The 115,343-nt window shown below is 68.7% G+C and carries 99 protein-coding genes and 1 pseudogene (2 of these 100 only partly in view); 48 read left to right on the plus strand and 52 right to left on the minus strand.

The window, feature by feature from the left end; genetic code table 11:
* The 6 genes from GPX89_RS27260 to GPX89_RS27285 all read right to left on the minus strand — a co-directional run.
* A protein-coding gene (locus tag GPX89_RS27260; protein WP_157390475.1) for a class I adenylate-forming enzyme family protein crosses the window boundary here: on the minus strand, nt 1-447 show its 5' end (the start). 1,323 nt of this gene lie to the left of the window's left edge; the window shows 447 of its 1,770 coding nt (coding positions 1-447); the start codon lies at nt 445-447; its stop codon lies beyond the left edge, outside the window.
* A gap of 53 nt (nt 448-500) precedes the next feature.
* Nucleotides 501-1,685, minus strand: coding sequence for a thiolase family protein (locus GPX89_RS27265; protein WP_157390476.1), 1,185 nt, complete (start codon nt 1,683-1,685; stop codon nt 501-503).
* Entirely contained in the window at nt 1,678-2,814 is a 1,137-nt protein-coding gene (locus tag GPX89_RS27270) for an LLM class flavin-dependent oxidoreductase (RefSeq protein ID WP_328602357.1), read from the minus strand. Before GPX89_RS27270 ends, GPX89_RS27265 begins: the two co-directional genes overlap by 8 nt.
* Nucleotides 2,815-2,847: 33 nt before the next feature.
* Nucleotides 2,848-4,308: a carotenoid oxygenase family protein gene (locus GPX89_RS27275; RefSeq protein WP_157390477.1), complete on the minus strand. Its 1,461-nt coding sequence runs from the start codon at nt 4,306-4,308 to the stop codon at nt 2,848-2,850.
* Nucleotides 4,309-4,378: 70 nt separating this feature from the next.
* Nucleotides 4,379-5,293, minus strand: a complete 915-nt coding sequence (locus GPX89_RS27280; protein WP_328602358.1) for a winged helix-turn-helix transcriptional regulator — start codon at nt 5,291-5,293, stop codon at nt 4,379-4,381.
* 15 nt (nt 5,294-5,308) lie between these two features.
* Nucleotides 5,309-7,267, minus strand: a complete 1,959-nt coding sequence (locus GPX89_RS27285; protein WP_157390478.1) for an MFS transporter — start codon at nt 7,265-7,267, stop codon at nt 5,309-5,311.
* Between the two features lie 197 nt (nt 7,268-7,464).
* Between GPX89_RS27285 and GPX89_RS27290 the strand changes: the two genes are divergently transcribed.
* Nucleotides 7,465-7,905: a hypothetical protein gene (locus GPX89_RS27290; protein ID WP_235948058.1), complete on the plus strand. Its 441-nt coding sequence runs from the start codon at nt 7,465-7,467 to the stop codon at nt 7,903-7,905.
* A 41-nt stretch (nt 7,906-7,946) separates the two neighbouring features.
* A complete protein-coding gene (locus GPX89_RS27295) occupies nt 7,947-8,882 on the plus strand; it encodes a DUF6630 family protein (RefSeq protein WP_157390479.1) in 936 nt (311 codons plus the stop codon).
* A gap of 142 nt (nt 8,883-9,024) precedes the next feature.
* On the opposite strand, the gene GPX89_RS27300 is transcribed toward GPX89_RS27295, so the two are convergent.
* The 9 genes from GPX89_RS27300 to GPX89_RS27340 form a co-directional block, all read right to left on the minus strand.
* On the minus strand, nt 9,025-10,524 hold the full coding sequence (locus GPX89_RS27300) for a hypothetical protein (protein WP_157390480.1): 1,500 nt from the start codon (nt 10,522-10,524) through the stop codon (nt 9,025-9,027).
* A gap of 159 nt (nt 10,525-10,683) precedes the next feature.
* On the minus strand, nt 10,684-12,528 hold the full coding sequence (gene iolD, locus GPX89_RS27305) for a 3D-(3,5/4)-trihydroxycyclohexane-1,2-dione acylhydrolase (decyclizing) (RefSeq protein WP_157390481.1): 1,845 nt from the start codon (nt 12,526-12,528) through the stop codon (nt 10,684-10,686).
* Nucleotides 12,525-13,415 carry a 5-deoxy-glucuronate isomerase gene (iolB, locus tag GPX89_RS27310; protein ID WP_157390482.1) on the minus strand — a complete coding sequence of 297 codons (891 nt, stop codon included), beginning with the start codon at nt 13,413-13,415 and terminating at the stop codon, nt 12,525-12,527. The genes iolD and iolB overlap by 4 nt, the downstream gene beginning before the upstream one ends.
* A complete protein-coding gene (locus GPX89_RS27315; protein ID WP_328602359.1) occupies nt 13,412-14,305 on the minus strand; it encodes a Cgl0159 family (beta/alpha)8-fold protein in 894 nt (297 codons plus the stop codon). The genes iolB and GPX89_RS27315 overlap by 4 nt, the downstream gene beginning before the upstream one ends.
* Nucleotides 14,296-15,234 carry a 5-dehydro-2-deoxygluconokinase gene (gene iolC / locus GPX89_RS27320; protein WP_328602360.1) on the minus strand — a complete coding sequence of 313 codons (939 nt, stop codon included), beginning with the start codon at nt 15,232-15,234 and terminating at the stop codon, nt 14,296-14,298. Before iolC ends, GPX89_RS27315 begins: the two co-directional genes overlap by 10 nt.
* Nucleotides 15,235-15,247: 13 nt before the next feature.
* Nucleotides 15,248-16,060, minus strand: a complete 813-nt coding sequence (locus tag GPX89_RS27325) for an ATP-binding cassette domain-containing protein (RefSeq protein WP_157390483.1) — start codon at nt 16,058-16,060, stop codon at nt 15,248-15,250.
* Nucleotides 16,057-17,112 carry an ABC transporter permease gene (locus GPX89_RS27330; RefSeq protein WP_157390484.1) on the minus strand — a complete coding sequence of 352 codons (1,056 nt, stop codon included), beginning with the start codon at nt 17,110-17,112 and terminating at the stop codon, nt 16,057-16,059. The genes GPX89_RS27325 and GPX89_RS27330 overlap by 4 nt, the downstream gene beginning before the upstream one ends.
* Nucleotides 17,113-17,132: 20 nt before the next feature.
* Nucleotides 17,133-18,128, minus strand: coding sequence for a sugar ABC transporter substrate-binding protein (locus GPX89_RS27335; protein ID WP_157390485.1), 996 nt, complete (start codon nt 18,126-18,128; stop codon nt 17,133-17,135).
* A gap of 19 nt (nt 18,129-18,147) precedes the next feature.
* A complete protein-coding gene (locus GPX89_RS27340; protein WP_157390486.1) occupies nt 18,148-19,050 on the minus strand; it encodes a TIM barrel protein in 903 nt (300 codons plus the stop codon).
* Between the two features lie 269 nt (nt 19,051-19,319).
* Between GPX89_RS27340 and GPX89_RS27345 the strand changes: the two genes are divergently transcribed.
* The 3 genes from GPX89_RS27345 to GPX89_RS27355 all read left to right on the plus strand — a co-directional run bounded on the left by GPX89_RS27345 (nt 19,320) and on the right by GPX89_RS27355 (nt 22,259).
* Nucleotides 19,320-20,324: a LacI family DNA-binding transcriptional regulator gene (locus tag GPX89_RS27345; RefSeq protein WP_157390487.1), complete on the plus strand. Its 1,005-nt coding sequence runs from the start codon at nt 19,320-19,322 to the stop codon at nt 20,322-20,324.
* A gap of 12 nt (nt 20,325-20,336) precedes the next feature.
* Nucleotides 20,337-21,362 (plus strand): Gfo/Idh/MocA family protein, encoded by a 1,026-nt coding sequence (locus tag GPX89_RS27350; RefSeq protein WP_157390488.1) that lies wholly within the window; start codon nt 20,337-20,339, stop codon nt 21,360-21,362.
* A gap of 84 nt (nt 21,363-21,446) precedes the next feature.
* Complete coding sequence (locus tag GPX89_RS27355) at nt 21,447-22,259, plus strand: hypothetical protein (protein ID WP_157390489.1); 813 nt, start codon at nt 21,447-21,449, stop codon at nt 22,257-22,259.
* A 495-nt stretch (nt 22,260-22,754) separates the two neighbouring features.
* Here GPX89_RS27355 and GPX89_RS27360 read toward each other — a convergent pair whose 3' ends face one another.
* Together GPX89_RS27360 and GPX89_RS27365 are read right to left on the minus strand one after the other, a co-directional pair.
* Nucleotides 22,755-24,152, minus strand: a complete 1,398-nt coding sequence (locus tag GPX89_RS27360; RefSeq protein ID WP_198347612.1) for an HNH endonuclease signature motif containing protein — start codon at nt 24,150-24,152, stop codon at nt 22,755-22,757.
* A 142-nt stretch (nt 24,153-24,294) separates the two neighbouring features.
* Nucleotides 24,295-24,912: a LysE/ArgO family amino acid transporter gene (locus GPX89_RS27365; protein WP_328602361.1), complete on the minus strand. Its 618-nt coding sequence runs from the start codon at nt 24,910-24,912 to the stop codon at nt 24,295-24,297.
* Nucleotides 24,913-24,985: 73 nt separating this feature from the next.
* Here GPX89_RS27365 and GPX89_RS27370 point away from each other — a divergent pair, with 73 nt between their 5' ends.
* From GPX89_RS27370 to GPX89_RS27390, 5 genes are all read left to right on the plus strand, one after another.
* On the plus strand, nt 24,986-25,864 hold the full coding sequence (locus tag GPX89_RS27370; protein ID WP_157390492.1) for a LysR family transcriptional regulator ArgP: 879 nt from the start codon (nt 24,986-24,988) through the stop codon (nt 25,862-25,864).
* Between the two features lie 105 nt (nt 25,865-25,969).
* Nucleotides 25,970-27,055, plus strand: a complete 1,086-nt coding sequence (locus GPX89_RS27375; RefSeq protein ID WP_157390493.1) for an S-(hydroxymethyl)mycothiol dehydrogenase — start codon at nt 25,970-25,972, stop codon at nt 27,053-27,055.
* The gene (locus GPX89_RS27380) at nt 27,052-27,681 is read left to right on the plus strand and encodes an MBL fold metallo-hydrolase (protein ID WP_157390687.1); all 630 of its coding nucleotides are present in this window, start codon (nt 27,052-27,054) and stop codon (nt 27,679-27,681) included. The genes GPX89_RS27375 and GPX89_RS27380 overlap by 4 nt, the downstream gene beginning before the upstream one ends.
* Nucleotides 27,682-27,846: 165 nt before the next feature.
* Nucleotides 27,847-28,386 (plus strand): DUF4333 domain-containing protein, encoded by a 540-nt coding sequence (locus GPX89_RS27385; RefSeq protein WP_157390494.1) that lies wholly within the window; start codon nt 27,847-27,849, stop codon nt 28,384-28,386.
* A gap of 100 nt (nt 28,387-28,486) precedes the next feature.
* The gene (locus tag GPX89_RS27390) at nt 28,487-29,317 is read left to right on the plus strand and encodes an LppU/SCO3897 family protein (protein ID WP_157390495.1); all 831 of its coding nucleotides are present in this window, start codon (nt 28,487-28,489) and stop codon (nt 29,315-29,317) included.
* 10 nt (nt 29,318-29,327) lie between these two features.
* Here GPX89_RS27390 and GPX89_RS27395 read toward each other — a convergent pair whose 3' ends face one another.
* Entirely contained in the window at nt 29,328-30,416 is a 1,089-nt protein-coding gene (locus GPX89_RS27395) for a carboxylate-amine ligase (RefSeq protein ID WP_328602362.1), read from the minus strand.
* A 103-nt stretch (nt 30,417-30,519) separates the two neighbouring features.
* On the opposite strand from GPX89_RS27395, the gene GPX89_RS27400 reads away from it, so the two are divergent.
* The 5 genes from GPX89_RS27400 to GPX89_RS27420 all read left to right on the plus strand — a co-directional run bounded on the left by GPX89_RS27400 (nt 30,520) and on the right by GPX89_RS27420 (nt 37,737).
* On the plus strand, nt 30,520-30,855 hold the full coding sequence (locus GPX89_RS27400; protein WP_157390496.1) for a TfoX/Sxy family protein: 336 nt from the start codon (nt 30,520-30,522) through the stop codon (nt 30,853-30,855).
* A gap of 152 nt (nt 30,856-31,007) precedes the next feature.
* Complete coding sequence (locus GPX89_RS27405; protein WP_157390497.1) at nt 31,008-31,814, plus strand: amino acid-binding protein; 807 nt, start codon at nt 31,008-31,010, stop codon at nt 31,812-31,814.
* Nucleotides 31,815-31,963: 149 nt separating this feature from the next.
* Complete coding sequence (locus tag GPX89_RS27410) at nt 31,964-33,439, plus strand: ABC1 kinase family protein (RefSeq protein WP_235948060.1); 1,476 nt, start codon at nt 31,964-31,966, stop codon at nt 33,437-33,439.
* A gap of 130 nt (nt 33,440-33,569) precedes the next feature.
* On the plus strand, nt 33,570-35,126 hold the full coding sequence (locus GPX89_RS27415) for a flavin-containing monooxygenase (protein ID WP_328602363.1): 1,557 nt from the start codon (nt 33,570-33,572) through the stop codon (nt 35,124-35,126).
* A 28-nt stretch (nt 35,127-35,154) separates the two neighbouring features.
* On the plus strand, nt 35,155-37,737 hold the full coding sequence (locus GPX89_RS27420) for an SDR family NAD(P)-dependent oxidoreductase (protein WP_157390498.1): 2,583 nt from the start codon (nt 35,155-35,157) through the stop codon (nt 37,735-37,737).
* A gap of 342 nt (nt 37,738-38,079) precedes the next feature.
* Here GPX89_RS27420 and GPX89_RS27425 read toward each other — a convergent pair whose 3' ends face one another.
* Nucleotides 38,080-39,420, minus strand: coding sequence for an ABC1 kinase family protein (locus tag GPX89_RS27425; RefSeq protein WP_328602364.1), 1,341 nt, complete (start codon nt 39,418-39,420; stop codon nt 38,080-38,082).
* Nucleotides 39,421-39,496: 76 nt separating this feature from the next.
* Nucleotides 39,497-39,955 carry an SRPBCC family protein gene (locus GPX89_RS27430; protein ID WP_157390499.1) on the minus strand — a complete coding sequence of 153 codons (459 nt, stop codon included), beginning with the start codon at nt 39,953-39,955 and terminating at the stop codon, nt 39,497-39,499.
* Between the two features lie 149 nt (nt 39,956-40,104).
* Between GPX89_RS27430 and GPX89_RS27435 the strand changes: the two genes are divergently transcribed.
* A complete protein-coding gene (locus GPX89_RS27435) occupies nt 40,105-40,584 on the plus strand; it encodes an HIT family protein (RefSeq protein WP_157390500.1) in 480 nt (159 codons plus the stop codon).
* Nucleotides 40,585-40,643: 59 nt separating this feature from the next.
* Complete coding sequence (locus GPX89_RS27440; protein WP_157390691.1) at nt 40,644-41,030, plus strand: RidA family protein; 387 nt, start codon at nt 40,644-40,646, stop codon at nt 41,028-41,030.
* On the opposite strand, the gene GPX89_RS27445 is transcribed toward GPX89_RS27440, so the two are convergent.
* Nucleotides 41,027-41,692, minus strand: a complete 666-nt coding sequence (locus GPX89_RS27445; RefSeq protein WP_198347613.1) for a hypothetical protein — start codon at nt 41,690-41,692, stop codon at nt 41,027-41,029. The genes GPX89_RS27440 and GPX89_RS27445 overlap by 4 nt on opposite strands.
* Nucleotides 41,693-41,723: 31 nt before the next feature.
* On the opposite strand from GPX89_RS27445, the gene GPX89_RS27450 reads away from it, so the two are divergent.
* On the plus strand, nt 41,724-42,521 hold the full coding sequence (locus GPX89_RS27450; RefSeq protein WP_157390501.1) for a hypothetical protein: 798 nt from the start codon (nt 41,724-41,726) through the stop codon (nt 42,519-42,521).
* A 6-nt stretch (nt 42,522-42,527) separates the two neighbouring features.
* Here the strand turns inward: GPX89_RS27450 and GPX89_RS27455 are convergent, their stop codons facing one another.
* Nucleotides 42,528-43,217: a lysophospholipid acyltransferase family protein gene (locus tag GPX89_RS27455; protein WP_235948062.1), complete on the minus strand. Its 690-nt coding sequence runs from the start codon at nt 43,215-43,217 to the stop codon at nt 42,528-42,530.
* 196 nt (nt 43,218-43,413) lie between these two features.
* On the opposite strand from GPX89_RS27455, the gene GPX89_RS27460 reads away from it, so the two are divergent.
* Nucleotides 43,414-43,686 (plus strand): hypothetical protein, encoded by a 273-nt coding sequence (locus GPX89_RS27460; protein WP_157390503.1) that lies wholly within the window; start codon nt 43,414-43,416, stop codon nt 43,684-43,686.
* Nucleotides 43,687-43,689: 3 nt separating this feature from the next.
* Here GPX89_RS27460 and GPX89_RS27465 read toward each other — a convergent pair whose 3' ends face one another.
* Together GPX89_RS27465 and GPX89_RS27470 are read right to left on the minus strand one after the other, a co-directional pair.
* A complete protein-coding gene (locus GPX89_RS27465) occupies nt 43,690-45,054 on the minus strand; it encodes a sensor histidine kinase (RefSeq protein ID WP_328602365.1) in 1,365 nt (454 codons plus the stop codon).
* Complete coding sequence (locus GPX89_RS27470) at nt 45,051-45,713, minus strand: response regulator transcription factor (protein WP_456237937.1); 663 nt, start codon at nt 45,711-45,713, stop codon at nt 45,051-45,053. Before GPX89_RS27470 ends, GPX89_RS27465 begins: the two co-directional genes overlap by 4 nt.
* A 39-nt stretch (nt 45,714-45,752) precedes the next feature.
* Between GPX89_RS27470 and GPX89_RS27475 the strand changes: the two genes are divergently transcribed.
* From GPX89_RS27475 to GPX89_RS27485, 3 genes are all read left to right on the plus strand, one after another.
* On the plus strand, nt 45,753-47,741 hold the full coding sequence (locus GPX89_RS27475) for a glycoside hydrolase (protein WP_235948064.1): 1,989 nt from the start codon (nt 45,753-45,755) through the stop codon (nt 47,739-47,741).
* Entirely contained in the window at nt 47,738-48,661 is a 924-nt protein-coding gene (locus GPX89_RS27480) for an endonuclease/exonuclease/phosphatase family protein (RefSeq protein WP_157390505.1), read from the plus strand. The genes GPX89_RS27475 and GPX89_RS27480 overlap by 4 nt, the downstream gene beginning before the upstream one ends.
* 73 nt (nt 48,662-48,734) lie before the next feature.
* On the plus strand, nt 48,735-50,462 hold the full coding sequence (locus GPX89_RS27485; protein ID WP_157390506.1) for an N-acyl-D-amino-acid deacylase family protein: 1,728 nt from the start codon (nt 48,735-48,737) through the stop codon (nt 50,460-50,462).
* Nucleotides 50,463-50,465: 3 nt separating this feature from the next.
* Here the strand turns inward: GPX89_RS27485 and GPX89_RS27490 are convergent, their stop codons facing one another.
* Nucleotides 50,466-51,344, minus strand: a complete 879-nt coding sequence (locus GPX89_RS27490; RefSeq protein WP_198347614.1) for a helix-turn-helix domain-containing protein — start codon at nt 51,342-51,344, stop codon at nt 50,466-50,468.
* A 329-nt stretch (nt 51,345-51,673) separates the two neighbouring features.
* Between GPX89_RS27490 and GPX89_RS27495 the strand changes: the two genes are divergently transcribed.
* Entirely contained in the window at nt 51,674-51,877 is a 204-nt protein-coding gene (locus GPX89_RS27495; protein ID WP_157390508.1) for a hypothetical protein, read from the plus strand.
* 9 nt (nt 51,878-51,886) lie between these two features.
* A complete protein-coding gene (locus tag GPX89_RS27500; protein WP_157390509.1) occupies nt 51,887-52,702 on the plus strand; it encodes an SDR family oxidoreductase in 816 nt (271 codons plus the stop codon).
* Nucleotides 52,703-52,705: 3 nt separating this feature from the next.
* On the opposite strand, the gene GPX89_RS27505 is transcribed toward GPX89_RS27500, so the two are convergent.
* The 4 genes and pseudogenes from GPX89_RS27505 to GPX89_RS27520 form a co-directional block, all read right to left on the minus strand.
* On the minus strand, nt 52,706-53,860 hold the full coding sequence (locus GPX89_RS27505; protein ID WP_157390510.1) for an acyl-CoA dehydrogenase family protein: 1,155 nt from the start codon (nt 53,858-53,860) through the stop codon (nt 52,706-52,708).
* Between the two features lie 74 nt (nt 53,861-53,934).
* Nucleotides 53,935-54,891, minus strand: coding sequence for a purine-nucleoside phosphorylase (locus GPX89_RS27510; protein ID WP_157390511.1), 957 nt, complete (start codon nt 54,889-54,891; stop codon nt 53,935-53,937).
* Nucleotides 54,892-54,972: 81 nt separating this feature from the next.
* A pseudogene (gene tuf, locus GPX89_RS27515) lies at nt 54,973-56,146 on the minus strand (elongation factor Tu).
* 207 nt (nt 56,147-56,353) lie between these two features.
* Nucleotides 56,354-59,731: a BTAD domain-containing putative transcriptional regulator gene (locus tag GPX89_RS27520; RefSeq protein ID WP_157390512.1), complete on the minus strand. Its 3,378-nt coding sequence runs from the start codon at nt 59,729-59,731 to the stop codon at nt 56,354-56,356.
* 415 nt (nt 59,732-60,146) lie between these two features.
* Here GPX89_RS27520 and GPX89_RS27525 point away from each other — a divergent pair, with 415 nt between their 5' ends.
* Entirely contained in the window at nt 60,147-60,518 is a 372-nt protein-coding gene (locus GPX89_RS27525; RefSeq protein WP_157390513.1) for a hypothetical protein, read from the plus strand.
* A 19-nt stretch (nt 60,519-60,537) separates the two neighbouring features.
* Entirely contained in the window at nt 60,538-63,150 is a 2,613-nt protein-coding gene (locus GPX89_RS27530; protein ID WP_157390514.1) for a LuxR C-terminal-related transcriptional regulator, read from the plus strand.
* A 3-nt stretch (nt 63,151-63,153) separates the two neighbouring features.
* Here GPX89_RS27530 and GPX89_RS44860 read toward each other — a convergent pair whose 3' ends face one another.
* Both GPX89_RS44860 and GPX89_RS27545 read right to left on the minus strand, forming a co-directional pair.
* Complete coding sequence (locus GPX89_RS44860) at nt 63,154-65,643, minus strand: MFS transporter (RefSeq protein ID WP_328602366.1); 2,490 nt, start codon at nt 65,641-65,643, stop codon at nt 63,154-63,156.
* A 9-nt stretch (nt 65,644-65,652) separates the two neighbouring features.
* Nucleotides 65,653-66,162: a hypothetical protein gene (locus GPX89_RS27545; RefSeq protein ID WP_157390515.1), complete on the minus strand. Its 510-nt coding sequence runs from the start codon at nt 66,160-66,162 to the stop codon at nt 65,653-65,655.
* 227 nt (nt 66,163-66,389) lie between these two features.
* Here GPX89_RS27545 and GPX89_RS27550 point away from each other — a divergent pair, with 227 nt between their 5' ends.
* A complete protein-coding gene (locus GPX89_RS27550) occupies nt 66,390-69,305 on the plus strand; it encodes an AfsR/SARP family transcriptional regulator (protein ID WP_198347616.1) in 2,916 nt (971 codons plus the stop codon).
* Between the two features lie 139 nt (nt 69,306-69,444).
* On the opposite strand, the gene GPX89_RS45990 is transcribed toward GPX89_RS27550, so the two are convergent.
* Complete coding sequence (locus GPX89_RS45990) at nt 69,445-70,260, minus strand: acyl-CoA dehydrogenase family protein (protein ID WP_328602367.1); 816 nt, start codon at nt 70,258-70,260, stop codon at nt 69,445-69,447.
* Between the two features lie 39 nt (nt 70,261-70,299).
* Between GPX89_RS45990 and GPX89_RS27560 the strand changes: the two genes are divergently transcribed.
* The 4 genes from GPX89_RS27560 (at nt 70,300) to GPX89_RS27575 (ending at nt 74,539) form a co-directional block, all read left to right on the plus strand.
* On the plus strand, nt 70,300-71,292 hold the full coding sequence (locus tag GPX89_RS27560; protein ID WP_157390517.1) for an LLM class flavin-dependent oxidoreductase: 993 nt from the start codon (nt 70,300-70,302) through the stop codon (nt 71,290-71,292).
* A 14-nt stretch (nt 71,293-71,306) separates the two neighbouring features.
* Nucleotides 71,307-72,575, plus strand: coding sequence for a condensation domain-containing protein (locus tag GPX89_RS27565; protein WP_157390518.1), 1,269 nt, complete (start codon nt 71,307-71,309; stop codon nt 72,573-72,575).
* A 156-nt stretch (nt 72,576-72,731) separates the two neighbouring features.
* Nucleotides 72,732-73,871: an MlaD family protein gene (locus tag GPX89_RS27570; protein ID WP_328602383.1), complete on the plus strand. Its 1,140-nt coding sequence runs from the start codon at nt 72,732-72,734 to the stop codon at nt 73,869-73,871.
* A gap of 152 nt (nt 73,872-74,023) precedes the next feature.
* The gene (locus GPX89_RS27575) at nt 74,024-74,539 is read left to right on the plus strand and encodes a L,D-transpeptidase (protein ID WP_235948068.1); all 516 of its coding nucleotides are present in this window, start codon (nt 74,024-74,026) and stop codon (nt 74,537-74,539) included.
* 61 nt (nt 74,540-74,600) lie between these two features.
* Here the strand turns inward: GPX89_RS27575 and GPX89_RS27580 are convergent, their stop codons facing one another.
* Nucleotides 74,601-74,999, minus strand: a complete 399-nt coding sequence (locus GPX89_RS27580) for an SgcJ/EcaC family oxidoreductase (protein WP_157390520.1) — start codon at nt 74,997-74,999, stop codon at nt 74,601-74,603.
* Nucleotides 75,000-75,119: 120 nt separating this feature from the next.
* Here GPX89_RS27580 and GPX89_RS27585 point away from each other — a divergent pair, with 120 nt between their 5' ends.
* Nucleotides 75,120-76,073 carry a sigma-70 family RNA polymerase sigma factor gene (locus GPX89_RS27585; protein WP_157390521.1) on the plus strand — a complete coding sequence of 318 codons (954 nt, stop codon included), beginning with the start codon at nt 75,120-75,122 and terminating at the stop codon, nt 76,071-76,073.
* A gap of 3 nt (nt 76,074-76,076) precedes the next feature.
* Here GPX89_RS27585 and GPX89_RS27590 read toward each other — a convergent pair whose 3' ends face one another.
* Nucleotides 76,077-79,040: a helix-turn-helix transcriptional regulator gene (locus GPX89_RS27590; RefSeq protein WP_157390522.1), complete on the minus strand. Its 2,964-nt coding sequence runs from the start codon at nt 79,038-79,040 to the stop codon at nt 76,077-76,079.
* Nucleotides 79,041-79,083: 43 nt separating this feature from the next.
* Nucleotides 79,084-79,704, minus strand: a complete 621-nt coding sequence (locus GPX89_RS27595) for a TetR/AcrR family transcriptional regulator (protein ID WP_157390523.1) — start codon at nt 79,702-79,704, stop codon at nt 79,084-79,086.
* Between the two features lie 133 nt (nt 79,705-79,837).
* Between GPX89_RS27595 and GPX89_RS27600 the strand changes: the two genes are divergently transcribed.
* Nucleotides 79,838-81,145 carry a PucR family transcriptional regulator gene (locus GPX89_RS27600; RefSeq protein ID WP_157390524.1) on the plus strand — a complete coding sequence of 436 codons (1,308 nt, stop codon included), beginning with the start codon at nt 79,838-79,840 and terminating at the stop codon, nt 81,143-81,145.
* On the opposite strand, the gene GPX89_RS27605 is transcribed toward GPX89_RS27600, so the two are convergent.
* The 8 genes from GPX89_RS27605 to GPX89_RS27640 all read right to left on the minus strand — a co-directional run bounded on the left by GPX89_RS27605 (nt 81,076) and on the right by GPX89_RS27640 (nt 87,458).
* A complete protein-coding gene (locus tag GPX89_RS27605; protein ID WP_157390525.1) occupies nt 81,076-82,401 on the minus strand; it encodes a lipase family protein in 1,326 nt (441 codons plus the stop codon). The genes GPX89_RS27600 and GPX89_RS27605 overlap by 70 nt on opposite strands.
* Nucleotides 82,402-82,426: 25 nt before the next feature.
* Nucleotides 82,427-83,479, minus strand: coding sequence for an esterase/lipase family protein (locus GPX89_RS27610; protein ID WP_157390526.1), 1,053 nt, complete (start codon nt 83,477-83,479; stop codon nt 82,427-82,429).
* 150 nt (nt 83,480-83,629) lie between these two features.
* Nucleotides 83,630-84,286: a TetR/AcrR family transcriptional regulator gene (locus GPX89_RS27615; protein ID WP_328602368.1), complete on the minus strand. Its 657-nt coding sequence runs from the start codon at nt 84,284-84,286 to the stop codon at nt 83,630-83,632.
* Between the two features lie 95 nt (nt 84,287-84,381).
* On the minus strand, nt 84,382-84,639 hold the full coding sequence (locus GPX89_RS27620) for an Ada metal-binding domain-containing protein (RefSeq protein WP_407939489.1): 258 nt from the start codon (nt 84,637-84,639) through the stop codon (nt 84,382-84,384).
* A gap of 5 nt (nt 84,640-84,644) precedes the next feature.
* Nucleotides 84,645-85,370, minus strand: coding sequence for a 2OG-Fe(II) oxygenase (locus tag GPX89_RS27625; RefSeq protein WP_157390527.1), 726 nt, complete (start codon nt 85,368-85,370; stop codon nt 84,645-84,647).
* A complete protein-coding gene (locus tag GPX89_RS27630; RefSeq protein WP_157390528.1) occupies nt 85,367-85,855 on the minus strand; it encodes a methylated-DNA--[protein]-cysteine S-methyltransferase in 489 nt (162 codons plus the stop codon). Before GPX89_RS27630 ends, GPX89_RS27625 begins: the two co-directional genes overlap by 4 nt.
* A gap of 111 nt (nt 85,856-85,966) precedes the next feature.
* The gene (locus tag GPX89_RS27635) at nt 85,967-86,968 is read right to left on the minus strand and encodes a methyltransferase (RefSeq protein WP_198347618.1); all 1,002 of its coding nucleotides are present in this window, start codon (nt 86,966-86,968) and stop codon (nt 85,967-85,969) included.
* Between the two features lie 112 nt (nt 86,969-87,080).
* Complete coding sequence (locus GPX89_RS27640; RefSeq protein ID WP_157390529.1) at nt 87,081-87,458, minus strand: maleylpyruvate isomerase N-terminal domain-containing protein; 378 nt, start codon at nt 87,456-87,458, stop codon at nt 87,081-87,083.
* Between the two features lie 88 nt (nt 87,459-87,546).
* Here GPX89_RS27640 and GPX89_RS44870 point away from each other — a divergent pair, with 88 nt between their 5' ends.
* From GPX89_RS44870 to GPX89_RS27655, 3 genes are all read left to right on the plus strand, one after another.
* A complete protein-coding gene (locus GPX89_RS44870) occupies nt 87,547-87,999 on the plus strand; it encodes a MarR family winged helix-turn-helix transcriptional regulator (RefSeq protein ID WP_198347619.1) in 453 nt (150 codons plus the stop codon).
* Between the two features lie 33 nt (nt 88,000-88,032).
* Nucleotides 88,033-88,626 carry a hydrolase gene (locus tag GPX89_RS27650; protein ID WP_157390531.1) on the plus strand — a complete coding sequence of 198 codons (594 nt, stop codon included), beginning with the start codon at nt 88,033-88,035 and terminating at the stop codon, nt 88,624-88,626.
* Nucleotides 88,627-88,718: 92 nt separating this feature from the next.
* Nucleotides 88,719-90,209, plus strand: coding sequence for an HNH endonuclease signature motif containing protein (locus tag GPX89_RS27655; RefSeq protein WP_157390532.1), 1,491 nt, complete (start codon nt 88,719-88,721; stop codon nt 90,207-90,209).
* Nucleotides 90,210-90,443: 234 nt separating this feature from the next.
* Here the strand turns inward: GPX89_RS27655 and GPX89_RS27660 are convergent, their stop codons facing one another.
* The 3 genes from GPX89_RS27660 to GPX89_RS27670 form a co-directional block, all read right to left on the minus strand.
* Nucleotides 90,444-93,272 (minus strand): hypothetical protein, encoded by a 2,829-nt coding sequence (locus tag GPX89_RS27660; RefSeq protein WP_157390533.1) that lies wholly within the window; start codon nt 93,270-93,272, stop codon nt 90,444-90,446.
* A 93-nt stretch (nt 93,273-93,365) separates the two neighbouring features.
* Nucleotides 93,366-93,734, minus strand: coding sequence for a P-II family nitrogen regulator (locus tag GPX89_RS27665; RefSeq protein WP_157390534.1), 369 nt, complete (start codon nt 93,732-93,734; stop codon nt 93,366-93,368).
* The gene (locus tag GPX89_RS27670; protein ID WP_157390535.1) at nt 93,734-95,161 is read right to left on the minus strand and encodes an ammonium transporter; all 1,428 of its coding nucleotides are present in this window, start codon (nt 95,159-95,161) and stop codon (nt 93,734-93,736) included. Before GPX89_RS27670 ends, GPX89_RS27665 begins: the two co-directional genes overlap by 1 nt.
* 300 nt (nt 95,162-95,461) lie before the next feature.
* On the opposite strand from GPX89_RS27670, the gene GPX89_RS27675 reads away from it, so the two are divergent.
* Genes GPX89_RS27675 through GPX89_RS27685 form a run of 3 tightly spaced genes read left to right on the plus strand, consistent with a single transcriptional unit; the run spans nt 95,462 to nt 98,866 of the window.
* A complete protein-coding gene (locus GPX89_RS27675; RefSeq protein ID WP_235948075.1) occupies nt 95,462-96,724 on the plus strand; it encodes a hypothetical protein in 1,263 nt (420 codons plus the stop codon).
* Nucleotides 96,721-97,677: a glutamate ABC transporter substrate-binding protein gene (locus GPX89_RS27680; protein ID WP_328602369.1), complete on the plus strand. Its 957-nt coding sequence runs from the start codon at nt 96,721-96,723 to the stop codon at nt 97,675-97,677. The genes GPX89_RS27675 and GPX89_RS27680 overlap by 4 nt, the downstream gene beginning before the upstream one ends.
* 7 nt (nt 97,678-97,684) lie before the next feature.
* Entirely contained in the window at nt 97,685-98,866 is a 1,182-nt protein-coding gene (locus GPX89_RS27685; RefSeq protein ID WP_157390536.1) for a hypothetical protein, read from the plus strand.
* Here the strand turns inward: GPX89_RS27685 and GPX89_RS46425 are convergent.
* Entirely contained in the window at nt 98,835-99,203 is a 369-nt protein-coding gene (locus GPX89_RS46425) for a hypothetical protein (protein WP_456237938.1), read from the minus strand. The genes GPX89_RS27685 and GPX89_RS46425 overlap by 32 nt on opposite strands.
* Here GPX89_RS46425 and GPX89_RS27690 point away from each other — a divergent pair.
* The 7 genes from GPX89_RS27690 to GPX89_RS27720 all read left to right on the plus strand — a co-directional run bounded on the left by GPX89_RS27690 (nt 99,196) and on the right by GPX89_RS27720 (nt 106,796).
* On the plus strand, nt 99,196-101,208 hold the full coding sequence (locus tag GPX89_RS27690; protein ID WP_456237939.1) for a tetratricopeptide repeat protein: 2,013 nt from the start codon (nt 99,196-99,198) through the stop codon (nt 101,206-101,208). The two genes, GPX89_RS46425 and GPX89_RS27690, sit on opposite strands and share 8 nt — an antisense overlap.
* Nucleotides 101,205-102,314 (plus strand): protein phosphatase 2C domain-containing protein, encoded by a 1,110-nt coding sequence (locus GPX89_RS27695; RefSeq protein WP_328602370.1) that lies wholly within the window; start codon nt 101,205-101,207, stop codon nt 102,312-102,314. The genes GPX89_RS27690 and GPX89_RS27695 overlap by 4 nt, the downstream gene beginning before the upstream one ends.
* Complete coding sequence (locus GPX89_RS27700) at nt 102,311-103,600, plus strand: vWA domain-containing protein (protein WP_328602371.1); 1,290 nt, start codon at nt 102,311-102,313, stop codon at nt 103,598-103,600. Before GPX89_RS27695 ends, GPX89_RS27700 begins: the two co-directional genes overlap by 4 nt.
* The gene (locus GPX89_RS27705) at nt 103,600-104,247 is read left to right on the plus strand and encodes an FHA domain-containing protein (RefSeq protein ID WP_157390538.1); all 648 of its coding nucleotides are present in this window, start codon (nt 103,600-103,602) and stop codon (nt 104,245-104,247) included. The genes GPX89_RS27700 and GPX89_RS27705 overlap by 1 nt, the downstream gene beginning before the upstream one ends.
* Before the next feature lie 59 nt (nt 104,248-104,306).
* The gene (locus GPX89_RS27710; protein ID WP_157390539.1) at nt 104,307-105,284 is read left to right on the plus strand and encodes a phosphatidylinositol-specific phospholipase C; all 978 of its coding nucleotides are present in this window, start codon (nt 104,307-104,309) and stop codon (nt 105,282-105,284) included.
* Between the two features lie 112 nt (nt 105,285-105,396).
* Nucleotides 105,397-105,972 (plus strand): DUF4097 family beta strand repeat-containing protein, encoded by a 576-nt coding sequence (locus GPX89_RS27715; RefSeq protein WP_157390540.1) that lies wholly within the window; start codon nt 105,397-105,399, stop codon nt 105,970-105,972.
* A 71-nt stretch (nt 105,973-106,043) separates the two neighbouring features.
* Complete coding sequence (locus GPX89_RS27720) at nt 106,044-106,796, plus strand: SDR family NAD(P)-dependent oxidoreductase (RefSeq protein WP_157390541.1); 753 nt, start codon at nt 106,044-106,046, stop codon at nt 106,794-106,796.
* Here GPX89_RS27720 and GPX89_RS27725 read toward each other — a convergent pair.
* Nucleotides 106,731-109,751: an ATP-binding protein gene (locus GPX89_RS27725; protein WP_157390542.1), complete on the minus strand. Its 3,021-nt coding sequence runs from the start codon at nt 109,749-109,751 to the stop codon at nt 106,731-106,733. The genes GPX89_RS27720 and GPX89_RS27725 overlap by 66 nt on opposite strands.
* Nucleotides 109,752-109,818: 67 nt before the next feature.
* Between GPX89_RS27725 and GPX89_RS43965 the strand changes: the two genes are divergently transcribed.
* Nucleotides 109,819-109,986 carry a hypothetical protein gene (locus GPX89_RS43965; protein ID WP_198347620.1) on the plus strand — a complete coding sequence of 56 codons (168 nt, stop codon included), beginning with the start codon at nt 109,819-109,821 and terminating at the stop codon, nt 109,984-109,986.
* A gap of 4 nt (nt 109,987-109,990) precedes the next feature.
* On the opposite strand, the gene GPX89_RS27730 is transcribed toward GPX89_RS43965, so the two are convergent.
* From GPX89_RS27730 to GPX89_RS27740, 3 genes are all read right to left on the minus strand, one after another.
* On the minus strand, nt 109,991-110,857 hold the full coding sequence (locus GPX89_RS27730; RefSeq protein ID WP_157390543.1) for a MinD/ParA family ATP-binding protein: 867 nt from the start codon (nt 110,855-110,857) through the stop codon (nt 109,991-109,993).
* Nucleotides 110,858-111,188: 331 nt separating this feature from the next.
* Complete coding sequence (locus GPX89_RS27735) at nt 111,189-113,564, minus strand: beta-glucosidase (protein WP_157390544.1); 2,376 nt, start codon at nt 113,562-113,564, stop codon at nt 111,189-111,191.
* Nucleotides 113,561-114,403, minus strand: a complete 843-nt coding sequence (locus GPX89_RS27740; RefSeq protein ID WP_157390545.1) for an alpha/beta fold hydrolase — start codon at nt 114,401-114,403, stop codon at nt 113,561-113,563. Before GPX89_RS27740 ends, GPX89_RS27735 begins: the two co-directional genes overlap by 4 nt.
* Before the next feature lie 149 nt (nt 114,404-114,552).
* Here GPX89_RS27740 and GPX89_RS27745 point away from each other — a divergent pair, with 149 nt between their 5' ends.
* Entirely contained in the window at nt 114,553-115,152 is a 600-nt protein-coding gene (locus GPX89_RS27745; RefSeq protein WP_157390546.1) for a TetR/AcrR family transcriptional regulator, read from the plus strand.
* Between the two features lies 1 nt (nt 115,153).
* Here the strand turns inward: GPX89_RS27745 and GPX89_RS27750 are convergent, their stop codons facing one another.
* Nucleotides 115,154-115,343, minus strand: partial view of a hypothetical protein gene (locus GPX89_RS27750; RefSeq protein WP_157390547.1) — the 3' end only. 542 nt of this gene lie beyond the right edge of the window; only the last 190 of its 732 coding nucleotides appear in the window; the start codon falls outside the window, past its right edge; the stop codon is at nt 115,154-115,156.

Below are 115,343 nucleotides of genomic sequence, written 5' to 3' on the forward strand. Positions count from 1 at the left end.
GGTAATGATCGCCTCCGCGTCGGTCGCCGCGACGATTCCGGACAGCTCGTGCCCCCGGAACGAGACCGGCATCGGGGTCGCCACCGCCCCGAGCCGCCACAGCGCCAGGTAGACGGCGGTCAGCGCGACCGAGTTCGGCAGCTGGACGGCCACCGTGGAGCCCTGGCGAATACCGTTGGCCAGCAGGACGGCCGCGATGTCGGTGACGTGGTCGTCGAGTTCGCGCCAGGTCAGGGTGCGCGGTTGCGCACCGGTCAGGTCGGCGAGGTTGGACGGGTCGGTGACGGCCGGGGCGTCCGGGGCTTCGGCGACGCGGTGCGCGAAGACCTCCGGGATCGTCTCGGCCTGCCACCATCCGCGTTCGAGGTAGTCGCGCGCGGTTTCCTCGGGGTGGCACCGGAGGACGCCCGGCGCGGAAGTGGCTGTGGAGACGGAGTTTTCGACCATGGGGTCCCCTGATGATGGGTGGGTCCGGGAGTTTTCTTCGGGCGGTGGCGATTTCACGACATGCGGCGCACCACCATCGCCGAGCCCAGCCCGAGCGCGGCCGGTATCGCGACCAGCGCGTGTTCGCCGTCGCGCCGCCGCAATTCGTCCAGGGCCTGGGTGAGCAGGATCCCGCCGGTCGCGCCCAGCGGATGCCCGACCGCCACTGCCCCGCCGGACGGGTTCACCCGTGCCTCGTCGAGTCCGAGTTCACGCATGAGCGCCAACGGTGTGACGGCGAAGGATTCGTTCACCTCGACCACATCCAGATCCCGGGCCGAGATCCCCGCCCGCTGCAAGGCGACCCGGGCCGCGCTGACGGGCGCGGTCAGCAACGGCGACCGCACCGCCGTCTGAGCCGTGCCCACGATCCGCGCCACCGGCGCTCGCCCCAGCAGGTGCTCGGCGCGCCGATTGCCCAGCAGCAGAGCCGATGCCCCATCCGCCAATTGTGGCGCGGTGGCGATCGTGTGCAGCCCGCCGACCGGAAACGCCGACCCCGGCAGCCGCCGCGCCACCCGCTCCCACGAGGGGTCCGCACCGAACAGCGTGGGCAGCCCCGCGAACGCCGACACACAGGCATCCGCCCGCGCCCCTTCGTCGGCGGCCAGCACCACGCTCCCGCCCTTGTGTACCGGAACCACCGACCCCGAACCCACTGCGGCGCTGGCCTTCCGATGCGACCGCACCGCGAACGCGTCCAACTCCGCCCGCGTGATCCCGTACTCCGCCGCCGTCACATCCGCCGAAACCCCGATGGTCACGAACCCGGTCCGCTCCCCCAGACCCGCATCCACCGCGATCCCCGGCCGATCCGCCAGCATCGGCACCCGCGACATCGACTCCACCCCACCCGCGACCACCAGATCCGCGAACCCCGCCGCCACCCGCGCCGCCCCAGCCTCCACCGCGTCGAGCCCGGAACAACACAGCCGCGAAACCACCGCCCCAGGAACCGAATCCGGCCACCCCGCCCACAACAGCGCGGCCCGCCCCACATCCCCGCCCTGCTCCCCGACCGGGGTGCTCACCCCCACGATCAGGTCATCCACCGCCGCGGGCGGGCAACCCCGCACCTCCAGCCCATTCAGCAACTGCCCGAACAGCTCGTACGGCGGCACCTCGGCCAAGGTGCCGCCACCCTTGCGCACCCGCCCCCGTGGCGATCGCACCGCGTCATAGACGAACGCCTCACTCATCCGCACGCCCCGCTCGGATCTCGGCCAGGGCTTCCAGAGTGCGTTGACCGGACGGATCGTCGGCCGTGGTCACCGGCACGATGACCACCTCGTCCACACCCGCATCGCGGTATTCGGCGAGCCGGGCCGACAGCGTCGCCGCGTCACCGAATATGCCGACGGCGGCGGGCAATTCGTCAGGTATGGCCGCCAGCACCTCGCGCGGATGGGCACCGCCGCGCGCGAGGGAGACGATGTCACCGAACCCGGCCTCGGTGAACATGGCCTCGTAGCCGGGTGCGCTCAGGTAGCCGACGATGCCTTGGCGGACGGTCGTGAACATGTCGGCGTCGGGATCGACCGCGGCGGTGACCCACACCGAGACCGGCGGCGCGGGCCGACCGGCGCGGGCCGCGAATTCCCGTACCGCCGAGACGCATCGGGCGGTCTGGGCGGGCGTGACCAGGTTCAGGACCACCCGATCCGCACAGCGGGCCGCCACCTCGAGCGCGCGCTGCCCGAACGCCGCCACCACGATCTCACCGCCAACGCGTCCGGCCTCGGGTCTTCCCCGCACACCATCCGAACCGATGCGGTCCGAATCCGTTCGGCCGGTAGTGGATCCGACGCTGGGCCAGCCGCGGATCGCGGCGGCGGGGCCGAGCACCTCGCGAGCGAGGGTCGAGCGGAGAGCGGGCAGGCGGAGGCGGAAGCCGCGAACGCGTTCGATCAGGCCGTCGTATTCGACCTTCTCACCCGCCAGCAGGGCGCGGACGATGCGGGTGGCTTCGTCCAGATGTCTTGCGGTGCGGTGCCTTCGGCGGCCGTGCCAGTCGCGGACGACGACCGTGCTGGAGGTGCCGAGGGCCACGTCGACCGGGCGGCCGGTGAGGGCCGCGACGGTGGCCGCGCCCAGGGCGATGGTGGCGGGGGTGCGGACGCCGATCGGCAAGGGGCCCAGGCAGAGTGGGATGGCGCCCGGGGATCGGCCGATGGCGGTGGCGAGGGCGAAGGCGTCGAAGGTGGCCATTTCGCCGATCCATAGTCGGTGGTAGCCGAGTTTGTCGGCGGCCGCCGCGACATGGAGGGCATCGAGGGGTTCACGGTTCTGCCAATAGGGAAGACTGACGCTCAAATATGGAACGGTCACGCAGACAACCTATTTCACGAGACGGGGCCGATATCACGAGATGGGGCGGGCGGCTGCGCGCATGCGGTCGCCGCTGACCCAGGTGGCGTGGAACCCGAGCGGGACGCGAACGGGCAGGCCGAGGCGGCAGATCGGGCCGGCGGTGAGGTCGGCGGCGTCGTAGATCCAGACCTCACCGAGGCCGGTGTGGTTGTTGTGGGCGAACATGGTGAGCCAGGCGTCGTCCTCGGCGGTGCCGCCGGGGCGGGGCACCACGGTCAGTTCGCTGCCGTAGATGCCGTCGCCGAAGGGGACGGTTTGCTTTGCGCCGGTGATGATGTCGTATTTGATGACGGCGTCGAAGATCATGGTGCGGTCGACCGACAGGCGCATCTGATACGAGTAGCGGCCGCCGTGGCCGGTGCTGCCCTGGTCGACGGCCGGGAATTCGGTGTTCACGTCGTCCATGGCCTCCTCGACGGTGATACCGGTGCGGAGGTTGAAGCGGTATTTGTGCAGTTTCGCCTCGGGGCGCAGATACGCCAGCAGCTGGGCGAGGGGGTGGGCGCGGTCGGAGACGGGGCTTGGCTCGGAGACGCGGCAGACCACCAGGACGATCTCCTCGCCCTCCTCCCACGAGTTGACCGTGTGGTAGATGTAGCCGGACTCGGCCTCGAACCATTGCGCCTGTGTCCCTTCGCCGTAACGCGGCAGCACGGCGAAGCGGCTGGGCAGGGTGCGATCGAAGAAGATCTTGAAGCGGCCGGCGGCGGCCGCGCGCGGGTCGTTGTAGAGCGGCAGATCCATGAGGATCGAGTAGTTCTCGGTAATGGCCATGTCGTGCGGCAGCCGCGGTCCGGGCAGCTCGAGCCCGGTGAAATGCCGGACCGTCCCGTCCGGATCGGCGACGCCGTAACGCAAGTACGGCGAGTGGATGCCGTAGTCGAAGAACAGCAGTTCCTCGGTGCGCTCGTCGACCTTGGCGTGCGCCGAAACCTCGCCGCGCAGTGAGCCGTTGAAAGTGTCGACCCCGCGCGTCTCGAGGCTGATCGGGTCCAGCGCGTACGGCTTGCCCGCCCGGTACCACAGGGCCAGCAGGTTGCCGTGGTGGTAGACCAGATCGGTATTGGCCGAATTGCGCTCGCGGCGGTCGCCGGGCGGATTGGCGTCCCACGGCTCGATCACCCCGCGCCACAACGCCGTTCCCGCCGCGTGCTCGGCGTCGTATTCGGCGGTGCGGATGAACCGGTTGCGATAGGTCGCCCGGCCGTCCTCGAAGTGGACCGCGTGCAGCATGCCGTCCCCGTCGAACCAGTGGTAGCGGCCGATCGGCGCGAACTGCGGATTGGGCCCGTTGCGCACGTACACCCCGTCGAGGTCGGCGGGCAATTCCCCGTGCAGCACGGTCAGATTCGTGGCGGTGGTCTCCTCGGCGCAGGGCGCGTAGGGACCTTCCAGATACGGATTGGCGAGCGCCTCGGCGGCGGGCGCGATGAGTTCTTCGTTGAGCGGCATGAGAAGCCTCCAGCGACCGGGCAGGCTCTGCCCGGCTCAGTTCACTACAGTTAATGAAGTGATACGCGTCTCAGCCGAGGCTGTCAATAGCGGGGCGAACGACCAAGGGCTCGAAGCGGACGTCGCGGCGGCCCAGCACCGCCTCGCACCCACGGCAGCGCAGCGCGGGGACCAGCACCGCACCGCATTCCTTGTGCCGGATCAGCAATCCGGGTTCCGGCGTCTCCGGATGAGCGCGATCGGCCCACGCCAGCAGAAAGGCGAAGACCCCGAACAATGCTCGCCCGCGCGGCGTCAGCCGATAGTCGCGCCCGCCCGCCGCGGGCCGGGTCAGGATCCCCGCGTCGACCAGCCTCGACAAGCGCTCGGTCAGCGTGGTCGGCGACATGTTCAGCGCCGCACGGAAATCCGAGAACCGCCGCACCCCGGCCAGCGCCAGCCCGGTGATCGAGGCGCTCCAGCGATCCCCGATGGCCTCCATGATCTCGTCGAAGCGCGCCCCGTCGCGCGCGGGTCCGGCCGCGCGAGCCGAACGCCGACGGCCGGAGGTGATGTGCCACAGCGCTTCCCGGTCCAGCTCGACCTCGGTGTCGTGGGTGGTGACATCGCGCCCGCACGCACGGCACATGACCACCGGCGGCCCGCGATGCCCGCACTCGGAATGCGTGAACTCCGGCAGCAGCGCCCACTCCGGGGTCCACTCCCGCTGCCAGGACCACACGCAGACCAGGATCTCCCAGGTCGCCAATCCCAGCTCGGTGAGCCGATATTCGTACCGGTCCACCGAACCGGGCCGCGGGACCCGCTCGAGCACCCCGGCATCGACGAGCGCCGCCAGCCGGGCGGTGAGCACGGCGGGCGGCGCGGCGGTGCGATCGGCCCACTGGGTGAACCGGCGCGCGTGGTCGACGAAGGCGTGCCGCAGGATCGTCAGCGTCAGTCGATCACCGAGCAGATCGAAGGTCGCGGCCACCGAGTTCGTCACTTCGATAACTGTACTTTATTCGGTGTGTGACAGCTGCTCCAGCTCACGCTGCACGGCGGCATCGTGCTCGGCCGCCTCCTCCGCGGCCTTCTTCGGGCTCCAGTGCCCGGACATGAGGAACACGAACGGCAGGAACACCACCTGTGCGATCAGGCAGATCCACCACCAGCGCTTCCACTGTTTCGCCGAATCCGCCTGCGCCTGCTGGACTTCCTTGCCGTGCGCGGACAGATACGCCAGATCGTCGGCCGGGATCGCGCTCACGGCCTTGAGCTGCGCGCTGGCGGTCGCGAGTTGCGGGCCGACCTGGGAGACCACGGCCAGCTGGTCGACGGGCACCTTCTCCGCGGCGGTGATCCGGGCGACGGCCTGGTCCGGCGGGATATTGAACTTCTTCGCGACCTGACCGACCGCCACCGCGGCGCTCTGCTGATCGTTCGGGTTCGTCAGCAGTTTGACCAGCACCTGCGCGTCGATCGCCTGCAGGGTGGCCAGTTCGTCGGGATACTTCGCGTTCACCGACAGCACGGTCTGCACATCCGAGGCCGAATCGCCGGTCAACTTGACCAGCGCGTTCACCTGCGCCGCTTGATCGTTCGGATTCTTGCCCAGCGCGGTCAGCGTGTCCTCGCCGACCTTCTGGATGGTCGCGATCTCATCGCGGTACTTGGTCGAAATCGTCTGCAGCCGTGGACCGTAGTTCACCAGCGTGCCCGCCGCGGTCACCACCACCAGCAGGCCGAACAGGACCAGGGTGACGATCGTGCGCAGCAGGCCGCCCCACACCGCCAGCCCGACGGCCGTGGCCGCGGGATTGCGCTTCTCCACCGTCTCGGTGAAACCCGCCATCCAGGTGGAGTAGACGATGCCGCTGCCCAGGGCGATCAGGCTCAGCACCGCCGCGAACGTGTAGTAGTCGGTGCCGGGCTTGTCGGTGTAACCGAGGAAGGTGTAGACGCCCACGATGCTGACCACCGCGCCGAAGATCATGAACGGCTTGCGGACCTTCAACCGGTCCGAGACGAACCCGGTGGCCACCAGGGCGATGGCGCTCGCCAGCCAGTACCAGTTGCCGAGCCCGTTGGCCTGCGCCGAGCTGAAGCCGAAATTGGTCGCCATGTAGACCGCGAGGAACGAGATGACGGTATAGAAGAACATCAGGAACACCGAGATCGCGAAGGCCGATCCGACGACCTCGAAGTGCATCATCTGCCGCCACTGATTGCGTTCCAGCTGGTTCACGTCCAGTCCGCGGGCCCGTGCCTCGATGAGCGCGCGGTCCCGCAGCGACACCATGATCTGGTCGCGCAGTGCGGGACTCAGCTCGCGCAGCGCCACCATGGCCAGCACCGCGATCACGACACTGATGACGCCGCAGAACCGGTAGGCGTACTGCCAATCGGGGTGGGCGTCGAGGGTGTGGTTGGCCACCTCGGTGGTGACGAGCGCGCCCAGCACCGGGCCGAGGGTCCAGAATCCCATCGCCGAGGCGCGGTCGAGCTGCGGCGAGAAGTCGCGCACGAGTGCCGGGGTCGCCACCAGCACCGCGCCCTCCACGATGCTCACCAGGCTGTAGGTGACCAGGTACGCCTCCTTCGTGGTGCAGGCGGGCACCGCGAAAAGGGTGAGCAGCGAACAGATCGCCATACCGTAGGCGACGATATTGGCCCGCCCCCACCGGTCCAGCAGGCCGGTCACCACCGAGGCCACCGCACCGAAGGCCGCGCCCACGATGAAGATGCCGATGAAGTATCGGAAGGTCAGGTGGAAGTAGGCGATGAGCTGATTGCCCACCGCGCCCGCCACGATCTGCTGGTAGTACAGCGAGATCGAGGTGATCACCACGACGAACAGGTACCAGGCCCGCCTCGGCGTATCCGGATAGTGCGGCAATTTCCGCTGCCACAGACCGGTGACCATGGTGGGCGGGGGAATTTCCGCGGCCGGGCGAGCCGCGGTAGGAGTGCTACTCATGTTCGAGACGCCTTTCTCTCCACGGCGTTTCGTGCGCCTCGATACCCGTCGCGACGCAGCACGAACAACCGGGTGATCACAGGGTAGCGGTGTCCAGTGACTTGAATCACTGTTACCGAAATCAGAATCGGCCGGACGCGCGTCGAGTTTTGACTACTACACTGAGTCGTAGTATCGAGAAGTTCTGGGGGCAACTCATGATCGACTCACTCACGCGGCAGGATCCGCATCCCGTTTCCATCACTCCCGCCCTCCGCTGGACCACCGTCGTGTTCGTCATCGCCCTGGTCGTTCACGGTGCGGACCACCTCAGGCGGGGCATGGGCACGCTCGGCGCGGGCGTCATGGCGCTGGGCACGACGCAGCAGCTCCTGGCGATCGCGACCATCGTGCTGGTGTTCACCCACCATCGCTGGGCGACCCGGGCCGCCGTCTTCGTCGGCTTCGGCAGCGCGGTCGGCTTCACCCTGGTGCACCTGATGCCGAAATGGTTCGGCACGTTCAGCGACAGCTTCATCAACGCGCCCGCCTCGGCGCGGGTCACCGGGTTCTCGTGGTTCGCGGCGATTTTCGAAATATCGTCCGCGCTCGCGATCGCCATCGCGGGCCTGTTGGCCCGCGGGCGACAAGCACTGTAATTATGTTGTCCGACAACTGAGTTGCTGGTGATCGGACATTGATGAGTGATCAGGACTGGTACAGATTCGCGTCGGGGCTGGCGGCACTGCTGATCTACAGCCCCGACGAGACCGTCGTGATCCTGGATATCGACGGCGACAAGAACTTCATGCAGTTCTTCAAGCACGCGGACGGCGTTCACGCCGAAGTGTCCGACGACCTCGGCGAGGGGCAGCGGCGGCGACTGTCCGACAACGGTTGGAGCGCACCGGATTCGGAGCATCCGCTCTGGTACTACGGAATCGGAGGCCACGGGGCCGCCGCACCGAATGCCGACGATTGCCGCGAGATCACCCTCGCGGCAATCGAAGTGCTCCGTGAGGTGCTGGCGGTGCCCTCCCCCGGCGATCTGTACCCCAGCGGCTGGGTCGACGGTCCGGGCGAGGTGTTCCTCGACGAGCTGCGCCCGCAGCTCTCCGAGCCCGCCGCCGGTGAGCTGCGGGCGCTGCTGTCCATCGCGAATCTGCTCGTACCCCATCACCCTTGGCCCGTCGCGACCGTCCGCGCCAGTCTGGAGGGTCCGGTGCACGCGCACCGCACCGAATCCTGGCGCGGGCTGCTCGCCGCGCTGGGCGAATCCTTCTTCGGCGGGCTCGGGGTGATCAGCCAGTTCGATCGTGGGCAGCCGGTCGACGAGATGCGGGATGGATTACGGCACTTACCCTCGCATCCCGCGGACATGTCCTGGGATTGGTACCCGAACTTCGCCGCCGACACCGCGGACTGGCCTGCCGACGACCGGAGCGCATCCTTCCTGCGCGAGGCCGCCGCCCACGCCGATCCCACCGGCTCGGTCCTGGTCTCCCTCCAGACCGACGGCGACGACTACGCCCTGACCTTCCTCCCCACCGACCACCTGCCCCGGCTCCGCGCCTTCACCGCCGAGATCGGCAAGCGAGTCGAAACCCTCCCCTACGCCGAGCAGCCCTCCTCGTAGGAATGGGCCTCAGCGTGCAGTCTCGGTCGCCCGGGGGCGGTTTTCGGGCCATTTCGCCCTTCCAGTGCACGACCAGGCCCATTCAGGACCTGTAGGCCCTCGGCGGGGAGGCACCTCTGCCCCGCCTTCCGCCCGACGGAATCTATTCGCCCGCACGGAAATACAGGATGTTGGCGCCGTGGGAGGCGAGCGGACCCGCCTCGGCGGCCTGGCGGATGCCGCTGCCGGGCAGACAGGTGAGTTTGGTGAACATGGTGGTGTTGCCGAAGGCCGAGCGGACCTGGGTTTCGGAGGCGTAGTCTGCGCCGTAGTCGGACAGGGCCTTGAAATCCAGTGGGGCCAGCGGCTTCTCGAGCGGGGTCTGGGCAGCGGGCAGGCCGAGGGCGGCGTACTGGGTGGCGACGCCGGACTCGTACCAGCACAGCTCGTAGGACATGTTCTCGGTGGTGGTGACGCTGACCACCGGCCACTCCTGCGACAGCCGCAGCGCGAGCGGGTGGCGGCCGACGGGGGCCACCTCCCAGTTCAGGCTCTTCACCGACACCCAGTGCTCGGAGACCTTCTCGATCAGCACCACGTCCTCGCCCAGTCGCTCGGCGCGATTGGCCTCGGGTTCGGGTGTGCTCCAATGCTTTTCATCGACGCCGAGATAGGCGGAGCTGGGCACCGGCTGCGCGCCGTCGGCGGTGTAGGCGGCCAGGATGGCGGCGCGGATCAGCGTCACCGCATTGCGTGAGGAGCAGCGGACCGCCAGCGCGCCGAAGGAGGTGTTGATCTCCACCGGCTTGGAGGGCTGGTCCGGCAGCGCGCCCGCGGCGATCGGCTTGAGCCCGACCAGCGCCAGCTGCCAGTTGATCTCCTCGATGGTGGCCAGGTCACCGGCCGTCTGGTAGAGGATCTGCTGCTGGGTCAGGTAGCCCGCGCGCTCGAGGGTCGCGCATTCCAGCTTGCGCAGGGCGGTGACGGTCTTACTGGTGAATCCGATGTCCTCGACCCGGATTTCCCGCAGCCGCTGCGTCATGGCCGGGGAGGTGACGCCCGCATAGCATTCGCGGTACATGGCCAGCGCCTGTTTGCGCTGGCGGCCCACCATGAGCGTGCGCAACAGCGTGTTCAGCGAGGCCAGGTAGCGGTTGGCCTGGTCGGGGTCGGCGGCGAAGAGCCCGGCGCGAATGCGCACCGCGTCCTCACCCGCGGACACCGCCGACTTAGGGTCCAGCCGGCACAGCCACACGCTGCACTTGGACAGCGCGTCGGCCGACGCGCCGGCGGCCAGCGGATAGTTCTGCGCCACATGCCGATACGCCTGGCAGGCGTTGCGAATGGTGGAGGTGGCCAGCTCGCGGTGCCCGATCAGGCGGGCGGCCTGCTCGAACAGCCGCAGCGCCTCGGTCACCTCGGCGGCGAACGGCGCGGTGACATGCCCGGCGGTGAGCCAGCGCAGCCGGATGAGCACCGCCTCCTGCGCGGGCTCCAGCGCCGAGGGCGAGCGATCCCGCTGGGCCGGGTCGGTTTTGGTGGCCATGAGGGCGCGGGCCAGCTCGCACAGCGAGGTCGCCAGGGCCAGCTCGGTTTCGGGCGTCCGGTCCCGCGCGGACCCGCGATCCGCTGCCACCTGACGCTCGATGGCGCTGAGATCCATTGCGACCTTCAAACTCCCGTAGCTGTGTCTCCGAAGCAAAACACAGCTGATCACGAAGGCCATGCTGTGTTTGCGCCGAGTCTGCCACACTTCGGGTGCGCGGGTCACCCAAGTGGCGGTTTGCCCGGATCGACGATCGTCCGCGCAACCAAGGAGCGATCAGCTTCGGTGGGTGTAGCGCACCTGGCCCGGTTTGCTCCGGTCGTATTCGGCCCGTCCCGAGAGATATTGCGGCACACCCACTTCCCACCAGGCTCCGGCCTCGGTCCAGGCCGACGGGCGGGTGCGGACCACCACGACCGCGGGCCGATGTTCCACGGTGGCGGCGGTACGCGCCCGGGCGTAGGCGTCGCCGAACTCGCCGAGTTCGCTCGCGGTGAACACCGAGCAGCCCAGTGCGCGCGCGTGGGCGGCGAAGTCGACCCGGGGCGGTTCGGCGTGGTTGGTGCGGCAGTCGGCGTAGAAGTTGTTGAACGGCTGTGCGCCCTGCCCCTCCTGGAGACGGGCGATGACGGCGTAGCCATCGTTGTCGCAGACGACCGCCACCAGCGGATGGCCCGCGAAGGCGGCGGAGAACAGCTCGGAGTTCAACATCAGGTAGGAGCCGTCCCCGAGCAGGGTGGTGACCAGGCCCTCCGGGTGCGCCATGGCCGCGCCCCACGCGCCCGCGAGTTCGTATCCCATGCAGGAGAACCCGTATTCGACGTCCATGGTGGGCTGGCCGCCCGCGGCACGCCAGCCGCCCACGAGCTCGCCGGGCAGGCCGCCGGAGGCGGTCATGACATAGTCCGAGGAGCCGCTGAGCTCATTGACGACGCCGACGATCTGGGCGTAGCTGGGCAGACCGGGGGCGGGGGCACGGAGTTTGTCGATGTGGGCGTCCCACTCGGCGCGCACCTGAGCCGCGCGTGCCGTCCAGTCCGAATCGACGCGCCAGTCCCGCAATTCGGGTCCCAGATCGTGCAGGGTCGCGTCGGCGTCGCCCACCAGCGCGAGCGCGCCGTGCTTGACCGCGTCGAAGCGGGCGGTATTGATATGGACCATACGGACTTCCGGGGCGAAGACCGTCCAGGACGCGGTGGTGAAATCCTGCAGGCGGGTGCCGACGGCCAGCACCACATCGGCCGCGGCGGCCAGCGTGTTCGCCGACGCCGCGCCGGTGACACCGAGCGGGCCGGCGTAGAGCGTGTGGTCGTGCGGGACCAGGGTGCGCCCGGCGGTCGTCTCGGTGACGGGGATGCCGTGCCGCAGCGCGAATTCCAGCGCCCGCTCGCCCGCCCCGGAATACCGGACTCCCCCGCCCAGGACCAGCAACGGCCGCCGCGCCTCGCGCAATACCTCGGCGGCCGCGGCGAGCGAGCGCCGATCGGGCCGCGGGCGCGGAACATGGTGCACCACCGGCTCGAACAGGGCGTCGGGGAAGTCATAGGTCTCGGCCTGCACGTCCTGCGGCAGCGCCAGCACCACCGGACCGGCCTCGGCCGGATCGGTCAGCACCCGCGCCACCTGCGGCAGGGTCGCGATCAGCTGCTCGGGCCGGGTGATGCGGTCGAAATACCGGCTCACCGCCCGGAACGCGTCGTTCACGGTGACCGTCGGATCCCCGAAGTGCTCGACCTGCTGCAGCACCGGATCGGGCGCGCGGCTGACGAAGGTGTCCCCGGGCAGCAACAGCAACGGCAGCCGATTCGCGTGCGCCACACCGGCGGCCGTCACCATGTTCAACGCGCCCGGCCCGATCGACGAGGTGGCGATGCCGACCTGCCGCCGCTGGGTGGCCTTGGCCAATCCGACCGCGGCCAGCGCCATGCCCTCCTCGGTGTGCCCGCGCCATACCGGCAGCTCGTCGCGCCGCTCGGCCAGTGCGGTGCCCAGCCCGAGCACATTGCCGTGCCCGAAGATCCCGAAAACCGCGGGGAACAAGGGCACTTCATCACCGTCGAGGGTGGCCGACCGCTGGGCCGTCAACCAGGCCACCAGCGCCTGCGCCGTCGTGAGCTTCATCCGAGCCGTCCTTCATGGGAGGTGACCGGGCACCGCGGATCCGACGCCTCCCGCGCCCACGCGTCCCGCACCCAGGCGTGCGCGGGGTCGTCGCAGAAGGCCATGGACCGCTCCGGCGCGGGACCGGCCAAAACGTTCAGGTAGTACATGGGGTAGCCGGGCGCGGCGATGCACGGACCGTGGTAGCCGTGCGGCACGAGGAACACGTCCCCGTCGCGAACCGCGACATTCTCCTCGAGTGACCCGTCCGCGGTGTAGGTCCGATGCATGCCGAACCCCTCACGACCCGGCGTGATCCCGTCCCGTCCCGCGATGCGGAAGTAGTAGATCTCCTCGTTGACCACCTCGCACTCCGACGCCTCGTCATGCTTGTGCGGCGGATACGACGACCAATTCCCGTCCGGCGTAATGAGTTCGCACGCGTTGAGCTTGTCCGCGTGCTCCCACACTCCCGGCGTCCCGAAGTTCGTCACCTGCCGCGTCGCCCGCCCCGCGCCCCGCACCTCGACCGGAACCTGTTCGGCCGGACCGTATTTCGGTGTCAGGCGATTCACGCACCGCGCCATCGGCAAGGCGACCTCGATCCCGTCCACCGTGGACAGCTCGACCTCCGCGTCCCTAGGCACATACGCGAAGTCCGTGACCCGCGTGAAAACCGAGTCCCTGCCCGCGAGTTCGAATACCAGCCCGTCCACCCGCACCGTGCACGCCCCGGCCAGCGGCAGTACGAACGCCTCGAACTCCCCCGTGCTCACCACCCGCCGCTCCCCCGCCGCCAGCCGCAGCACCCGCAATCCGGTGTACGACCACCCTGCGTCCTCCGGCGTCAACAACACGGGATCGCCTGCGTCGGCGAGTGTTCCGTAGGGCCGATGCAAATCCTTCATCTCGCCGCCTCCAGGACTTGGGCCGCCGCCTGGACCGCGCCCGCGACGTCGCCGTCGGGCGGGTAGAGCAGGCTGCGGCCGACGACCAGGCCGCGGGCGACGTCGTGACGCAAGGCCGCACCCCAGGACTTCAGGTCGGATTCCGGATCGCCCGAGGGCGCGCCGCCGAGGACGACGACGGGCAGGGTGGTGGCGTCGAGAACCGAGACATCGTCGGGCGCGGGGATTTTCAGCCAGGTATAGGCCGAGGTGACGCCCAGGCCGGAGGCCACGGTGATGGCGCGCTGCAGGGAGGCGGGGTCCTTGTGCATGGCCAGGGCGCCCGAGGCGTCGCGGGCGTACGGGAGGGGTTCGACCATGGCCATCAGGCCGTGTTCGGCCAGTTCGGAGACCGCGCGGGCGCAGGCTTCCAGGGTGGGGATGGTGCCGGGGTCCGAATCCACCAGGCGCAGCAGCATTTTGCCGCCGTCGAGGCGATATTTGAGCAGGGATTCGGCGTCGTAGCCGGTGAAGCGGTCGTCGATCTCCCAATCGGCCCCGGCCAATCCGCCGCGGTTCATGGAACCGATGACGATCTTCTCGTGGACCGCGTCGAGCAGCAGCAGTTCCTCGACGATGTCGGGTGAGCCGAGCACGCCGTCGACGGCGGGGTTGGCCAGCGCGATGAGCAGGCGTTCCAGCAGGGTGCGGCGGTCGGCCATGGCGGTGCGGTCCGCGCCGACGCCCAGCGCCCCGCGCGCCGGGTGGTCGGCGGCGACCAGGAACAGGGTTCCCTTGTCCGACAGTAGATTCGGCCGTCGGCGGCGGTCGGCGTAGGCCCGCCGGACCGCCTCGGGGTCGGTGGCGCGGGTGTGTAGCAGGTCGTACCAGCGCGCGTCGGTCAACTGCACAGCATCTCCTCGATCTCGGCATCGGTCGGCATGGCGTCGGCGCAGGCCAGGCGGGAGGCCACCAGCGCACCGGCGGCATTGGCGTAGCTGGCCAGACGGTGCGGATCCCAGCCGGACAGCAGCCCGTGCGCGAGCGCGCCGCCGAAGCCGTCACCCGCGCCAAGTCCGCACACCACCTCGACCGGGCAGGGCGGCACGGTCCAGCGTTCGGCCTCGGTGGCGATGAGCACGCCCTCGGCCCCGCGTTTGACCACGGCCAGCCGGACCCCGCGGGCCAGCAGGCGGTCGGCGGCCTCGTCAGGATCGGCCGTGCCGACGGCCACCTGCACCTCGGTCCTGTTGCCCACCACCACATTCACGTGATCGACCATCCAGCCGATCTCGGCGCGCGCGGTCTCCACATCGGGCCAGAACATGGGCCGGTAGTCCAGATCCAGCACGGTGTGGCCGCGCCGCGCACGGCGTTCCAGGATCGCCCGCTGGGTGCTGCGGCCGGGCTCAGCACTCACCCCGGTGCCGGTCACCCACAGCAGCGGCACGGAATCCACGACATCCCAGGGGATCTCGTTCTCGGTCAGCGTGAGGTCCGGCGCGATCGGCAGCCGGTAGAACAGCAGCGGCGGATCCGCGGGCGGATTGAGCTCGCAGAACACCACGGGCGTCTGCAGATTCGCCGCCGTGCCCACATACCGTGCCGAAACACCGAACCCCTCCAGCGCGTCCCGTACGAAATCGCCGAACCCGTCCGGCCCCACCTTGGTGAGCACCGCGGCGCGGCGACCCAGCCGCGCCGCCGCCACCGCCACATTGGTGGCCGTCCCGCCAAGGGATTTCGCGAAGGTCCGCACCTCGGCGAGCGGTACGCCACTCTGTTCGGGATACAGGTCGACGCCGACCCGTCCGACCGTCAGTACTTCCAACTCGGTCACCACACCAACTTCCTCACGACACCACTCGCTCCAATTCGTGTTGCAGCGCTTCGAGTTCCGCGCCGCCGGACATCTGCCGGGTCAGCTCGGTGAGATCGATCTGCGACTTCTCGTAGCTGCCGAGCTGGGCGCCCCGTTTCAGCAACAGGAAACGGTCGCCGACCGGGTAGGCGTGATGCGGGTTGTGTGTGATGAGCACGACGCCCAGCCCGCGATCGCGGGCCTGGACGACATAGCGCAACACCACACCGGCCTGCTTCACGCCCAGCGCCGCGGTCGGCTCGTCGAGAATGAGCACCTTCGCCCCGTAGTGCACAGCCCGCGCGATGGCCACGCATTGCCGTTGACCGCCGGACAGCGTCCCGACCGGCTGCTCCAGATCGGGGATGTCGATCCCCATGTCGGCCAGTCCCTTTCGGGCGATGTCCTGGGCCTGCTTGCGATCGAGCATCTCGATCGGCCCGTACCGCTTCACCGGCTCGGAGCCGAGCACGAAATTGCGCCACACGCTCATCAGCGGCACCACGGCCAGATCCTGGTAGACCGTGGCGATGCCCAGGTCCAGAGCCGCACGCGGCGAGGACAATCGCATGGACTCGCCCTCGATGATCAGTTCCCCGCTGTCGTGCTGGTGCACGCCCGCCAGGATCTTGATCAGCGTCGACTTGCCCGCGCCGTTGTCGCCCAGCACGCAGGTGACCTCACCGGCCTTCACCACCGTCGACACATCGCGCAGCGCCACCACGCCGCCGTAACTCTTTCCGATGCCGATCGTTTCGATCAACGGCACCCCGGTCGCCTCCGGCGTCCCCGTCTGCTCGGTCATCGGCGTACCCTTTCCGCCCGCTTCTTGAATGCGTTGTTGACCAGTACGGCCGAGAACAGCAGCACGCCGAGGAACAGCATGAACCAGTCACTGTTCCAGCCCGCCAGCACGATTCCCTGCCGCGCCATGCCGAAGATGAGCGCCCCGATGGCCGCACCCACCACCGAACCGAAACCGCCGGTGAGCAGGCAGCCGCCGATCACCGCGGCGATGATGTACTGGAACTCCAGTCCCACACCCTGATTGGCCTGCACGCTGGCGAAGCGCATGAGATTGCACGCGCCCACGATCCAGCCCGCGAAGGCGGTGGTCATGAACAGCAGGATCTTGGTGCGGGTCGCGGGCACGCCCACCGCCCGCGCCGTCGGCAGCGAACCGCCGACCGCGAAGATCCAGTTGCCGAACCGGGTGCGCACCAGCACGATCGCCGCGATGGCGGTGACCACGATCCACCACACCACCGAAGCCTGGATGCTGGCGCTGCCGATCTTCGTCGTGGAGGCGAAAACCCAACCGGCGGACTGATATCCGCCCGCACTGCGCACACCCGAGACCTGCACGGTGCCGGTGGCCCAGCGCGTCACACCGAGATTCAGGCCCTGCAGCGCCAGGAACGTGCCCAGGGTGACGATGAAGCTGGGCAGTCCCGTGCGCATCACCACCCAGCCGTTGAGCGCGCCGACGGTGAGCGCGAAGACCAGCGAAACCGCCAGGCCCAGCCACACATTCCAGCCCGCGTGCACCGCGAGCAGGCCGGTGATCAGCGCGGTGGAGGCGGTCATCACGCCGGTGGACAGGTCGAATTCGCCGCCGATCATGAGCAGGGCCACCGCCACCGCCATGATGCCCAGCGTCGAGGCATCGTCCAGCCAGGTCGAAATGCCCAGCGGCTTCACGAATTTCGTGGTGATGACGGTGAAGAAGAGGAACACCACCACCGCGCCCAGCAGCGCGCCCACCTCGGGGCGGGCCACCAGCCGGTTGAGAATGGCCAGCCGGTCCGGTGGCGGGGTCGCCGGCGCGGTCTCGGATGTCGTTGTCGTAGCAGTCATGTCATTCACTCCCGGCCCGCTCACCGTGTGCCCTGGCCGACGAGCGCGGCAATGGCTTCGACATTGGATTTGTCCACGAACGCCGGACCGGTCTGCACCGGATGGCCGCCGCCGACGGTGTTCAGGTTCGACTTGTAGAGCTTCAACATGACCACGGGCAGATAGCCCTGCTCGTACTGCTGCTGATCCACCGCGAACAGCAGGCTCCCGGCCCGGATGGCGTTCACCACATCGGAATTCAGGTCGAAGGTCGCGACGGTGGCCTTGGAGGTGGACTCCTTCACCGCGTCCACCGCGCGGGCCGCGATCTGCGAGTTCAAGGTCAGCACCGCGTCGATCGAGCGATCGGCCTCGAGCGCGCCCTTGATCCGGGACTGCACATCGGTCGGGTTGTTGATGTCGACCTGCAACGTGGTCGCGGTGCCGAAGCCCGTCGTCGCGCCGGCGCAGCGTTCGTTCGCGCCGACGTTCCCGGCCTCGTGGATCACGCACAGCATCTTGTGCTTTCCGGCGTCGGCCAAGCGCTTACCGGCGGATTCACCGGCCATGCGCTCACTCTGGCCGACATGGCCGATGGCGCCGAACTGGACGCTCTCGGCCTCACCGGAGTTGATGGTCACCACCGGAATGCCCGCGGCGACCGCCTTCTCCACCGACGGCTTCAGCGCGTCCGGATTGGCCATCGACACCACCAGCCCGTCCACACCCTGGGCCACCGCATTGTCGATCAGCTTGGCCTGCTGGGTCGGATCGCCCGAGGAGTTGTACTCGACCCGGACACCCAGATCCTTCCCGGCGGCCTCCGCGCCGTTCTTGACCACATTCCAGAAGGCGTCACCCGGGGAGCCGTGGGTCACCACGGCCACCGACTTCAAGGTGCCCACCGCGGCCGGAGCCTGCGTGGGTCCGGTGACATCGGCGCCCGGGCCGCTACAGGCGGCGAGCACGGCCGCCGCGGCCAGCCAGGGCGACAAGCGCAGCCACCGCGGGCGGCGCGAGCGAGGATTCGCGGACATCGTCGTCTTCACCTCCCCACTAAATCCGAGCCGAGGCGAGACCCGAGCCGATCTCGGCCAGGTGTCGCAGACTTTCTCGGGCATCGGCGGTCGGCGCGGCCGCGGAATCGCCGGGACGCAGCGCGGTGTCCTGCTCGATCACGTACCAGCCGCGGTAGCCGGCGGCGTGCGCCTCGCGGACCAGGGCGGCGATATCGACGTCGCCCGCGCCCAGCGGGACATAGAGCCCGCGGCGGACGGCCTCGCTGTATTCGACGCCGCCGGAGCGCACTTCGGCGGCCAGGGCGGCGCGCACGTCCTTGAGATGGATATGACCGATGCGGTCGCCGTGGCGGCGGGCCAGCTCGACCGGGTCGGTGCCGCCGATCAGCAGGTGCCCGGTGTCCAGGCACAGATCCAGATCGGAGTCGGCCAGGAAGCGATCCACCTCGGCGGTCGTCTCGACATGCGTGCCGACGTGCGGGTGCACGGCGACCCGCAGGCCGTGCTCGGCCGCGATATCCGCTATCGACGCGGCGGTGTCCACCAGGGTTCGCCATTCGTGATCGCTGAGCGGCGCGCGAGTGTCGTAGCCGTCCTCACCGGTCGCGGCGGCCAGCACCATGATCTCGGCTCCGGCGGCGGCGAACATCGCGGCGGCGGTACGGGCCGCGGCCAGCGCGCGGCTCGGTTCCCGGTGCAGCGCCAGGGCGAGGAATCCGCCCACGGGCGCAATCCCGTAGTCGTTCAGGCATTTCCGTAGCTCGGCCGGGTCGTCGGGTAGATACCCGGGCGGCCCGAACTCGGTGGCTGCCAAGCCCAGTCCCGCCATCTCCGTCAGGACCGTTCCGGGGTCGAGGACATGGCCCCAGCCCGGAACTTCGCAGACTCCCCAGGAGATCGGCGCGGCAGCGATACGCAGTGGATGGATCGATTCGGTCATCGGCACTTCCCAGACCCGTCGTATGTACTCCCTCATTGGAGCGCTCCAACAATGTAACCTGGCTCACTCCCGTGTCAAGAGTGCGACCTGCCGCGAAAACCCGTGTGCGACCACGAAAAATGATGCCTTCCAGGCCAAATGAAGACCGGAACTCATGCCCTGAATATCCGATTAGAGCGCTCTATTGCTTCGCTCGGTGGCAACGCTGTAGCGTGCGACACACACCGACCGAACCACCGAATCCCATCGCGACTGCCCCGGAGGCGACCATGACCCGACCGACCATGGAAGACGTCGCCACTCGGGCGGGCGTCTCCCGGGCCCTGGTCTCGCTGGTCATGCGCAATTCTCCCAAGGTGAGCGAACACCGGCGGCGCGCGGTGCTGGCCGCGGCCGCCGAACTCGGCTACCAGCCGCACGCCATGGCCCGGTCCCTGGCCAGCCGCACCTCGAACATCGTCGGCGTCATGGTGTCCGACCTGCGCAACCCCTTCTTCGCCGATGTCATCGAAGGCATGGACGAGGCGGCGCAGGAGGCCGGGCTCGAGCTCATCCTGAACACCGGACGCCGCAGCGCGACCCGCGAGCGCACCGCACTGGAGAGCCTGCTGGCCTTCCGCCCCGGCGGCGTCATCCTGCTGTCACCGGTGCTGCCCGCCTCCGCGATCCGCGATGCGGCGGCGCGCTGCCCGATCGTCCTGGTGTCGCGCACCTCGACCAGTTCCGCCGTCGACACCGTCAATGACGACGGCGAACTCGGCGCGGCCCTGGCCGTGGATCACCTTGTCTCCCTGGGACATCGACGCATCGTCCATCTCGACGGCGGCGCGGCCTTCGCGGCCCCACCGCGGCGCAAAGGCTATACCGCCGCCATGACCCGATACGGCCTCGAGCCCATGGTGATCCCCAGTGAGCACACCGACGAGGCGGGCGCGGCGGCGGTCCGCAAGCTCCTGAACATCTTCTCCCCCAGCAACTTTCCCACCGCACTGGTGTGCGGCAACGATTTCAACGCCGTGGGCGCGATGGCCGCGCTCGAAGAGGCGGGTCTGCGTGTGCCCGAGGACGTTTCGGTCGTCGGATACGACAACACCTCGCTGGCGGCGCTGCGGCACGTCGCCCTCACCACCATCGATCAACCGCGTAAACGCATCGGCCAGTTGGCCGTCACCGCGCTCACCGAACGACTGCGCGAGGACCGGTCCGACCCGGTGCGCAAACGCCTGGAGCCTTCCCTGGTCGTCCGCTCGACCACCGCCCCGCCCCGCGACTGACAAGGAGCCACCATGCCCTCGAATCTGGCCGCCCCGCTCACGGTGGGCCTCGCCGGCACCGGCCGCATCGGCACCTCCCACGCCGAAACCCTGAAATCCCTGCCCGGCGTGGGCACGATCATCGTCACCGACGCCGACACCGAACGCGCCCGTGCCACCGCCGACAAACTGGAGGTGGAGTTCGCACCCGACATCGAGGCGGTGTTCGCCGCCGGCATCGACGGGCTGGTGATCACCACCGCCACCGACTCACATCCGGCGCTCATCACCGCGGCGGTGGATCGCGGGATTCCGGTGTTCTGCGAAAAGCCCATCGCGGCAGACATCACCGGGACGCTGCGGGTGGTCGAGCACGTCGAGCGGTCGAACGTCCCGGTCCAGATCGGCTTCCAGCGCCGCTTCGACGCCGGATACCGGGCCGCCCGGGCCGCCATCGCCGCCGGGGACCTGGGGTGGATCCACACGCTGCGCGCCACCACCCTCGATCCCGCGCCGCCGCCGGCCGAGTACATTCCGCGCTCGGGCGGGCTGTTCCGCGATTGTGGGGTCCACGATTTCGACATCATCCGCTGGGTCAGCGGTCGCGAAGTGGTCGAGGTGTACGCCACCGGGGCCAATCGGGGTGAACAGTTCTTCGCCGACTCCGGCGATGTCGACACCGCCGCGGTCGTTCTGCGCATGGACGACGGATGCCTGGCCACGGTTTCGTTGAGCCGATACAACGGCGCGGGCTACGACGTGCGGCTGGAAGTGCTGGGCTCCAACGGCAATGCCATCGTCGGCCTGGACGAGCGTGCGCCGCTGCACTCGGTGGAGCCCGGCTATCCGCCGTCGGCACTGCCCGCCTACCCCGGGTTCATGGACCGGTTCCACGGCGCTTACGTCGAAGAACTGGCCACCTTCCTGCAGGTGGTGACCGGCGCGACGACCAACCCCTGCCCGCCCGCCGACGCCCTCGAGGCGTTCTACATCGCCGAAGCCTGCGAACTCTCCCGGCATCAGGGCAAGCCCGTCCGGCTGGCCGACATCCGCCGCTGAAAGTTCGGCTACCGCGCGGTCGAATCCCCGATTATTCTCCGATAGCCCGGTGATCCTCGCGGGCACCGAACGAGAGCTATTGGGATGAACGGGAATTCGATACCGCCGGGCTATCATCCGAACGATGAGCTGTGGACGCAGAACACCGAGGTGTTCGAGGCGATCCAGGACGACTTTCAGGCGGAATCGGACCCACACGGGCCGAACAGGCGAAAAGGCTCACAGGCCAGCCGATACGCCATCATCGGTCTCAGCGCCACCATCGTCGTCTCGCTGATCGCCATCGGCGGCCTGCTCCTGGCCGGTCACGGCTCCTGGAACGCCGCCCCGAACGCCGTGACCGTCGGCCCGTCGGGCCCCCACGTCGTACTCACCCCGCCGAGCCCGACTCAGTCCGGAGTCACCACCACATCCCGAGCGGCCGACTCCGGCTACACCTACGACACGACGACCTCCAGCCCGTCGACCACCGCCACCCCGACCACGACAACCGCTACCGCCGTAGCGCAGGCGGCCTGCGACCAGCTCGGCCAGACCTCCACCGCGTCCGACGGCACCATCCTCACCTGCGCCGTCGCCGGAAACACCGGCAACCGCTGGCTGCCGAACACCACGCCCGCCGTCGGATCCCCGTGCAATACCACCGAAGCCGGAACCTTTGGGTATGCCAGCAACGGAACCCAACTCGTGTGTATGCGCCGGGCGGGGAGCACCACCGCCACTTACGTATGGGACAACCCCGGTCCGGTGACGAGCGGGAAACATGAGCCGGGGCAGATCTGCAACCTCAAGAAAGATGTCGTCGCCCAGTCCTCCAGCGGCCGCGCGGTTTACTGCATGCCGAGCACCGGCGCGAACAGCAACCCGTACACCGGCGCATGGAAGTACCAGTCCTGATATCGAAAGATCAAGAGACAAAAGACAAAAGACGCCTGGATCAGGGAGAGGGGCTGGCTGGGTTGGGAGCCCCGAGCTCGGTCCCAGCCCCCTCGAGGCTCGAACCGCGTTGACCTCCCGGGGCGGATGCCCCGGGTTGTCGGGTTCCAGCCCCACCCTTGCGTCGAGTGGCACATTTTTCCGGACGAACCAGACATAACCCCTCGATAATGTGCCACTCGATGCCCGGGAGGGGGTTTTGCGTGTTTTGTTTTTGGGTTTTGTCTCGAGAAGGTGATGCGTGCAGTCCGTGGGCTGGGAGGTGAGGTGACGGCTCCCAACCCGGCGTCAGCCCAAGTCCGCCATGGCTGGCGACGCAACCACACTTTCGGTGCATCCGATCGAGGCGCAATCCGGTTGCCCGGTCATGCACCCTGGGAGTCTTTCCTCGAATTACCTGGCCTCATGCCGATGAATCACATCTGGACGCGCGGCAGCACAGCCGCCGTGCGGGATTCACGCGGCTCGGGATCGAGGGCGGCGGCGTTCGCGGATCTTGGCCAGCGAGGCGGCGACCAACTCCCCGGCATGATGGCGGTCGTTGACATGCGGGGTTCGGGTCGGGTCGATATGGGCCGGTGCTATCCAACCTATCCGCCCGGCATGTTCCGAATCCTCGGGCATAACGACCGTTTTCCACTTTTTGGGGCCGTCGCCGATGAGGGAGTGGCAGGCATCGCATGCGAGGGTGAGGTTTTCGATGTCGGTCAACCCGCCCTTGGACCATTCGGTGACGTGGTGCACCTGGCACAGGGTGGCCGGAGTGCTGCAGCCGGGGCGAGTGCAACCGCGTTCGGCGGCGATCAATGCCAGGCGTTGCGCCGAGTTGCCCAGGCGCTTGGTCTCTCCCAGGTGCAGCGGGCGGCCGTTGTGGTCGAAGATCGCGAGGAAGGGCTTGGACTTTTCCGCCAGCACCAGCGCCTCTTCCATCGGGACCGTGCCGCCCGAAGCGGTGGTGGCCACACCGGCGGCAGCCTCGACCTCCGCCAGGCTCATGGTGATGATCGTCGAGACGGGCAGGCCGCGGTGGCTGCCGAGGTTGGCGGGGCCCATTTCCGGGCGCAGCAAGGCCACCAGGGCGTCGTGCTGGCGTTGGGCGCAGCTGCGGTTGTCGCGGCGGGCCGCGGCCTCGAGGACGTCGGCTTCGACTCCCTCCGCACGCCAGGGGCTTTCGGGGTCCTCGGGGTTGCACATGCCCGGGCGGGCCAGTTCGGCAAAGACGCCGTCGAGCAGGGCGCGGGCGATCGGGGTCAATGACAAGGTCCCGGCGGACATGCCGTCGAGTTCCTGCTTGCCCAGGGTGATACCGCGGCGGCGTTGACGGTCGGCCTCTTTGGTGAGAGTGCCGTCGGGGTCGAGGTGTCCAAGGATGCGGTCGCCGACCTTGGGCAGGTCGTCCGGGGTGGATTGAGTGGCGAAGTAGGCGAGTTGGATTTCGGCCTTGTCGCGCTGGACGGGGTCGATGTCCGCGGGGATGCGGTCCATGATCTTGGCGATGCGCCGGGCCGAATCGGCCGAGACCAAACCCATTTCCTGCACGGCCGCTGTCCAGGCGAGCGTCGGTTCCACCAACTGCCCGCCCTCCTGACGGACACCCAGCAGCTCCGCCGCGTTGACGCGGGCTCGTGCCTCGGCATGCCCCAGGCGCAGGGTCTGCTCCAGGAACTTGGTGACATCGTCCTTCAGCCCGGCCTTCTCGGGCAGACCGCGGTTCTTCGCCTGCTGAATCATCTTGTGCTCGAACGCGGCCTGACGACGCTTGGTGGTCTCCCACTCCCGCATCATCTCGGCCAGGCCGTCATCCGACACCGAATCCAGCGAGTCGTCGATCAGGAGATCGGTTACACGCGACATCAATTCGATCGCGTCAGCGATCGTGATGCCATCGGAAACCCCGCCCTGATTCATACCTCCATTTTACCGCCACCTACACCGCAATTCGACCGAATTACCATGTGATACAAAACTTTTCAGAACCACCGAAAAGAATTGCAATTCAATTAACGAGCAAACCGACCGCCAAGCCCGTCATCACAAGTGCGATAACGGAATCCAGCACCTTCCAAGCCTTCGGCTTGGCGAATACCGGCGCGAGCAGGCGAGCACCGAATCCCAGCGAGATGAACCAGATCAAGCTTCCCGCAATGGCTCCGGCGGTCAGGAACCACCGATCCGGCGTCGCATAGGTACTGGCGAACGAGCCGAGCAGAACGACGGTGTCGAGGTAGGCGTGCGGGTTGAGCCAGGTAACCGCGAGGCAGGTGGCTATCGCCGCCCCCAGGGCGATCGGCGCACCGCCTCCCGCTGACAACCCCGAGGCGGAGAACGCGCGCTTGGCGGCCAGGAACGCGTAACCCAGCAGGAAGGCCGCACCGGCGTACTTGGCGATCGTCATGATCATCGGGGCCGAGTTCATGATCGTGCCGAAGCCCGCGACGCCCAGGGTCATGAGGATCACGTCGGAGGTGATGCAGACCGCTACCACCGGCAGGACGTGTTCGCGTCGGATGCCCTGACGCAGGACGAAGGCGTTCTGGGCGCCGATCGCCACGATGAGGGAGAGTCCGAAACCGAGTCCTGAGATGGCCGCCAGGGCCGCCGATGATGCGTTCACCCGTCCGAAGTTAGGACAACCGTCCAGGACCAGGCCAGCTAAAGATTCTGAGGCACCATTACGATCTCTTAATATGGATCTGCAGCTCGACCAACTGCGCGCCCTGGACGCGGTCATCAGCGAGGGCACTTTCGACGCCGCCGCCCGCAAACTCACCGTGACCCCCTCGGCAATCAGCCAGCGCATCAAGGCGCTGGAGGATTCGGCGGGGCGCATTCTGGTTCAGCGCACCAAACCCGTGCAACCCACCGAATCGGGCCTCTCGGTGCTCCGCCTGGCCCGCCAGATCCAATTGCTCACCAGTGACACCGCCCGCGAACTCGGCGACGCGCATCAGCCCACCGATCGCCCGGTCGTGATTCCGATTGCCGTCAATGCCGATTCACTGCAGACCTGGGTCATCGACGCGCTCGGCCGCGCCGCGAACGGTGTGTGCTTCGAGGTCCACCGCGAGGACGAGGAGCACACCACCCGCCTGCTGCGCGACGGCACCGTCATGGCGGCCATCACCTCCACCGCCGCCCCGGTCCAGGGCTGCAGCGTCCGCCGTCTGGGCGCCATGCGCTATCGCCCCATGGCCGCACCGGAATTCGCGCGCACCTGGTTCCCCGACGGCCCGACCCCGAAATCCTTCGCGCACGCGCCGGTCGTGCTCTTCGACCGCAAGGACGATCTGCAGTTCCGCCTCATGCGGCATTACACCCGCAAGCCCGTGGATCCGCCCCGTCATTACATCCCCTCCTCGGCCGGATTCAATGACGCCGTGCGGGTCGGCATGGGCTGGGGAATGATCCCCGACCTCATGATTCGCCCGGAGGACAATCTGGTCCCGTTGGATGAGACTGTATTCGTGGACGTCCCGCTCTACTGGCAGCAGTGGAAGCTGGATTCCCCGGCGTTGAGCCTGGTCGCGGCGACCATTGCGGAGGGCGCCGCGCATGTCCTCTTGTGATAGCCCACAAGGGGATTCAGTCTCTGTATCCACGGGTAATAGATGACGTGGGCGAGGTCGGGTGCCATAGTCGTTGGCATTGTGGTTGGTCAGGAAGGAATTTCGTTGTCCCAAATCGTGCGCGGCGTCATCGCACGCTCCAAGAACGCTCCCGTGGAAGTCACCGACATCGTCATCCCGGACCCCGGTCCGGGTGAAGCCGTGGTGAAAGTGCAGGCCTGCGGGGTCTGCCATACCGATCTGCACTACCGCGAGGGCGGCATCAACGACGAATTCCCCTTCCTACTCGGGCACGAGGCCGCCGGCATCGTGGAATCGGTGGGCGAAGGCGTCACCGATGTGGAGCCCGGGGATTTCGTCATCCTCAACTGGCGGGCAGTGTGCGGCTCCTGTCGCGCCTGCCGCAAGGGCAAGCCCTGGTACTGCTTCTCCACTTTCAATGCGGCACAGCCCATGACGCTCACCGACGGCACCCCGCTCACCCCGGCCCTGGGTATCGGCGCGTTCGCCGAGAAGACCCTCGTGCACGCCGGGCAGTGCACCAAGGTCGATCCGAGCGCCTCCCCCGCCGCCGCGGGCCTGCTGGGCTGCGGCGTGATGGCGGGCCTGGGCGCGGCCATCAACACCGGCGGCGTGAGCCGCGGTGACTCGGTCGCGGTCATCGGCTGCGGCGGGGTCGGCAACGCGGCCATCGCGGGCGCGAAGCTGGCGGGCGCGACCACCATCATCGCCGTCGACATCGACGAGCGGAAGCTGGAGTGGGCCACCGGCTTCGGGGCCACCCACACCGTCAACGCCGCGAAAGAGGATGCGGTGGAACGGGTTCAGGAACTCACCGACAGCTTCGGCGCGGATGTGGTGATCGACGCCGTGGGCCGCCCGGAAACCTGGAAGCAGGCCTTCTACGCCCGCGATCTGGCGGGCACCGTGGTGCTGGTCGGCGTTCCGACGCCGGACATGAAGCTCGATATGCCGCTCATCGACTTCTTCTCGCGCGGCGGCTCTCTGAAGTCCTCGTGGTACGGCGACTGCCTGCCCTCGCGCGACTTCCCCTACCTGATCGAGCTCTACAAGCAGGGCCGGCTGGATCTGGACGGCTTCGTCTCCGAGACCATCGCGCTCGGCGACGTCGAGTCCGCTTTCACCAAGATGCATCACGGTGATGTCCTGCGTTCGGTGGTGGTGTTCTGATGGCGCACATCGATCACACCGTCACCGTCGGCACCTTCAGCCTCGACAACGAGACCTTCGACGTCGACAACAACGTCTGGGTGGTGGGCGACGATCTGGAATGCGTGGTCATCGACGCCCCGCACAATGTCGAGGCCATCCTGGACGTCATCGGCACCCGCAAGGTGCAGGCCATCCTGGTCACCCACGCGCACGACGACCACATCCGGGTCGCGCCCGAATTGTCCGAGGCCACGGGCGCTCCGGTGCTCATGCACCCGGACGACATGGTGCTGTGGCAGCAGACGCACCCCGGGCTCAGTCCGGACGGCGAGCTCTCGGACAAACAGGTGATCGAGGTCGGCGGGACCGAGCTGCACGTGCTGCACACACCCGGCCACGCGCCGGGCTCGGTCTGCTTCTACTCCCCCGACCTGGGCGCGGTCTTCACCGGCGACACGCTCTTCCACGGCGGTCCCGGAGCGACCGGTCGGTCCTACTCGGATTACGGCACCATCGTCGACTCGATCGCCGACCGCCTGCTCACCCTGCCGCCGGAGACCCTGGTGCACACCGGCCACGGCGAATCCACCACCATCGGCTCGGAATCCCCGCAGCTCGAGGAGTGGCGCAAGCAGGCACGATGACGCCTCGACAGTGGTCCGGCCCGGGGGCCAACCCCGAACCGGACCACTGTCAAAAACCCTAATCAGCCCCCATATTCGGCGTGCCCATGACCGACACGCCGGGTTCGCCGGTTTTGCCCTCTCATTCCCAAGAATTTCCCAGCGAACCCGCGCCTAAAGTTGTTCATGAAAAAGCTGACAGCCGCGCTGGCTTTGACGTTCGTGCCGTTTATCGCTGTGGGTTGCTCCTCGTCCAGTTCCGGATCGGTGACCAAGAGCGATGTGCAGACCAAGGTCGGCAGCTTCTACAAGGACAAGTCACACGAGGACGCGAAAACGGTGTCCTGCGACGGGGATCTGCCCGCCAAGGTGGATGCCACCCAGAACTGTTCGGTCACCTCCGCGGACGGGCAGAGCTGGGCGATCACCACGAAGGTCACCAAGGTCGACGGCAAGGACGTCTACTACGACCTGAACTTCACCGACCCGTACGTCTCCCCCGAGGACGTCGCCTCCAGCGTCTCGAACTTCTATGTGCAGCAGGTGGGCACCGCCCCGCAGTCCACCACCTGCAACGGCCTGCTGCGCGGGGCCACCGGCTCCTCCATCCGCTGCGTGGTCACCGAATCCGACGGCACCCGTTGGGGCGTCACCGCCAAGACCACCAATGTCGAGGGCACCAAGGTCAACTACGACATGATCCGGGACGACCAGCCGCTACCGTAATCCCACATGCTGGACGGGCGCCCAGGCTGGAATCTGCGATTGTCACCACGATGTGTTTCAATACGGCGGTTTCCAGCTCCACCCCAGGGGGATCCTCAGCTTGTCCACGCCCCAATTTCCGTTCGGCGCAACCCAATCCGCTCCGAGCCAGCCCCAGTTCGCCCATGCCAACGGCGTCTACTGCCGGTTCTGCGGCGCCACGCCCGCGGTCGATCTCGACTTCCGCGCGCACCGCGGCATGATCTTCCTGATGCAGTTCCGGAAGATGCCGGGGCCGTTCTGCCGCAACTGCGGCCTGGCGACGTTCCGGAAGATGACCGGCGACAGCCTGATCCAGGGCTGGTGGGGCATGCTCTCGTTCTGGCTCGCGAACCCGATCACGATCCTGATCAACCTGGTGAACCGGGTGCGCGTGGGCCAGCTTCCGCCCCCGATTCCGGGCGCGCCCTCGCCGTCCATGGACCCGGGCAAACCGCTGTGGCAGCGTCCGTCGATCATCGGCGCGCTGGTGCCGCTCGGCCTGGTCGTGGCCATTATCGCCGCGGCCGCGGCGGGTTCCTCATCGAGCTCGCGATCGAGCAGCCACCCGTACTACTACAACCCGCCGACCACCTTCTCGATGCCGGCGATCCCGTCGATCACGGTGCCGACCACCACCGCCGCCGCGCACGACGCCAAGTCGGCCCAGGTCGGCGACTGCGTGCGGGACAAGAACGGCGACATCGCCAAGGACGACCATCCGAAGGTCGAGGTCGTGCCGTGCACCGACCCGGCCGCCCAGGCGACGGTGCTGGCCAAGCCCATGGGTCCGCTGGGTGACACCCAGTGCGACAACGACTACCCGGCCACCGACGTGATCATCACCCACAAGACCAGCATCGGCAGCGGCCCGGAGATCGAGGACTTCGCACTCTGCCTGCAGCTCAGGTAGTTTCGGGCATTCAGCGACACGAATACGTGGTGGCCTCGGCCAGCTCGCCCACCACGTCGCCGAGCTCACCGCGGGCGCGGAACGCGTTGAGCTGACGCCGCGCCCCATTGCCCCGCGCCAGCAGCGCCGCCACGCCCTCGACGACGAAGCCGAGGTCGCCGAGCTGTTCGAGCGCGGGCCGGATCCGGTCGATGAGCCGGGTCAGCAGGTCCTCGACCGGGACGGTGCTGCCGTCGACCGGGTCGATGGCGTCGCCGTCGATGCCCTCGTGCGCGGCCTTCCAATACGCCGCGCGCAGCGTGTCTTCCGCGACCACCGGCACGAGATCGGTTGTGCGAGCGGTCATCGCGGACGCCCGCACCAGGGAGGCCAGCAAGGCCGTCTCCTCCACGGTGGCCGGCACATCGCTGACGCGCACCTCCACCGTCGGAAAGGTGGTGGAGGGCCGCACATCCCAGTAGACCATCTTGCGGTCCAGGATGATCCCCAGCGAGAGCATGGATTCCACGGCCGTGTCGAACTCGTGCACCGACTCGAAGTGCGGCGGCGGGCCGGCGCTGGGCCAGCGCCGCCACAGGATGTTCCGCCAACTGGCGTAGCCGGTCTCGCCGCCGCGGTAGATGGCCGAATTGGCGGTCAGCGCCAGCAGCAGCGGCAGCCAGGGCCGCAGGAAGTTGCTCACCCGCAGCGCGGCGCCCCGGTCCGGGACCGCCACGTGCACGTGGCACCCGCACAGGCCCTGTTCCCGGGCCACCCGGCCGAAGTTCTCGGCGATCCGGTGATAGCGCGGGGTGGCCGTGATCGAGAGCTCGTCGGGAAGGGTCGGCGGGACGGCCGCGGCCAGCAGCAGTGCGTCGTTCTTCTCGGCCGACGCCGCGGCGCCACGGCGCAGTTCCCGCAATTCCCGGAGCAGATCACCCGTATTCGTGTGCACGCGGGTGCTGGTCTCGACCTGGCACCGCATGATTTCCAGTTGCAGGTCCATGCCGAAGTCCGCCGCGGTGCGCACGACGTCGGCATTTCTGCCGACCGGCGCACCGGTGCGCGGATCCACGAGGAGGAACTCCTCTTCGACACCGACGGTCGGCGGGTCTTCCACCTACTATGTGTACCTCGCGGAGGCCCAGCCGACACCTGCCGGAGTGGTCTCTCCGGCCACGCCGGGCCCGGATCTGTCGGTGGCCTGGGCCACAATGCCGGGTATGGCATACGACGAGGAGCTGGCCGACCGGATTCGGGACGCGCTCGGGCCCGAGCTGGTGAACGTGGTCGAGAAGAAGATGTTCGGGGGCCTGGCGTTTCTGGTGGGCGGCAATATGGCCGTCGCGGCCCGGGGCAAGGGCGGGCTGATGGTGCGCACCGACCCCGCCACCTCCGACGCCCTGCTGAAGGCGGGTTCGGTCGAGCTCATGGAGATGGGCGGCAAGCGGATGAAAGGCTGGCTGCACGTCACCACCGAGACCGTCGCCGACGAGGACGCGCTCGACGAGTGGGTGCGCCGCGGCGTCGATTTCGCCAAGACGCTACCGCCCAAATAGGACGCAAACGGTGTGCGCCGGGGCACAGCCTCGACGCGGCTGTGGCTCGCCTCACCCAATCCCCCGCTGGCGCAACGGGTTTCTCCTCATCTGTCACCCTGTCTTTACACCGCACCACCTCGCGGAAATCTGCGTCGCGCACTGTGGTGAACATGAGGCAAACCGAGATACATGCGTTGGCCTGCGAAGTATGCGGTCGCCTGCCCCACCCCCGTCGCACCCGGATGGCACTGGCCAAACTCGGGGCCGTGTTCCCGGTCGAACTGGCCCTGCACGCCCTGGTCATCGATCTCGAATTACCTTATCTGGCAACGGTCTCCATCCTCGCCGTCGCCGCCACCATCCTCGTCATCTGGGTCGTCGAGCCCGGTGCGATGCGGTATCTGGCCCGCTGGCTGCACGGCCCGGAGCTGCGCCGCCGTCACCATCTCGACAGCGCCGAGCGACTGTGGCGCATCCGGGTGCGCCTGGACAACACTCCCGGCCGCCTGGAGCTGCTCGCCAAACACCTCGCCGAGCGCCGGGCCAATATCCTCGCCGTGCACGTGCATCACCTCGAGAACGGCGTGCTCGACGAGCTGGTGGTGTCCACGCCCGCCGAGGTCAGCCCGCCGCGGCTGACCCACGCCATCTCCCGCGCCGGCGGCATCGCGGTCGGCATCTGGCCCGCCTCGGCGCTGACCCTGGTGGACGGTCAGACCCGGGCGCTGGGGCTGGCCGCGCGGGTGGCGGGCGATCCGGCCGAGCTGCCCCTGGTGATCGCCGAGCTGCTCGGCGCGCAATACGTCTCCGATCCCGATCCCGGCCGCGTTCCCGGCGGCACCCTGCTCGAGATCGCCCCGCCGGACGGGTTGGGAGCCATGACCTTCCTGCGCACGGGTGAACCGTTCACGCCCGCCGAGATCGCCCGCGCGCATCGGCTGACCGATCTGGCTCTGGTCGCCTCTCACCGGCCCTGACCGCCCGAGCTGCGAATTCCGTTTCCATATCCCAATATTCGGGATCATGTACTGATACGTACAGCTTTCCGTACCGTGTAGTTTCACTTCGTGGCAGACTGCCTCATGCGCAGTGCGACGATACGCGCGTACAAGGGGCTGGTTGATCGATGAGTTTTCGGCGCGGCGGTGCTCGATCGGGGGATCGTGGCAATACTCGGTTCGGGTATGCCGACACGGGCGGGAATCCCCCCGCCCGCAAGGTGATTCGCTCCGCCAAGCTGGCGGCGCTGCCGCTGGCCTTCGCCGGTCGCCAGGTGGCCGGGGCGAGCCAGCGGGCGATCGGCCGTCCGGCCGAGGAGATCGACCGGCAGATCCAGCTGCGCACCGCCGAGCACATGGCCGACGTACTGGGCGAATTGAAGGGCTGCGCCGCCAAATTGGGCCAGATCCTCGGCATCTACGAGCTGGCGCTGCCACCGGAGCTGGCCGAGCCCTACCGGATGGCCCTGAGCCGCCTACAGGACGCCGCCCCGCCCATGCTGCCGGCCACGGTGCACGCGGTGCTCGCGGACTCGTTCGGACCGGAGTGGCGCGACAGCTTCCGCGAGTTCGACGACCGGCGGGCCGCCTCGGCCACCATCGGGCAGGTGCACCGGGCGATCTGGCACGACGGCCGCGCGGTGGCGGTCAAGGTGATGTATCCCGGCGCCCGCGCCGCGGTCGACAGCGATCTGCGCCAGCTGCGCGCATTGGCCTGGCTGACTCCGGTCTTCGCGCCCTACGCCGACGGCCCGGCGATCGTGGGCGAGCTGGCCGAATCTCTGCGCGCCGAGCTCGATTTCGAGGCCGAGGCCCGCAGCCAGCGCCGTTTCGCACGGACCTACGCCGACGATCCGGATTTCCGGGTGCCGCAGGTGGTCGCCCAGCGTGGGGACGTGATCATCAGTGAGTGGCTCGACGGTATCCCGTTGTCGCGCTTGATCACCGCGGGCGCGCAGGCGGAACGGGATCGGGTCGGCATGCTGGCCATCCGCTTCTTCTGGTCCTCCGCCCCACGCTCGGGCTTGCTGTACGGCGATCCGCATCCGGGCAATTTCCGGGTGCTGCCGGACGGGCGGCTGGGCGTGGTGGACTTCGGCGCGTGCCCCGCCTGGCCCCCGCCGCAGTTCCCGGAGCTGGTGCACGATCTGGCCGACGCGCTGATCAACGGCGGCCCGGCGGAGCTGGACGCCTTCGCGCGCCGGCACGGATTCACCGACGCCGAGCGCGGATTGGACAGTGCGGGACTCGCGGACAAGCTGCTGCCCTTCACCGAGATCCTGTGCCACGACACCTTTCACGCGGACATCGCCTGGCTGCGCGGCCGCACCTTGGATGCGATGAGCCCGAAGCTGAGCAATGCCTATCGCCAGCTCGCCGTGCCCGCCTACCTCATGCCGTTCCAGCGCGGACTGGTCACCTTGTTCGGCACGGTCGCCCAGCTGGGCACGACCGGCCCGATGCGCGACGAGGTGATCCGCTGGTCACCCGAATTCAGCGCGGTGATGGAACGCTATCGGCAACGGACCGGCGGCCCGACCGACCTGAATGCCGTGCGCCTGCGGCGCGCGGGCGCCGCCGCCAAGGGTTTCGCCGCGGGCTGACCCGTAATCGGCACCCCGGCAAGGGCCTTGATCACTGTCCCAGACAGAACTACTCTGGTGGGACAGGCGCAGCGCAGCGCCGGATTCTGCCCGGAAGGTCCCCGCCGTGACCACTGCATCCACAGACCCCGTGACCACCGCATCCGAAGATGCGCCGGCAGCGAAACTTTCGGCTCCCGATCACGAGGTCACCGTCATCGGCGCGGGACCCGGCGGCATCGCCGCGGGGGTCAAGCTGAAGCGGGCCGGGGTCACCGACTTCGTGATTCTGGAGCGCGCCGACGAGGTCGGCGGCAGCTGGCACGAGAACCATTACCCGGGGCTGGAAGTCGACATCCCGTCGCTGGCCTACCAGTACTCGTTCGCACGAAACCCCCACTGGAGCAGGCTGTTCGCGGCAGGGGCCGAGGTGAAGCGGTATCACATCGAGGTGGCGCGGCGGTTCGGGCTGTATCCGCACATCCGGTTCGGGACCACGGTGGTCAGCGAGGAGTGGGACGAGGACCGGCACTGCTGGCGGCTGCATCTCGCCGACGGCGGCGTCACCACCGCCCGGTTCGTCATCAGCGCGGTCGGCGCGTTCATCAGTCCCAAGCAGGATCCCGGGATTGCGGGACTGGCCGAGTACACGGGCAAGATCCAGCGGCCCTCGGACTGGGACGACGGCTATGACCTGACCGGCAAGCGGGTCGCCGTCATCGGCACGGGCGCGAGTTCTGTCCAGATCACCCCGTCGATCGCGGGCGCGGTGGGCAGTCTCGCGGTGTATCAGCGCACCCCGGTGTGGTGTGTGCCCAAACCCAATCCGCGAATTCCGCGCGCCGTGCAATTGGCCTTCCAGGTCCCCGGGGTGCAGGCGAGCCTGCACGGCGCGGCCCTGGTGGTGGCCGATGCCGCGCTGCGCACCATGTCGAACGCGCCCATGGCGGTTGTGCGGCCCACCATGCGCGCCGTCGACGCGGCCGCGATCCGCGGCTATCGGGGACTGTTGCGACTCATGGTGCGCGATCCCGGGATTCGTGCTGGCCTCACCCCGAACTACGGTCCGATCGCCAAGCGGCCGACCGCGAACACCGGCTATCTGCTGGCCTTCAATCGCCCCAATGTGGATCTGGTGACGACGCCGATCGAGCGGTTCACCGCGCACGGCATCCGCACCACCGACGGCGTCGAGCGCGAATTCGACATGGTCGTGCTGGCCACCGGCTATCACGTCTTCTCCGACCCGGAGACCTACACCCCGGGCATGGTCGTCGGCCGCGACGGCCTCGATCTCGGGAAGTACTACACCGAGCAGGGATTGCAGGCGTATGAGAGCGTCTCGCTGCCCGGCCTGCCCAATCGGTGGACGCTGGTCGGCCCGTATTCGTGGTCCGGCAGCGGATGGCACGCCTTCGTGGAGATGACGGCCGACCATGCGGTGCGCGCGATCTCGGAGGCGCGCCGGCGCGGGGCGACCTTCGTGGCCATCCGCCAACAAGTGCACGACGCCTACCATGCCCGGATCTACCGGCACGGCGAGGCCATGCGCTACTACCTGGCGGAATTGAACGCCCACGTCCCCACCTACTACCGGAATTCGCAGGGCGACAGCACCTATATCCGGCCCACGGGATTCTTCTCGGCGCGCCGCGCGCATCACCGATTCCCGTTCTCCGACTACGAATTCGATCGTCTCACCGCGTGACCCGCCGCTCGACAAAGGAGTTGAGCCCATGTTCGAACTGCCGAAATCGGTCCGGATCGCGTTGGGCGCGGCCGGATACGGCATCAGTGACCACCGCCTGCAACCCGCGGTGCGGGGCAAGGTCGTGCTGGTGACCGGAGCCTCCTCGGGTGTCGGGCGGGCCACCGCGCACCGGCTGGCGGCCAATGGCGCGACCGTGCTCGCGGTGGCCCGCCGGACCGCGCTGCTCGATGAACTGCGCTCGGAGACAGCCGATTTCCCCGGCAGTATTCACCCCTACACCGCCGACCTCTCCGATCCCGACGCCTGCGCCGAGCTGATCGGGCGGGTGCTGGCCGACCACGGCCACGTGGACGTCTTCGTCAACAATGCGGGCAAGTCCATTCGCCGCTGGCTCTCGGATTCCCTGGACCGCTGGGACAATTTCGACGACACCGCGCGCATCAACTATCTCGGTCCGGTGCGGCTGGTGCTGAGCCTGCTCCCGTCCATGCGGGCGCGCCGCGCGGGCCATATCGTCAATATCAGCACCGCCGGGGTCCACGGCCCGGGTGTGGGCTGGACCGCCTATATCGCCTCCAAGTCGGCGTTCAATTCCTGGATGCGCGGCGCCGCACCGGAATTGCGGGCCGACGGCATCACCGTGTCCACCATTCACCTGCAGCTGGTGCGTTCGGACATGCTGGGCCCGTATCGGATCTACCGCTACACCCCGAGCATGTCGACCGACGAGGCCGCGAGCATGGTGTGCCGCGCGATCGTGGACCGCCCCTTGGCGATCCGGCCGTGGTGGGAGCGGGCGGGCGCGCCGCTGTCCTACGCGCTCGACAATTCCCGTGCGGCGCAACGGATGCTGACCGGCTACGCCAAGGCGGGGAACTGGAACAACCGGCCCGTCGACTGGGCCGGGCCGATCGGGCGGGTGGAGCGGACGGTCAACCTGCTCGACGACGCGGTGACCGTGGCGGGCTGGATACCGGCCAGCGGGGTGCTCGGGCTGGTGCCGCCGAGCCGAATTCCGCAGCTGGCCTGGGCATTACGCGGCGGGATCGGCCTGGCGACGGCATTGTCGTCGTTCGCGGCCCGGTTTCCGGATCGGCCCGCCATGATCGACGACGACGGTCCGATCACCGCGGCCGAGCTGGATCGGCAGGTACAGCGGCTGGCCGCGGCGCTGCGGGCCCGCTGGGAGGTGCGGCGCGGCAGCCGGGTCGGGGTGCTGTGCCGCAATCACCGCGGCTTCGTACTGGCCGCCTACGCGGCCGCGCGGCTCTCCGCGGATCTGGTGCCGCTGAACTACGGTTTCGCGGGCCCGCAGATCGGCGAGGTCCTCGACCGCGAGCGCGTCGACCTGCTGCTCTACGACGGCGAATTCCACCCGGAGATCGACAAGTCCGGCTACCGCGGTCACCGCGTGGTGGTCCGGGGCGCGGGCGGCGGGCTGCCGACCGTGGCGGAACTGGTCGCGGCGGGCGGACCGGCGGTGCGCGAGCCCGCGTCCGGCGGCTCGATCGTTCTGCTCACCGGCGGCACCACCGGGGTGCCGAAGGGCGCGCCCCGGAAGCTCGGCATGGCCGCGTCCTCCGTGCATCCGCGCATGATGCTGGCGCTCGAGGACCTGGCCCGATTCGCCCCGATCCCGCGGCTCGGACGACCCATGATCATCGCGCCGCCGCTGCACCACACCTACGGCTTCCTCGCGATCACCGCGGCCTTCCTGCTCGGGTCGACGGCCATCGTGCACGAGAGATTCGACGCCGAGACCGTGCTCGCCGATATCGAACGGCACAGCGTCCACATCGCCTGCCTGGTGCCGACCATGCTCAAGCGCGTCATGGATCTGCCGCCGCCCGATCGCCGCGGCTATCACACCGAGAGCCTGCAGATGGTGATGTGCGGGGCCGCTCCCCTGCCGCCCTGGCTGGCCACCGCCTTCATGGACGAGTTCGGCGACGTGCTGTTCAACGGCTACGCCTCCACCGAGACCGGTGCCGGAACCCTGGCCACGCCCGCGGATCTACGGGCCGCGCCCGGGACCGTCGGGCGGCCGCCGGCCGGGATCGTGGACATCCGCATCGTCGACCGCGACGGCCGCGAGCTGCCCGCCGAAGTGAGCGGCCGCATCATCAACAAGAACCCGAGCATGTTCCACGGCTACAGCGACGGCCGCACCAAGGAGATGGTCGGAAAGTACATGGACTCCGGCGATCTCGGGCATTTCGACGCCGCGGGCCGGTTGTTCGTGGACGGCCGCTCCGACGACATGATCGTCTCCGGCGGCGAGAACGTCTTCCCGCAGGAGGTCGAGGAGGCGCTGCTGGCGCATCCGGCGGTCGCCGACGCGGGCGCGGTCGGGGTGGCCGACGACGACTTCGGGCAGCGGCTGGCGGCGGCGGTGGTGCTCAAGGCCGGGTCGCGCACCAGCGCGAAGGCGCTGCAGCGGCATATCAAGACCGCCCTGGCCAATTACAAGGTGCCGCGCGACATCGTGTTCGTGCCCGAGCTGCCGCGCACCACGGCGGGCAAGCTGCGGCGGCAACAACTTCCGGAGGTCATCGCGCGGGCCCATGCCGCCGCCTCCGCCGTCGAATCCGATCGATCCTGGACGTGAGGTATCCGTCCTGAACTCCACCAATGGTTCGCGGGCCCTGCCCGACCACGACGTCGTCGTCATCGGAGCGGGATTCGGCCGGGGTCGAGAGTCACCGAGGCGATCGAGCATTTCACGCCGACGGGCGTCGTCAGCGCCGACGGGCGTGAGCGCGAGTTCGATATGGTGCTGTGCGCCACCGGTTTCAAGGTCATGGAGAAGGGCTGTACGCCCCCGTATCCGATCTACGGTCGCGGCGGGGTCGAGCTCGGCGTGTTCTGGGATGCCAATCGATTCCAGGCGTATCAGGGCGTCTCGGCGCCCGGACGACTACCGGTTCACCGCCACTTCGGTGCGCGAGTTTCAGGACGCGGCCTCCTGAGAGCCGCCGAATTCGGGGACCCATTTCTCGACCAGTTCGAGGAATGGGCCCTCGGCGTCGAGTTGGGCGCAGATACCGACGATGCCGCCGAAAACGCGGGTGAACATGGCGTATTCGGGTTGGTCGGCGGGAGCCTTCATGGCGCGGGCATTGGTCAGCGAAATGTTCTCCGGGTCCAGCGAACGAGCCACTTCCGCCTGCAGGAATTGACGGGTGAAGTGGAAGTTGGGACCGTCGATGCGCGCGATCACCGGGTCGACGCGGCGCTGGATCGGCGGCATGTCGATGGGCGCGCCCGGCTTCACGAAGCCCTCCGCGCGCAGGACCGCTTCCATGCCTTCGTAATTCCCGTCCAGCGCGCACCGGGCCAGCCGGCCGACGGCGCGCGGAATCCCGCGCGGGGTTTCGGTGCACGCGCCGTAATCGATGACGCCGAGCCGATTGTCGGGCCGCAGCTGGAAATTACCCGGGTGCGGGTCGCTGTGCAGGCAGCCGACGCGGGTCGGTGAGCTCAGGGCGAATTCGGCCAGCAGCAGCCCGGCCCGATTGCGGTCCGCGCGGGCGCCGTCGGCGATGATGCGCGACAGCGGTGTGCCGTCCATCCATTCGGTGACCATGACCTTCGGGGCGGCGGCCACCACGCGCGGCACGAAGAACCTCGGGTCACCGGCGTACGCCTTGGCGAAGCGGCGCTGGTAGGCGGCCTCGATGCGGTAGTCGAGCTCGTCCTCGGTGCGGGCCAGGAATTCCTCGATGAGCTGGCGGGCATTGGTGCCCGCCAGCAGAGTGTTGAACGCGCCCGAAACCATCTGCAGCATCTTCAGATCCGCGCGCAGCGACTCCTCGGCTTCGGGATACTGCACCTTGACCGCGACGTCGCGGCCGTCGTGCCAGACCGCTCGGTGCACCTGGCCGATGCTGGCGGCGGCGACCGGCGCATCCTCGAAGCACGCGAACCGTTTCCGCCAGCCGGTGCCCAGTTGCAGGTCGAGCATGCGGTGGGTGTCGGCCGCCGGCATGGGCGGGGCTTCCTGTTGCAGCCGGATGAGGGCGTCGCGGAAGGGGTCGGCGAAGCGCGGCGGGACTCCGGCCTCGGCCACGCTCAGGGCCTGGCCGAGTTTCATGGCGCCGCCCTTGAGTTCGCCCAGTACCGCGAACACCTGTTCCGCGGCATTGTCGAGCATCTCATCGGTCAGGGTTCCGCGTTCGGCCCCGGCCAGCAGGCTCTTTCCGGTGGCGGCGACCCGCTGCGCCATCAGGGTCGCGGGAATGCTCGCCACCTTGGCCATGCGGGCGATGCCTTTTCTCCTGAGTCCGGCCACGTCGCCGTTCCTTCCTGCCACACCCCCGTCTCAGACAGTGTAGGTGGTTTCGGGGGCGCGGTCGATCACGCCGCGGTCACTCCTTCTCGGCCAGTGCCGCAAGCCGATCCATCGAACCGAGCAGCATCGCCGAAGTGGTGGCGGCCGCTTTCACCTTGCGCTTCTCGTCGTTCAGGTTGGTCCAGTCGTAGGTGTGGGTGACCCGGGTCAGGTTCTCCCCCAACGGTTCCAGCTCCCACCGCCACAGGTGCCCCGGCGGCTGCTGCCCCGGTTCCGAAGGCAGCCAAGCGATCCGCCGCCCCTCCTCGAACTCCACCACGTGGTTCTCACGCACAGCGCCGGTGGTCAGCGTCATCACGAACACCTCACCCACCGCGCGCACCCGCTGCCCCGGCTCCGCACGCGACAGATTCTCGTTCCCGTCCCAACTCGGCTGCGCCGCCGGATCGGCGATCAACTCGAAGATGCGGTCCACCCCCACCGCCATCTCCCGCTCGGCCGAAACCACCTTCACGGACTCGTCATTTTGGCTCATACCACCGATCGAACCATCGCGCGCCCGAATCCCGCTACCACTGACCGGCCACACACTCCGTGCAGGGAGTTCTCGAGCGCTACATCGGAATCGACACCGGCAGCGCGAACACCGGCAGCTGATCGCCTGCGCCGGGCTAGATTCCAGTAATGACCGATGATTTTCGAGCCGATCGCATCGGCAGCGCCCTCCGCGGCGAGAACCCCACGGTCCTGCGCAGACTGGAATCCGGCTTCGCGACGATGGGCGAGGTCCAATTCCTGCCCGGCTACACCGTGCTGCTCACCGACGACCCGGCCGTGCAACGCCTCTCGGACCTGCCGCGCGGCAAACGGGCGGCCTTTCTCGCCGAGATGGACGCTCTGGCCGAGGCGGTCGAACGGGCCTGCCGCGCCACCGAAACCGCTTTCCGCCGCGTGAACATCGAAATCCTGGGCAATCACGATCCCTACCTCCACGCCCACATTTGGCCCCGATTCGACTGGGAGCCAGCAGATCTGGTGACGGGCCCGGTCTGGCTCCATCCCCGCGAGAACTGGAGCGACCCTCGTTACGCCCTGGGTCCCCGGCACGATCCGCTCCGCCAACTGATCACCGAGAAACTCGACCAGGCGATTCTGGGCGCCTGACGCCGAGGACCAGCAGGCCCTGCCCGAGCCCTGAGCCCGTCGTGCAGAATTGCCCAATGATGAGTCGACAGGTGGTTTCCTCGGGCGCGGCGTGGGAGCCGATCGTGGGTTATTCACGCGCCGTGCGAGTGGGGCAGTGGGTTTCGGTCGCCGGGACGACCGCCGCGACCCCGGACGGCGGCGTCGTGGGTGGCGACGATATCGCCGAGCAAGCCCGGGAAGCCTTGCGGCGCATCGTCGCCGCCCTCGCCGAGGTGGGAGCCGGACCCGAACACGTGGTGCGGACCCGGATCTTCGTCACCGATATCAGCCGCTGGGAAGAGGTCGGCAAGGCCCACGGCGAGGTGTTCGCCGATATCCGCCCGGCCGCTTCGATGCTCGAGGTCAGCGCGCTCATCGATCCGGCGCTCATGGTCGAGATCGAAGCCGACGCCGTCGTGCCCTAGTCGGCGTCGGACTCCGCCGCGACGCGAGTCCATGCGCCGCCGACCGCGGATCGGGTTCCATACGAACCCGATTGCAGGTTCAGCACCTCCATGAGCGTCGGATCCTCGTCGACGGCGTGATAAAGGTGCCCGATCCGGCCCTGTTCCCCGGGGTCGGTGGGACCGAGCAGCTGCCACAGGTCGCCGTCCTGGTCATGGCCGACGTGCAGGATCGGCTCCTGCTTCTCGAACACCTCCGGCGTCTGGATGCACCGGGTTCCCATCAACCAGTGCCGCATCCACCACGCCCGGGGGTCGCGGTCCATGACATGGTCGACCACCCACCAGATGAACGGCAGATCCTCGTGCGCGCGGGACTGCGCGGCGGTCAGATCCGGACCGCCCTGTGGAACCTGCTCGAACGGCTCGTCCACCAGCCCGAACGCATGGCTCCCGTCGTTGTCGAACATCACCGCGTGAAACGTGCCGCCGCCGGGGTTCCCCGCCCCGATGCCGACACTGAACCGCCCCACGTGCGGATCGCCCCCGGTCGTCCAGCCGAACGCGTAGGAGGCGAGTTCACCTCCCGGCCCGATGAATTCGCCGAAGGCCCGGCGATCCATGCCGGTCACGTCCGCCGTCGGCACCTCGATCAGCTCACCGGGTATCACTCGCACATCCACGCACCGACCCTAGCGGGTAAGAATGGGGCCCGTGGAACAGGTGCTGGCGCCGGACGGCGAGCGAATTCTGCTCGGAGCGATCGACTGTGCGTACAAGGAGTTTCGAGGCGAGCTGGCGGCGGGATACGCCATCGGGAGTCTGGCGCACGGCGGATTCGCGCCGCTGGTCAGCGATATCGACGTGGTGCTGGTGCTCGCGGACTGCACGGCGGCCGCGCGCGGGCGGGTCGCCGGGGTGAACGCGGCGGTACAGCGGAGCTTCGACGGGCCGCTGGCACAGCGGGTGTCGATCTTCTGGAGCGACTGGGCGGGGATTCGGCAGGGAGCCGCCGCCGGATGCCGGCTGCCCGCGATCGATCGGCTGGATCTGCTGGAATCGGGACGGCTGCTCTACGGAGAGGACCGGCGAGTGGGGGCGACCCTGCCGCAACGGGACGAATTGATCTGCGAATCAGCGGAATTCGCACTCGGCAAGATCGATGCCGCTTATCGGGCCGAGCTCGGCGACCCGGCGGGACTGATCGCGGCGGGACCGCGCGCGGTCACCAAGACGACCTTGTTCCCGGTGCGGTTCCTCTACACCCTGGGCACCGGCCGGATCGGTCGCAACGAGGATGCGATCGACTGGTATCGAGGAGCCGCCGAACCGCTGGTCCGCGCGGCCGGGCGGTGGCGCCACGACGGCGTCGACCCGGCCGCGGAGGCGCTGCTCACCGAGCAATTGACCGGCCTGTACCTCGAATTCGCGCAGACCTATCGCGGCGCCCTGGAAGAGCTGGGCCGCGACGACCTCGCGCAGCGCCTGGAGGAACTCCGCCGGACGCTGTGAGCACCCTCAATCCTCCTGGGCGCGAAGGTCTTCGATGGTGTGCCGCAGATGGTCGAGGAGTTTGTCGGGGTCGTCGAAGCCGGCGGGATCGATGGGCTCGCCGAAGCGGATGGTCACCGGGTGGCGGCGGTCGAAGGCGGGACCGTCGCCCCGAGCGCGGCGAGTGGGCAGCACCCCATCGGTTCCCGTGGTGGCGACCGGAACGATGGGTACGCCGGTCGCCAGGGCCAGTTTCGCCACCCCGGGCTTGTACGGTTCCCGCTCACCGCGCGCGACCAGCTTGCCCTCGGGGTAAATGATGAGCACACCGCCGTGGCGGAGAATTTGCTCGGCCTGGGCGGTCGCGGCCTGCCCGGATTCGCTGTCGCGCCGCACGACCGGTATCTGACCCAGCCGCCGCACCAGCCAACCGACCACGGGCCAGGACCAGAGTTCGGCCATGGCGATGGCGACGGCACGGCGGCGCAGGGCGCCCCAAAGAAATACCGCGTCGAGCATGGAGACGTGATTGCTCGCCACGATGACCGGCCCGGATCCGGGTACCAGAGCACGGCCGACAACGGTGACATGAACGAAATTCGACCAGGCCAGGGCGCGCAGGATGCGGCGGACCAACTGTGTGGTGACCCAGGCTCGCTTGCCCAGCCCCTTCGGGCGGCGCGGCCGCCGCGGAACCGGTGTCGACTCGGTATTCATCGCTCTCCATTTCGACCGTCGTGCAACACATTTCATCCTTGTCTCCGCGGGCCGGCCGGACCACCGCAGAACTACTCAATAGTGCACGAACCGTGATCGAATAGCTGTTAGCTATAACGACATTTCGGGCGTAGCCTGGAAGTTGCCGTAATCACGGCACCCGGAGAATCACATCACTAAAGGCTCGCGTGCTGCCATGGCCGGAAACTGGTGGCGTAACACCGTCTTGCAACAACTGTCCCGATCGCCGCTGAGTACGGCGGTGGTATTCCTCGCCCTCGAGGACGGCAGCGAGGTCATCACCTTTCCACGACTCAACTGGGCCGTCGTGGCGACCGCCTTCGCGGCCGTGCTCGGTATAGCCATCGGACTGCTGATTCTGGTGAGCTCAGCGCATTTCGACGAGCCGCAACCGCCCACACCCACGCCGCCCGCGTCGTGCGCGCCGTTCTGCCCGACGCCGACCTGAGCGCTAGTCGCCGGTCGGGAACGTGAGGGTGAAACACGAACCGCTGGAACTGGATTCGACCGCCACCGTGGCGTGGTGGATCTCGGCGACTTGCGCCACGATCGCCAGCCCCAGCCCGTGGCCCGGGGTCGAGCGCGCCGCCGGAGAGCGGTAGAAGCGATCGAAGACGTGCGGGAGGTCTTCGGGCGGTATGCCGGGACCCTCGTCGCGGACCGTCAACGTGCCGTCCGCGACACCGACCCGGACCGTCCCTCCCGGCGGGCTGAACTTGGCGGCATTGTCGAGCAGGTTGGTGACCGCGCGCGAGAGCCGCGCGGGCACGCCCTGAACGGTCACCGGATGCAGATCGGCGTAGAAGACCATTGTGGGCCAATGCCTTCGGGCCACGCCCAGGCAGTCGGCCGTCAGCAGGTCCAAGCGCAGATCCTCGAGGGTCTCGCGGGCCGCGTCCGGATCGTCGGCGCGGGCCAGGTCGATGAGATCGGTGACCAGACCCGACAATTCCTCGGATTGCACGCGCAGGGCGGAAACGGTCTCGTCCAGGTCGGCGGGTGACATGCGTTCGGCGCGACGCAGCAGATCGACATTGGTGCGCAGGGCGGTGAGCGGGGTGCGCAGCTCGTGCGAGGCGTCGGCCACCAGTCGCTGCTGGGCGGCGCGGGAGGCGCGTTCGGCCGTGAGGGCGGCGTCGAGTTCGTCGAGCATGGTGTTGACGCTGACCGCCAGGCGCGCCAGCTCGTCGGAGCCGGTGACCGTGATGTGGTGCTTGGGATCCCTTGTGCGCGCCACCCTTTCGGCCGCGTCGGTGAGCGCCGCCACCGGCGCGAGGGCGCGGCGCGCGAGCACGGTGCCGATGCCCGCCGCCAGCAGCAGTCCCGCCCCCGCGGCCGCCAGCAGCGCGATGCCCACGCGTTTGCGCCCGGTGTCCACACTGTCCGAGCGCTGCGCCACCTGCACGGCGCTGCCGGGCTCCAGCTGCATGGTGTACATCCGCATCCGATAGCCGTCGAGGGTGAAGTCGGTGAAGAACGCGTCCGCGGATCCCGCTGCCACCGCCCGTGTTTCGGTATCGACGGGCAGCGAGAAATCGGGCAGATGCTCGGATCGGATGCTGCCGTCCGCGGCCACCACCTGCACACAGCTGGGCGCGGCCAGGTAGCGGCACGGACCCGAGATCGCCGCGACCGACGGCTCCACCGGGAACTGCCGGGCGATGCGCGTGGCCTGCCGCCGCAGACCCACATCGAGCGTGCTGTTCAACTCGTGCCCGACCACGACGTAGGCCGCCACGGCCATCCCCGCCAGCGCCAAAGCCATTGCCAGCACGAAGAATACGGCGATCCGGCCCCGCAGTCCGAGCCGCGTCACGAGGCCCCCAGCCGATAGCCCACCCCGCGCACGGTATGGATCAGCGCGGACTCGCCCTCGAATTCGAGCTTGCGCCGCAGATACCGGATGTACACCTCGAGCGAGTTCGACGAATTGCGGCCCCACACCCGGTCGATCAGCGTCTCGCGCGGCAGCGCCTGCCCCGCATTCCGCAGCAGCACCTCGAGCAGCGCGAATTCGGTTCGGCTGAGCTCGATCTCGCGATCGCCCCGGCGCACGGTGTGGGCGGCGGTGTCCACCACGAGATCACCCGTCGACAACACCGCCCCGTCCTCGGGATAGGTCCGCCGCACCAGGGCGCGCACCCGCGCCAGCAACTCGTCCAGATCGAATGGTTTGACCAGATAGTCGTCGGCCCCCGCGTCCAGCCCTTCGATCCGATCGGCCACCGCGTCCCGCGCGGTGAGCATGAGAATCGGCGTCCGGTCCCCGCGCCCACGCAGGGTGCGGCAGGTGGTCAAACCATCCATGAACGGCATGAGCACGTCCAGCACCACGACCTCCGGCTGCCATCGGGCAACCTCGGTGAGCGCGGTCGCGCCATCCCCGACGCCCCGCGCCTCGTAGCCCTCGGTCGCGAGCGCGCGCACCAGCGCATCCCGCACCGCGGCTTCGTCGTCGACCACCAATACCCGCACCCCTGGGATCATACGGACGAGGACGACCTGGGATTTCTCATGCGACTCTCATCTGGGTCCATGAGCGTGGACGCCATGAGACTTCGGATACCGCATCGCACCCCGGCTGTCCTGGCCATTCTCGGGGTGGCCGCAGCCGGACTCACGGCGTGCGGAAAGGACGCGAGCGCACCGCCGGCGCAGCTCGACGGCAATCAAGTGGTTATCCCGATCGGCGACGGCACGGCCCGGGTCGACACCCGGTCCCTGGGCATCACCGCCACAGCCGAGGGCAAGACCTATGAGCTGTCCGCGCCCGCCGGTGACACCCTCGGCACGGCGGGACCGGTCCAGCTGGCGGGTTCGACCGCGACCTGGACCTACCCCGATCGGGCGCTGACCGTCTCCGCCACCACCGAGGACGGCCGCCTGCGCGTCACCGTGCACAGCGACCGCGACGGCTCGCTGCGGTGGCCGATCACCGGCACGGACCCCGCCGCGGCCGCCCTGCAGATCCCCCGCGGCGAGGGTCTCTCGCTGCCGGTGCGCGATCCCTTCTGGAACGGCCCCGACACCGGGCTGATCGGCGAACCCCTGCCGCTGACTTCCGCTCTGACCATGCCGTTCTGGGGCTACCGGGTGGGCGATCGCGGTGTCGGCTACATCGTGCCCACCGATATCGGCAGCAGTGTCACGGTGAAATCGCAGGACGGCAGGCTCATCACCGGGGCCGCACACGATTTCGCCGATCGCGCGGGCACCCGCGACTACACCGTGGACTTCGCCCTCACCGACGCCTCCCCGGTCGCGGCCGCCGAGGATTACCGGGCCTGGCTCATCGGGCACGGCGAATTCCGTTCGCTGCGAGACAAAATCGGCAAGAACCCGGAGATCGCGAAGCTGCTCGGCGCGTTCCACGCCTACCTGTGGGGCGACGGGCGCACGCCCGAAGCCGTCGAGCGAATGAAGGCCCTCGGCCTGTCGAAGATGTGGCTCGGCTACGACTCCGGTGACGACCCCATGTCCGCCGCGGCCATCACCGCCGCGAAGAACGCGGGATATCTTGCGGGTCCCTATGATTCGTGGGCCAATGCTCAGGACCCCGCCACCGCCGACAACCCCTCCTCCCGCTGGCCGGGCACCGTCTGGCCCGACGGGTGCGTCCGGAAGCCGGACGGCACCGAGGAGACCGGTTTCGGCGATCGCGGCTGCTACCTGAGTTCCCAAGCGCTGAAACAGGATCCGAAGCTGTATCAGGACCGCTACGCCGCCATGACCGCCAATGGCGCGAACACCTACTTCCTCGACGTCGACGCCGCGGGCGAGTTCTTCGACGACTACTCCCCCGCCCACCCCATGAGCCAGCGGCAGGATCGCGACAACCGCCTCGACCGCATGCGCTGGCTGTCCGACGACCGCAAGACCGTCCTCGGTTCGGAGGCCGCCGGTTCCTGGGCCGCACCGGTGCTGGCCTTCGATCACGGCGCCCAGAACCCGGTCTCGGACGGGCTGTGGAAGCTGCAGCGCGACCGCGAGACCTGGGGCCGCTGGTATCCCGCCGATGCGCCCAAGGCGTTCTTCAAGCCGGTCGATCTGCCGTCCGATCTGGTCACCGCGATGTTCGACCCGGCCTACCGGGTGCCGCTGTACGAGACCGTGCTGCACGACTCGCTGATCAACGTGGACCGCTGGGAGCTGTCGTATTACAAGCTGCCGCACCAGGAGACGATGCGGGCGCTGACCGCGGTCCTCAACAACACCCCGCTCAACTTCGTGATGGACGGCGCGACGCTCGCCGAGCACGGCCCGGAAATGGCACGGCTGCAACAGTTCTTCGCGCCGCTGCACGAGAAGGCCGCCACCCTGCCGATGACGGACTTCCGCTGGCTGACCGATGACCGTCTGGTCCAGCGCAGCGTCTTCGGCAACAGCGATCTCACCGTCACCGCCAACTTCGGGACCCGCGAGTACAACGGTCTCCCCGGCGGTTGCGTCGACGCGCAACTGAAGGGCGACTCCAGCCCCCGGCGACTGTGCCCCGGCCGATGAGACGCCCCATCACCCTCGTGTTCGTCGCCGCCGCAGCGCTTCTCGCGGTGCTGATGGTGGCGCACGACCGGATACCGGACGCCCTGGGCTCGGGTGTCGCCCTCGACACCGCCGCCCCCTGGCTGATCCTGCTGGTCCCGCTGCTGGCGGCCCTGGCCCTGGTCTGCCGCAGCCCCGCCGGAGCGGCCGCCTGCATCGCCCCGCTGCTGGTGTGGGCGTACACCTTCGGCTCCTGGTGGGCACCGAACGCCACGGCCGGCACACCGGCCTCGGGCACCCTGAAGGTGGTGTCGCAGAACCTCTTCGCCGACAACACCACCCCGGTCGCGACCGCCCGTGCCCTCGCGGCGACCGGCGCGGATCTGATCGCGGTCCAGGAGCTCGGCGGCACCGATCGCGCGCCCGTTCAGCGAATCCTCGACGCCTCCTACCCCTATCGCGAGGAGCGCGGCACCGTCGCGCTGTGGAGCCGCTATCCGACTTCGGACACCACCACGGCCGATGTCGGCGTCGGCTGGCAGCGCGGGCTGCGCACCCATGTCAGCACCCCGTCCGGCGACCTGGTGGTCTATGTGGTGCACCTGCCGTCGGTCCGCCCGGCTGACACCGCGACCCGCAACAACGGCCTGAAGATCCTGTCCCGCCAGCTCTCCGCCGACCCGGCCCCGCACATTATGGTGGCCGGCGACTTCAACACCGCCACCACCGACCGCCACTGGCGCTCGTTCGCCCCCGGATTCACCGACACTCAGCCGGCTTCGGGCGCGGGCCCCGGCTTCACCTGGCCCGCCGCGTTTCCTCTAGCCCGCCTGGACCACATCCTGCAACGCGGCCTGACCACCGCGGGGGCCTCGGTGCTGCGCATCCCCGGCCCGGATCACCGCGCCCCGACCGCCACCGTCGCCTTCCCGCGGCGCTGAGCCCGGCGCATACTCCGTTTGTAGCGTGTAAAGGAACCCGCTGACGGCGAGCTGATGGACAGGGTGGTTTGCGATGGCTCGATGCGACTTGGTGATTCGCGGCGGCACGGTGTACGACGGGTCCGGGAAGCCGGGGGTGCGGGCCGATGTCGGGGTCAGCGACGGCAAAGTGGCGGCCATCGGCGGCGAGCTGCCCGAGGGTGTGCGCACGGTCGACGCCACCGGGAAATGGGTGATGCCGGGCATGCTCGACGTGCACACCCACTACGACGCCGAGGTGCTCGGCAATCCCGGTCTGGGCGAATCGGTCCGGCACGGGGTCACCTCGGTCGTGCTGGGCAACTGCTCGCTGTCGACGGTCTATTCCGAGGCCGAGGACTGCGCGGACCTGTTCTCACGGGTCGAGGCGCTGCCGTGGGACACGGTGCACTCGGCCGTCAAGGAGCACAAGGATTGGGACGGCCCGCACGCGTACGCGAAGGCCATCGCCGACCGCCCGCTCGGCGCGAATGTCGCGGCTTTCCTCGGACATTCGGACATGCGGGTGACGGCCATGGGCCTGGGCCGGGCAGTGGACGCGCAGGCCCGGCCGACCGACGCCGAGCTGAAACGCATGTGCGGCATGCTCGAAGACGCCCTCGATGCCGGATTCCTGGGTCTGTCCACCATCCGCAGCTCGTTCTCGAAACTGGAGGGTGTGCGGTTCCCGACCCGCCAGCTGCCGTCGACCTACGCGTCGTGGCGCGAATACCGGGCGCTCAACGCGATTCTGCGCCGCCGCGGCCGAGTGCACCAGAGCACACCCAACCTCACCGCCCGCGCCGAGATCGCCCGCTATTTCGCCGAGAGCGCCGGTCGAATCCGCAAGCCGCTCAAGACGACTCTGATCGCGGGCATGGACGTCAAGGCCGACCGCACGGTCGCACGCGCCGCGACCACGGCGGCCTGGATCGTGAACACCGTTGGCGGAGCACAGTTCCGGTGGCAGCACCTACCGGTCCCGTTCGAGGTGTACGCCGACGGGGTCGATCTGGTGGTGTTCGAGGAATTCGGTTCCGGTGTGGCGGCACTCAATATCCGCGATGTGATGAAGCGCGGCGAACTGCTGGCCGACGAGGACTATCGCAGGCGCTTCCGCAAGGACCTGGCCAAGAAGTTCGGCCCGCGCGTGTGGAACCGGGATCTGTACGACGCGGTGATCGTGTCGTGCCCCGAGGCGGAGGTCGTCGGCAAATCGTTCGGCGCGGTGGCCGACGAACGCGGCATCCACCCGGCCGACGCGCTGCTCGATCTCGCCGTCGCGCACGGCGCGAAACTGCGCTGGCGCACCGTCATCGCCAATGACCGCGAGGAGGTGATGGATCTGCTGCAGAGCTCCCCCATGATGCAGATCGGTTTCGCCGATTCCGGTGCGCACCTGCGCAACATGGCCTTCTACAACTTCGGCCTGCGCCTGCTCGAACGCGCGCACCAGCGGGGATTCCTGCCGCTCGAAACAGCGGTCCACCGCGTCACGGGTGAGCTGGCCGACTGGTACGGCCTCGACGCGGGCCGGCTCGAGCTCGGGGCGCGCGCCGATATCGCCGTCATCGACCCGGCCGGCTTCGATGGCTCCAGCAGCGAATACGCCGAGGCCCCCTTCCCCGGCGTCGCGGGCCTGGCCCGCATGGTGAACCGCAACGACCGGGCGGTGGCCGCCACCGTGGTAGGCGGCCACCTGGTCTACGAATACGGTGAATTCACACCGGGATTCGGCACCACCCTGCACGCGGGCACTTTCCTGACCGCGACCGGGCGCTGACCGCTACACCATTTCCGGCACCCGTGCCCGCACCCCGCGGGCGCGGTACTCCTGTGGCGGACAACCTCTCCAGCGCCGGAACGCCCGAATGAAGGAGGCGGCCTCGGCATACCCCAGCCGGGCCGCCACCTGCTCGGTCGTCATACCGGTATGGTCGAGCAGCTCCTCCGCCAGCGCCTGCCGCACTTCGTCGAGCAACGCCCGGAAAGAGGTGCCCTCCTCATTGAGCCGCCGCGACAGCGTGCGCGCGCTGACGAACAATTCGGCCGCCACCGCCGACTGATCGGGGATCACCCCCGGGTTGCGCACCAGCAGATCCCGCACCGCACCGGCGACCCCGCTGCGCGCGTGCCGACGGGCCAGCAGATCCCGGCACATCTGCTCGCAGGTGCTGCGTGCCCACTCGTTCACCTGCGGCAACGGCACATCCGGCGCGGCGGCGAAGACGAGCTCGTTGCCGTTCGCACCGTAGGCCGGTTCGAGACCGAACACGGACCGATAGATCACCTGCAACCCGGTCATGGTCCGTGCGGTGACGAAGATCCGCACGTCCTCGGGCAGCTCGTGATCATCGAAGCGCAGGACCCCTTCGCCCGCGATCTCCGCGAAACTCAATGGCCCGAACGCGAAGTCCGCCGCGGCATGTCGCATGACCACCTCCACCGCGTCCCGCACGGTGCGGCTGGCCAGCAGCGCCAGTCCCCAGGGCCCGTCCAGCATGACGCGGTACCGACTTCCTGCCTCCGCACCCAGCCCCGGTGCGTCCCCGAAGCGGGCCAGCAGATTCCGCACCACCGCAATTTCCTGCCCGGCGGTGACTTCCGTGCTCGAGTCCATCACCGGCGGAAGTCCGGCCCCCGCCAGACACTCTCCCGCCGGCATTCCTCGTTCCTCGGCGAGCTGCAGCAGTATTCGCACGCCCGAGGCTTTCCTGGCTAGATCCCAGTCGAACATGTACGCGGTCCCTCTTCGACTTCTCCCGACCTATTTCTGTTCCCCAATCGGGTTGGCGAAACATATCAACGGCAGACCGGTCGGTGTGGCGCAACCGACAGATTGGGTGTACCGCGTCGTCACGGACACCGATGAGAAACCGATCACCCTGACGCGCTTTTCGCCCTGGCCACGATTCGTCACGTAACAGCCGCTGCCCCCGTGCGATTCATCCACATCCGGCCCGGACGACGACCAGCAATCGAGGTCACCTCACCATGAGCTCAACCGCCATCCTGCTACTTCCCGCATTGGCGGCCCCGGCGTTCGGGATCGGCATCTGGTTGGGCGTCCGCTCGGTTACCCGCGAGACCAAGGCCGAACACCGCAGCACCCGATGCACACCGGTACTGCGGTCGTGGCCCGAATTGCCGCCTTTCCGACGGCCCGCCTCCTGGCCGGAGTCCCGCCGCGCCCGATAGGTTGCTGCCATGAGCAGCAACACGACACGCACAGTGGTTGTCACCGGCGCATCCTCCGGCATCGGCAAGGCCACCGCCGCCGCGTTCGCCGCCCAGGGCCACAAGGTGATCGGCACCAGCCGCAATCCCGAAACGCTCGCCGAGGGCGACCGGGCCCCGGGCGTCGAATATCGAGCCCTCGATCTCACCGACTCCGCCTCCATCGAACGGTTCACCGCGGAACTCGGGCCGGTTGATGTGCTGATCAACAATGCCGGCGAGAGCCAGGCCGGACCGTTGGCGGAATTGCCCGGGGAGGCGATCGAAAGGTTGTTCCGGCTCAATGTGTTCGGGGCGATCGCGTTGACGCAGGCGGTGCTGCCGGGGATGCGCACTCGGGGCTACGGGCGGATCGTCATGGTCGGCTCCATGCTCGGCAGCTTCCCGATGGCCTACCGGTCGTCGTATGTGGCGACCAAGGCCGCGATTCGCGGGTTTGCGACGGCGGCTCGGTTCGAGGAGTCTCCGTTCGGGGTGTGGATCACCACTGTCGAGCCGGGGCAGATCAACACCGGGCTGAGTGAGCGGCGGATGAAGTACCTCAATGAGGGGTCCCCGCATACTGCCGAGTTCACCAAGTTCATGGGTGTGCTCGACAGCAAGATGAGCAAGGGGATTCCGCCTGAGAAGGTGGCCGAAACCATTGTGTCAGCGGCTGATTCGGAGCGGCCCAAGCCGTTGTACGCGGTGGGGAGCAATGCGCCGGTGATGTTCGCGGTTCGGCGGATCCTGCCGCGCACGGTCATGGAGCGGCTCATCGCCTCCGCGCATGGAATGAAGCGCTGACGGTCAGGGGCCGGTGAGTCTGAGGTCGCGGCCGATGATTTCTCGCATGATTTCCGAGGTGCCGCCGTAGACGCGGGTGATGCGGGCGTCGGCGGCGGCGCGGGCGATGGGGTATTCGCGCATGTAGCCGTAGCCGCCGAAGAGTTGTTGGCAGCGGTCGATGCAGCGGAATTCCATTTCCGAGGACCAGAGTTTGGCCTTGGCGGCGTCGGCGGGGGTGAGGCGGCCCGCGTTGAGTTCGAGGACGCACTTGTCGACGAAGGCTTCGGCGACCGAGACTTCGGTGGCCACGTCGGCGAGGGTGAACTTGGTGTTCTGGAAGGCTCCGATCGGTTGGCCGAAAGCCTGTCGGGCGCTGACGTATTCGATGGTGGTGTGTAGGGCGACCCGCGCGCGAGCGAGGCAGGCGACGGCGATCTGCATGCGCTCCTGGGGCAGGTTGCTCATCAGGTATTCGAAGCCGCGGCCCGCCTCACCGAGCAGATTCTCTTTGGGCACACGGACATCGGTGAAAGTGAGCTCGGCGGTGTCCTGGGATTTCAGGCCGAGCTTCTCGAGATTGCGGCCGCGTTCGAAACCCGCCATGCCGCGTTCGAGCACCAGCAGGCTCATCCCGCGATGCCGTTCGGGCGAGGTGCGGACGGCGGTGATCACCAGGTCGGCGTTGATTCCATTGGTGATGAACGTCTTCGCGCCGTTCACCAGGTAGTGGTCGCCCATATCGACTGCGGCCGTGCGGATTCCGGCCACATCGGAGCCCGCTCCCGGCTCGGTCATGCCGATGGCGGCGATCAGCGTCCCGGCCACGAATCCGGGCAGCCAGCGTTCCCGCTGTCCCGCGGTGGTCAGCTTCGCCAGGTAGGGCGTGCAGATGTCGTTGTGCAGCGCGAAATTCAGCCCCACCCCGGCGCAATCGCCCGCCATGAACTCCTCGATGAGGATCTGGTTGAACCGGAAGTCCGAGACCCCGAGCCCGCCGTGGTTCTGCGGCACCGCGAACCCGAGCAACCCCAGCTCTCCCGCCCGGGCGAAGACCGAGCGCGGCACGATCCCGGCGTCCTCCCACTCCAGGTAGTGCGGCGCGACCTCCTTGCGCACGAATCCCCGCGCCAGTTCGGCGAATGCCCGATGGTCCTCACCGTAGTGCCCTCGTTCCATGGACCCATGGTCCGGGACGACCCTCGTCCCGGACCAGAGAATCCCGGCCACCCTCAGCACATATCGCAGGCCCGTCAGTTCGCGGGCGGGTTCTTCAGCAGCTGCTCGGCGACCGTCTTGCCCAGGGTGTACTGGTTCTCCAGGGCGATCTTGAAGCCGCCGCTGGTCTGATCCAGGTGCTGGACCACCGACTGGCCGGGATACGGCTGGTCGAAATTGCTCATGGTGCGCAGCGAGAGGTAGCGGTTCAGGTAGCCGTGCGCCTTCAGGGCCGTCGCGGTGGCGTTGTCCTCCATCTGCGTCGTGCAGTACACGCCCGAGCCCTTGGTGCGCTCCTTCATGATGTAGCCGGCCTCATCCGAGAGCTGCTTGCCGGAGAAGAAGTCGTCACCGGTCATGGTGTCGCACTTGGTGACCGCGGGCGTGCGACCCTCCTGCCCCGGGTATTGCGCACGCTCGGCGGCCGCGTCGGGACTGTCGGCCAGTTTCGCGTCCTTGGTCCACTCGTACGCCTTGTCCACCAACGACTCGTCGAGCTGGTAGGCGGCGGTGTTGTAGTCCTCCACCGGGCGGTAGCCGAAGGGGACGTCGGGGGCGGCGGCCGGGTCCAGGTGGTTGCCCAGGTCGAAGTCGACCACCCAGCGCGCCCATGCCGCGCCACCGAGGGTGCCCTGCTCCGGCGGTGTTCCGGCGATCCCGGCGGTGACGAAGTACGCCTTGGAGAAGTTGAACTTGTCGCTGCCGAGGATGGCCATCATGCTCGTGGCGGCATTGGCCTTGCCCTGGCCGGTCTCGGCCACGCACAGCTTGTCGGCATTGCATCGCACCGGCTTGAACGCGCCGGGCACGTCGACGGTGGTGGGCAGCTGCTCGCGCTGCAGCCACACCTCGTTCTCCGGGTCGAACATGGTGATGACCAGGACTCCCACATCGATCTTGTCCGAGTCACTCTTCGAGTTCGAGGAGCAGCCGGTGAGGGCCAGTGCGGCCACTCCCAATGCGACAGCGATCTTCTGGCAACGGGTGGTCATGGCGACACAGTATGCGACATACCGGTCGAAACGCGGGAATCCCGGCCCGAGCGGACTGCTCGGACCGGGATCCGGGTGCGGCTAGTCGACCGCCAGCACGGTGCCCGCGGCCACCGTCAGATTGCCCTCACGCACCGCGAAGCCGAGGCCGGGCTCCAGCGGCACCGCGCGATCCAGGGTCACGGCCAGCTCGACCGTGTCACCGGGCATCGCACGCCCCTCCGGCAGCACCACGTGACCGGACACGTCACCGGTGCGCAGGAAGAACTGCGGGCGGTAGCCGGTGGCGATGGGCGTGCGCCGCCCGCCCTGGGCCGCCGTCAGCAGGTGGACCCGCGCGGTGAACTCGCTGTGCACCGCGATGCTGCCCACCGCGGCGACCACCTGACCGCGCGCCACCTGCCCACGCTGCACGCCGCGCAGCAGCAGCGCCACATTGTCGCCCCGCCTCGGCCGATTCCATTGTCCGGCCGAAGGTCTCGACACTGGTCACCACCGCCTCGAGCTCGCCGCCGAACCCGAGTACCGATACGCGGTCACCCGGCCGGATGCGGCCGCGCTCCACCGCACCGGTCACGACCGTGCCGCGACCGGTGATGGTGAGCACGTTCTCCACCGGCATGAGGAACGGCACGGCGGTGTAGCGCATCGGAATCGGGATGTACTCGTCCACCGCGTCGAGCAGCCGCAGCAGCTGCCCGGCCCAGTGCTCGTCGCCCTGCAGCGCGCGCAGCCCCGACACCCGCACCACCGGAGCACCGTCACCATCGAACCCGTTGGCCGACAGCAGCTCTCGCACCTCGAGCTCGATCAGCTCGAGCAGCTCACCGTCGGCGACGTCGGCCTTGTTGAGCGCGACCACGATGTGCTCGACACCCACCTGCCGCGCCAGCAGCACGTGCTCGCTGGTCTGCGGCATGACGCCGTCGTCGGCCGACACCACCAGGATCGCCCCGTCCAGCTGGGCCGCACCGGTGATCATGTTCTTCACGAAGTCGGCGTGGCCCGGCATGTCCACGTGGGCGTAATGCCTTGTGGCGGTCTCGTATTCGACGTGGGCGATATTGATGGTGATGCCGCGCTCGATCTCCTCGGGAGACCCGTCGATGCGATCGAACGGGACGAACGCGGTGCCGCCGCGCTCGGCCAGCACCTTGGTGATGGCCGCGGTCAGGGTGGTCTTGCCGTGGTCGACGTGACCCATGGTGCCGATGTTGACGTGCGGCTTGTTACGGACATAGGCCTGCTTGGCCATGATGAATCTCTCTCCGGGAGCGCAAGTTTCGAGGGATCTCAGCAGCGAGCCGACCTTCCCCGTCTGAGGTCCGGGACGTCCCGGAGAAGGTCAGCTTCGTGCGCCGTCGACTGCGACAACCAGGGCAGCAGCCATCGCGCCCGCGACTGCGGGGTGAGCGACGATGGACTGCGCGAACATGCCGGACATGCTGCCGGACGAAATACCTCAGCCGCAATCGATTTTCACGGCACCCGCCTCCCCCGCGGTCAGGTCCTCCCGGAAATCCAGCAGCACACCGAGGGAATCGACGTCCCCGCGCAGCCTTCGCACCAGGGCATCGGCCGCGAACCGGTACGACCGCGCTGCGGCGGGGTCGTCACACAGCTCGGCCAGGTCCGCCAGCAGCGCGTCCATCGGACCGAGATACACAGCGCCGCTGCCGAATCCGGCCAGCATGCCGCTGAAAGGACGGAGCTCCGCCAGCAGCTCCCCGCCGACCCGCACCGCCCCGAGCGCGATCGCCGCACGCGCCCGGAACACCGCCATCGTCTGCCAGAAGAAGTCCCGCCGCACCTCGGTGTACCGTTCGAAGATCGCCCGCGCCCGCTCGGCCTCGCCGTGATGCAACAGCGCCACCGTGTACAGCTGCGCCCACAGTTCCGGATTCGAGTCGTACAGGGCCCCTATCGCTTCCACCGCCCCGGAGAGGTCTCCCCGGGCCCAGCCCACGGTCACCGCGCCGATCACCAGCGCCACGTCCTCGTTGGCGACGCCCGCGTGCCGCATGCGGGCATCGAACAATCGGTAGCCCGCCTCGGCGGCCGCCAGGTCGCCGCGCACCACCTCCAGCGCGGCCGCGAAGGACAGCAGAACGTCCAGCAGCGGGCGCGATCGGCCGTTGGCGGCGCATTCCAGCGCGGCGGCGGCGTGCCGTCCGGCGGCCCGCAGGTCACCGTCGCGGCAAGCCGCCCGCAGGTGCAGGTAATGCCCGAGCGCCTCGTAGTCGGCCAGTCCGGCGCCGCGGGCCACCCGCACCATCTCCGCGGCCGTCTGCCGCCAGCCGTCCAGGCCGGCGGGCCCGGTGACGGTGTACGCCACCGCGTTGAGCGCCGCGCACAGCAGTTCCGCATCGCCGGTGGTGTGCGCCAGATCCACCGCACAGCAGGCTCTCTCGTACATGCGCACGGCATCGCCGTCGAGCTCCGACTCGTAGACCGCCGCGATCAGCAACCGGGCGCGCATCGGGTCGGAGGTCACCCGGGTCAGCGCCGAGTCCAGTGCCGCGCGCATCCTGGCGCCCGCTCCCGCCCAGTCTCGAATGCCCCGGATGGCGGGTGCGTCCCAGCAGGTGAGCGCGCGCAGCACCGGGCCGTCTCCGCCGAGGTGCTCGGCCAGGTCGAGCGCGCGCTCGCGTACCGCCCGGGCGGCGACCGCCTGCCCGTCGTAGGCCAGGGCGCGGGTCAGCTCGCACAGGGCCTCCAGCAGATCCCGCCGGTCGCCGCGGTCCGCGGAAGGGCGGGTGTGCCCGGCGAATTCGTGCAACAGCACCACCGAGCGCCACAGCTCGACGACGTCCGCACACGGACCGAGCCGACCGCCCTCCCGCGCCGCCGCCGTCACGTGCGCCAGCGCCCGCTCGGCGGTGGCACGGCTCGCGCCGCGCGCTGCGTGGTAGGCCAGCAGCCCGGGATCACCACCGCTCTCGAGGTCGGCGCCGCGCTGTTCGATCAGCTCGACCGCCTCCCAGTGCATCCGGGTGCGCCGCAACAGCGAGGTGGCATCGTAGACCGTGTCGCGAATCAGGGTGTGCCCCAACTCGATTCGTCCGCGATCGTCGAATCTCACCAGTCCGGCGTCGATCGCGATGTCGACGCGGTCGATCAGCTCGTCCTCGGCCATGCCCGCCAGTACCGCGAGGGTGTCACCGTCGACGGCCCTTCCCCAGACCGCCATGTGCTGCAACACCGTTCGCACCTCGCGCGGCAGGCGGGCGATCCGCTCGCCCAGCACCGCCCGCACACTCTCCGGCAGGGATGTCGCATCTCCCTGCGCCACCATGAGTTTGGACAGCTCGCGGACGAACAGCGGATTGCCCCGGGTGCGATCGTGCAGCATCCGTAGCGTGTTGCCGTCGAGGGTGAGCAGGCCCGCGTCACGCGCGATCTCCAGGGTTCCGGCCATGTCCACACCGGTCAGCTCCAGCCGCGCGGTCATCCGGTCGGCCAGGGCGGCCTCGGTCGCGTGCAGCGCCGGAGCGGGTTCGGGACCGCGCGCCGTCACGATGATCAGCACGGGCGCATGCTGCAGCCAGGTCACCAGCTGCCGCAGCACCTGCAGCGTGGCCGGGTCGGCGCGGTGCATGTCCTCCACCACGATGGCCACCGGCGAGCGCCGGATCAGGTCCCGGCAGCGGCCGGTCACCTCCCGCACGATGGTGAACGGGTCCTCGATGCCGGCGTGCCCGGACACGCCGCCCAGATCGCCGAGCACTTCGGTCCACGCCCACGCGGGCGGTGCGCCGTCGACCATCGCGGCACGACCGTAGGCGACGACCCATCCCGCCGCGGCGAGTTCGCCCAGCGCGGCGCGGGCCACCGAGGTCTTGCCGGCGCCGACCTCGCCGACCATCCAGATCAGCCGCAAATCTCCGGCTCCGGCCTCGGTCGCGGCCGCGCGAATGGCGCCGCGCTGTCGCGGATAGCACATGGATTCCGACAATGCTTGTGCCACATCACTATTCGGCGCCATCGATTCGTTCTCCGCTCGCTCCGCACCCGATTTCGAACCGGCGACGGGCAATTCGCCCCGCTCGATGAGTTCTTCGGTGCTGACGGCCTGGTTCAGAATCGCCGATTCCAGTTCGGCCAGTCGCGGTCCGGGATCAATTCCGTATTCCGCCCGCAGGTAGTCCCGCGTGCGGCGCAGCGTGGCCAATGCCTCGACCTGGCGGCCGAGCCGGTATTGCGCCAGGGCCAGCAGCCGTGCGCTTTCCTCACGTCCGGGAGATTCCTCCGCCTGCGGCCGCAGCACCGCGACCACTTCCCCGGGCCGGTCGAGTTCGAGTGCGGCCTGGGCGCGCAGCTCGATCGCGGTGGCGCGCAGATCGGTCAGCCGGGATACCTCCGCCGCCGCCCAGGACGCGTCGGCAAAGGATTCGAATGCCTCCCCGTGCCAGCAATCCAATGCGGCGTCGAGCATTCGATACCGTTCCAAGGGCGTCGGACGCGCGCCGGGATCATGCGCGCGTTCCTCGTATTCCCGCAACAGCGCTTCGAACCGCCACGCGTCGACATTGCCGGAATCCAGGCGCAGCGCGTAACCGCTGCCTTCCGAGACCAGAATGCGGGCGGGCGATCGGGGTCTTCGCGCGGGCTCGAGCACGCGGCGCAGGTTGTGAATTTGCACCTGCAGCACCGAGGGCGCCCGAGGCGGCGGATCACCTTCCCAGACATCCTCGATCAAACGATCCGCCCCGAGTGTCTTTCCGCCCGCGAGCACCAATCGACCGAGTATCGCTCTTTGCCGCCACGCCCCGATACGAGCCGCGCGCCCTCCCGACAACACTTGTAGCGGACCGAAAACCTGAACTTGTGGCTGTGTCATCACACAACGCCCCTTCGAGCATCGAACTGTAGAAAACGAATTCCGAAGCGGATCAGTAAATTACCGCCGAGCCTCGAACATGACAAACCGTAGTAGTCGGCCGCAGTCCAGCAAACTGCTTGGGACACAACAACATCCGTTCGGTCGGGCGCGATTCACCACGGATCCGCTCAGCTGACAGGTTCGGTTTGAGGTCTCCACCGCCGACGGTCGTCGCGGCCGCGAGCACCCGGCATCGGGCGACGAGCCTCGGCGCTACTGTATTCACGCCGATCGCGCACCTCGTGACACCCGAGAATCACGAGTCGGCATCGAATTCGATCGGAACTCCCGCGGAAGTAATCGGTAAGCAACACGGAAGTACCGCCTTCCATAATCGCCGGGTCACATGATCACGACCACAGGAGTCGACACGATGAACAACCTGGCGACCATCGGGCACGCGCTTCACCTCGCCGAATTCCCCAGCACCGCGCCGAGCCCCGATTCGTCTGCCGCGGAATTGCTTTCCGCCCTCCTAGCGGTAGCCGACCGCGTATTGGCTCTCGCGACCGATCTACTGCCGGCCGGCTCCTTCACCGACGGCGAAGCATTGCCCGCCGATACCGCCGAGCCGGAACACACCGGCCTGTACCGGGATCGGGACGGTGATATCTGGCAGAAGACCGAACGGGGCTGGCACTTGTGCCTGCAGCGCGGCGTCGCCGTCGACGTGCGATCGCTGTGGGACTGGGAAAGCGGGCACGTCCGCGATTACGGCCCGTTCCTTCCGTTGGCCGCGAACTGAATTCGGGAGGAGTGAATTCATGACTGTCGAATCGCCACCGCTTCCCGCATTGCCGGAATTGGGCTTCATGCCGATCGCCCGGCCCGAACTGTATGTCCGACTCGACAATGCGGTGACTTCACCGGTCGCACGGGTAATCACGATTTCCGCGCCCGCGGGCACCGGAAAAACGGTGCTGGTCGCCGATTGGCTCGATCGGCGTCTGGGCCGCACCCATCCGAACGCCGAGTACTACTGGGTCACCATCGCCGATCCGGCTGCCGCACACCACGACCCGCGGGCGGCACTGTCGGCGTGCTTCGGCGTCGGGCTACCCCGGGCCGGGCGACACGATCACACCGATGACACCGAATACACTGTCGCCCACATCGTTTCCCGACTGGCCGCGCGGGACCGCCCGGTCGTGGTCGTGATCGACAACGCACATCTGATCAGCGATCCGACAGCTATCGACTTCCTGGAGTGCTTCCTGGCGGCCGCGCCGCCGAACACCACCATGGTGCTGGCGGGCCGCCACGACCTGCCCCTGCGCTGGCACCTGCTCGACCTCGACGGCCGCCTGACCCGGGTGCGCGCACCGGATCTGGCCTTCACCGGCCTGCGCGCCGGACAGTTCACCCGCCGCCACGGCTGCGCCCTGTCCGAAGCGGAACTGACCACCGTGCTGCGCCTGACCCGCGGCTGGGCCGCGCTCCTCCGCCTCGCCGCGCTCCACCTCGGCACGCAGCCGGATCGGGCCGCGGCCCTGGCCGAACTCGCCTCGGTACCACCGCCACTCGCCGACTTCCTCGCCGCCGAGGTGGTCGCGACGCTGCCGGAATCCCTGCTCCGCTTCGCCATCGGACTCAGCGTGCCCGTGGCCTTCACGCGGTCCCTCGCGGTCCGGCTCCGCGCGGGGGAGCCCCCGCACTCGATCGACGAGCTGGTCGGCCTGGAACTGCCCATGACCGGCACGGTGCGCGACGGCGAGGTCTGGTACACCCTGCACCCGCTGCTGCGCGCCCACCTGCTCAACCGCCTGTACCGCAGCGACATCGAGTGGTCCTACACGCTGCACCGGCACACCGCGGACTGGTATCTGGCCGCCGGTCTGCCGAGGGAGGCCCTGCCGCACGTCGTACGCGCGTCGGATACCGAACTGCTGGCCTGGTTTCTCCGCGAGCACGCCTTCCGACTGGTTCTCGACGGGCACGGGCCGATGCTGTTCGAACACCTCGAGCAGGCCGGATCCATCTCCCTGAACGACCCTTTCGTGTGGGCGCTGCGGGTCCTCGACGCCCTCGAACACGACGATGCGGACAAGGCCACCACCTACCTGGATGTACTGGCCCTGCGGCCGCGGGAGTCGGGGCGGATCGTTCCCGCCGGGTGGATCGATTCGCTCTACCTCGCCGCATGGGCCGCGATCACACGGGTCACCGGTACCGGCCCGTCCGAATTCCAGCTGCCCGAACCCATTCCGGAATCGGGGCACGCGCCCATCGACGCCTACTCGGCCGGTGAAATCGGGATGGCGCTGCTGGCCGACGGGGAGGACACGGAGGGCGAAGGATTGCTCCGCCGCGGGGCCGCGCTCGCGGAGAGTTCGGCCATACCGCGCCTGCACGTGCGCGCCGCGACCCGGCTCGCGATCACCGCCGCGATTCGCGACGAGCCGGGTCCGATGCGTGAACAGGCCGGGCTGGCTGTCGATCTCGCCGAACGGCACGGGCTCCGCGACTGCGCCGACGGCATCGCGGCCCGCACCGTCGAGGCTTTCGCCGCGTACCTGCGTGGCGGTCACACGACGGTGCCCACGACCGCGAGTTTCCCTGTCATCCAGCGGATTCCGGCTCCACCGGACGGCCCGGCCGCCGCGCGGATCACCGATATCCTCGCCGAACTCCTGGCCTTCGACGACAGCCCGGACAAACGTCGCGCGGCCGAGAGACTCCGGCGCAGCGCCGTCGTCCTGCTGCGTGGACCGTCGTCGCTGCCGGCGCTGACCGGCCGACTGCTGCCCCACGTGGTGCCGATCCTGCTCGAGGTCCGGGCAGTCGATTCGGCACGGCTGCTCACCGATGAGGCCGGGTCCAGGCTGGGCCGCACCGCGGAGATCGTTCTCGCCGAAGCTCTCCTGGAGCTGGCCAACCGGCCGCGCGTGGCGCGTGGGCTGGTCGCTCCGCTGCGGGTGGATATCGAGACGGTGCGCCCGCAGACGGTGGTCACCGCCTGGCTGGTGGAGGGTGTCGCACTGGCCGCGCTGCGCAACCGGAGCGCGGCCCGTGACGCTCTCGAACACGCGTTGGGGGACGCGGCGCCCGATCAACTGGTGCGACCGTTCCTGGACATGCCGGGGGCCGTGGCGCTGCTGGACGACCACATCGGCACGCTCGGCCCGCACGACGACTTCGCCCAGCGCATTCGCCGCCATCCCCGGCTGCGCCGGATAGCGGCGCAGCCCAGGCTGACTCCGATGGAATTGACCGTGCTCGAGCAGATGCCGTCGGGCCGCACGGCCGCACAGATGGCCGCGAACCTCGGGATATCGGTCAACACCGTGAAAACCCATCTCCGCAGCCTCTACGCCAAGTTCGACGCCGGAAGCCGCGCGCAGGCCGTGGAATCGGCCCGCCGCAGTGGATTGTTGTGAGGCTCAGGCGGTTTGCCGGAATCGGGTATGGGAGAGTTCGGCCGCGACGAGCAACCAGGTCAGCGCGGCCACCACCAGCAGCACCCGCCCCAGGGTGCGCAGCCACGTCACCTCCAGGACCGCGGCCGTGGACAGCGTGGCGACCGCGGTCATCCCGAGCGGAAACACCGTCGCCCAGCGCCGCGGATCGTAGCCCGGCCGGAACCGAATCGCTTCGGCCACAACGAGAATCACATACAGCGCCAGATTGATCGCGAGCAGCACCACGGTCACCACCCGGAGAACGGAATGCGGTGCCCCCGTCCAGTGCTGCCACGCGACCAGCTTCGATCCGGCCAGCGCCGAGATGGCCAGCGCGCCGGTCATCACCCAGTGATCACCGGCCCCGCGCCAGATCTGGGCGATGTCGAAATGCGTGAACGCCACCAGGTACAGGATCAATCCGAGCACGAAGAACACCACCGCCGCCGTGGCCAGCCAGTCCCCCACCCCGGCCTGCGCCAGCGTGAGGCCCAGGACCGCGAGTCCCTCGGTGGACACGCAGACCAGGAACACCGCGCCGGGCATCCGCCGGTTCCAATGACCGATCACCAGCACCAGGATCACCGGCCACACCGTCGCCGCGATCACCAACAGCGCCGTGGCCACGAAATGCCAGCCGAGCAAGGAGATCCGGGTCCCGAGCACGGTGGTGGCGGCCACGGCCATCAGGGCGGGCGGCGTATCCGCCTCGGTCTCCCAGCGGGTATGCGTCCACAGCAGCCTGGACACGAAATCGGTCGCCAGCGCGATCCACACCATCGCGGCGAGCGCCAGCGCCGCCCCCGACAGCACCTCGAATCCGGTGAGATGTAATCCCACCGAGATGATTCCGGTAGCCATGACGAAAGCGCCCATGACCGGCGGCAATTCGCGCCACCACCGTCCGGAGTCGCCCGAGTCGCCGAGCGTGAGCGCCGAGAGCACCGCGGCGGCCAGGATCATGAGCGCCGAAACCAGCAGTGCCACATCGAGTCCGTGGTGGAAGGCGATGGTTCCGGTCTGCAGCGCCTCGGGCACCTTGGACGCGTACTTCAGCATGGTGCCCAGGTCGATCCCGGAGGGAATCCGGCCGCGCTCGACCGCGTCGATGGCGGTCGGCTGCAATTCCGGCGGCAGCCCGAGCTCTGTGAGCCGGGTCTTCAAGTCCGCGTGCAGGAACCCGTTCACCAGTGAGCCCAGCACCGCGACCCCGACCGCCGCGCCGACCTGCCGCATGGTGTTGGTGGCCGCGGCCGCCATGCCCGAATGCTCGCCGGGCACACCGGTCAGCACGGCGGAGGTCAGCGGCACCACCGCGATGCCGAAGCCGAGTCCGGCGACCGCGAGCGTGGCCGACAGCTCCGCGAATCCTATTGTCCCGTCCAGGGCATGCCGGGTCAGCAGGATGCCCGCCGCGCTCAGCACACAGCCGACGATCATGGGCGTGCGCGCGTCGGTGCGCGCCACCCAGTACCCGGCGGCCAGCGACCCGACGATGATCGCCACCGCCATCGGCGCGAAGACGCCCGCGGTGCGCGCGGCCGAATAATCGATCATCACCTGCAGATACAGCGCGGTGAAGAAGAAGATCGAGAAGACCCCGAAGTAGACCGCGAACGCCACCCCCAGCGCGCTGCGCACCAGCGGCAGCCGCAGATACCGGAAATCGAAGACCGGGTTGCGAACCCGCGTCTCGACCGCCACGAACCCCAGGAAGGCCAGCCCGCCGAACACGAACAGCGCGACGACCGACGGCGCGCCGTAGCCGCGGTTCTCCCCGCTGATCGCCGCGTAGATCACCGCGCCGAGCGTGACCGCCCCGAGCAGGGATCCGGCCCAGTCCAGCGGCCCCGGCTGCGGATCGGAGCTCTCGGGCACGTACCGCAGCGCGGCCGCGAACACCACCCCGCCGATGATCACGTTGAACCAGAAGATCGACCGCCACCCGTAGGCGTCGACCAGCACCCCGCCGAGCACCGGCCCGGCGGCCAGCGCGAGCCCCGACACCGCGGACCACACCCCCAGCGCCTTGGCCCGCTGCCGCGCGTCCGGAAACACGTGCCGCAGCACCGATAACGTGCCCGGCTCGGACGCGGCCGCCCCGAGTCCCATGACCGCGCGCCCGGCGATCAGCATGGGCACGCTGGCCGCCAGCGCCGAAATCACCGATCCCGCACAGAAGATCGCCAACCCGGCGACCATCACCCGCTTGCGCCCCCACCGGTCACCCAGCGATCCGGCCGCCAGCATCAGGCTCGCGAAGACCAGCGTGTAGCCGTTGACCACCCATTGCAGCAGCGACACATCGGTGCTGAGCTCCGACCGGATATCGGCCAGCGCGACGCTGACCACGGTGGTGTCGAGGAAGGTGACGAACAGGACCGCGGTGACGGTGGCCAGGGCGATCCCGGGCCGGGCAGCGCCCTTCACATCGATGCCCCGTGGGCGCGACGCGTCACCGGTTGCCGCCACGACCACAGGTTACGTGGCAACCGGACGACTCCCCGCCAGCAACGCGAACCCCGCGCGGCGCTCGCTCGACAGGACGGTCAGCATGCCCGGCGTCAGCTGGGCCTGCAGCGCCGACCACGGGATCGTGACATCGAGCCTGCTCGCGGCCTCGGCGGTGACCTGCGTCGGCCGGTCCGGCAGGCTGCCGACGTAGGCCGACAGCGCCTGGACCATGCCGTCGTCGAATTCCCGTCCAGCGGACCAGTTCACGCCCTTGCCTTCGGCTTTCACCTGCGGCACCTCGACATCGAAGCTGACCTGGGACCTGCCGTTGCCGGTGCCGGCGAGGTGGTCCATGGTGACGACGAACCGCCCGTCCTGCCGCTGGTCCGCGGTGGGTTCGGCGGTGGTGGGCCGGACGGTGGTGACGGCGGGCGTGCCGACGCCGCCGGGACCGGCGGACGCGTGCTGCGCCTCACACGCCGCGAGGCCGAAGGACACGGCGCACACGGCCAGAACTGCGGCGGACTTCACCCGCATGGGATGCCTCCAGAATGGTCGGGGGCGCATGCTCGGCGTGACGCCCACGACCAGGTTCCGACGGGTTGCTTGGCGGCCACCAATGAATCACCAATGGCGCGGGCCGGTTGACGCTCCCGGCCATTCCGGCAGGATCCTCCACGATGAATGCAGCCGATCGGTGCAGGATAGTCGGCGAATCATCACTTACTCCGTCCTCTAGACTCCCAAACGGGAAGGTCGGTTTGTTGAGGTTTGCCGTACTGGGTGAGGTCCGCGCATGGCGGGGGGACACGCCTTTGGATCTGGGTCCGCCACAGCGGCGTGCCGTACTCGCGGCCCTGTTGCTGCGCGAGGGCAAGGCGGTCACCGCCGCCGAGCTGGTCGAGGGCATCTGGGGCGAGGACCCGGTGCTGCGCGCGGTGCCCGCGCTGCGCACGCACGTCGCCAAGTTGCGCCGCGAGCTGGAACCCGAACGCGTCAACCGCGGTCCCTCCACAATGCTCATCTCCATCGGCGACGGCTACGCGCTGCGACTTCCGCCGGGCCACACCGATATCGAAGCGGTCGAGGACCACGTCGCCGAGGCCGAGCGGCTGCGCGACGAACATCCCGACCGCGCCCGCGCGACCCTGGAATCGGCGCTCGGCCACTGGCAGGGCGCCGCGCTGGGCGGGCTGCCCGGCCCCTACGCCGAACGCCAGCGGGCCCGGCTCGAGGAATGGCGGCTGTCCATTCTCGAGGATCGCCTCGCCCTCGATATCGAAACCGGCCGCTGCGCCGACGCGGTCGCCGAGCTCGGCCCGCTCATCGAGGAGCATCCGCTGCGCGAGCGCTTCCGCGCCCTGCTCATGACCGCGCTCTATCACAGCGGCCGCCAGGCCGAGGCGCTCGAGGAATACGGCCGCGCCCGCCGCGCCCTGGTCGACGGCGTCGGCGTCGAACCCGGCCCCGAGCTCAGCGAGGTGCACGCACGGATCCTGCGCGCCGAACTGCCGCCGGTGCTGCGACCCGCCCGCGCGGTGGTCGCCCCGGCCCAATTGCCGCCCGACATCGCCGATTTCACCGGGCGCTCGAAGGTCGCCGAGGAGATCGCGGCTCAGCTGACCGGCGGCGGACCCGCGGTCGCCATCTCGGCGGTCGGCGGCATGGGCGGGGTCGGCAAGACCACCCTGGCCTTGCACATCGCCCATCAGGTGCGTGACCGATTCCCCGACGGGCAGCTGTATGTGAACCTGCGCGGCGTGGACCCCGAACCGGTGCCGCCCGGCGACGCGCTCGGCGGCTTCCTGCGCGGGCTCGGAGTCGCCGAGGGCGATATCCCGCCCGCCGTGGACGATCGGGCCGCACAACTGCGAACCCTGTTGAGCGACAAACGGATTCTGGTCGTACTCGACAATGCCCGCGACAGCGCCCAGGTGTCGCAGCTGCTGCCCGGCACGCCCGGCACGGCCGTGCTGATCACCAGTCGCTCGGCGCTCACCGAACTGCCCCTGGCCGTGTGCCGTACCCGCCTCGACGTGCTCGAGCGCGAGGAGGCCATGACGCTGCTGACCCGCATTCTCGGCACCGAACGCGTTGCGGCCGAACGGGATGCGGCCTACGCCGTCATCGAGCAGTGCGCCTGTCTCCCCCTGGCCGTGCGCATCGTCGGGGCGCGGCTGGCGGTACGACCGCAGTGGACCATCGCCTCGCTGGCCGACCGGCTGGCCGACGAGAGCCGCCGCCTCGAGGTGCTGCAGACCGGCGACCTCACCCTGGAGGCCGCCTTCCGGCTCGGCTACGGCCAGCTGAATGCCGAGCAGGCCAGGGCATTTCGCATGCTGGCCCGCGCCGACGTCCCGGACTTCCCGGTGGACGGCGCGGCCGCGCTGCTGGGCGTGCCGGTACCGCAGGCCGAGCTGGTCTGCGAGTCGCTGGTGGATCTGAGCCTGCTGGAGACGCCCGCGCCCGGCCGCTACCGCTTCCACGACCTGCTGCGGCTGTTCGCGGCCGCCCTGGCCGGGACCGCCGCCGGCCGCGACGCCGCCGAACGCGAGTCCGAGATCGTGATCCGGCTGCTCGACTACTACCTGGCCAGCACCAAGAACCTGCTCGGCGCACTGGATTACAGCAACACCACGCTGCTGCTGGTCCCCACCACCGTGCCCGGCCACACCTTCACCGGCGGCGCGGAGGGCCAGTCCTGGAACGACATCGAGCGGCCGGTCATCATCGCACTGCACCGCCAGGCGGCCCGGCTGGGCGGCCGGGCGGTGGCGCTGGCCGCCGATCTGGCCTGGGTGATGTCGGAGCTGATGGACACCGGCAGCCGGGCCCGCGAGCTCGCCGACGGCTTGAAGGCGCTGCTGGACACCGCGGTTCGCGACGACGACCACGCCAGCGCCCGCCGGTTGCGGGTGGCGCTGGGCGCGATGATGCAGATCGGGCTCGGCGAGGTGGAGGCGAGTCTGGAGTTCCTGCAGCCGATTTCGCAGCCCGCCGACGACGCCGAACGCCGGTTGCAGGTGCTGGCCGAGATCCTGCTCGGGGTGGCGGATCGGCGGGTGGGCAATACCAAGGATTCCCATCGGCACTACGCCAATGCCATCGCCTGGACGCGGGCGCTCGACGATCGGTCGCTGGAGGCGTGGATTCTGGCGCTGGCCACCCGCACGCTGTGCGAGTCCGGGCAGTACGCCGAGGCGGTCGCGGTGGCCGAGCGGGCCATCGAACTGGCCCGGGAATCCTCGAATGCCGTCGCGTTGGGCTGGGCCACCCACGAATTGGCCGCCACCCGTTCGATGCTCGGCGAGCACCGGCTCGCGCTGGAGTTGGCCGAGGACGCGGTGGCGATGACCCATCGCAACGGCGTGCGGCTCTGGGAGGGCTGGGCCCGCACCCGCCTGGCCCAGATCCATCTGCGGGCCGGGAACGACGCGGCCGCCGAATGCGAGGCGACCCAGGCGCTGCGCCTGCTCAGCAAGGCCGCCGATCCACTCGACAGGGCCCGGGCCCTGTCCCTGCGCGCCACTGCCCGCGCCGCGCGCGGTGACACCGAGGCCGCCGCCCGCGAGCACTCCGACGCCGCGGAGATCTTCGCCCGGGCCGGGCTGCCCGCCCCCACGCTGGCGACCCTGTTCGCGCCGCCCGCCGTGCGATCGCCCGGCAGCGCCGCCCAATAGAGAACGTTTATTCGCTTTTTATCGCCGCATGGGAGTGTCCAACCACGCGGGTGCCCCGGGGCTGCAACACCCGGGGCATTCGCGTGACGTGGTCGGGCCCGCGTGCGTGCGAGGGGTGTGCACACGGCCGGCCGGGTCTTCAGTACTCGACCGTGTCCAACCAGGAGCCGAGCCGGCGGAGCTGGGCCGTGGCGGTGCCCGCTTCGAATTCGGCGCGTTTGGCGGCGGTGAAGTAGCGCTGCATCGGGTAGTCGAGGTAGATGCCCGTGCTGGCGTGAATGTGAACCGCGGAGTGGGCGACCCGGTGACCGGCCTCGGCCGCCCAGAATTTCGCCACCGCGAGCTCGGATTCGGCCGGAAGGGAATGCGATTCGCGCCAGGCGGCCTGCCAGAGAGTGAGCCGGACGGCTTCGACGTCGATATAGGCGTCGGCCAGGCGTTGCCGGACGGCTTGGAAACTGCCGATGGGCTTGTCGAATTGCTTTCTGGTGCGGGCGTATTCACAGGTCATTTCCAGCGCCCGCTCGACGATTCCCAATTGCAGCGCGCAGGTGGCGAGCGTCGCGCGCCGGGCCGCCCAGGCCGCCGCCTCGGACGCGGCGATCATGTTCGCCTCCGGCACCGAAGCCGCCCGCAATTCGATCAGCGCCGCATCGGTGCCGTTGACCAGCTGCTGCTCGGTGATCGTGAGGCCCTCGGTGTCGCGATCCAGGAAGAACAGGCGCGATCCGGCACCCGTGCGGGCTTCGACGAGGAACGCATCCGCGAAAGCCGCTGCGGCGACCGCCGACTGCGAACCGTCGAGCAGCCAGCCGTCCGCACCCGGCTCGGCGTCGAAGGCGGCGAACTCGAGAGCCGCTTCCAGATCGGTGTCCGCGCCGCACAACTCGGTCTGCTCGACGACATCTCGCGGTAGCACCGCGACCGGGCGGTACCCCCGACCGGGGTAGCGCACCCTATTGCCGTGCGGCACTGCGCATTCGATATTTGCTCAATGAATGTGGTGGCGGCGCTCCGGCTCAATATGACCAATGTCGACGACCCCGCGGCCGAGCATCGGGCACGCTATCGGGCCGCCCTGGACATGGCCGAATACGCCGATCGATGCGGGTTCGCCGTCGTCAATTGCGAAGAGCACCACGGCTCGGGCACCGGATGGCTGCCCGCTCCACTGCTGCTGGGCGCGGCGCTGGCGGCGCGCACCGAACGGATGCGGATCAGCATCGGCGCGCTGCTCGTCCCGCTCTACGACCCGGTCCGGCTGGCCGAGGACCTGGCGGTCCTGGACAACCTGTGCGACGGCCGGTTGACCGTGGTCGCCGGAATCGGTTACCGGCCAGAGGAATACGCCGCGCTGGGCCGGGATTTCACGCGCCGCGGCAAGCTGATGGACGAGGCCCTCGAGCTCATGTTCGCGGCCTGGCGCAACGAGCCGATCCAGCGCGGCGGCCAGCCCTTCCACGTCACCCCCAAACCCTTCACGACCCCGCACCCGCAGTTGCTGATCGCCGGGATGAGCAAGGCGGCGGCGCGGCGAGCGGCACGCTTCGGTCTGCCGCTGTCGCTGCCGATGGCCCTGCCCGAGGTGGAGCAGCTCTACTACCAGGAGCTCACGCGCTGCGGCACAACGGGATTCGTCCACAAACCGTTGCCCGCCAGCAAACTGACCCTGCTGCACCCGGATCCGGACGCGGCCTGGCACGCCTACGCCCCGCACATCCTCACCGAGATCCGCGAGTACTCCTCCTGGCGGCGCGACGGGGTACCGCGCCCGCACGAGGTCCCACCGGTCGCGGTCGAACAACGGCGCTCCCACAGCTATCTGGAGATCCTCACCCCCGGCGAGCTGCGCGATCAAATCGCGGCCGGGCGCACCGAAATCCTGATGAATCCGCTGATCGGCGGCCTGCCGATCGACGAGGGCTGGGCGAGCCTGCGGCTGCTCGGCGACGAGGTGCTGTCGGGCATCGCGGCCCCGATCGCGTGAACAGGAGAACGACCATGACAGACCTGCGCCCCGGCCGGCTCACCGCCGCCGCCCGGAAATTCCTCACCTGGGACCCGAATCCGGCGATCTTCGGGGTCACCATCCCGTGCCCGGTCCCGGTCGCGATGGGCCGCGAGGACGCCCAGCGGCTGCTCAACGCGGTCATCGACAATCACGAATCCCTGCGCAGCCGCTACAGCTACGGCGAGGGCGCGGCGTGCGAGATCGAACCGCCCTCCGGCGGCGTCCTGGATCCGTCGCGCATCGAGGTGCGCACCGTCGATATCGAGGAGTTCGATCCCGCCGCGCTCATGGCCCTGCTCGACCGGGAGACCGCCGCGGCCAACCTGCGCCTGGATCCGGCCGCGGGCAAGGTCGTCACCGCCACCCTGTTCACCCGTTCCCACGACGTGAACATCCTGCTGGTCACCGCACACCATGCCGCGGTCGACGCCGTCGCCATGTGGGTGCTCTACGACGACATCGCCACCTATGTCCGGCAATGGGAAGCCGGAGAACCGATCTCGCTGCTGCCCGAGTCGACCACCGGTTCGGAGTGGGCGGAATTCCTCGACGGCTACGCCCCGTCCCGGGTGGGCGAGCTCGACTACTGGCTGGCCTCCTCCGATATCGAAGGCCGCCGGGAAACCCGTTCGGCCACACCGAAATCGGCCCATTTCGACGGCGTCATCGACGGCGCGCTCGCACGCCGCCTGCTGACCGAACTGCCCGCCGCCTTCGACGCCAGCTACACCCGGATCCTGCTGGTCGCATTGGGTTTGGCCATCGAGGACGTGACCGGGCAGGCACGATCCATCCAGGTCCAGAAGCACGGCCGCTACAGCCGCCTGCGCCCCGGCACCGACCTGTCGCGCACGGTCGCCTGGATCTCCGACGACTACCCCTGGCTGCTGCGACCGGTTCAGGGCAGCCTGGAGACGCGCCTGCGCGACGCCATCGCCGACTACCCTCCGAACCCGGAGGACTTCACCCTGCTGTGCTGGCATCACCCCGAAAGCTGGCCGCACTTCACGACTTTCAACTTCCCCAAGTTCTATTTCAACTTCGTCGGCGACGTGGGCGTGTGGATTCCGGACGCCCAGTCGCGCGAGCAGTCCCGCCTGACCATGTTCGACCTGAGCATGCTCCTGGGCACCAGCAAGCCCGAGGGCGTCGAGCAGGTGCACTATTCGGTGCACTCCCCCGACGGCGGCCTCGGCGCCGAGCGCATGCGGGCCATCATGACCCGCTGGCTGTCCATCCTCGAAACCGTCCGGACCTAGTAACCGACTCGGCCCCGCTTCTTCGGCGTCTCCGGCATACGCCTGTGGTTAGATAGCGCGCAGTTTCGCCCTATGTTTGCTGTGCTTCGAACCTATTGGCTGTGATCAGCGGTGGAGGCGGGCTCTTTGAACGTGCTGCGCGAGCATAAAATCTTGGTGGGAAATGTTGCCCTGGTCGGGATGCTGCTCGCCGGGGCGGGCTATTTGGCCGTCGACGTGGCACGGGTGCAGCGGCCGGGCGGTACCTACACGGTGACCGTGCAGCTGGACCGGTCGGGCGGTGTGCAATCCGGTAACGACGTGACCTGGCGTGGGTATCGGGTGGGGTCCATCAAATCGGTCGACATCATCGACGGCGGGGCCGGTGTCGCGGCGACCGCGGAAATCGAAGACCGGTACCGGATTCCGGCCGATACCGCCATCCACGTCGGGGCGCTGTCGGGCGCGGGAGAGCAGTACATCGACTTCCGGCCGCGCACCGATCAGGCGCCGTACCTGCACAACGGGCAGGTGATTCCCTTCGACCCCAAGCAGACCGACACGCCGACGCCGATCTGGGAGACGCTGGCCGACAGCAATGCCCTGATCGCACAGATCGATCCGGACAAATACGCGGTCATTCTCGACAATCTGAACACCGCGCTCAGCGGCGGCCCCGACCAGCTGCGCGGGCTCATCGACGGGTTGAGCCTGGCCACCACCGGTCTGGACAATCGGCTGCCGCAGACGGTCAGCCTCATCGAGAATCTGCGCGTCATCGCCGGTACCACCTCCCACGCCCAGCCGGATCTGGAAACGCTGACCCGCAATTCGGAGACCCTGGTCGAGCAGGCCCGGGTCGCGAACGGCGAAATTCGGCAGCTGCTCGACCACGCCCCCGATCAGCTGGCCCTCGCCGACGCGATCCTGGACCGCAATATGGATCCCATCCAGAACCTGGCCAATACCCTGAGCGCCATCGTGCGGGCCGCCCTGCTGCGGGTTCCCGCCCTGCGCGCGCTGTTTCCCGCGCTGGTGGTCGGCACCTCGGCCATGGGCGTGCCCGCGCACGACGGCGAGTTCTACACGATCGTCGACACCTGGCCGCGGCCCTTCTGCCAGTACTCGACCTGGCCGCTGGCCCCGTTCGTGGTGACCGAACCCACCTTCGGGCGCTGGAACTTCTGCACCAATCCCCCGGCCGACCAGCAGATCCGCGGCTCCTCCAACGCCCCGCGCCCGGACGTCCCGAACAACGGCGCACAGCTGCCGACCGGAGCGGATCCGAAGGATCGCACGCTGCCTCCGGTGCGGTGACGGGCAATTCCGTTCGGCGTGTCGGCGCGCCTGTCGCGTTTTGTACCGCGAATCTGCATTCGCACCAGTCAGAATGATCTCCGCTACCCAGAGTTCCATGCTCGTTAGTTCCATGCTCGTTCCAACGGCTAGGAGAGGGTCGAGACTCGATGATGAGCAGAAGTTCCCTCGGCTTGGCGGCGAAGTCGGCGGTGTTCGCCGGTGTCGCGGTCGCAGGACTCGCGGCGGTGCCCGCGCAAGCCGAACCATTGTGGCCCGGGGGCCCGGACGTTCCCGGTGTTCCGGCGATCGTCCCCGGCATCGCGCCCAGCGATGTCAACGCGCCCTGTGCGACGGCGGGCGCCCGCGCCTGCCTCAAGCTCGGCACCAATGAGGCGTGGCTGATGGACAACGGCAAGGTCGTCTTCGGCCCCACCCCGATCTCGCACGGCATGCCCGGCTTCGAGACCCCGCCGGGTGTGTTCCACGTGTCGTTCAAGAAGCCGTTCCACTGGAGCACCATGCACAACGCTCCGATGGAGTACGCGGTGTTCTTCAACGGGGACATCGCCTTCCACATCGGACCGGTGGACAAGAAGTCGCACGGCTGCATCCGGATGACGCCGGACGGGGCGCGCGAGTTCTTCAACTACCTCAACCCGGGTGACATGGTCGAGGTCGTGCCGTAGGGGAAGAGCCGACGCAGACATTCGAGCCCCCTCCGCCACCGGCGGAGGGGGCTCGAAACGTCTAGGCCGCGCAGCTGTGGAACGCGGTCAGCAGCCAGCGGCCGTCGCGGCGCACCAGGGTCCAGCTGGACCTGACCCAGCCGTCGGCGGGCGGCTCGGTCTGCCCCGCCATGACGATGGCGTCACGGCTGACCACGACGGCGGCGTCCGGCACGGGAAAGCGGACGAGCTCCGGATTGCTGATCACCCGCGAACCGCTCAGCGGGCCTTCGAAACCGGCGGCCATCCGAGCCCGCACGGCGTCGCGGCCATCGCTGAACACGCCGGGCAGCACCGAGGTGGACTCCGGATCGTAGTTGGCGACGAAGGCGGTCGCGTCGTTCGCGGCCCAGGCGGTGTACACGCTGTTCAGGACCTCGAGCACGGCGTCGCGGTCGGTCTGCACGGCGGTGTCGGACATGGTTTCCTCCTCGGATCACGGCCGCGGTGAGCGGCTCGGGAGTACCTACCGGCGGGCAGTGCCGGATTCATCGCTTCCGGTGTACAAATTTCGGCAGGGCCGTTTTTCGAGGAGCTGAGCATGGTGGACGTGGACTTCGCGGCGAGCACCGACCGATACCGGCGGGAGTTGCTCGCGCATTGCTATCGCATGCTCGGGTCGGTGCAGGATGCCGAGGATCTGGTGCAGGAGACGCTGTTACGGGCCTGGCGGGCCCGCGACGGCTACGACGAGACCCGGGCCGGGATGCGCACGTGGCTGTACCGGATCGCCACCAACGCCTGCCTCACCGCCCTGGAACAACGTGGCCGCCGCCCCATGCCGTCCGGACTGGGCAACGCGCCCGGCGACGATCCGCGCGAGGCCCTGCGGCACGGCGGGGAAATCCCCTGGCTGCAACCGATCCCGGATTCCCTGCTCGCCGACCCGTCCGAAACCGCCCTGGCGCGAGGCAGTCTGCGGCTCGCGCTGGTCGCGGCCATGCAACAGCTGCCCGCCCGCCAGCGGGCCGTCCTGGTCCTGCGCGAGGTCCTCGACTGGCCCGCCGCCCAGGTGGCCGCGAGCCTGGACATGACCCCGGCGGCGGTCAACAGCGCACTGCAACGCGCCCGGAAGACTCTGAGCCAGAGCGGTATTCACGAGGACGACGTCACCGAACCGGCCGACCAGCGGGCCGTGGTCGACAACTACGTCGCCGCCTTCGAGAACGCGGATCTGGCAGCCCTGGAGAAGCTGCTGTCCGACGACGTGATCCTCGAGATGCCGCCCATGCTCAACTGGTACGCCGGGCGGGCGGGCTACGCCGGATTCATCGCACGCGTCTTCGTCACCTCGGGTTCGGACTGGAGGTTCCTGCCGGTCGGCGCGAACGGCCAGCCCGCGGTGGCGGCCTACGCCCGCGACGCCGAGGGCGGCTACGCTCTGCACTCGTTGCAGGTCTTCACCGTTCGCGACGGCCTGATCACCCACATGATCACGTACTTCCAGTTCACGGAGCTGTTCGAGCTTTTCGGCCTGGCACCGCGATTGTCCTGAGGCTCAGCTGTTCTCACCGGACTCCGCCAGCAGGCCGTGCTCGTGCGCGAAGGCGGCCGCCTCGGTGCGGCTGGCCACGCCGAGCTTGGTGAGAATGCGGGAGACGTGCACACCGGCGGTGTTGGCGCTGATGAACAGCTCCGCCGCCAGCCCGCGATTGCTGAGCCCTTTGGCCACCAGCCGCAGCACGTCGAGCTCGCGCGCGGTGAGCCCGAAGCGGCCGGAAACATTGCCGCCCGGCGCTTTCGGCGGGACCTTCGGCGAGCCGTCCAGCGGAATGCGCGCCCGCTCGGACATGGTCTCGGCGGCCTGCCGCAACGGGGCAGCGCCCAGCCGGGTCGCGATCTCGACCAGCTCGCGCAGCACCACTCCCGCCTCGGCGCGATTCCCCTCGGCCACAGTCGATTCCGCCAACCCGAGCAGTGAGGTCGCGATGTCGTAGGGCCGCTCGACCGCACGCCACGCCGCGACCGCGTCGCCCCATCGGGCGGCCGACCCGGCCAGGCGGGCGATGAACACCGCGCGATGGGCGAAGTCGACCGGCGAAGCGGTCGGCAGCGAGTCGCCCATCGCCAGCAATTCCGCCGGGGCTCCGGCGGTTCGGGCCGCCAGCACCACCAGCGGCCACGCATCGTGGGGATGCGCGAACAGTGTCGACGCGCCCTCGGCCCCGGCGAGCACGCCGGTGAGATCGGCGGCCGCACCGTCCTCATCGCCCGCTTCCAGCGCCAGCGCGCAGTTCAACGCCACGAGTTCGAGCCGATACTGCGCGGCCCAGCGACTGTCGCCCAGCAGCCTGCCCGCCGCCAGCGCCGCTTCGTTGGCCGCCCGGCAATCGCCTTCCGCCAGGGAGATTCGCGCGAAACACAACATCATCGCGGCGCGGCTCAAGGGCGGCAGCTCGTCGAGCTGGGTCTCGTCGACCGCCGTCCGCGCCTCACTCCACCGCCCCAGCGCGGCCAGCGCCTGCGCCCATTTCACGTACAGAATCGGCGCGGACTCCGAGAACCGGAACGACTCGTGCGCGGCCCGCAACCCCTGCCGGACCGCCGCGATGGCCGCCTCGTACCGCCCGGCCGCCACCAGCACCGCCGACTCCCAGGTCGCCACATCCACCACGATCCGCGCGTCCCCCGCCGCCGCGGCCGCCCGATGCGCCCGCGCGAAATGCGCCAGCGCCCAGTCGGTCTCGTTCGGCCGCGTCGTCTCCGCGCAGACCGGCCCCGCCGCGACCTCGGCCGCCGCCGCACCCGCCAATCCGAGATGGGCGTGCGCCCGCGCCACGAGCGCGTCTATCCCCAGTCGCTGCGCGATAGCCAGCGCCGCCCGGGCATCCGCGGCCGACCCCACCGCATCCCCCCGGAAGATCCGCGCCGACGCCGACTGCACCAACGCCTCGGCCCGCTCCGCCCCCGCCCCTTGCTCGGGCAACAACGCCAGCGCCCGCGCCAGATCCCCACCGGGTCCGGCCCCCGTCGTGGCACGCAGGTACGCGCGCCGCCGATACAGCCGGGCCAGCCGCTCGGCCCCGAATCCGGCAACCGAACCCGACGGATCGGGATCGAGGATGGCCAGGGCGGCGTCGGCGGCGGCGATGCCGCGTTCGGTCGCACCGACAGCCACGGCGACCTCGACGATCTGCTCCAGCACATCCAGTTTCGTTGTCCCGAGCAGGGTTCGGGGATCGGGAACGCGGTCCCAGAGCGACAGGATCTGCTCGAGCAGGCGCAGTCGTTCGGGGTGGGTGGCCGGGGCGGCGGCCGCGGCGGACCAGGTGGCGGTGAGCGCCTGAGTGAGATCACCCGCGGCCTGGGCGTGGTGAGCCAGTTCGGCGAGGGTGTCGGCGGTGGGCTCCAGGGTTGCGGTGCTCAGGATTTCGGCCAGTCGGGCGTGCAGGCGGGTGCGTTCGATCGGTAGCAGGTCGTCGTGAATGGCCTGGCGGATGAGGACGTGGCGGAATTCGTAGCCGGTGTAGGCGGGCACCAGGAGATGGCGGTCGACCAGTTCACGCAGGGCGCGGTGTAGTTCGCCGGGCGGTAGGTCGATGGCGGCGGCGAGGAGATCGTGCCGCACCGGCGTACCGATCACCGCGGCGAGCCGCACGGTGGTGTGCGCGTCCGGCGACAGCCCGGCCTGGAAGCCGAGCAGTAGATCCGTCAATCGGGCGGGCACGTCCTCCGGCGACTGCCCCAACGCCTCGACGAACAGTGGATTGCCGCCGCTGCGCTCGAAAACCGCTGTGATGAGCCGTGGTTCGGGCTCGCGGTGCAGCAGCGCCGCGAGCTGGCGGCCGACCTCGTGCCGGGTCAGCGCGTGCAGATCCAGCACCCGCACGCCGGGGTTGCGGCGCAGTTCGGCGACCAGCCCGCGCAGCGGTCCGGCCTCACCCGGCCGATAGGTGCCGACCAGCAGGCTGTCGGCCTCGGTCAGGTTCGCGGCCAGAAAAGTGAGCAGATCTCGGCTGGCGTCATCGGCCCAGTGCAGATCCTCGAGGACCACCACCACGGGTCGGCTCAGCGCCAATTGCTCCAGCACCGTGAGGATTTCACCGAACAGCCGGATCCGGTCGGCCTCCGCGGCGGCACCCCCGGTATGAACGGCCAACTGCGGCAACCAGTTCGCCAGCGCCGGTCGAGGCGGCAGCAGTTCGGCCACCGCCGTGACCCCGAGCTGCCGGACCAACCCGCGCAGCACCCCCAGAAACGGCGCGAACGCCACGCCGCCGGTTCCCAGTTCCGGGCACCGTCCCATCAGCACCAGAACCCCCGGGTCCAAGCGCTCGGTGAACTCCCCTACCAGCCGCGACTTGCCGATCCCGGCCTCTCCGGCGACCAGCACCGCGTGCGTCCCCGGATCACTCACCGCCTCGACGAGCGCAGACACCTCAGCGGCCCGACCGACGAGGACGCTACTGCCGGGAAAACTCACCACCCCATGATCATGCCGCGACCCTCGCAATTCGCCCACCGGACGCGCATTTTGCTTGCGACTTAATTACCGGCGGCGGGCCTCACGGGCTGACGAGCAAGGCTTCGACCGTGCGGCGCGCCTTCGAGACCGCGTCGGTGTCACCCAGGCGCAGGGCGGAATTCGCCAGTTTGAGCACCGCGTCGATCTGGAAGGCCGCCAGCTCGGGGTCCAGCTCGGCGATTTCGCCCTGATCGCGGGCGTAGGTCAATTCGCGGGCGAGGCGCGCGGTCCACATGCGCTGATTCTCGGCCAGGGCGTCGCGGACCGGCCCCGGGCGGCTGTCGAATTCGGCGACGTTGGCGACCTGGAAGCAGCCGCCCTCGAGCAGCGGGTCGGACACGTAGGCGATCCAGTGGTCGACCAGTGCCCGCAGCCGCTGCGCCCCACGGGGTTTCGCGGCGGCGGGCCGCACGACCGTTTCGAGGAACCATTCGCGAAAGTGGTCGATGGTGGCCAGTTGCAGGGTTTCCTTGCTGCGGAACAGCGTCTGAATTCCCGCCTTGCTGAGGCCGGTATCGGTGGCGAGGCGACCGAAGCTCAACCCTTCCAGACTGTCCAGTGACGCGATGTCGATCGCTCGGTCCAGCACCAGACGCCGGGTGCGTGAACCCCGCAGCAGTCGCTTGTCGGTGATCTCCGCCGCCTGCACCACACTTTCCATACGGCCGATCGTACTCTGCGGATAAGCGGGCGCTTGGCGGAAGCGATCAAGCATATTGCCGCGAAACGTGACCCGGGCTACAGTTACGGTCCAGTAGGAACGCTGGAGTTCCCAGACGGCGTGGAGGATCGGCATGGAGCAGGCAAGCAGTCCCGTGGGCAGGATCCGGCATCCACTCGCGGGCACCGGGTACGCCGAGACCGCCGCGGCCGCACCGATATCCGACCCGTTGCGCGACGTCAGGACGCTGTCCACCGCGCTGGTCGCGCACTTCGCCGAGCACGTGGCGCGCTGCGGCACCCTGCCCGGCGACGCGCTGCGCGGCGAGGTCACCACCGTCACCCGCACCTGTCTCGAGCTCGCGGCCGGGGTCCTCGAGGGCCGCGACGTGAGTGCCAAGATCGAACGGCTGCAGCGCGCGGGCGCGGACTGGGCGCGCGAGGGCATCCCCATCGGAACCATCCACCGGGCCGTGCACGACGGGTTCGCGCTGGGCTTCGATCTCATCGTCGACGCCACCGGCCCCGAGGACTACGCCCGGCTGGCGGTCACCGCGCGGCGACTGTTCGAGGTGCTGGCCATGGTGGATTCGGCCTTCGCCGTCGCCTATGTGCGCGAGCATCGCGCGGTGGTGGCCGAGCATCACACGGCGGTGCACACCGTGGCCTCCGCCCTGCTGGCCGGACACCCCACCTCGACCATGGCCCGCGCCGGGGGCATCGAGATCGACGAGTCGTATTACATACTCGCCCTGAGCATTCCGCAGCATCCCGGCGAGTCCGACCCCCGGGTGGACGGAGAGGTGGTGGCCCGGCGCAAGCTGCGCCGGGTGCAGTCCGAGCTGGCCCGCCGCTGCGAGGGCCGCGCGCTGTCGCTGCTCAGCGCGGACGGCGGCACGGTGCTGATCCCGGCAACCGCCGCCGACACCACCGAGATCGACGACATGGTGGCCGGATTGTCCACCGCCGCACAGGTTTCCATCACCGCCACCGTCATCCACGCCGAGACCCACCGCATTCCCGACGCCGCCGAGCAGGCCCACGAACTGCTCGACATGGTCCACCGCCTCGAATGCGCCCCCGGCCTGCACCGTTTCGACGCCCTGGCCATGGAGTACCAGCTCACCCGCCCGGGCCCGGGCCGCGAATACCTCGGCACCCTGCTGGATCCGCTGGACGAGTACCCCGAGCTGCTCGAGACGCTGCGCCGCCACATCGGCAACGATCTGAGCCGGCGGCACACCGCGAGACTGCTGGGCGTGCACACCAATACCGTCGACAATCGGCTCAAACGCATCGGACAGCTGACCGGATTCGATCCGGCGCAGCCGTCCGGGCTGTGGTACCTGCGTTCGGCGCTGGTGGCGCGCAGTTATCGGAAGGCCGAACGAGTGCGGATCGGCCGGCCCGAGAGCATGGTCGCCAGCAGCGCCGTGAAGTGACCGTGCTCGGCCAGCGCACGGGGCGAGGCCGCCACCGACCACACCGTGCGCTGCTCGGCCGGCGGTAGCGGGCGGTCGGCGAGCCGATCGGCCAGCCAGTCGACCATCACCGGGATCGCCAGGAACTGCAGGGGCAGATGGGTGCTGAGCCGGTCGCGCAGATATCGGACGTGCGCGCCGCGAGCCCGATAGCGCTGCACGTGCGCGTCGACATCGGCGACCGCGATCACCTCGTCGTTGACGCCCTGCACCACGAGCAGGGGCATCGCCGGAGCCTGCGCCCCGGGCCGGATGTCGTCGAGCACGGTCCGCATCTCGGGCAGGGTCAGCAAAGCCCCGACGCCACCTCGGATGTGCCGGTGGGCATTTCGCCCCGCGTAGCGGGCCAGCAGCGGGAAGGTCGCGATGTCCTCGGCGCGATCGAGCAACCCGAGATACTCCTCGGACACGATATGACCGACCGCGTCGTTCAAATGCGGATAGGCACGGCGCAGCCCGGCCGTGAACACCATGGCGAAACCCGCGAAGGGCGAACCGTTCAGCCGGACAAAAGCATTGGCCGGATCGCCGACCGGTGAGCCCGCGACCGCGCCGACGATATCGAGCTCGGGCGCATAGCTCGCGGCCAGTTCCGCGGCCCAGGCGGTGGCCAGGCCGCCACCCGAATACCCCCACAACCCGATCCGAGTGCGCCGGTCCAGCCCCAGCGGCTCGAACCGCAGCGCCGCGCGCAGCCCGTCCAGGGCCCGATGACCGGGTTCCCGGGCCGCACCGAAGTGCCCGTTGAGCCCCTCGTGATCCGGCACCGATACCGCCCACCCCCGCGCCAGCGCGGCCGCGATGAGCGGGAACTCCACCTGCGGGATCGCCCCCAGCGCCCGGGCGCCGTGGCGTAAGGCATAGGACGGGAAGCACTTCGGCGCGACGGCGTCGATCGCGCACTGGAACGAGACGAGCGGTCGCCGCGCGGACGGTTCGGCATCCCAGGGCAGCAGCACCGTCGTCACCGCGACCTCCGGGCGGCCCGCGAGATCGGTGCTGCGGTACAGCAGCTGCCAGGCGCGCACCCGCTGCGGCATCCGCCCGAACAGCGCGATCCGCACCGGCCGCGACCGCAGAATCGTGCCCGGCGCAACCGATCCCGGTGCGATCGGCGAACGGTAGAACGGATCCAGGCTGGGCAGCAGCGGCCGCATGCCCGGCGGATCGAATTCCTCTGTGAAATCGAAGGTTTCGACCGCGTCGCCGATCGTCATGGGGTTCCTTTCCGAGAGCGGACGACTAGAGGTGGCCGCTGCCACCGATCATCCACGGGTTGAAGGTGCAGACCAGATCGGGATGTGCGGCCGGGTCCAGGGCGTGCAGGACGATGGACGCCGCCCTGGGCGAGTACATGATGGTCAGGTGGTCGGAGACGTCCTCGGGGCAATCCTGTTGCAGCGTAATGTTTTCCACTGTCGCATCCGGACCGGGCGTGAGGAAGGTCCAGTCGTAGGGGTTGGAGATCTCGTCGTGGGTGGTCCCGATGGCGGTGTACGCGACGCCGGGCACGGTGTCGCCGCCCGCGTTCAGCTTCGCGTAGAACTCCGACCCCACCACCTGTTCGGTGTTGGCCTGCCCGATCAGCGGCTGGTAGAAGCCGAGAATATCGAGCCCGAGGTTGGTGATGAACCGGCCCAGGCTGGCGAATCCGAGCAGCGAGGTGCCGTGGGTGGTCGCACCGAGGGTGATGACCTTGCCCACCTTCCCCTGTCCGCCTTCGAATTTCATGTACTGGCTGGTGACCGGCCCGCCCTGGGAGTGCGCGATCACATCGACGGCGGGCGCGCCGGTGGCGGCCAGCACCCGGTCCACGAACTGCGACAGCTGCCGAGCGGAGTCCTCCATCGGCCCGACGCCGTAGCGGCCGGGCAGGACCGCGCCGAAACCGCCGCCGCCCAGCGGGGTCTCGCGGCCGAAATTGAAGGCGAAGACGCAGAATCCGGCGCGGGCGACCTGCGGGGACAGGAACGAGAAGCTGTCGTAGGTATTGAGCCAGGTGCCGTGCACCAGCACGACCGGGCGCGGGTGCTCGGCGCTGGGCTTGCAGTTCCAGTCGTTGGCTCCCGGCGGCGCGGCGTCCGGGTGGGTCAGGCCGTAGCCGAAAGCGGCGAGGAAGGCCGACATCTCCGGGCCGACGCCGACCGTGTCCGAGGCGGTGCTCACCAGTGCCGAACCCGAGCTGCTACCGGAGTCGGCGGGTTCGGCGCCGGCGACGCCGGTCGAGCACGCGACGGCGAGAGCGGTCGCGCCGGCGAACACGGCGCTGCCCAGGGTACGGATGGTCGGCCTCATGAAATTCTCCTACTGCCTCATTCGAATCCGACCGAATGCGTCGGGCTCGGATGTGACCGTAGGAGCGGGCTGTGGCCCGTGTCACGATCGCTGTGTCAGGTGACAGTGCCGGGTTCCGTGCGCGGTGCGCGGTTGTGGTGATCGACAGCCTCAGGCGGGCGGCGTGCTCACCAGGGCGATGGCGGTGCGGGTGAACAGCGGGGCCAGCTTCGGCAGCGCCTGGGCGCCCTCGCGATGCAGGCAGGCGCGCACCCGGTCGTCGATGCCGCCGAGCAGCATGTCGATCAGCTCGCGGTCGGGTTCGGCGGCCAGATCGCCCTCGCGGACGCCGACGCGCGCCACGGCCATGATGTACTCGGCGAAACGGTCGTGCACGCGCAGCCGGTGCTCCACCAATCCCGGTCCGGCCGCCAGGGTTTCGACGTACAGCGCGCGGACTACCGCCGGTTGCAGGGCGAGCACGTTGAGATAGATCTCGAACGAAATCCGCACCCGGTCCTTGAAATTCACGCCCTGGAGCCCGGTCACGGTCTCCTGCAGCTGATCCAGGGCCGTGCCGACCGCGAGATCATAGGCGGCGGCGAAACATTCGTCCTTTCCGCCGAATACCGCGTAGAAGGTCCGGCGCGCCACCTGCGCGCGGCTCACGATATCGGCGACCGTGGTGGCCGCGAAGCCCAACTCCCCTACCGCCTCCAGCACCGCGGTGCACAACCGCCGGTACTGTGACGCCTCCACCTGTTCGCGAGTCAGCCCGTGCCGGCCCCGCGGCAACGGACCCGGCTCACCGACAGTTTCCACACTCACGTCCCCAGAATAGGTTTCCACGTCATCGAGCGAGCAACGGTCCGGGCGATATATATCGGGCCGTTTCGCTCAGCAATGGTACCGACTGGTTTGCATCAATTGCCGTCATGGACGCGCCACTCCCGATACGCGGCGCGGGAACAGACCGCGCACGGGCGATACCCGGCCGCTATCGCGGAGCGCTCGTCGGCGAAGAATACCCGGTGACGCGCATACCCGCCGCGGGACAGCGCACGCAGGGCGGCCGGGCAATCGAGTCGGCCGTAGATCCGCAACCGGCGATGGCCGCCCAGAGTGCCCGGGGTCGAGCTGCGGTAGGAGCGACCATCGGGGCCGAGCAAGGTGTACTCCACGACGATCACGCGTCGTGAAACACGAGCCCCAGCGTGTGCCGCTGCCCGGACCGCACCACGCTCACCCCGTGCCGCATGGGCGCGGCCGACCAGCCGCGGGCGCCGCGCACCGGGCGGTCGCGGGTGGTGAAGATCAACCCGTGTCCCTGCGGCAATACCATTGCCGCGCCCCGTGATTGGGCGCGCGGCCGCTGCTCGACCATGAGGAACTCACCGCCGGTGTAGTCGATGCCCGGCGCGTCGAGTCCGATCACGATCTGCAAGGGAAACACCATGTCCCCGAACAGGTCCCGATGCAGCGCGTTCCAGTCGCCCGGCCCGTAGCGCAGCAGGATCTGCGAGCTCTTCACCTGACCCGCCCGATGACACTGGGCGATCCACTCGTCGAGACGCTCCGGCCAGCTGCCCGGCCGTCCCAGGCGGGCGGCCCAATCGCGGGCGATCGGCAGCAGCTTCGGATAGAACGCCGCGCGCAATTCGGCGACGACGCCGGGGAGCTCGTGCGTGAAGTACCGATACTCCCCGGACCCGAACCGATGGCGCGCCATGTCGACCGTCGAGCGGAAGCGCTCCTCGTCGTCGTAGAGACCTGCGAGCGTGCGGCATTCATCGGCGGTAAGCAGCGGGCCGGTGAGCGCGTGCCCGTGTTCGTCGAGCTCGGCGGCCAGGGCCGCCCAGTCCTGCTGGGCGACCCGTCCGGCCCGCGCCGAGGGCAGAGTGGCCGCCGTCATGCGACCCGCTCCAGTTCCAGCAGCCGCTGTTTGCGTTCCACTCCCCCGGCGTATCCGGTGAGCGAGCCGTCGGCTCCGATCACCCGGTGACAGGGGCGCACGATCAGCAGCGGGTTCGCGCCGATCGCCGACCCGACGGCCCGCACCGCGGCCCGGGGCGCACCGATTCGCCGGGCGATCTCGCCGTAGGTGATGGTGCTCCCGTACGGGATCTCCTCCAGCGCCCGCCACACGCGCCGCTGGAATTCGGTGCCGCCGCCGTCGCCGAACCGGAGGTCGAATTCGGTCCGCTCACCGGCGAAATACGCGGTCAGTTGCGCCACCACGTCGGTGAACGCCTCCGGGTCCGCAACCCAGTCCGGCTCCACCAGAACGCTCTTGGCACCGCCCATCGACACCGCGGTCAGCGCCAACGCCCCGTCCTGAATCTCCCCCACGAGCAGCAGTTCTCCGACGGGTCCGGCCATCGTCGTGTACACGGTCATCGCTACCTCCTTGATCGATCCGTTCTCGTTCCACCAACCACTCTGGCGGACTGGATCGGCGATGACCGGCGGGAATCGGCCATGGCATTGGCGGCATTCGGACATGCGGCGCTAGGCGGGAGCCCGCCGGAATTCCAGGGCGGTCCGCCCGTCCGCGATGGCGACAGCGGCATGGCACACCAGCCCGCACCGCGCCGCCAGTTCTCGCAACTCTTCCTCGGTGCGTTCCTTGCCGCCGAAACACATCAGCATGAACAAATCGATCGCCGTGTCGGCACCGCGGCCGCGGATCGGTTCGATCACCACCACGACACCATTCGCCCCGGCGGCCTGCGCACAACCGGCGAGAATGGCCGAGGCGTGCTCGTCATCCCAGTCGTGCAGGATGTCGGACAGCACGTAGGCATCGGCACCCGCGGGGAGCGGATCGAAGAAGCTGCCGACGAGCGCTCCGGCACGCGAGGTCAGCCCCAGTTCCGAGAACCGTTGCGCCGCAGCGGTAGCCGTCGGCGCCAGATCCAGCACCCGGCCTCGCACACCGCTGTGCACCTGCAGAATCGCCGCCAGCAGAATCCCGTCCCCGCCGCCCACATCGAGAATCTCACCGAACCGCGCCCAGTCGAAACGCTCCGCGATCTGCTGGGCGTAGCTCCGGTATCGCCAGTTCATCTGAGCATCAAAGGATTTCCGCAACGCGGGCTCCGCATCGATGTCCGCCCAGAACTCCCGACCGTACCGGCGCGGGTAAGCCGGTCGCCCCGTCGTGATGGTCTCCAACAACTCGACGAATGCCAACTCCGCCCGCCCACCCGCGGCATTCATATCGAGCAGCAGCGAAAACCCCTCCGGGGCCTCCGGATCCATCTGATTCCCCAGCGCAGTCGCTCGATACCGCCCTTGCTCATCCGCCTCGAAAACACCCACCGCGACCAGGTGATCGAGCAGCCTCCGCAGCGCCGGGCCGAAAGTCCCGGTCCGGGAAGCGAGCTCATCGACGCTCGCACCGACGCCCGCCCGCTGCGCCAGCCCCAGGGTCGCCGCCACCCGGATCGCCATCGGCGTGGCGAGATCGGCCATGGCCAGCAGGGAAGGAGAATTCCGCGACAGATTCACGCATCGAAGCTACCCGCGGCAGCCTGGAGGAATGACTCTCGTTCAGGCCGGTAGTCAGCGAGATCCAGCAGATGTTCCCCACGGCCCGGCGTGGCCGGGATGAGAATGATGGTCAGTTGGCGGGCCAGTTCGGGGATCGGCCGAGGGCGGAAACCAGGCGATCGGTGGCGGTCGTGTCGGGATGGACGGGGATCCGGTCGGCGTAGCCGTTGGGGCCGCGTAGCGAACCCTCGGCGGGACATGCGGCGAAGGCGTCGATCCATCGGGCGATGGCCTGCCCGAAGGCTTTTCGCGGATCGGCGTCGAGGACCGCGGTGGCGTCCAGGATGAGTTCGCTTATCGCCTCGTGCTCGGTATTCATGTGCTCCAACAGATCTCGGATCGTCCAGCCCGCGCGGGGCGTGGACAGGCCGAGTTCGGAATCGGTCAGTTCCTCGACGAGCGTTGCCAGGCTTCGGAGGGCACGGCGGTCGAGTTCATAGACATCCACGGTTGGAACCATACGCACGATCGTTCGTGTATTTAATGATCGACAGCTAAACTTGCAAGTTTGGCTGCACTTATGGCACAGTGGGATGGTGAGCGGGAATGGCACAGATCGGCCTGCGGACGAGATAGTCGCGGCCGCGAGCGAGTTGCGTGTGGTGGCCAGCCGCCTGCTGCGGCATTTGCGGTCGGCACGCGGAGGGATCGAGATGACGCCCTCGCAGGCCGTGGCCCTGAGTCGGCTCGGCGGTGAAGGACCGATGTCGGTGGCCGATCTGGCGCGGGCCGAGCGGGTGCGGCCGCAATCCATGCGGACCACGCTCGGAGTACTGGAGGAGCGCGGGCTGGTGACACGAGCACCGCATCCGAGCGATCAGCGACAGGTGCTGATGTCCCTGAGCGCCGAGGGACAGCGGCTGTTGCGGATGGCGCACACCGCCAAGGAGGACTGGCTCGCCACCGCCATCGCCACCAAACTCGCCCCGGCCGAACAGGATGCGCTGATCGCCGCCATTCCACTGCTCTCCAGACTCGTCGAAGACTGACCGGAATACCCACTCCCAGAAAAGGATTGCACCTTGACGTCGAACCTCCTGGACCCGAACACCGCCCTGGTTCTCATCGATCTGCAGCGCGGCATCACCGGCGCACCCACCGAGCCGCACCCGGCCGATGAGGTCATCCGACGGGGAGCCGAGTTGGCCAAGGCATTTCGAGCGCAGGGGCTGCCCGTGGTCCTGGTGCGCGTGTCCTTCTCCGAGGACGGCGCGGACATGCCGCCGGGACGCACCATGCAGCCACGCGGCGGAGGCTTCACTCCGCCGCAGGGCTGGGACGAGATCGTCGACGAGGTCGAAGCGCAGCCGGGCGATATTCGAATCACCAAGCGCCAGTGGGGCGCATTCCACGGCACCGACCTGGATCTGCAGCTGCGACGGCGCGGAGTGACCGCGATCGTGCTGGGCGGCATCGCCACCAGCATCGGCGTGGAATCGACTGCCCGCGCCGCCCACGAGCATGGCTATCACGTCGTCGTCGCCACCGATGCCTCCGGCGACCGCGAATCCGCCTCCCACAGCCACTCGGTCGAGAAGATCTTCCCCCGCCTGGGCGTCACCGCAACCACCCAGGAAGTGCTCGACGCCCTGGCCCAGTTGCCTGCGCGGGACTGAGTTGTCGAATCAGATTATTTGCCAATAGTTTTCCAGGCGTGTTGAGCCGATCATGCTGTCGTGTCGCTTGATTCGAAACTATGATCGAATGTATGACCGAAACTGCAGCTGAACTGTTCGCCGCCCGCGCGGTGATCGAGGAGCTGCGCGTGGTGCACTCGGAAATAGCTGTGTTGGAAGCCAAGCAGATGGCGTTGATGACCGCGCTCTACACCCTGCGCCGCGAGGAACAGCTCGACCTCGGTGTCGCCTACCTGCATGCTGGGGAGGACGCCGCCACCGAGATCGGGATCGCGCTGAAGATGTCGCAGCGTTCGGCGGATCTGCTGATCAATCTGGGCCTGGATCTGAACAACCGCTGTCCGGCCACTCTGGAAGCCTTCGCGGCCGGGCGCATCGACTTGGCTCAGGCTCGGGCGATCTCCCAGACCCTGGCCAACGTCCCGGATTCGGTGCGTGCGGAGTTGGAACCCAAGGTTGCCGGCTATGCCGAGGACCACGATCCGGCCCGGATCAAGCGCACCGCGCGGCGCTGGCTGCTCGAGGCCGACCCCGAAGGACAAGCGGTGCGCCGCAAGGCCGCCGAGGCCGACCGCTATGTGAGCATCTCTGCCGCGGACGACGGGACCGCCGTGGTGGATGCGGTCCTGCCCGCCGCCGGTGGACAAACCCTCTACGAGCGTCTGCGGGAGATGGCCTCGACCCAGGTGTGCGGTTCGGATCCGCGCACCACCACCCAGTGCCGTGCCGATGCCCTGGTCGCCCTCGCCGACGGCACCGGTCGTCTCACCTGCCAGTGTGGTCGGCCCGACTGCCCGCATGCCGAGATCGACGCGACCACCCCCGCACCACGGAAAGTGCTTGTGCAGGTAGGTGTCTCAGCCGAAACCCTGGCCGGGCTGCGCGACAATCCGGCGTTGTTGGCGGGATTCGGCGCGATCGATGCGGATCTGGCCCGCCAGCTTGCCCGCCATGCCCGCTTCGACATCATCACCGACCCCACCGAAACCCCCGCTGCGCCAGTCCGGGCTGTCAAAGCCACGAGCGAAACAACCAGTACTGCAACAGAATTGCGGTACCGACCCGGAATCCGGGTCGCTGCCCGAGTGCGTGCCCTCGACGGGACCTGCCGTGCTCCCGGCTGTCAGATCCCGGCCGCGGCCACCGATCTCGACCACCAAGACCGCTTCGATCACACCAACCCCATCTCCGGTGGGCACACCACCGAAGACAACCTCGGGGCCCGGTGTCGTCGCCATCATCGGCTCAAGACCCACTCCGACAACCACCGCAACCAATGGCAGGTCATCCACCACCCGGGGCGGGAGGTCGAATGGGTCACCCCCACCGGGGAATCGGCCACCACGACTCCCGAAGGGGTGCCGTTCCTGTTCCCGACGGTGTTCGTGCCGCCAGTCACCGCTGACGGAGTGCCTGAGGCCGAACCAAATGGATCGATCTGGGATCCCGGGATCGCGGAATCGGAGATGACCGAGCTGCTGCACGTTTACTACTCTCCCGCGCAACGACGCGAGGCATTCCGTGCTGCCCGACACGCTCGGCAGGCCCAGCACAACATGTGATTCAGATGCATGAGGTCAGGTAACCCGGGGGAAGACTTCCAGGGCACATGAACTGGCAACGGGATTGCGCATCGATCGGAGGTACCTGAAGTGTGGTCGCCTCGCCTGCCCTACCGGACTTGGGCTGACGCCGGGTTGGGAGCCGTCACCTCACGTCCCAGCCCACGGACTGCACGGATCACCTTCTCGAGACAAAACACAAAAGACAAAAGACCCAAACACTCTCTCCCTGGGTTACTTCACCCGGTCGTGGGCTCGGGACCATAGGGCGGGCCAGCCGCCCGCGCCAAGCCAGTCGGCGGGGACCAGGAGGCCGTGGTCGGCGATGTGGGACCAGAAGAGTTCACGGTCGGGGCCGAGGTCGACTGCGGCCAGGCCGGATTCGAGGGCGGTCGGCCACGCGGAATCCCAGGGGCCTTCGGGGTCGGTCAGGGACGTTGCTGGGAAGCCGGGGACGGTTATCGCGCGGGGTTCGGTGATCGGGAGGAGTGGGAGGTCGGGGGGTGGGGCGCAGGTGAGGGTGAGGATGAGGGGGCACAGGAGGTCGGGGGTGGGGTTGCGGGTGATGGCTTGGGTGAGGGTGGGGTCGCCTCGGCGGGCCAGGCGGGTCAGGGCGATTCGGAGGCGGTGGGCGATCAGGTCCTGGGCGCGGGCGGTGGCGATGTCGGGGTCTTTGACCATGGCGCGCAGGGTTTTCGAGGGGACGGGGGCGTCGGTGGTGATGGTGCGCAGGCGGGGGTAGCGGGTCAGGAGGGCGGGGTCGAGGGAGTCGACGGCGGTGGCGAGGGGGCGGGTTCCGGTGGCGGTCCAGAGGCGGGGTAGGGCTTCGGGGGTAGCGGCCAGGAACTCCACGCACAGGCGGGTGAGGCGTTCGGTGGGTGAGCGGCGGAGGGCGATCAGGGTTTTCGGGTCGCCGTCGAGGTCGCCTGCGAGTGCGGTGAGGGTTCGCAGGGCGGATTCGGCTTCGATCATCGCCTTTCGCGCGGCCTCGCGCAGGGACGGGCCTACCTCGCGGATCGGGTTGCGGGCTGGGCGGCGGGGCCGTGCGGGTGGGGTGAGATCGGCCGGTTCGATGGGATCGGTTTCGGGCTCGGTGGCTCGTAGGGTTGCGACCCAGTCTCGGAATGCCTGGTTCAGGGTGGGATCGGGGTCGTTGTTGAAGCGGCCCTTGATCTCGTTGACGAACCAGCCGTGGTCGGTGCCGCGGAGCTCGGCGTTGATCTGCAGGACGTTCTGGTCGTCGCGGAGCGCTACCAGGATGCTGCGGCCGCGAACCGCCTCGTCCTGGTACCACGGGCCCGCGATGCAGTTGCCCATGTAGTCCGACCATTCCGCGAGCCGGGATGCGGTGTGGGCGATCTGGATTCGGACCTCGGTGCCGGGGAGGGTCGCGCCGTCGTGGGCAAGGATCGGGTCGGGGACGTCGAATTCGTTGGTGAGGGCCGATGCGACCGCGCCGCTGGTCATGAGTCCGGTGCACAGGTGCTGCCAGTCCCGGCAGCGGTCGGGGGCGGCCGCGCCGAGGGCGAGCAGCTGGGCGGCGCCTGCCACGGCGAGCGGGATGGAGTCGGATCGGGGGGTCAGTGGATCGGGCTGCGGTCGTGGTGGATTCGTGTCGAATTCGGGGACGAGCCAGAAGCCTTCGTCGGTCGCGGCGGTGTGGCCGCGGGCCTGGGCCATGGCATCGGCCAGGTCGGCGAACCAGAGTAGGTCGGAGGCTTGTTCGGCCGCGGTCGGGTCTTCGGCCAGACGGTCGGCGAGGCTGGGGCGGGTGTGGCGGAGCAGGGGGCGAGTGCGCCAGGTGTGCGGGGGGCGGGTCGTGGTGGGGCCGACCTTCTCGCGAAAGGTGCGCAGCGAGACGGAGTCCCAGGATTCGGGCAGCGCGTTGTGGGGGATCTCGTGAACGAGCAGGGTTCGGCAGCGGTCGTGGACGACCGTCGCGTAGGCGAGGGCGGTGCGCAGGCGGGCACGGACGAAACGTTCGTAGGCGCTGCCCCGGGGCTGCTGGTGGCGGAGCCAGGTGTTGATGTCGCGGATGTGGCAGATGGGGCGGGCGGGCAGGGAGTCGGCGGCGCGGCGGGCCTTGTTCGCGTCGCCTTTGCTGAACAGTGCTGAGACGGTGTCGATCTCGGCACGGACCCGGTCGATGCCTGCGACTACGCCGAGCTCGTGCACTGCGGTGGCGGCGCGCAGGAGCACCGTGGCGGCCAGCGCGTCCTGGATCACGCGTTCGACGGTGTGCTTCCAGAGGTCCGACCAGGTCGGGCGGAAGTGGATGGCGGAGATCAGTGTCACGGGGCGTTCGGTCGAATCCTGGACGAGTTTGATCACTTCCGCCTCGTCGAACTGGCGGTAGGTCTCGCGCAGCGTCTCGAGCGCCGACAGGTCGTGGCTCGCGATCAGGCGGTCGCGGGCCAGCTCCGCCTCCTGCCACGCGCAGCTGCGCTGCCACAGGTCCAGGATCAGGTCCAGACGCCTTGGCCGGGAATACTGTTCGAGGACTCGGCCGAGATTCTCGGCCAGCACCGAGGGTGCGCCGTCGGGGATCGGGTCGGTGCCGTCGGGGGCGCGCAGGGCGAGGACCTTCACGAGTTGCTCGGGGCCCAGGACGTCGGCGGCGGCCGAGGCCAGGATGACCGCGGACCAGCGGCCTTCGCCGATGGCCTGCTCGGCGGCCGCGCCGACCGGCTTGGTGGCGGTGACGCCGAACAGGGCCACCAGGGTGGCCGTGCGCTCCCCCAGGCGCCAGGCGCCGCTGACCTTCAGGATCCGCAGGGCGGCCAGGACCGCGTCGCGGCGGTCGCCGGTCGCGCCCGCCAGCCGGGCGGAGGCGAAGCCGTCGCCGACATCGATTCCGGCACCGGCGATCACGACGCCGCCGAGTTCCAGCAAACCGGCCAGATCGGCGCAGGCGATGGCGATGCGGGCGGGGTCGCTGTCGCGATGGCCCAGCACGACGGCCGCGCCCTCGGGGGCGTCGTGGTCGATCTCCTCACCGGTTTCGACCAGCCAGGCTCGCCGATCTCGTTCCGCGACCATGCCGAAGGCCAGACGCACTGCCAAACTCGAACTCCCACTGCTGAATTGCCGGGCTCGGCCCGGAACGACTCCCGCCCCCGACGATACGGTCGGGGGCGGGAGCTCGGCAATGCGGTTTCACAATCTCCGGGCATCGATCATCCAGATCTGGATGTTCGACGCCTCATGGTTCGCTCCTATGCTGCCGATCATGCGTACCAGGTCGGTGACATCTTCTGTGCGGGCCAGCAATTCGACGCGCAATCCACTGGAGACGTCGGTCTCGAAGCGTTGTCCGCGGTAGCTCTCGACGCGGTTGTCACGGTCGTCCACCCGGTAGACCTGGGTGACCACCATGCGCCGGACTCCGAAGGCGGCCAGGGCCTGTTTGATCTGATCGAACAGGCCGGGCGGCACCACCAGCGTCAACAACTTCGCGTCCGCGCCGCCGCCCGGGTCCATGTTCTGGTAACCGATCATGCCGCCGAGGTGCAGCGGCGCCGACATCAGGATTCCTTGGCCGGAATCTCCGCTTCACTGTTGGTCGCCGGCGCCTGTGGTCGGGCCGCGGGTTTGCGCAGGACCGACTGTTGCGCGTGGACGAGCGTGTCGTCGGGGTACGCCTCCTCCTCGTGTGCTCCGACGTCGCCGGTCTCGAGCACTTCATCGGGCATCCGCAGGCTCATGAAGAGGCTCAATATCTTCAGGATCGCGAAGGTGATGAACGCGTCCCACACGATGACCGTGCCCGCCGCGCCCGCTTGCCACAGCAGCAGTTTCGGGTTGTGGCCGTAGAGCCAGCCGCCGTAGGTCGCGTCGGCCGCGCCGCCGGTGCCCAGGTACACCTTGATGTTCGGGTCGGCGAGGACGCCGACCAGCATGCCGCCGGCCAGACCGGCCACACCGTGCGTGTGGACCACGCCGAGGGTGTCGTCGACCTTGCGGAACAGCCGGGTGCGGCCCAGCTTGTTCCACGACAGCCACACCAGGGTCGAGGCGATCAGGCCGATGACCATCGCGCCGAAGCTGTTGACGAAACCGGCCGCGGGGGTGATCGCGACGAGACCCGCGATCATGCCGTTGACCGCGCCCAGGAAGTTCGGACGGCGCGACGGGCCCGCCAGCATGTCCCAGATGACCCAGGTCAGCACCGCGACCGCGGTCGCGAGGTTGGTATTGATCACCGCGAGTGAGGCATCCGAGCCCGAGAAGTACGGGTCGCCGCCATTGAAGCCGTTCCAGCCCAGCCACAGGATGCCCGCGCCGGCCGCGGCCATGGGCAGGTTGTTGGGGACCGCGCGTTCTCGGTCGCGGGCCAGGCGCGGGCCGATGACCGCGGCCGCCACGAAACCGGTCGTTCCGGCCGCCAGGTGGATGACGTAGCCGCCGGAGTAGTCCAGCGCTCCCATTTGCGACCACCAGCCGCCGCCCCAGATCAGGAAGGCGTTGACCGAATACGCCAGGGTCGACCAGAGCGGTACGAAGATCAGCCACACCTTGAAATTGATGCGGCCGATCACGCTGCCCAGGAACAGCAATGGCGTGATGGCGGCGAACACGAACTGGAAGTACGCCAGCGTGGTCTCGGAGAATCGGAACTTGGGCATGAGGCCGTCGAGTAGCGGAATCACCGCTTGCTCTTGATTATTCGAGCCGAGAATCGTGTGCGGTTTGCCGATTGCGGCCCGCAGAATTCCTGGTCCCAGTTTGATGGGGTCGCCGAACCCCATCTTGAAGCCCCACAGCACCCACACGACCAGGACCAGCGAGAATCCGGTGAATGCCATGAGCATGGTATTGACGGCCCATTTGCGTTGCACCAGACCGCCATACAAGATCGCGATACCGGGAATGCTCATCAGGCCGACTAGAGTGGCTGCTACCAACTGCCAGGCATTGTCGCCGGGGTTCAGCCAGTCGGGATACGGTGACATGTTTCAGCGCTACCTCACCGCGGAACGGGCAGGCACCATGCCCGCTCCAGCACTAAATTATGTTGTGACATAAGGTGTCTGGCGTCACATTGGGTGAACCAAGTGTTGTGCCGTAACGTTTCCCGACGATTACGCGCCGTTAAATCTGGATTTCGCGGTTCGGTCGCGAATGCACGTGCATTCGAAATGAACGGTTCACCAATAAATTCCAACCGGTTGGAACTCGATCGACAGGGTGCGGTCCCTCCCGTACGATCCGGCTATGGGGAGCACCGGACGGTTCGAAACGGGGGAACGGGGTTGAGGAGTCGTCTTCCGGCGACCATGCGCAATGCCGCGCAGTGGACGCGACGCTTCGGGCGCACGGCGCCGGGCGTCATCGGTGCGGTGGGGGCCGCCCTCGCACTGCTCGCGCTGATCGCCGGACTGGTGTCAGCGAACGCGCAGAGCGCCAAGCTTTCTCGGCACGACACCGTGCTCGCGCACACCGAACCACTGGCCAATGCCGCGCAACGGCTGTACGTCGCACTCTCGAGCGCGGACGCGGCGGCCTCCACCGCCTATCTGTCCGGCGGCGTCGAGACGGCCGAGGTGCGCACCCGCTACGAGGGCGCGCTCACCGAGGCCGCGGCCGCGCTGGCAGAGGCGACCACGGGCGCGTCCGATACCGAGACGCGGGAGATACTCGGCCAGATCTCGGCCGAATTGCCCAGATACACCGGCTTTGTCGAAGCGGCGCGAGCCAACAACCGGCAGGGGCTGCCGGTCGGCTCGGCGTATCTGCGGCAGGCTTCCGCGCTCATGCAGGGCTCGATCCTGAAGAACGCCGACGAGCTGGAGAAGGTCCGGCTGGGGCAGCTGCACCGGGATCAGGACGCGATCACGGGATTGCCGTTGTGGTCCTCGGGGTTGCTGGTATTGCTGCTGGCCGCCTGTGGTCTCGGCAGCTGGATACTGCTGCGGCGTACCAATCGGTGGGTCAATACGGGTGTCGCCGCGGCCGCGGGGCTGGCGGTGGTCGCCTTGTTGTGGATCGTGGCCACCACCATCGCGGCCTCGGCGGCCATCGACACGGGGGCCACGTCGCGGTTCGAAAAGCTGGCGCAGGCACGGATTCTGGCGCAGCAGGCCCGGACCGAGGAGACGCTGCAGCTCATCACGCGCGGCAATCTCGACGAGAGCGAGAAGCGGTTCACCGCGAGCAGCGATCAGCTGCGGGGGGATCTGAGTTCGTTGCTGGGCAGCGATTCGCCCGCCACCACGGCCTTCTCCGGCTGGCAGACGGGCCATCAGCACGAGGTCGCCTCGTACAAGAGCAATAACTTTCGCGGTGCGGTCGACCAGGCGATCAAGACCGATGGTGACGGATCGGCCGTCCAGTTCGCCGCCCTCGATACCGCACTGAAATCCGAACTCGAGCGGACGCGCCAGGAAGTGCGCGACGATGTGAACACGGCCGGAAATGCCCTCACCCTGAGTTCGCTCGGCATGCTGGTGCTGCTGCTGGGCGCGGCGGCCGCCATTGTCGGCGGGGTGTGGCCGCGGTTGAAGGAGTTCCTGTGAAGACGCGGATTCGGATGCTGCTGGTGGCAGCCGTGGCATTGCTGGCCGCCGCGTGCGGGTCCACGCCCGACGCCGCGCCGTTCCAGCTGCCGAGCGAGAACCGGCTGCCGGCGGGGGCGAAGGTGCTGGCATCGTCGCCGAATCAGCGTGGCGACACCGCCTGTGACCCGACCGCGAGTCTGCGCCCGGTCCAGGGAGCCACCGGGCCGAGCGTGGCGGCCATCCGCGCTTCCGGCAAGATCCGGATCGGCGTGGACCAGAACCAATTCCTGTTCGGTTACCGCGATCCGAAGAGCGGTGAGCTCGAGGGCTTCGACATCGATCTCGCGCGCGAGATCGCCCGCGATCTGTTCGGCGATCCGGACAAGGCCGAACTGCACCCGATCGATTCGGCGAACCGGGTGCAGGCGTTGAAGAACAACGAGGTCGACATCGTCGTCCAGGACTTCACGCCGACCTGCGCTCGCCGCCAGGACATCCAGTTCTCGTCGGTGTATTTCGAGACCGATCAGCGGGTGCTGGTGACCACCGGCTCGGGTATTCACTCGGCGGCGGATCTGGGCGGCAAGAAGGTCTGCGGGATTCCCAACTCGACGACGCTGGACGCGGTGTTCGCACTCCCGGACAAACAGCGGCCCACCGTGATCGGCATCGAGAACTGGCTGGACTGCCTGACCGCGCTGCAGCAGGGTGAGGTCGACGCCGCGAGCACCGACCTGCCGCTGCTCTACGGGTTGAAGGTCCAGGACCCGAATCTCGAGGTGGTCGGCAATCCGATGGCCACCGATGTGTACGCCGTCGGAATCCAGAAGGACAAGACCGATCTCGTTCAATTCGTCAATGGCGTGCTGGAGCGGATTCGCGGCGACGGCACCTGGCTGCGGATCTACAACCAGCGGCTCAGCGTGCTCGGCCCGTCCAACGGTCCCCCGGTCGCGAAATACAGCAATTGAGCCGGCCATGCACGGGAATCCTGGGCACATTCTCACCGTCGCCGAAATAGATCGCGAAATCGCCGAGCGGGCACACGAAATCGAGACCATCGCCGCGACCCTGGTCGAAATGGACAAGCATCCGGGGCTGGTGCTGCTGCGCCGGTTTCCGCCGAGCGGGGTGACCGAACAGCATTGGGCCCCGGCGCGCGCCGCGCTGGAGTTGATGTGGGAGGACTTCGGGCGGCTGGGTACTGTGCTGGACCGGGCCAGGGCGGCTCGCGCGCGGCGGCGGCTGGACGCGCTGGACCGCGAGGAGCTGACCCGGCTGCTGCGCGGGCAGCCGGTCGAGTTGTCGCGCACGGCGATTCCCATGTCGCAGCGCTCGCTGAGCGGGCCGCGCGAACAGGTGCAGCTGATCGGCATCGCCGAGATGCTGGATCGCATGCGGGGCGCGTTCCCGGTGGTGGTGCGGGTGCTCGACGCCGTGGAGGCCGTGCACAACCGGGTCATGTCCGATATCGCGCCGCTGCAGAAGGAATTGGATCGCCTCGGCGGGTCGATTCCCGAATTGCGGGCGCTCACCGACGATATCGACACGCTGTCCATCGATGTCGCGACCGATCCGCTCGCGCTCGCGCCCGAGGTGCTCGACCGCAGGCTCGGGGAGCTGACCCGGCGCATGCGCGAGGCCGCCACGGTACTCACCGAACTGCGTGCCATGTCGACGAATTGGGACGGCGCGGTCGAGCAGGCCCGGTCGCGCGTCGAGGCGTTGCGACGGACGTATGAGCGGGCCGACCATGCGCGGGTCGAGGTGGAGCGGACCATTCTGGCCGCGCCGCTGCCCCGGCAGGCGGACGACAGCGCGCTGTACGGGGCGGAATTGACGACGCTGGAGGCGAATCCGCCGGAACCGGCGGCACTGTGGGAGTTGCGGCAGCGGCTGGCGCGGGCGCTGGATACCGCCAACCGCAACGAGCAACTGGCCCAGGGGCTGCTCGATCGGCGGATAGAGCTGAGCGGCCGGTTCAGTTCCTATCGGGCCAAGGCCGCCCGGCTGGGAGTCAGCGAGGACCAGGATGTGCTGGCCTCCAGTCGCATTGCCGCGGGGCTGCTTTCGCGCAGGCCCTGCGATCTGGCCGCGGTCACGCGGGCCATTACGGACTACCGCCAGCTCATCGCGCAGAAATCGGGGAGGCGATCATGAACTGCACCGAGCCCGGCTGCACCGGGACCATCGAGGACGGGTACTGCGATACCTGCGGGACCGCGCCGTCGGCTGCCCCGGCCGCGGCCGCACCCAGCGCGAGCTCGTCCTCGGATAAATGCGCCGAACCCGGCTGTACGGGAACGATTGTCGACGGGTACTGCGATGTGTGCGGTAGTGCGCCCGCGTCGGTCTCGGCGATGGCGACCACCGCGCGCGATACCGGGCATTCGGCGTCCGTGTCCAGCCGGGTGTCCCGGTCTGGTCGCTCGGTTCGCACCGGGCGGTCGGGATCGACCGGCGGCAGCCGGGGGCGGCTGGGCGCGGGCATGGTCAAGGTGCCGTCCGTGCCGCGCCGGGATCCGGCCGAGGCCGTACTGGTCGATCCGGAAGTGCCGGAGAACCATCGCGATTGCGGCAAGTGCGGGCGGCCGGTCGGGCGCAGCCGCGACGGCAAGCCCGGACGCGCGGAAGGCTTCTGCCCGCACTGCGGGACGCGGTTCTCGTTCACTCCCAAGCTGACTCGCACGGACGTCGTCGGCGGCCAGTACGAGGTGCTGGGGCCGCTGGCGCACGGCGGGCTGGGGTGGATCTATCTGGCCGTGGACCACAAGGTCGACGATCGGCCGGTCGTGCTCAAGGGCCTGCTCAATACCGGTGACGTGGACGCCATGCGGGCCGCGGTCGCCGAGAAGCGGTTCCTCGCGCAGGTCGACCACCCGAACATCGTGCGGATCTACAACTTCGCCGAGGACACCGGGCCCGACGGCAAGCCGGTCGGCTACATCGTCATGGAGTACGTCGGCGGCAAGTCGCTCAAACAGCTGGTGCGCGAACAGCGCACCGCCGACCAGCGGTACCTGCCGCCCGCGCAGGCCATCGCCTACATCATGGAGATGCTGCCCGCGCTGGAGTACCTGCACGACCGCGGGCTGGCCTACTGCGATTTCAAGCCCGACAACGTGATGCAGACCGAGGAGCAACTCAAGCTCATCGACCTGGGCGCGGTCATCGGGCTGCACGATCAGAACGAGACCATTTACGGCACACCGGGGTACCAGGCCAAGGAGATCGCCCACACCGGGCCGACGATCGCGTCGGAGGTGTACACGGTGGGGCGGACGCTGGCGGCGCTGATCATGCGGATCCCGCCGGTGAACCATGAGATGGGGCCGCTGCCCGGGCCCGACGCCGAGCCGCTCATGGCAAAGCACGAGTCGCTGTACCGATTCCTGGTGCGCGCCACCGATGTCGACCCCGAGGCGCGGTTCACCTCCATGACCGAGATGAGCGATCAGCTCACCGGGGTTCTGCGCGAGGTGCTGGCCCAGGAGGACGGGCGGCCGCGGCCGGGACTGTCGACGCGGTTCGGGCCGCCGCGCGCGGTGTTCGGGGTAGGCGATCGGGCGCCCGAGGATCCGCGGGCGATCATCGCGGCATTGCCGGTGCCGCTGGTCGATCCGAGTGACAGCGGTGCGGCGCTGCTCGCCTCGACCAGTGCGGTCACGCCGGAGGATCTGGAGCGGGAGTTCACCGCGGGGCTGGCGTCGGTGGTCACCGGGCGCGAGGAATCGGTGGAGATTCCGCTGCGATTGATCCGCGCCGCACTGGAATTCGGGGATGCCGAGGATGCGTTGCGGCGGCTGGACGAGGTGGGCGAGAGTCTGGCCGGTGACTGGCGGCTGACCTGGTACGCGGGGCAGGCCCGGATGTTGCAGGGCGATTGGGCCGGGGCGGCAGGTGAATTCGACGCGCTCTACAGCGCGCTGCCCGGCGAGGCCGCACCGAAGCTGGCGCTCGCGGTGACGGCGGAGATCATGGGCGAGGCCGAACGCGGGCGGGCGATGCGGTATTACGACATGGTGTGGCGCACCGATCGGTCGTTCACCAGTGCTGCTTTCGGAGCGGCCCGGGTGCGGCGGGCGGTCGATGATCGAGCGGGGGCCGTCACGGTGCTGGATCAGGTGGACGCCGCGTCGGCCGTGCATACCGAGGCCGGGGTCACCGCCGTGGAAACCTTGCTGGCCGTTGACGATCCGGAACAGCTCACCGAACAAATGGTTCGCGATGCGGGCAAGCGTATCGATAGCCTGACCCTCGACTCGAAACGCCGTGCCGCACAGGCTCGGCTGGGGGTTCTGGATGCGGCGCTGCGGTGGCTGCGCCTGGGCAGGGTGCCCACCGACCACTCCCCGCTGCTGGGGGTGGCGCTCGATCAGCAAGGGGTACGCACCGGTTTGGAACGCTGTTATCGCGATCTGGCGCACGAGACCGAGGACATGTGGGAGCGCATCGCGCTGGTGGAGCAGGCCAATGCCGTACGGCCGAGGACGCTGCGGTGACGGCCCGCTGCCCGTCCTGCGGCACCTTCGCCGCCGACACCGACCGCTTCTGCGAGGCGTGCGGGCGCAAGCTCGGGGTCCGGTTGATCGCCCTGCCGCCCAAGGAGTTCCGGCCCAGCGGCGGCGGGACGGTGCCCGTCGCCGAGGCCGCGCGCGCCGCGCGGATGGATCCGGTCACCGGAACCACGGCCAGCTTCGGGTCCAGTCCCGCGCCGGACTGCACCGGGTGCGGCAGCAGCGAGTTCGATCCGGACGGATACTGCTCGACCTGCGGTGAACTGGGACCGGAAAGGGATCGGTTCGAGGCCGACCTGGGGGCGGCGTACCTGATCACCGATCGGGGATTGCTGCACGCGCGCAACGAGGATTCGGTCGCGGCGGCCGTCGTGGAGGGCGCCGTGCCGGACCGGCCCGCCGCGACCGTGATCGCGGTGTGCGACGGGGTGTCGACCTCCGAGGATCCCCAGGCGGCTTCGGGAGCGGCGGTGCGGGCGGGGCTGGACGCCTGCCTGTCGGCGCTGGCCTCGGAACTGCCCGCCGAGGAGTGCGCCATGGCCGGGCTCACCGCGGCGGCGGCCGCGGTCAAGGCGGTCGGGTCGCCGGACGGGAAATCGCCGTCGTGCACCTATGTGTCGGCCATCGTGCAGTTCGACGGCGACGGCGACGGCGCGACCGTCACCGTCGCGAATGTCGGTGACAGCCGCGCCTATTGGCTGCGGCCCCAGGATTCGCAGCGGCTGACCGTGGACGATTCGCTGGCCCAGGCCATGGTCGACAACGGGCTGCTGGACGCGGAGACCGCCATGGACGGCCCGCACGCCCACGTGCTCACCCGCTGGCTGGGCGCCGACAGCGAACACCAGTGGTCCCCCCATTGCGTGCAGACTCTGCGCACTTCCGAGCCCGGCGTGCTGCTGCTGTGCACCGACGGGCTGTGGAACTACCTCCCCGAGGCGGCGGCGCTGTCCCGCTTCACCGACACGCTGCCCGCGCTGCCCGCGGCCCGCGCACTGGTGGAGCACGCCCTGGGGGCGGGCGGCAAGGACAACATCACCGTCGCCCTCGTACCTGTACCGTCACGAACAGCCACAGGAGACACACAGTGACTTCCGCTGAGAGCAAAGGCCTTTCGGTCACCGTCGACCAGAACGAGTTCCTCGCCGAGGGTGTGCGCACCGTCGACGCCATCATCAGCATCGAGGCCACCGACGACCTGGTGGTGGCCGCGCCGCCCCAGCAGCGGCTCGAGATCCTGATCATCGACACCTCCGGATCCATGGGCGGGGCCGACAAATTCGCGGGCGCACGCCGGGCCACGCTGGCCGCGCTGGACGTGATGCCCGACGGCACCCGCTTCGCCATCGTCGAGGGGACCGACAAGGCGCAGGTCGTGTATCCGCGGCAGGGTCCCTCGGCCATCGCCGGTCCGCAGGAGCGGGTCAACGCGCGGCAGGCGCTGGATCGGCTCTCCCCGCACGGCGGCACCGCGATGGGCACCTGGCTGGGACTGTCCCGGCTGATCGCGCAACAGCATCCGGGCGCGATGGTGCACGCGATCCTGCTCACCGACGGGAAGAACGAGCACGAGACGCCCGAGCGGCTGGCCGAGGAGATCCGGCTCTCGGAGGGGCTGTTCACCTGCGACTGCCGCGGAGTCGGGGCGGACTGGGAGGTCAGCGAGCTGCGGTCCATCGCCTCGGCGCTGCACGGCACGGTGGACCTGGTGAAGCGGGCCGACCAGCTGGCCGCGGACTTCGCCGACATGATGGAAGCCTCGATGGAGAAGGCGATTCCGGAGCTGACGCTGCGGGCGTGGACGCCGGTGGGCGCCCGGGTCGTGTTCCTCAAGCAGGTCGCGCCGTTCATCGAGGATCTGACCGCGCGGCGCACCGAGACGGGGCCGCAGGTCGGTGAGTACTCGCTGGGTTCCTGGGGTGCGGAGGACCGCGACTATCACATACAGCTCGACATCGAGCCCGCCGGACCGGATCGGGAGAAGCTGGCCGCGCGGGTGAGCGTGCTCGCCGGCGCCGAGGTGCTCGGGCAGGGGCTGGTGAAGGCCACCTGGACCACCGATACCGACAAGTCGGCGCGCATCAGCCGGCGGGTCGCCCACTACACCGGGCAGGCCGAGCTGGCGCAGACCGTGCAGGAGGGACTGACCGCGCGCAAACAGGGCGATTTCGCCACGGCCACCGCCAAACTCCAGCGCGCCTACCACCTGGCCACCGAGTCCGGCAATGAGAACACCGCCAAACTGCTGCTCAGCGTGGTCGACGTGGTGGACGAGCGGACCGGGACCATCCGGCTGCGCAACAAGGTCGAGCGCGACGAGGAGATGGAACTCGACGTGCGCTCCACCAAGACCGCACGGGTTCGCAAGGAGTCGTGATGGCGTTCTGCACCGAAGGGCATCAGTCCGGCGCCACCGACTACTGCGATGTGTGCGGCGCGCCGATGGCCGCGGGGCCGCAGACCACGTTGTGCCCGAATTGCGGGGTGCCGTCGGAGGGGCGGTTCTGCGAGAACTGCGGGCACGATTCGGAATTGGGGGCGGCGCCGGTCGCGCCGCCGGTGGTCGAGGCCGCGGTGCCGGCGGAGACGGTCCTGAATCCCCGGTCGCAGGGAGCGACCGTATGGGTCGCCACCATCTCCGCCGATCCGGACCATTACGCGCGGATGCGGGCGCAGAAGGGGCCCGATCTGGAGCGGGTGGAGTTTCCCGACTATTACCCGGAGCGGCGGATCGCCTTGTCGGGCAATGACATCCTGATCGGCAAGCGCAGCGTGTCGCAGGGGATTCATCCGGATATCGATCTGTCGGTCGCGCCCGCGGACGTCGCGGTGTCGCGGTCGCACGCGATCCTGCACATCGACGGGAACGGGGTGTCGGTCACCGATCTGGGGTCGACCAACGGGACCTGCGTCAATGACAGCGCGCAGCCGATTCCGGCCAAAACGGCTGTGCCGCTGCGGGAGGGGGATCGAATCCATGTCGGGGGTTGGACCACCATCACGCTGAGCGTCGAAGCGGGCTGACGGGATAATCGGGCAAACCGACGATCTTGGTCCCTTGTCCAGGTTAGGCTCCCCGCTCTATGAGCTTGACCCGGAGAGACTTCGCCCGCACCACCGTGGCCGCCGCGCTCGGTGCGGCCGCCACCAGCTTCCTCAGCCCTGCCGCGCGGGCGGTCGCGCCGCCCCAGGCGTGGATGTCGGCGCTGCCCGACGCCACCTCGATGCTGCGGCTGACCATTCCGGGCACTCATGATTCGTGCTGCACCAATCCCGCCAACGGGACCGAGTGGGCGCACACCCAGAATTGGTCGCTGCCCGATCAATTCGCCAATGGGATCCGGTTCCTGGATATTCGCTGCAACGGGCTGCAGGATCACACCGCCGATTCGTTCGGCATCTATCACTCATCGTTCTATCAGGGCATCACCTTCGATTCCGTGCTCGACCAGTGCCGCGCCTTCCTGACCGCCAATCCTGGGGAAGTCCTCGTCATGCGGGTCAAGAAAGAGGACGGGACCAACAACGATGTCGGCGCGAATTTCGAGCGAATCTTCAACGGGTACTTGGACACCAAGGGATACCGACCGTTGTTCTGGCTGCAGAACCGCATGCCCAGCCTCGGCGAGGCGCGCGGGCGTGTTGTGCTGATCGCGCAGTTCAGCAACTCGCTGGGTTGCCTGCAATGGCCGGGCGGGGACAACGGGGTGTTCACCAATGACCGCTTCTACCTTCAGGATCGGTACAAGGACTACGGCCTGGCCGGACTCACCTCCGGAACCTCGAACTTCGGGTCGTCCGGCGGGGACAAGTTCGGGTACGTCCAGGACTGTTTGAACAAGGCGGCGGGGGATCCCTCGAACACGCTGCAGTACATCAACTTCACCAGCTTCGCCGACGACGCGTGGCCCAAGGACAATGCGGCCGCGATCATGCCGCAGGTCGCGGCGTACCTCACCGCGCATCGCGGGCAGACGGCCCACTACGGGATCATTCCGATGGACTTTCCGGACCGGTACACCGATGTGGTGAACCTGCTGTTGCAGAAGAACATCGGCTGAGCTGGGAGAACGGGGTGTCAGGGGGTGTGTCAGGTCGGTGTCAGGGCGATATCAGCGGGGCTGGCGAAAGTAGTTCTCAGATCGAACGGATCACCTACCTGAGGAGCTAGCAATGAACACCTTCCAGACCCCCGCCGCCATCGCGCTGAGCATCGACCTGGCCGTCGCCAACGTCACCGTCGTCGCCTCCGAGCGCACCGACACCGTGGTCGACGTGCAGCCGACCGACGCGGGCAAGAAAGCCGATGTGAAGGCCGCCGAGCAGATCGAGGTGGGGTTCCACGCCGGGACCGTCAGCGTGCTGGCCCCGAAGGGATGGCGGAAGAACCTGGGCGGCAAGAACTCGGTCGAGGTGACCGTGCACGTGCCGGCGGGCTCGAAGCTGGACGCCACCATCGCGGTGGGCAACCTGATCGGGTCCGGTGATATCGCCGGCGGTGAGGTGAAGACCTCCATGGGCGATATTCGCATCATCGGCGCCGCGAGCGGTGAGTTCCAATTGCAGACCGCCACCGGCGACATCGAGGTCGGCGTCCAGCCCGGCAGCGCCGTGCAGCTGGAAACCAACACCCCCAACGGTTCGGTCGCCAACCAGCTGGCCCCCGCTGCCCCGGGGCACGGCACCGTACAGGTGCACGCCCAGACCTCGACCGGCAACATCATCATCCGCACTGCCACCGCCGCCTGATCCGGCTATTTTGTAACCCGTTACAACGGACGGCGATTTCGCGGCCGCCCGGTAATGGAACGGAGACGGGTATGACGGGCAGTGGTGCCGGACGCTTCGATGGCCGCGTAGCGGTGGTCACCGGAGCGTCCTCCGGCCTGGGCCAGGCAGTGGCGGAACAGCTGATCGAGGGCGGGGCACAGGTCTTCGGCGTCGGCCGCGACGAGGACCGCCTCGCCAAGGCGCTCGAGGGCCCCGAAACCGCCTGGCTCGCCGCGGATCTCACCGATCCCGCCGCCTGCACCGAGGTCGTCGGCGCGTGCGTGGACCGTTTCGGCGGCATCGACATCCTCGTCAATGCCGCCGGCGCCCACACCATGCGCCACACCGCCGAGGTCACCGACGCCGACTGGCACCACGACCTCGCCATCAACCTCAACGCCCCCTTCTTCCTGTCCCGAGCCGCCCTCCCCCACCTCCTCGACCGCACCGGCTGCATAGTCAACGTAGCCTCGGTAGCGGCCCTGGAAGGCCAGGCCTACTCCGCCGCCTACTGCGCCGCCAAACACGGCCTCCTCGGCCTCACCCGAGCCATGGCCCTCGAATTCGACTCCCGCGGAATCCGAATCAACGCCGTCTGCCCCGGCGGCATGACCACCCCCATGGTCCAGAACTTCACCTTCCCCACCGACCCCGACTACACGCTGATCATGAAAGTGGCCGCCGCCCGCGGCCTCATGGACCCGGCCCAGGTCGCCAACGTCATCACCTTCCTCTGCTCAGACGACGCCTCCGCCGTCCACGGCGCCGTCTACACCGTCGACAACGGCAAGATGTCCCTCTAGCTCGTCGAGTAGTGCTGCGGCGGCGTCGGTTTCGATGGCGCACAGCAGGTGGTAGCGAGGGAGGGCTTCGGCCAGGGCCGCTCGCGCTCGGTCATGGTCGCCGAGTGAGTACAGGCAGCGAGCGCTGCCGTGGAGGGCGCGGGCGAGCTCGAGTGGGGAAGCGATGCGAGTGGCCAGGCGGGCGGCCTCGTCATAGGTGGCCAGGGCTCGGTCGGTGTTGCCGAGGGCCTCCGCGCAAGCCGCGATACGGATGAGGGTCTCGGCTTCCCCGGTGTGGTGCTGGATGGCGCGGCTGGTCGTCAATGCCCGGTGCAGCAGCTCGTCGGCGGCCGGGTCGTCGCCGCGACAGTGCCGGACCCAGCCCAGGTTGGCGCGGGCCTCGGACTCTCCGGTCCGGTTACCCACCGCCTCATAGATTTCCAGCGCCTGCCCGATCAGCTCCTCGGCGGCGGCATAGTCGCCCACATGGCACTGGGCGGCGCCCAGGTTGTTCAGCGCGGAGGCCACGCCGGACCGGTTGCCGAGTTGCTCGTAGAACGTCCGAGTGTCGTGCAGCATACGGATGGCTTCGTCATGGTCACCCGCCACCATGCGGGTGGCGCTGAGATTGCTGAGAATGAACGCTTCGCCGGACCGGTTGCCGACCGCTCGATAGAGCTCACGCACTCGGTTCATCGGTTCGTCGACCTCGGTGTAGTCCCCCATCATGTGCAGATTCCACGCTCGTATGAGAATCGCGAAAGCCTCATCGGACCTGCGCGCCAGGCGCCGAAAGGTCGCTTCGGCCAGCAGAAGTTGCTCGATCGACTCGGGGTGCCGACGCTCGAGGCACCAGATCCAGCCGAGGTTCATGCGGGATACGGCTTCACCCATCGCGTGGGCGTTGCCGATGTGGATGGCCATCCCCCGCCGGATGAGGTCTTTGGCCGTCCGGTAGTCGCCGATCAAGTGGTACGCCCACCCCAGGAAATTCAGCGCGAATCCTTCCCACACCGGGTCGCCGGTCGCGCGGATGAAATCGATGGCCTGAGACAGTGGTTCGATGGCGGCGTCGAACTGTCCTGCCAGCAGGCGGGTCCGCCCCAGGCATTGCAGTGCGAGCGCCTTCAGTCTCGGCTCCAGCCCCGAGTGGTCGGCGAGCCTGCGGTGCAACAGGTCGGCCGCGAGCAGATATCCATCGGCCAGATAGCCAAGCGGCGCAAGATCTTTGAGCGCGAGTGTCTGCGCGTCGAAGTCGTTCATGGTGTGCCGTGCGACCGCGGCACGCTGACTGTAGGCAATGCCGATCTGCCACGGACCGTGCAATCGCAATTCCTCGGCGAGCGCACCGGTCAGCTGGATGACGCGAGTCATCTGATCCTTGGACGCGGCATAGGTCAAGCACGCCAGGAGGTTCTGCCGCTCGGCGCGCATCCAGGCCAGGGCTGCCACATCGGTCAGGCGAGCCTCGGGCAGCCCGGTGGCAGTCGAGTCTCCCCCGGCCACGGGCGGCATGAGTCGGCCGACCCGGCGGGAAGCGTCCACGTAGTAGTCGAGGAGGCGCTCGAGCGCTGCGGCATTTTCCTCGGCCGGATCACTGTGGGCGAGCTCACGGGCGAATTCCCTTAGCAGGTCATGGAATCGGTAGCGGCCCGGGGCGACTTCTTCGATCAGATGGTCGATATAGAGGGCGTCGAGACACCGCCTGGTCTCGGCGACCGGAACCGCCGCCAGAGCCGCGGCGGCGAAAGCGTCGAGATCGGGGCCCGGGTGGAGTGCCAGGCGCCGGAACATGAACTGCCGCAGCGGCGACAGTGCCTCATACGAGGTCGCGAATGCGGCTCGCACGGCACGCCGTCCGGCGCCGAGCTCGGTGAGGCGATCGTGAGCGGTGGAAAGCTCGGCTGCCAGATCGGCGACCGTCCAGGTCGGGCGGTGTGCGAATCGCCCGGCCAGCACGACGATGGCGAGCGGTAGGAATCCGCACAGTCGCACGACCTCGGCGACCGCGGCGGCGTCGTCTTCGACCGGATCCCGGTGTGCCAGCTTCCAGAACATCTCGATCGCGGCGTCCGGGGTGAGGCAGTCCAAGGGCATCGGCGTCGAGCCTTCGAGACCGATCAGACGACGGCGGCTGGTCACCAGCACCAGGCTGTCCTGCCCGGGCGGAAGCAGCGGCTCGATCTGGGCGTGGTCGCCGACATCGTCGAAGACCAGGAGGACGCGCCGACCCGCGAGCCGATCGCGCCACAGGTCGCGACGACGCTCGAGCGAGTTCGGAATGTGGCGGGGATCCACACCGAGATCGCTCAACAGCCGCTCCAGCACATGGAACGGATCGGCCGGAGCGAGTCCGGGCACATGCGAATTGAATTCGACGAAATAGCGCCCGTCCGGGAATCGGTCGGAGACCAGATGCGCGGCCCGGATCACCAGTGCCGTCTTGCCGATGCCGGGCATGCCGTCGATCGCATGGACCGAGACCACTCGCCCCGGCGCGGCCGCGCGGACGATGCGGCCGAGTTGTTCGTCACGGCCCACGAAGGTGATCACATCCCGAGGCAAGGTTCTGGTCGCCACCGGCCCCGGCACCGGCTCGCGCGCCGATTGGGCCCGCCGAATCGGTGTTCCGGCCTCGCCCACCGCGGCTTTCCAGCAGCGCTCCCACGCCCGCGGATCGACCAGCTCGTCGGAGACCGTGCCCGATCGGGACTTGGCCAATGCGAAGAGCGTCACCAACACCGGTGACACGGACTCGAACTGCCCGGGAACCGCCCGCCCGGCCCGCCAGTCACTGATCCGCTGCACGGTGACGACTTTGTCCGTCCTCGGCCGCCGCGCACCCCGCACCCGCTCCCCGGTGATCCGCACCACCTGCTCGAGCGTCGGCTTCCCCGCCGCCTCGAACAACTCCACCAGCCGCCGAGCGAAAAGTACCCGCGCCGAACCACTCTCACCCCGTCGCGCCCCGACCATGCCGACAGCATAGGGACATCGCGCGTCCTTCCGCTCCTGCCGGGAAAGCGGGAGTAGAAAGAGGGGTATGGGAAAGCAGGTCGTGGGGGTGATCTACGTGCTTGCGATGGTCGCCGTGATCGTGGGGGTGGATGTGCTGTTCTTCAGGCAGCACTTCTGGGGGCGGCTGATGGTGAACGTCGGGATCGTATTGGTGTTCGGGGCGTTCTATATCCGGTTCTTCCGAGGGAGCTGAAGGGTCAGCGGAGGAGGTTGACGAGCTGGCGGTAGGCGGCTCGGGTGGGGGGTGCCAGGCGGCGCCAGCTGATGGGGCCGCCGGCGCCGAGGTGGGCGTCGTAGGGGATTTCGGCTACCGCGCGGACTACGTCGCCCAGGTATTTGCGGACGTGTTCGGTGACGAGGGGGCCGTCTTTGGGGTGTTGGCGGGTGACGACGATGATCGCTTCGGCCAGGTGGTACTGGCTGTAGTTGTCGTCGAGCCAGATCAGGGCCGGTTTGAGGCGGTTCACCGCGTCGGGGCGGGCGGCGAGGGTGATGATCAGGGAGATGCGGGAATCGCTCAACAGGGGGGCGACCATGCGGTTGGTGACAGGGCCGCCGCCGTCGTAGATGGGCAAGCAGCCGGCCTCGGTCAGGTCGCGGTGGACCGAGGAGTAGGTTTCGCGGCGGGGCAGGGCTTCGGGGCCGCGGGGCAATACGCCTACGCCGGAACTGTTTTCGCCGCAGCTGTCGATCACGGTGGAGGGCAGGCTGCGATGGGTCATATTGAGCCAGGACTGGACGGTGCCGGCGGCGTCGATGGTGTCGCAGCCGCGGGCGGCCAGGTCACCGCCGGTGGTGGTGGCGTCCACCACGATCGGGGAATGCTCACCGTAGTCGTAGGCGGCGGCGCCGGCGATGCCGAGCGCGGTGGTGGTCGCGCCCGAGCCGCCGGAGCTGCCCAGTACGAGTACCGGCGGGAGATCGGCCCACAGCAGATAGCCGTTGCGCGGGTGGAGTTTCACCACATCGGTCGGAGCCCCGGGCGGGGACGGCCGCAACAGCACGGAAAGATCTGTGGGAGTGGCGGACAGGGCGGCGGGATGATCCGGGAAATTTTCGGACACGCTGGATTCCTTTTGGGCGAACGGCAGTCAGACGTCGTCTCGCCGTCAACACCCTCACCGTGCTGACGAACTGCCCCTGCGCTTCGACAACTTCGCTGAAGTTCCTCTAGTACTACTTGCCCGACAACCCCCTGCCGCCCAACCATGAACACCAGCACAAAAAGGGTTGTTGTACAGCCCCTTTCGATGCCGCCAGATAGTACATGATCATGTCATGTCAGCAACGGAATACACAGCCGGGCACAAACTCCGGCACTGAATGTCAGCGCACCGCCCGTATAGACACGAATTCCGGCCGTCGCCGACCGGAATTCGTTGCCTTCGAGGTGAATCAGCCGATGTCGGCCGTGAGGGGAAGCGCCGTCACCGAGGTGCCCACGTGCACGGTGAACGAACCCGGTTCGATGGCCCAGCCCTGCTCGGTCCAATGCTGGAAGGAGCGTTCGGGCAATTCGATGGTGGCGGTGACGGATTCACCCGCCTCCGCCTCGACGACCGCGAAGCCCGACAGCCAGCGCACCGGCCGATCCACCGCGCTGCTCTCCCGGGAGAGGTACGCCTGCACGACCTGGCGGCCGCGACGGTCGCCGGTATTGCGTACGGTGACGGTGGCGGTCCGGCCCGACACGGTCAGATCGGCCAGCTCCCAGCTGGTGTAGCCGAGTCCGTGGCCGAACGGATAGGCCGGAGCCACACCGGATTTCAGCCACGCCCGGTAGCCGACGTGGATGCCCTCGGTGTAGGGCAGCGCATTGTCGCCCGCGGGCTTGGTGTCCAGCACCGGGACGTCGGCCATGGTCTTGGGCCAGGTGGTGGGCAGGCGGCCGCCCGGCTCGGCGGCGCCGGTGAGCACATCGGCCAGTGCTGTGCCGAATTCCTGGCCCGGGAACCAGGTGAGCAGGACCGCGGCGACATCGTCGCGCCACGGCATCTCCACGGGGGAACCGGAATTCACCACCACGACGGTGCGCGGATTGACCGCGGCCACCGCGGCCACCAGCTCGTCCTGGCGGCCGGGCAGCGCGAGCGAGGTGCGGTCGAAGCCCTCGGATTCGATCTGCTCGGTGGTGCCGACCACCACGATCGCCACCTCGCTGGTGCGCGCCAGTTCGACCGCCGCCGCGAACTCCTCGTCGGCCGAGCGGCGTGGGCGGCCGACCGCGAAGGTGATGCCCATGGCCGGGAATCCGCCGCCGGGCACCATGCGCACCAGAACCTCGACCTCCTGCCCCTCGGCGAGCTCGCGGGTGATGAAGCGCTGCGGCGGATTCAGCAGCATCTCGACCGGGTCGGCGCCCTCGGGCAGCACGGTGTCGGCGAGCACCTGCTCGCCGTCGAGGGTCAGGCTCAGGCTGCCGACCCCGGCGAAGCCGATGCGCCACTCCCCCGCCGCGTCGGCGCGCAGCCGCCCGCGCAGCTCGATGGCCTTGGCCCGCATGGCATTCGGATTGCCGAACAGCATGAGGCTGCCCGCGGTGCGGTGTTCGGTGTCGAGGACGGTGTCGCCGTCGAGGTAGCGCAGCGACAGGCCCGCGGTGCCGGTCTCCGGATCGGTGACCAGGTCCAGCGGGACGGGAATCATGGTGTCGCTCAGGTGCACACCCGCCGTGTGGACGATCGGCAGCGCCGCGGACAGGCCCTCGACCGGGGAGACCGTGTGCGTGGGGATCACCGTGGCGCTGCCGCCGCCCATGAAACGCGGTTCGGCGGCGGCGGATCCGAGCAGGGCGACGCTCGCGGGATTCTTCAGGGGCAGGGTGCCGTCATTGCCTACCAGCGTCATGGCCTTGGCCGCGGCCTCGCGCACCACGCGTCGCGAAGCCTCGTCGGTGAAGGTCGGGACCGGTTGCGGTGACCCGTTCAGCGCACCGACGCGGGTGGCGAATCGCAGGATGCGCCGGACCTTTTCGTCGATGGCGGCCTCGGGCACCTCGCCCTGGCGGACCGCTTCCTCGAGCGGCGCGCCCCACAGCTCCCACGGCCCCGGCATGGCCAGGTCGTTGCCCTTGGCGGCGCCGACCGTGGATCGCACCGCGGTCCAGTCCGAGACCACCACGCCGTCGAAGCCCCACTCGCCCTTCAACGGCTCGTCGAGCAGCGGGTTCTCGGTCATGGTGACCCCGTTGACCGAGTTGTAGGCGGCCATGATCATCCACGCGCCCGCCTGGACGGACCGTTCGAACGGGTACAGGTACAGCTCGCGCAGGGTCCGCTCGTCGGCGATCACGTCGGCGGTGAAGCGCTCGGTCTCGGAGTCGTTGGCCACGTAGTGCTTCGGGCAGGCGCTCACGCCGTGCGCCTGCACCGCGCGCACGTAGGCGTCGGCGATCTCCGCGGTCAGCATGGGATCCTCGGAGAAGCATTCGAAATGCCTTCCGCCGAGCGGGGATCGGTGCAGGTTGATGGTGGGCCCGAGGACGGCGTACACGTCCTTGCGGCGGGCCTCGGCGGCGATGAGCGCGCCGATCTCGGTGAGCAGGTCGCGATCCCAGGTGGCGGCCAGCGCGGTGCCGGAGGGCAGGCTGACCGAGGGGTCGCGCTCATCCCACTGTTCGCCGCGCACGCCCGAAGGCCCGTCGGACACCGGCATCTCGGCCAGGCCGATGCCGTCCGCACCGGCGAAGCGGAAGAAGTTCGCGCCGGAGATCAGGCGGATCTTGGCGGGGAGGTCGAGCTTGGCGAGTAGGTCGTCGATGGCGTCGGTCATGCCTGTTCCTTCCAGAAGGTGACGAGCTCGGCGCAAACCTGGTCGGGGACATCCTCGTTGGGCACATGGCCGGAACCGTGGAAGACGGCGGTCTTCGCGTTGAGCTGCTTCGCGAACTCCTCGTGAACCGACGGCGCCCACAGGTCATTGGTGTCGCCGTAGGCGACCAGCAGCGGCACACCCGAATCCCGCAGCGCCGCCGGATCTTTGAGCGGCGGCTCGGCCATGCAGTTCAAGATGCCGAGGATATTGGCCTTCTTGGTCTTCAGGATCCGCTCGTGCAGGAACTCCATGCGCTCCGGCGGCGGCGTCTGCCCGGCCTCGAACAGCGCGTTGCTCATCTGCTGCCAGATGAGTTCCTGCCCACCGGCTTCCACCATCTGCGCGACCAGCTGCGGCGGCGGGAAGTTGATGTCCTCGACCGAGGACGGGCCGGAGGCGAGCAGGGTGAAGCTGCGGAACCGGCCGGGCCGCTCGACCACCGCGATCCGGGCGACGTACCCGCCGAAGGAATGCCCGACCAGGTGGATCGGCTCGTCGGGCGAGATCTGGTCCACCACGCCCTGCAGGTCACCGATGAAGTCGGCCATGGCGTAGCCCGACACCTCGTCCGGCCCCTCGGACTGCCACTGCCCGCGCTGGTCGTAGGCCAGCGCGCGATACCCGGCGGCGGCCAGTAGCGGCAGCATGGCCTCGAAGTCTTCCTTGGAACCGGTGAAGCCCGGCACCAGCAGCACGGTGCCGCGCGACTGCACGCCGGCGGGAGGTTCGATCTCCCATCCGGCCAGCTTTCCGGCGGCTCCCCGCAGCGTGATCGGTGTGATCTGGGCCTGACTCATCGGCAATCCTTCCCTCGTACCGCCCTGTACGGCTGGCTCGAGTGTGCCAGCGGAATTCCAGTTTACCGAGTGGTCATTAGGTACTGTTATCGTTTCGTGACTGTTGTGGGATTTTGCCTGCTCAATCGGCTTGACTAGTGTCCCACCACATGACGCCCCACCCCCGACGCCGCCGCCGGGGCGACGACCGCCGCGAGCAGATCATCGACGAGGCCCTGAAAGCCTTCGCCGACAACGGCTACCGCAGCACCTCCATCGCCGAGATCGCCGACCGCTGCGGACTGTCGCAGCCCGGCCTGCTGCACTACTTCCCCAACAAGGCGGCGCTGCTGGAGGCGGTGCTGGATTACCGCGACCGGCTCGACTACGACCGGCTCGGCTTCGACCAGGAGCTGCACGGCAAGGACGCGTTGCTGCGCCTGGCCCAGCTCGTCGACCACAACATGCATGTGCCGGGGCTGGTCCGGCTGTTCACGGTGCTCACCAGCGAGGCGGTCACCGCCGATCATCCGGCCCACGACTGGGCACTCAACCGCTACCGCGATCTGCAGGAGTTCCTCGCGGGCGCGCTGCGAGCCGGAATCGCGGACGGCAGCATTCGCCGCGAGATCGATCCGGCCGCCGTCGCCCGGCAGGTCTTCGCGATGATGGACGGGCTGCAGCTGCAGTGGCTGGTGGATCCCGACAACGTCGACATGGCGGCGCTGTTCCGCGCCTACATCGACGAGCTCATCGCCTACATCGCCTAGCTCAACCGCCGATCCGGTCCACGTTCTCGATGTCCACGGTGGCGGCCGCGCCCCGATCCCATTGCGTCTGTGCCGCAACGGGCTTCGGACGGTCGATCCAGACGCAAGTGTGGACACGGTCCAACGGCCAACCGGTGGAGCGGCATTGCGTCCACTGCTGCTTGTCCTCGTGGTAGTCCAGAGACCAGCCG

It is taken from the genome of Nocardia terrae (assembly GCF_009760405.1).
Classification (GTDB): Bacteria; Actinomycetota; Actinomycetes; order Mycobacteriales; family Mycobacteriaceae; genus Nocardia; species Nocardia terrae.

Coding starts and splice junctions, on each gene's coding strand:
- GPX89_RS27350 (WP_157390488.1), top strand. CDS start 20,337: ATGCCCTCGAATCTGGCCGCCCCGCTCACGGTGGGCCTCGCCGGCACC.
- GPX89_RS27690 (WP_456237939.1), top strand. CDS start 99,196: ATGGTCAAGGTGCCGTCCGTGCCGCGCCGGGATCCGGCCGAGGCCGTA.
- GPX89_RS27335 (WP_157390485.1), bottom strand. CDS start 18,128: ATGTCCGCGAATCCTCGCTCGCGCCGCCCGCGGTGGCTGCGCTTGTCG.
- GPX89_RS27580 (WP_157390520.1), bottom strand. CDS start 74,999: ATGTCCGACACCGCCGTGCAGACCGACCGCGACGCCGTGCTCGAGGTC.
- GPX89_RS27520 (WP_157390512.1), bottom strand. CDS start 59,731: ATGACACAGCCACAAGTTCAGGTTTTCGGTCCGCTACAAGTGTTGTCG.
- GPX89_RS27610 (WP_157390526.1), bottom strand. CDS start 83,479: ATGAGGCCGACCATCCGTACCCTGGGCAGCGCCGTGTTCGCCGGCGCG.
- GPX89_RS27745 (WP_157390546.1), top strand. CDS start 114,553: ATGACGCCCCACCCCCGACGCCGCCGCCGGGGCGACGACCGCCGCGAG.
- GPX89_RS27325 (WP_157390483.1), bottom strand. CDS start 16,060: ATGACCGAGCAGACGGGGACGCCGGAGGCGACCGGGGTGCCGTTGATC.
- GPX89_RS27480 (WP_157390505.1), top strand. CDS start 47,738: ATGAGACGCCCCATCACCCTCGTGTTCGTCGCCGCCGCAGCGCTTCTC.
- GPX89_RS27355 (WP_157390489.1), top strand. CDS start 21,447: ATGAACGGGAATTCGATACCGCCGGGCTATCATCCGAACGATGAGCTG.
- GPX89_RS27495 (WP_157390508.1), top strand. CDS start 51,674: ATGAGCTCAACCGCCATCCTGCTACTTCCCGCATTGGCGGCCCCGGCG.
- GPX89_RS27460 (WP_157390503.1), top strand. CDS start 43,414: ATGGCCGGAAACTGGTGGCGTAACACCGTCTTGCAACAACTGTCCCGA.
- GPX89_RS27475 (WP_235948064.1), top strand. CDS start 45,753: ATGCGACTCTCATCTGGGTCCATGAGCGTGGACGCCATGAGACTTCGG.
- GPX89_RS27435 (WP_157390500.1), top strand. CDS start 40,105: ATGACCGATGATTTTCGAGCCGATCGCATCGGCAGCGCCCTCCGCGGC.
- GPX89_RS27530 (WP_157390514.1), top strand. CDS start 60,538: ATGACTGTCGAATCGCCACCGCTTCCCGCATTGCCGGAATTGGGCTTC.
- GPX89_RS27705 (WP_157390538.1), top strand. CDS start 103,600: ATGGCGTTCTGCACCGAAGGGCATCAGTCCGGCGCCACCGACTACTGC.
- GPX89_RS27670 (WP_157390535.1), bottom strand. CDS start 95,161: ATGTCACCGTATCCCGACTGGCTGAACCCCGGCGACAATGCCTGGCAG.
- GPX89_RS27630 (WP_157390528.1), bottom strand. CDS start 85,855: ATGACCGTGTACACGACGATGGCCGGACCCGTCGGAGAACTGCTGCTC.
- GPX89_RS27265 (WP_157390476.1), bottom strand. CDS start 1,685: ATGAGTGAGGCGTTCGTCTATGACGCGGTGCGATCGCCACGGGGGCGG.
- GPX89_RS27665 (WP_157390534.1), bottom strand. CDS start 93,734: ATGTCGGCGCCGCTGCACCTCGGCGGCATGATCGGTTACCAGAACATG.
- GPX89_RS27505 (WP_157390510.1), bottom strand. CDS start 53,860: ATGGAACGAGGGCACTACGGTGAGGACCATCGGGCATTCGCCGAACTG.
- GPX89_RS27595 (WP_157390523.1), bottom strand. CDS start 79,704: ATGGAAAGTGTGGTGCAGGCGGCGGAGATCACCGACAAGCGACTGCTG.
- GPX89_RS27490 (WP_198347614.1), bottom strand. CDS start 51,344: ATGCCGGCGGGAGAGTGTCTGGCGGGGGCCGGACTTCCGCCGGTGATG.
- GPX89_RS27575 (WP_235948068.1), top strand. CDS start 74,024: ATGAGCAGAAGTTCCCTCGGCTTGGCGGCGAAGTCGGCGGTGTTCGCC.
- GPX89_RS27430 (WP_157390499.1), bottom strand. CDS start 39,955: ATGAGCCAAAATGACGAGTCCGTGAAGGTGGTTTCGGCCGAGCGGGAG.
- GPX89_RS27290 (WP_235948058.1), top strand. CDS start 7,465: ATGATCGACTCACTCACGCGGCAGGATCCGCATCCCGTTTCCATCACT.
- GPX89_RS27455 (WP_235948062.1), bottom strand. CDS start 43,217: ATGAATACCGAGTCGACACCGGTTCCGCGGCGGCCGCGCCGCCCGAAG.
- GPX89_RS27275 (WP_157390477.1), bottom strand. CDS start 4,308: ATGCCGCTCAACGAAGAACTCATCGCGCCCGCCGCCGAGGCGCTCGCC.
- GPX89_RS27500 (WP_157390509.1), top strand. CDS start 51,887: ATGAGCAGCAACACGACACGCACAGTGGTTGTCACCGGCGCATCCTCC.
- GPX89_RS27440 (WP_157390691.1), top strand. CDS start 40,644: ATGAGTCGACAGGTGGTTTCCTCGGGCGCGGCGTGGGAGCCGATCGTG.
- GPX89_RS27565 (WP_157390518.1), top strand. CDS start 71,307: ATGACAGACCTGCGCCCCGGCCGGCTCACCGCCGCCGCCCGGAAATTC.
- GPX89_RS27345 (WP_157390487.1), top strand. CDS start 19,320: ATGACCCGACCGACCATGGAAGACGTCGCCACTCGGGCGGGCGTCTCC.
- GPX89_RS27720 (WP_157390541.1), top strand. CDS start 106,044: ATGACGGGCAGTGGTGCCGGACGCTTCGATGGCCGCGTAGCGGTGGTC.
- GPX89_RS27740 (WP_157390545.1), bottom strand. CDS start 114,403: ATGAGTCAGGCCCAGATCACACCGATCACGCTGCGGGGAGCCGCCGGA.
- GPX89_RS27655 (WP_157390532.1), top strand. CDS start 88,719: ATGACCGAAACTGCAGCTGAACTGTTCGCCGCCCGCGCGGTGATCGAG.
- GPX89_RS27585 (WP_157390521.1), top strand. CDS start 75,120: ATGGTGGACGTGGACTTCGCGGCGAGCACCGACCGATACCGGCGGGAG.
- GPX89_RS27725 (WP_157390542.1), bottom strand. CDS start 109,751: ATGGTCGGGGCGCGACGGGGTGAGAGTGGTTCGGCGCGGGTACTTTTC.
- GPX89_RS27545 (WP_157390515.1), bottom strand. CDS start 66,162: ATGCGGGTGAAGTCCGCCGCAGTTCTGGCCGTGTGCGCCGTGTCCTTC.
- GPX89_RS27385 (WP_157390494.1), top strand. CDS start 27,847: ATGAAAAAGCTGACAGCCGCGCTGGCTTTGACGTTCGTGCCGTTTATC.
- GPX89_RS27410 (WP_235948060.1), top strand. CDS start 31,964: ATGAGTTTTCGGCGCGGCGGTGCTCGATCGGGGGATCGTGGCAATACT.
- iolD (WP_157390481.1), bottom strand. CDS start 12,528: ATGAAGCTCACGACGGCGCAGGCGCTGGTGGCCTGGTTGACGGCCCAG.
- GPX89_RS27340 (WP_157390486.1), bottom strand. CDS start 19,050: ATGACCGAATCGATCCATCCACTGCGTATCGCTGCCGCGCCGATCTCC.
- GPX89_RS27560 (WP_157390517.1), top strand. CDS start 70,300: ATGAATGTGGTGGCGGCGCTCCGGCTCAATATGACCAATGTCGACGAC.
- GPX89_RS27295 (WP_157390479.1), top strand. CDS start 7,947: ATGAGTGATCAGGACTGGTACAGATTCGCGTCGGGGCTGGCGGCACTG.
- GPX89_RS27330 (WP_157390484.1), bottom strand. CDS start 17,112: ATGACTGCTACGACAACGACATCCGAGACCGCGCCGGCGACCCCGCCA.
- iolB (WP_157390482.1), bottom strand. CDS start 13,415: ATGAAGGATTTGCATCGGCCCTACGGAACACTCGCCGACGCAGGCGAT.
- GPX89_RS27420 (WP_157390498.1), top strand. CDS start 35,155: ATGTTCGAACTGCCGAAATCGGTCCGGATCGCGTTGGGCGCGGCCGGA.
- GPX89_RS27605 (WP_157390525.1), bottom strand. CDS start 82,401: ATGACGATCGGCGACGCGGTCGAAACCTTCGATTTCACAGAGGAATTC.
- GPX89_RS27510 (WP_157390511.1), bottom strand. CDS start 54,891: ATGACCACCCGTTGCCAGAAGATCGCTGTCGCATTGGGAGTGGCCGCA.
- GPX89_RS27405 (WP_157390497.1), top strand. CDS start 31,008: ATGAGGCAAACCGAGATACATGCGTTGGCCTGCGAAGTATGCGGTCGC.
- GPX89_RS27735 (WP_157390544.1), bottom strand. CDS start 113,564: ATGACCGACGCCATCGACGACCTACTCGCCAAGCTCGACCTCCCCGCC.
- GPX89_RS27485 (WP_157390506.1), top strand. CDS start 48,735: ATGGCTCGATGCGACTTGGTGATTCGCGGCGGCACGGTGTACGACGGG.
- GPX89_RS43965 (WP_198347620.1), top strand. CDS start 109,819: ATGGGAAAGCAGGTCGTGGGGGTGATCTACGTGCTTGCGATGGTCGCC.
- GPX89_RS27285 (WP_157390478.1), bottom strand. CDS start 7,267: ATGAGTAGCACTCCTACCGCGGCTCGCCCGGCCGCGGAAATTCCCCCG.
- GPX89_RS27300 (WP_157390480.1), bottom strand. CDS start 10,524: ATGGATCTCAGCGCCATCGAGCGTCAGGTGGCAGCGGATCGCGGGTCC.
- GPX89_RS27600 (WP_157390524.1), top strand. CDS start 79,838: ATGGAGCAGGCAAGCAGTCCCGTGGGCAGGATCCGGCATCCACTCGCG.
- GPX89_RS27625 (WP_157390527.1), bottom strand. CDS start 85,370: ATGACGGCGGCCACTCTGCCCTCGGCGCGGGCCGGACGGGTCGCCCAG.
- GPX89_RS27715 (WP_157390540.1), top strand. CDS start 105,397: ATGAACACCTTCCAGACCCCCGCCGCCATCGCGCTGAGCATCGACCTG.
- GPX89_RS27370 (WP_157390492.1), top strand. CDS start 24,986: ATGGATCTGCAGCTCGACCAACTGCGCGCCCTGGACGCGGTCATCAGC.
- GPX89_RS27525 (WP_157390513.1), top strand. CDS start 60,147: ATGAACAACCTGGCGACCATCGGGCACGCGCTTCACCTCGCCGAATTC.
- GPX89_RS27685 (WP_157390536.1), top strand. CDS start 97,685: ATGCACGGGAATCCTGGGCACATTCTCACCGTCGCCGAAATAGATCGC.
- GPX89_RS27400 (WP_157390496.1), top strand. CDS start 30,520: ATGGCATACGACGAGGAGCTGGCCGACCGGATTCGGGACGCGCTCGGG.
- GPX89_RS27360 (WP_198347612.1), bottom strand. CDS start 24,152: ATGTCGCGTGTAACCGATCTCCTGATCGACGACTCGCTGGATTCGGTG.
- GPX89_RS27710 (WP_157390539.1), top strand. CDS start 104,307: ATGAGCTTGACCCGGAGAGACTTCGCCCGCACCACCGTGGCCGCCGCG.